Annotated in this window: 71 protein-coding genes and 1 tRNA gene (2 of these 72 running past the window's edge); 31 read left to right on the forward strand and 41 right to left on the reverse strand. The window is 58.7% G+C overall.

Annotation, left to right across the window (positions count from 1 at the left end; translation table 11 throughout):
* The 3 genes in view from acsF to hemA are tightly spaced (at most 22 nt apart) and all read left to right on the forward strand, a layout consistent with a single transcriptional unit that may run on beyond the window.
* Nucleotides 1-639, forward strand: the 3' portion of a protein-coding gene (acsF, locus tag ACGHU1_RS08715) for a magnesium-protoporphyrin IX monomethyl ester (oxidative) cyclase (protein WP_390585843.1). The gene continues 423 nt to the left of window position 1, outside the view; 639 of the gene's 1,062 nt are visible here — the last part of the coding sequence; the start codon falls outside the window, past its left edge; the stop codon is at nt 637-639.
* 17 nt (nt 640-656) lie between these two features.
* Nucleotides 657-1,451 (forward strand): putative photosynthetic complex assembly protein PuhE, encoded by a 795-nt coding sequence (gene puhE / locus ACGHU1_RS08720; RefSeq protein WP_390585845.1) that lies wholly within the window; start codon nt 657-659, stop codon nt 1,449-1,451.
* 22 nt (nt 1,452-1,473) lie between these two features.
* The gene (gene hemA / locus ACGHU1_RS08725; protein ID WP_390585847.1) at nt 1,474-2,694 is read left to right on the forward strand and encodes a 5-aminolevulinate synthase; all 1,221 of its coding nucleotides are present in this window, start codon (nt 1,474-1,476) and stop codon (nt 2,692-2,694) included.
* A gap of 125 nt (nt 2,695-2,819) precedes the next feature.
* Here hemA and ACGHU1_RS08730 read toward each other — a convergent pair whose 3' ends face one another.
* Entirely contained in the window at nt 2,820-3,413 is a 594-nt protein-coding gene (locus ACGHU1_RS08730; RefSeq protein WP_390585850.1) for a pseudoazurin, read from the reverse strand.
* A 284-nt stretch (nt 3,414-3,697) separates the two neighbouring features.
* Between ACGHU1_RS08730 and ACGHU1_RS08735 the strand changes: the two genes are divergently transcribed.
* Nucleotides 3,698-4,492 carry a DUF1499 domain-containing protein gene (locus ACGHU1_RS08735; protein WP_390585852.1) on the forward strand — a complete coding sequence of 265 codons (795 nt, stop codon included), beginning with the start codon at nt 3,698-3,700 and terminating at the stop codon, nt 4,490-4,492.
* Between the two features lie 18 nt (nt 4,493-4,510).
* On the opposite strand, the gene ACGHU1_RS08740 is transcribed toward ACGHU1_RS08735, so the two are convergent.
* The 4 genes from ACGHU1_RS08740 to ACGHU1_RS08755 form a co-directional block, all read right to left on the reverse strand.
* Entirely contained in the window at nt 4,511-5,119 is a 609-nt protein-coding gene (locus ACGHU1_RS08740; protein WP_390585853.1) for a CDP-alcohol phosphatidyltransferase family protein, read from the reverse strand.
* A 13-nt stretch (nt 5,120-5,132) separates the two neighbouring features.
* On the reverse strand, nt 5,133-6,422 hold the full coding sequence (locus ACGHU1_RS08745; RefSeq protein WP_390586143.1) for a NupC/NupG family nucleoside CNT transporter: 1,290 nt from the start codon (nt 6,420-6,422) through the stop codon (nt 5,133-5,135).
* Nucleotides 6,423-6,525: 103 nt separating this feature from the next.
* Nucleotides 6,526-8,664 carry an FAD-dependent oxidoreductase gene (locus tag ACGHU1_RS08750; protein WP_390585855.1) on the reverse strand — a complete coding sequence of 713 codons (2,139 nt, stop codon included), beginning with the start codon at nt 8,662-8,664 and terminating at the stop codon, nt 6,526-6,528.
* 43 nt (nt 8,665-8,707) lie between these two features.
* Complete coding sequence (locus tag ACGHU1_RS08755) at nt 8,708-9,898, reverse strand: FAD-dependent oxidoreductase (protein ID WP_390585857.1); 1,191 nt, start codon at nt 9,896-9,898, stop codon at nt 8,708-8,710.
* Nucleotides 9,899-10,123: 225 nt separating this feature from the next.
* Between ACGHU1_RS08755 and ACGHU1_RS08760 the strand changes: the two genes are divergently transcribed.
* From ACGHU1_RS08760 to ACGHU1_RS08770, 3 genes are read left to right on the forward strand one after another with little or no spacing between them, the layout of a single operon-like run.
* Nucleotides 10,124-11,914, forward strand: a complete 1,791-nt coding sequence (locus ACGHU1_RS08760) for an ABC transporter transmembrane domain-containing protein (protein ID WP_390585859.1) — start codon at nt 10,124-10,126, stop codon at nt 11,912-11,914.
* Complete coding sequence (locus ACGHU1_RS08765; RefSeq protein WP_390585861.1) at nt 11,911-12,957, forward strand: efflux RND transporter periplasmic adaptor subunit; 1,047 nt, start codon at nt 11,911-11,913, stop codon at nt 12,955-12,957. Before ACGHU1_RS08760 ends, ACGHU1_RS08765 begins: the two co-directional genes overlap by 4 nt.
* An 8-nt stretch (nt 12,958-12,965) precedes the next feature.
* Complete coding sequence (locus ACGHU1_RS08770; protein WP_390585863.1) at nt 12,966-14,426, forward strand: TolC family protein; 1,461 nt, start codon at nt 12,966-12,968, stop codon at nt 14,424-14,426.
* An 8-nt stretch (nt 14,427-14,434) separates the two neighbouring features.
* On the opposite strand, the gene ACGHU1_RS08775 is transcribed toward ACGHU1_RS08770, so the two are convergent.
* The 3 genes from ACGHU1_RS08775 to ACGHU1_RS08785 form a co-directional block, all read right to left on the reverse strand.
* Nucleotides 14,435-14,956 carry a hypothetical protein gene (locus tag ACGHU1_RS08775; RefSeq protein ID WP_390585864.1) on the reverse strand — a complete coding sequence of 174 codons (522 nt, stop codon included), beginning with the start codon at nt 14,954-14,956 and terminating at the stop codon, nt 14,435-14,437.
* Between the two features lie 90 nt (nt 14,957-15,046).
* On the reverse strand, nt 15,047-17,086 hold the full coding sequence (locus tag ACGHU1_RS08780; RefSeq protein ID WP_390585867.1) for a sensor histidine kinase: 2,040 nt from the start codon (nt 17,084-17,086) through the stop codon (nt 15,047-15,049).
* A 37-nt stretch (nt 17,087-17,123) separates the two neighbouring features.
* Entirely contained in the window at nt 17,124-17,759 is a 636-nt protein-coding gene (locus tag ACGHU1_RS08785; protein ID WP_390585870.1) for a response regulator, read from the reverse strand.
* 181 nt (nt 17,760-17,940) lie between these two features.
* On the opposite strand from ACGHU1_RS08785, the gene ACGHU1_RS08790 reads away from it, so the two are divergent.
* Entirely contained in the window at nt 17,941-18,759 is an 819-nt protein-coding gene (locus ACGHU1_RS08790) for a hypothetical protein (protein WP_390585873.1), read from the forward strand.
* Here ACGHU1_RS08790 and ACGHU1_RS08795 read toward each other — a convergent pair.
* From ACGHU1_RS08795 to ACGHU1_RS08815, 5 genes are read right to left on the reverse strand one after another with little or no spacing between them, the layout of a single operon-like run.
* Nucleotides 18,756-19,346, reverse strand: a complete 591-nt coding sequence (locus tag ACGHU1_RS08795; RefSeq protein WP_390585876.1) for an NTP transferase domain-containing protein — start codon at nt 19,344-19,346, stop codon at nt 18,756-18,758. The genes ACGHU1_RS08790 and ACGHU1_RS08795 overlap by 4 nt on opposite strands.
* Nucleotides 19,339-20,283, reverse strand: coding sequence for an XdhC family protein (locus tag ACGHU1_RS08800; RefSeq protein WP_390585879.1), 945 nt, complete (start codon nt 20,281-20,283; stop codon nt 19,339-19,341). Before ACGHU1_RS08800 ends, ACGHU1_RS08795 begins: the two co-directional genes overlap by 8 nt.
* Before the next feature lie 18 nt (nt 20,284-20,301).
* Nucleotides 20,302-20,781: a c-type cytochrome gene (locus ACGHU1_RS08805; RefSeq protein ID WP_390585881.1), complete on the reverse strand. Its 480-nt coding sequence runs from the start codon at nt 20,779-20,781 to the stop codon at nt 20,302-20,304.
* Nucleotides 20,778-23,027, reverse strand: coding sequence for a molybdopterin cofactor-binding domain-containing protein (locus ACGHU1_RS08810; protein ID WP_390585884.1), 2,250 nt, complete (start codon nt 23,025-23,027; stop codon nt 20,778-20,780). Before ACGHU1_RS08810 ends, ACGHU1_RS08805 begins: the two co-directional genes overlap by 4 nt.
* A gap of 3 nt (nt 23,028-23,030) precedes the next feature.
* Complete coding sequence (locus tag ACGHU1_RS08815; RefSeq protein WP_390585885.1) at nt 23,031-23,522, reverse strand: (2Fe-2S)-binding protein; 492 nt, start codon at nt 23,520-23,522, stop codon at nt 23,031-23,033.
* 127 nt (nt 23,523-23,649) lie between these two features.
* Here ACGHU1_RS08815 and ACGHU1_RS08820 point away from each other — a divergent pair, with 127 nt between their 5' ends.
* Nucleotides 23,650-23,988 carry a tRNA-binding protein gene (locus ACGHU1_RS08820; RefSeq protein ID WP_390586146.1) on the forward strand — a complete coding sequence of 113 codons (339 nt, stop codon included), beginning with the start codon at nt 23,650-23,652 and terminating at the stop codon, nt 23,986-23,988.
* Between the two features lie 2 nt (nt 23,989-23,990).
* Here ACGHU1_RS08820 and ACGHU1_RS08825 read toward each other — a convergent pair whose 3' ends face one another.
* From ACGHU1_RS08825 to ACGHU1_RS08835, 3 genes are all read right to left on the reverse strand, one after another.
* Nucleotides 23,991-25,955: a tetratricopeptide repeat-containing sulfotransferase family protein gene (locus tag ACGHU1_RS08825; RefSeq protein WP_390585888.1), complete on the reverse strand. Its 1,965-nt coding sequence runs from the start codon at nt 25,953-25,955 to the stop codon at nt 23,991-23,993.
* 81 nt (nt 25,956-26,036) lie between these two features.
* Entirely contained in the window at nt 26,037-28,685 is a 2,649-nt protein-coding gene (locus ACGHU1_RS08830; RefSeq protein ID WP_390585890.1) for a TonB-dependent receptor, read from the reverse strand.
* Between the two features lie 351 nt (nt 28,686-29,036).
* Nucleotides 29,037-30,767 (reverse strand): BCCT family transporter, encoded by a 1,731-nt coding sequence (locus ACGHU1_RS08835; RefSeq protein ID WP_390585891.1) that lies wholly within the window; start codon nt 30,765-30,767, stop codon nt 29,037-29,039.
* Between the two features lie 232 nt (nt 30,768-30,999).
* Between ACGHU1_RS08835 and gdhA the strand changes: the two genes are divergently transcribed.
* The gene (gdhA, locus tag ACGHU1_RS08840) at nt 31,000-32,355 is read left to right on the forward strand and encodes an NADP-specific glutamate dehydrogenase (RefSeq protein WP_390585893.1); all 1,356 of its coding nucleotides are present in this window, start codon (nt 31,000-31,002) and stop codon (nt 32,353-32,355) included.
* Between the two features lie 78 nt (nt 32,356-32,433).
* On the forward strand, nt 32,434-32,886 hold the full coding sequence (locus ACGHU1_RS08845) for a lasso peptide biosynthesis B2 protein (RefSeq protein WP_390585895.1): 453 nt from the start codon (nt 32,434-32,436) through the stop codon (nt 32,884-32,886).
* On the opposite strand, the gene ACGHU1_RS08850 is transcribed toward ACGHU1_RS08845, so the two are convergent.
* A complete protein-coding gene (locus tag ACGHU1_RS08850; protein ID WP_390585898.1) occupies nt 32,872-34,083 on the reverse strand; it encodes an Nramp family divalent metal transporter in 1,212 nt (403 codons plus the stop codon). The genes ACGHU1_RS08845 and ACGHU1_RS08850 overlap by 15 nt on opposite strands.
* Nucleotides 34,080-37,736 (reverse strand): hydantoinase B/oxoprolinase family protein, encoded by a 3,657-nt coding sequence (locus ACGHU1_RS08855; RefSeq protein WP_390585900.1) that lies wholly within the window; start codon nt 37,734-37,736, stop codon nt 34,080-34,082. The genes ACGHU1_RS08850 and ACGHU1_RS08855 overlap by 4 nt, the downstream gene beginning before the upstream one ends.
* Nucleotides 37,737-37,933: 197 nt before the next feature.
* On the opposite strand from ACGHU1_RS08855, the gene ACGHU1_RS08860 reads away from it, so the two are divergent.
* The 5 genes from ACGHU1_RS08860 (at nt 37,934) to ACGHU1_RS08880 (ending at nt 45,935) form a co-directional block, all read left to right on the forward strand.
* Entirely contained in the window at nt 37,934-38,815 is an 882-nt protein-coding gene (locus tag ACGHU1_RS08860; protein WP_390585903.1) for a DUF1295 domain-containing protein, read from the forward strand.
* A 180-nt stretch (nt 38,816-38,995) separates the two neighbouring features.
* Nucleotides 38,996-40,657, forward strand: coding sequence for an alkaline phosphatase D family protein (locus ACGHU1_RS08865; RefSeq protein ID WP_390585906.1), 1,662 nt, complete (start codon nt 38,996-38,998; stop codon nt 40,655-40,657).
* Between the two features lie 123 nt (nt 40,658-40,780).
* The gene (locus tag ACGHU1_RS08870) at nt 40,781-43,591 is read left to right on the forward strand and encodes a TonB-dependent receptor (RefSeq protein ID WP_390585907.1); all 2,811 of its coding nucleotides are present in this window, start codon (nt 40,781-40,783) and stop codon (nt 43,589-43,591) included.
* Nucleotides 43,592-43,593: 2 nt separating this feature from the next.
* Nucleotides 43,594-44,625: a phytase gene (locus ACGHU1_RS08875; protein ID WP_390585911.1), complete on the forward strand. Its 1,032-nt coding sequence runs from the start codon at nt 43,594-43,596 to the stop codon at nt 44,623-44,625.
* Nucleotides 44,622-45,935: an alkaline phosphatase PhoX gene (locus tag ACGHU1_RS08880; RefSeq protein WP_390585913.1), complete on the forward strand. Its 1,314-nt coding sequence runs from the start codon at nt 44,622-44,624 to the stop codon at nt 45,933-45,935. The genes ACGHU1_RS08875 and ACGHU1_RS08880 overlap by 4 nt, the downstream gene beginning before the upstream one ends.
* Before the next feature lie 100 nt (nt 45,936-46,035).
* Here the strand turns inward: ACGHU1_RS08880 and ACGHU1_RS08885 are convergent, their stop codons facing one another.
* Nucleotides 46,036-48,393: a TonB-dependent receptor gene (locus tag ACGHU1_RS08885; RefSeq protein WP_390585915.1), complete on the reverse strand. Its 2,358-nt coding sequence runs from the start codon at nt 48,391-48,393 to the stop codon at nt 46,036-46,038.
* A gap of 163 nt (nt 48,394-48,556) precedes the next feature.
* Nucleotides 48,557-50,509 carry a hypothetical protein gene (locus ACGHU1_RS08890; protein WP_390585916.1) on the reverse strand — a complete coding sequence of 651 codons (1,953 nt, stop codon included), beginning with the start codon at nt 50,507-50,509 and terminating at the stop codon, nt 48,557-48,559.
* A 176-nt stretch (nt 50,510-50,685) separates the two neighbouring features.
* Between ACGHU1_RS08890 and ACGHU1_RS08895 the strand changes: the two genes are divergently transcribed.
* Nucleotides 50,686-52,938, forward strand: a complete 2,253-nt coding sequence (locus tag ACGHU1_RS08895; RefSeq protein WP_390585918.1) for a trypsin-like serine protease — start codon at nt 50,686-50,688, stop codon at nt 52,936-52,938.
* A 51-nt stretch (nt 52,939-52,989) separates the two neighbouring features.
* Here ACGHU1_RS08895 and ACGHU1_RS08900 read toward each other — a convergent pair whose 3' ends face one another.
* The 6 genes from ACGHU1_RS08900 to ACGHU1_RS08925 all read right to left on the reverse strand — a co-directional run bounded on the left by ACGHU1_RS08900 (nt 52,990) and on the right by ACGHU1_RS08925 (nt 66,221).
* Entirely contained in the window at nt 52,990-53,247 is a 258-nt protein-coding gene (locus ACGHU1_RS08900) for a hypothetical protein (protein ID WP_390585920.1), read from the reverse strand.
* Between the two features lie 42 nt (nt 53,248-53,289).
* Entirely contained in the window at nt 53,290-55,215 is a 1,926-nt protein-coding gene (locus ACGHU1_RS08905) for a TIR domain-containing protein (protein WP_390585923.1), read from the reverse strand.
* Between the two features lie 145 nt (nt 55,216-55,360).
* Nucleotides 55,361-61,135 (reverse strand): beta strand repeat-containing protein, encoded by a 5,775-nt coding sequence (locus ACGHU1_RS08910; RefSeq protein ID WP_390585925.1) that lies wholly within the window; start codon nt 61,133-61,135, stop codon nt 55,361-55,363.
* 148 nt (nt 61,136-61,283) lie between these two features.
* Nucleotides 61,284-62,381: a TIGR03032 family protein gene (locus ACGHU1_RS08915; protein ID WP_390585928.1), complete on the reverse strand. Its 1,098-nt coding sequence runs from the start codon at nt 62,379-62,381 to the stop codon at nt 61,284-61,286.
* A 349-nt stretch (nt 62,382-62,730) separates the two neighbouring features.
* Nucleotides 62,731-63,945: a diguanylate cyclase gene (locus ACGHU1_RS08920; RefSeq protein ID WP_390585930.1), complete on the reverse strand. Its 1,215-nt coding sequence runs from the start codon at nt 63,943-63,945 to the stop codon at nt 62,731-62,733.
* Between the two features lie 152 nt (nt 63,946-64,097).
* Nucleotides 64,098-66,221 carry a GMC family oxidoreductase gene (locus ACGHU1_RS08925; protein ID WP_390585932.1) on the reverse strand — a complete coding sequence of 708 codons (2,124 nt, stop codon included), beginning with the start codon at nt 66,219-66,221 and terminating at the stop codon, nt 64,098-64,100.
* 367 nt (nt 66,222-66,588) lie between these two features.
* On the opposite strand from ACGHU1_RS08925, the gene ACGHU1_RS08930 reads away from it, so the two are divergent.
* From ACGHU1_RS08930 to ACGHU1_RS08950, 5 genes are all read left to right on the forward strand, one after another.
* On the forward strand, nt 66,589-67,152 hold the full coding sequence (locus tag ACGHU1_RS08930) for a J domain-containing protein (RefSeq protein ID WP_390585934.1): 564 nt from the start codon (nt 66,589-66,591) through the stop codon (nt 67,150-67,152).
* Between the two features lie 532 nt (nt 67,153-67,684).
* Nucleotides 67,685-69,583, forward strand: a complete 1,899-nt coding sequence (locus ACGHU1_RS08935) for a pilus assembly protein TadG-related protein (RefSeq protein WP_390585937.1) — start codon at nt 67,685-67,687, stop codon at nt 69,581-69,583.
* Nucleotides 69,580-70,188 (forward strand): TadE/TadG family type IV pilus assembly protein, encoded by a 609-nt coding sequence (locus tag ACGHU1_RS08940; RefSeq protein WP_390585939.1) that lies wholly within the window; start codon nt 69,580-69,582, stop codon nt 70,186-70,188. Before ACGHU1_RS08935 ends, ACGHU1_RS08940 begins: the two co-directional genes overlap by 4 nt.
* Nucleotides 70,185-70,874 carry a TadE/TadG family type IV pilus assembly protein gene (locus tag ACGHU1_RS08945; protein ID WP_390585941.1) on the forward strand — a complete coding sequence of 230 codons (690 nt, stop codon included), beginning with the start codon at nt 70,185-70,187 and terminating at the stop codon, nt 70,872-70,874. The genes ACGHU1_RS08940 and ACGHU1_RS08945 overlap by 4 nt, the downstream gene beginning before the upstream one ends.
* 42 nt (nt 70,875-70,916) lie before the next feature.
* The gene (locus ACGHU1_RS08950) at nt 70,917-71,312 is read left to right on the forward strand and encodes a hypothetical protein (RefSeq protein WP_390585942.1); all 396 of its coding nucleotides are present in this window, start codon (nt 70,917-70,919) and stop codon (nt 71,310-71,312) included.
* 495 nt (nt 71,313-71,807) lie between these two features.
* Here ACGHU1_RS08950 and ACGHU1_RS08955 read toward each other — a convergent pair whose 3' ends face one another.
* The 5 genes from ACGHU1_RS08955 to ACGHU1_RS08975 all read right to left on the reverse strand — a co-directional run bounded on the left by ACGHU1_RS08955 (nt 71,808) and on the right by ACGHU1_RS08975 (nt 82,549).
* Nucleotides 71,808-73,232, reverse strand: a complete 1,425-nt coding sequence (locus ACGHU1_RS08955; protein ID WP_390585945.1) for an efflux transporter outer membrane subunit — start codon at nt 73,230-73,232, stop codon at nt 71,808-71,810.
* The gene (locus ACGHU1_RS08960) at nt 73,229-76,348 is read right to left on the reverse strand and encodes an efflux RND transporter permease subunit (protein ID WP_390585946.1); all 3,120 of its coding nucleotides are present in this window, start codon (nt 76,346-76,348) and stop codon (nt 73,229-73,231) included. Before ACGHU1_RS08960 ends, ACGHU1_RS08955 begins: the two co-directional genes overlap by 4 nt.
* A gap of 21 nt (nt 76,349-76,369) precedes the next feature.
* Nucleotides 76,370-77,455 (reverse strand): efflux RND transporter periplasmic adaptor subunit, encoded by a 1,086-nt coding sequence (locus ACGHU1_RS08965; protein WP_390585949.1) that lies wholly within the window; start codon nt 77,453-77,455, stop codon nt 76,370-76,372.
* A 1,242-nt stretch (nt 77,456-78,697) separates the two neighbouring features.
* A complete protein-coding gene (locus ACGHU1_RS08970; RefSeq protein ID WP_390585951.1) occupies nt 78,698-80,746 on the reverse strand; it encodes a serine hydrolase in 2,049 nt (682 codons plus the stop codon).
* Nucleotides 80,747-80,830: 84 nt separating this feature from the next.
* Complete coding sequence (locus ACGHU1_RS08975) at nt 80,831-82,549, reverse strand: S41 family peptidase (protein ID WP_390585953.1); 1,719 nt, start codon at nt 82,547-82,549, stop codon at nt 80,831-80,833.
* Nucleotides 82,550-83,539: 990 nt separating this feature from the next.
* On the opposite strand from ACGHU1_RS08975, the gene ACGHU1_RS08980 reads away from it, so the two are divergent.
* Entirely contained in the window at nt 83,540-83,899 is a 360-nt protein-coding gene (locus ACGHU1_RS08980) for a DUF3768 domain-containing protein (RefSeq protein WP_390585955.1), read from the forward strand.
* A gap of 486 nt (nt 83,900-84,385) precedes the next feature.
* Here ACGHU1_RS08980 and ACGHU1_RS08985 read toward each other — a convergent pair whose 3' ends face one another.
* Nucleotides 84,386-97,261 (reverse strand): hypothetical protein, encoded by a 12,876-nt coding sequence (locus tag ACGHU1_RS08985; protein ID WP_390585957.1) that lies wholly within the window; start codon nt 97,259-97,261, stop codon nt 84,386-84,388.
* Between the two features lie 204 nt (nt 97,262-97,465).
* Here ACGHU1_RS08985 and ACGHU1_RS08990 point away from each other — a divergent pair, with 204 nt between their 5' ends.
* Nucleotides 97,466-99,043 (forward strand): winged helix-turn-helix domain-containing tetratricopeptide repeat protein, encoded by a 1,578-nt coding sequence (locus ACGHU1_RS08990; protein ID WP_390585959.1) that lies wholly within the window; start codon nt 97,466-97,468, stop codon nt 99,041-99,043.
* 386 nt (nt 99,044-99,429) lie between these two features.
* On the opposite strand, the gene ACGHU1_RS08995 is transcribed toward ACGHU1_RS08990, so the two are convergent.
* The 5 genes from ACGHU1_RS08995 to ACGHU1_RS09015 form a co-directional block, all read right to left on the reverse strand.
* The gene (locus ACGHU1_RS08995; protein ID WP_390585961.1) at nt 99,430-100,431 is read right to left on the reverse strand and encodes an ATP-binding cassette domain-containing protein; all 1,002 of its coding nucleotides are present in this window, start codon (nt 100,429-100,431) and stop codon (nt 99,430-99,432) included.
* Nucleotides 100,432-100,581: 150 nt separating this feature from the next.
* A complete protein-coding gene (locus tag ACGHU1_RS09000) occupies nt 100,582-101,544 on the reverse strand; it encodes an HlyD family secretion protein (protein ID WP_390585963.1) in 963 nt (320 codons plus the stop codon).
* Between the two features lie 185 nt (nt 101,545-101,729).
* Nucleotides 101,730-103,322 (reverse strand): hypothetical protein, encoded by a 1,593-nt coding sequence (locus ACGHU1_RS09005; protein WP_390585965.1) that lies wholly within the window; start codon nt 103,320-103,322, stop codon nt 101,730-101,732.
* A 418-nt stretch (nt 103,323-103,740) separates the two neighbouring features.
* Entirely contained in the window at nt 103,741-104,925 is a 1,185-nt protein-coding gene (locus tag ACGHU1_RS09010) for a tyrosine-type recombinase/integrase (protein ID WP_390585968.1), read from the reverse strand.
* A 179-nt stretch (nt 104,926-105,104) separates the two neighbouring features.
* Nucleotides 105,105-105,194: transfer RNA gene (locus tag ACGHU1_RS09015), tRNA-Ser, on the reverse strand.
* Between the two features lie 146 nt (nt 105,195-105,340).
* Between ACGHU1_RS09015 and ACGHU1_RS09020 the strand changes: the two genes are divergently transcribed.
* The 3 genes from ACGHU1_RS09020 to ACGHU1_RS09030 all read left to right on the forward strand — a co-directional run bounded on the left by ACGHU1_RS09020 (nt 105,341) and on the right by ACGHU1_RS09030 (nt 107,331).
* Nucleotides 105,341-106,444, forward strand: a complete 1,104-nt coding sequence (locus ACGHU1_RS09020) for a peptidylprolyl isomerase (RefSeq protein ID WP_390585970.1) — start codon at nt 105,341-105,343, stop codon at nt 106,442-106,444.
* Complete coding sequence (locus tag ACGHU1_RS09025; protein WP_390585973.1) at nt 106,437-106,751, forward strand: DUF1905 domain-containing protein; 315 nt, start codon at nt 106,437-106,439, stop codon at nt 106,749-106,751. Before ACGHU1_RS09020 ends, ACGHU1_RS09025 begins: the two co-directional genes overlap by 8 nt.
* Nucleotides 106,752-106,815: 64 nt before the next feature.
* Nucleotides 106,816-107,331, forward strand: coding sequence for a CBS domain-containing protein (locus ACGHU1_RS09030; RefSeq protein ID WP_390585976.1), 516 nt, complete (start codon nt 106,816-106,818; stop codon nt 107,329-107,331).
* Here the strand turns inward: ACGHU1_RS09030 and ACGHU1_RS09035 are convergent.
* On the reverse strand, nt 107,328-107,702 hold the full coding sequence (locus ACGHU1_RS09035) for a VOC family protein (protein ID WP_390585978.1): 375 nt from the start codon (nt 107,700-107,702) through the stop codon (nt 107,328-107,330). The genes ACGHU1_RS09030 and ACGHU1_RS09035 overlap by 4 nt on opposite strands.
* On the reverse strand, nt 107,702-109,792 hold the full coding sequence (locus ACGHU1_RS09040; protein ID WP_390585980.1) for a RelA/SpoT family protein: 2,091 nt from the start codon (nt 109,790-109,792) through the stop codon (nt 107,702-107,704). The genes ACGHU1_RS09035 and ACGHU1_RS09040 overlap by 1 nt, the downstream gene beginning before the upstream one ends.
* 139 nt (nt 109,793-109,931) lie before the next feature.
* Between ACGHU1_RS09040 and ACGHU1_RS09045 the strand changes: the two genes are divergently transcribed.
* Entirely contained in the window at nt 109,932-110,831 is a 900-nt protein-coding gene (locus ACGHU1_RS09045) for a family 16 glycosylhydrolase (RefSeq protein ID WP_390585981.1), read from the forward strand.
* Here ACGHU1_RS09045 and hemF read toward each other — a convergent pair whose 3' ends face one another.
* Nucleotides 110,832-111,689: an oxygen-dependent coproporphyrinogen oxidase gene (gene hemF, locus ACGHU1_RS09050; protein WP_390585984.1), complete on the reverse strand. Its 858-nt coding sequence runs from the start codon at nt 111,687-111,689 to the stop codon at nt 110,832-110,834.
* A 155-nt stretch (nt 111,690-111,844) separates the two neighbouring features.
* Between hemF and pdeM the strand changes: the two genes are divergently transcribed.
* Nucleotides 111,845-112,552, forward strand: coding sequence for a ligase-associated DNA damage response endonuclease PdeM (gene pdeM / locus ACGHU1_RS09055; protein WP_390586149.1), 708 nt, complete (start codon nt 111,845-111,847; stop codon nt 112,550-112,552).
* On the opposite strand, the gene ACGHU1_RS09060 is transcribed toward pdeM, so the two are convergent.
* Nucleotides 112,549-113,421 carry a hypothetical protein gene (locus tag ACGHU1_RS09060; RefSeq protein ID WP_390585987.1) on the reverse strand — a complete coding sequence of 291 codons (873 nt, stop codon included), beginning with the start codon at nt 113,419-113,421 and terminating at the stop codon, nt 112,549-112,551. The two genes, pdeM and ACGHU1_RS09060, sit on opposite strands and share 4 nt — an antisense overlap.
* Nucleotides 113,422-113,661: 240 nt before the next feature.
* On the opposite strand from ACGHU1_RS09060, the gene infC reads away from it, so the two are divergent.
* Entirely contained in the window at nt 113,662-114,180 is a 519-nt protein-coding gene (gene infC, locus ACGHU1_RS09065) for a translation initiation factor IF-3 (protein ID WP_390585989.1), read from the forward strand.
* A gap of 378 nt (nt 114,181-114,558) precedes the next feature.
* A protein-coding gene (locus ACGHU1_RS09070) for a DUF547 domain-containing protein (RefSeq protein WP_390585991.1) crosses the window boundary here: on the forward strand, nt 114,559-115,343 show its 5' portion. It continues 364 nt past the right edge of the window; 785 of the gene's 1,149 nt are visible here — the first part of the coding sequence; its start codon is at nt 114,559-114,561; its stop codon lies beyond the right edge, outside the window.

A 115,343-nucleotide genomic window follows, 5' to 3' on the forward strand; every position in this document is an offset into this window, starting at 1 on the left:
GTTGATCTGGGCTTTTTGACCAAGACGAAAAAATACACGTATTTCAAACCGAAATTCATCTGGTATGCGGTCTATCTGTCGGAAAAGATCGGCTATGCGCGGTATATCACGATCTACCGGCACCTGGCCGCCAACCCGCAGCACAAATTCCACCCGATTTTCGACTGGTTCGAAGAATGGTGCAATGACGAGTTTCGCCACGGCGAAGCGTTCGCGATGCTGATGCATGCCGATCCCAAGCTGCTGAAAGGCTATAACAAGCTGTGGATCCGGTTCTTCCTGCTTTCGGTCTATGCCACGATGTATGTGCGCGACCATGCGCGGCCCGTCTTTCACAAGGCGTTGGGCGTCGATCCGACCGACTATGATTACGAAGTGTTCCGGGTCTGCAACCAGATCAGCCGGCAAGTTTTCCCCGTCGAACTGGATATCGACAACCCGGCCTTCCGCGCGAACATGGAAGCGCTGCGTCAGGCGGCCCTGCGGATCGAAGCGGGCAAGGAACAGGGCGGCATCGGCGGCATGGCCAAACGCGTCAGCGGGATGGCCGGTGCAGGCTGGAACTTTGCCAAAATGTATTTCCAGCGGACCAAGCCAAACACGCTTCCGCAATCCATCCGGCTTCAGCCCGCGTGGTAAGCTGGAGCGGTCATGTTGTGCCGTTCATCGTGACGGTCGCGATCTGGTTTGTCGCCACCGGGCTGATTGCCTGGGCCGACAACCGTGAACGCGCGACCTTCACGCGCAGCCTGATGATTGGCGGCGCTTGCGGAATTGCGGGCCTTGTGACGATCCTGATCGCGTCGCAATCAGCATCACTGTGGGCGGTTTACCTCGCATTTGTCGGCGCGTTGATGGTTTGGGGCTGGCATGAAATCGGCTTCCTCACAGGGGCCGCTGCTGGACCGCGCCGTATTCCTGCAGATGCGGAACTGCGCGGCGCACGGCGGTTTGCACAGGCAAGCGCGACGGTAATCCATCACGAGGTTGCGCTGGCGCTGACGGCGCTGCTGCTGATTTCGCTGTCTTGGAATGCGCCCAACCAGATCGGCGCGACCGTATTCGTGCTGCTCTTCGCGCTCAGGCTGACGGCCAAAATCAACATGTTTATCGGCGTGCCCAATTCGACAGCGGAAATGCTGCCGCTGCATCTCGATTACCTGAAGACATATTTCGGGCGGAACCGGATGACGGCGCTGCTCGCCATCTCGATCGCGGCCATCACCGCGGTTGCCGCCTGGTTCGGGTCGCTGGCGCTTGCCGCCCCGGTGGGCAGCGCGGAAATGGTCGGGGCGAGCCTGCTTACAACCTTGTGCCTGCTCGGGGCGCTTGAACACGTATTCCTCGCCCTGCCGTTTCGCGACGGCATGTTGTGGGGCTGGGCCCTTCCGGGCCGGACACCGCCGGTGCGAGGGGGCACGGGCGGATCGAAGACTGACTGGAAGACATAATATGCAAACAGAGGGAAAACCGATGGATTACGAATCCTATTTCGCAAGCGAGCTGGACGGCGTGCGCGAAGAAGGGCGTTACCGCGTCTTTACCGACATCAAACGGCACCGCGGCAAATTTCCGCACGCGACCCGTTTCGTGGATGAGGAAACGCAGGCGGTCACCGTCTGGTGTTCAAACGATTACCTCGGCATGGGCCAGCACCCTACGGTGATTTCGGCGATGCACGACTGCCTTGATGAATGCGGCGCCGGTGCAGGCGGCACGCGCAACATTTCGGGCACGAACCACTATCACGTACTGCTGGAAAAAGAGCTTGCTGACCTTCACGGAAAGGAAAGCGCGCTGCTGTTTACCAGCGGATACGTATCGAACTGGGCGGGTCTGGGAACGCTCGCATCCAAGATCCCGGGATGCGTAGTGTTCTCAGACGCGCTCAACCATGCCTCCATGATTGAGGGGATACGGCACAGCCGCGCCCCTTACAAAATCTGGAAGCACAATGATCCGGAAGACCTCGACCGGATGTTGTCCGAATTCGGACCCGACGTGCCAAAACTCGTCGCTTTTGAAAGCGTGTATTCGATGGACGGGGATGTCGCACCCATCGCGGAGATCCTCGACGTGTGCGAGAAACACGGCGCGATGAGTTATATCGATGAGGTTCACGCGGTTGGCCTGTATGGACCGCGCGGCGGCGGCATTGCCGAACGCGAAGGCCTCATGGACCGGATCACGGTGATCGAGGGGACGCTGGGCAAGGCGTTCGGTGTGATGGGCGGCTATATCGCGGCCAGCAGCAACCTCGTCGATTTTGTCCGCAGCTTTGCCAGCGGGTTTATCTTCTCCACCGCGCTTCCGCCCGCTGTGGCGGCCGGTGCAGCCGCCAGCATCCGCCATCTGAAAAACAGCGATGAAGAGCGCGAGGCACAGCGCGACCGGGTCAAACAGGTGCGTCGCAAGCTCGACATGATGGGCATCCCGCACCTCGACAACCCAAGCCACATCATCCCGGTGATGGTCGGCGATGCGAAGAAGTGCAAAATGATCAGCGACTGGCTGATGGATAATCACGGCATCTATGTGCAGCCGATCAACTATCCGACTGTGCCTGTGGGAACAGAGCGGCTGCGCCTGACGCCTTCACCCGTGCACAGCGACGGCGATATCGACGCGCTGATCAATGCGCTCAGTGAAATCTGGTCGCAGTGTGAACTCGCCCGAATGGCGACCGCCGCTTAATCCGGCGCGTCGATCCCGGTCTCTGCAAGGATACCGGCTGACATCATCGGGTATGCATAAGAAAAGGGCGGCGTGGGAAACCACACCGCCCTTTCTGTTGGCGTTAGCCGAAATCGCGAAGGCGATTACCCGCCGAGCATGCCGCCGGTTTCAGCTTCGTCAAAGATTTCAGTGAACTCACGACCAGCGAGGCCTGGATGGCTCACAGCCTTCGCAGCTTCGAGATTTTCGGTCACGCCATCCCCTTCAACGATGATCATGCCAACCATGCCGGCTGCGTAGTGCGGAACGCACTGGTAACCGTAGATGCCCGGCTTTGGCAGGACGTAGGACACTTCCTGATTGATCTCACCCTGCCAGCCACGTGTGCCTTCGGGGATCATGCCGTCGATCGACGAGGACTGGTGGGTCGGGTCGGTCGGGATGAAACGAACCGTATCGCCAACCTGCGCCGTGATAAGGCGCGGTTTGAAGACCTGCAGACCGCTCGAATCGTCGGGATCGCGGGTGTACATGTTAATGTCGATCACGGTGCCGTTCGCTTCGACTTCGGGATCGGCAGGTGCAGCCGCTTCGGCAGGAGCCGCAGCTTCTTCAGCTGGTGCTGCTGCAGTGGTTTCTTCTGCCGGAGCCGTTTCACCATCGGTGCGGCCGCCGCATGCAGAAAGTGCCAGAAGGCTTGTCAGCGCAACGGCGCTCATCAGGGTAGTACGCTTCATTTGTGTATTCCTTTAAATAACCGGATGAGCGCGAATAATGCGCGCTCGATAACGAATAATGCGCGCTCGATAACGAATAATGCGGTGTTGAAAGCGTCGGAGCGGCACGGATCCCCCCGCCCTGTCCGTGTTTTCCGCATACCTGTAATGCTTGAAAGTCGATCGGTTTCCCAGAAAAAATTTCGTCGCCCGGTATACCCGCATCTGTTCACCTTAGCACAGGGCCGGTTTGCCGCGTACACAGCCGGCATTGCCAATGCGAAGAACACCGCTAAACAGGCGTCATGAAAAAATTCTCGCTAAATAAGCTCGTCGTCGCGCTCATCATTTTCCTGCCGATTTATTTCGCAGTTGCTGCGCTGGGCACGAAATTCGGACTTTGGGGCTGGCAGTTCAGTCTGGGCACACTGATCGTCAGCGGCGGCCCGATCCTGCTCGGTCTGACCGCGCTGGTCGCGGTCATCGCACTAATCGCTGCGTTGCTGCGCAAGCCGCGCAAAGGCTGGATCGTTCCGGTTGCCGGTATCGTGATCCCGCTGGCTGCGTTTGCGATGCTTGCGACGACCGGAACCACCGCAGAGGCCAATCCGATCCACGACATTTCAACCGACACGTCGAACCCGCCGCAATTCTCGGCCGAGACCATGCAGGCGCGAGAGCAAGCGGGTGCGAATGCGCTGAATGATTATCAGACCCCCCTGGGCGAGACAGAGATGTATTCAGGCGCCGCGCCAGAACTTGCAATCAAATCGCACGCGCAAATCATCAACGAAACCTATGCGGACCTCGCTCCGCTTCCGCTGGGCGGCGCAAGCCAGGCGGACGCTCTGGCCGCAGTGGCCGCCGCGATGGCCAATATGGGGTTTGACGATATTCGCACCGATGCACAGGCTGGCCGGGTCGAAGGCGTGGCAGAAACGTTCTGGTTCGGTTTCAAGGATGACGTCGTTGCCCGCGTGGGCGAAAACGAGATCGATTTCCGGTCCGTCAGCCGCGTCGGACAAAGCGATCTCGGCGCGAATGCCGACCGGATTGCGGAACTGCGGGATGCTGTATCGGGCCAGATCGGGCAGCGTTGAATCTCTAAGCGCGGAGCGTCAGCTCTGCTTGAACTGGATTGCCGCAAGCGCGCTACGCTGGAACACGGTGACAACGCATAGCGCCGCATAGCCATAAGCCAGAACTGCGAACCATGCGGGAAACACGCACATTGCCGCAAACACGGCGATGGTTTCCGCCCCTTCGGCAAGGCCGGTGGAATAAAAAAAGCTCTTTTTCCCATGTGCGTCTGTCGCCTCTCCGCGCTCTGCGGCGATGACGGCATAGGCAAGGAAGCTCACGCCAGTCAGGACAAAACTGGCCACCAGCACCAAAGCGGGCAGCGTGTTCTCAGGCGAGAGGATACCGAAACCGAGCGGGATGGATACGTAGAACGCGAAATCGGCAACGATGTCGAAATATCCGCCAAGATCGGTCTTTCCCGCGATCCGTGCGACCGCGCCGTCCAGCCCGTCAAACAGCCGGTTTGCGGCGATCAGCGCCAGGCCCGGCCCGATATGGCCAAACGCGATGCTGGCTGCTCCGCCAAGTCCCAGCACCAGCCCGGCGAGGGTCAGCATATTGGCGCTGATCCCCGCCGCGTGCAGTCCGCGCGCCGCCGCGTTCAGGGGCGGATCAATCAGGGGCCGCAGCTTTGCATCAAACATCGCCCCTGCCCCCTCAGCTTCCGAAGGTGACGAGGCCGATCCACGCCCCCGTCATGGCGGTTGCGATGTTGCCCGCAATCCAGCTTTTCATGCCAAGTCCGGCAGCCTCGGCCCGCCTTTCGGGGCATAGCGTCCCGATGGTCGAAACCAGCAAGCCGACGCTGGCGAGGTTCGCAACGCCGCACAAAGCATAGGTGACGATCAGCAGGCTGCGCGGCCCAAATGTGTCAGCAGGCAGCGCCGCCAGCTCAAGATAGGCGACATATTCATTGAGCACCGCCTTTGTGCCCATCAGCCCGCCCGCGGCCTGCGCCTCGGCCCATGGAACGCCGATTGACCACATGAGCGGGGCAAAAAGCCAGCCGAACACGCGTTTCAGCGTGAGCGGCTCATCACCCACCAGCGGCAGCAGGGCAAGCACCTGATCGGTCAGCGAAACCAGCGCGAACACGACCATAATGATCGCGATAACCGCCAGAAACAGCTGCATCCCGTCCATCGTGCCCTTTACGATGGCGTCGATGCTGCTTTCGTATTTGAGATCCGCTTGATCTTCTGCGTCTGCGTCTGCGGCGCCGGTTTCGGTCGCGACATCATCCTTTGTCCCCGGCACCATCATCTTCGCGATGAGCAGTGCTGCGGGCAGCGAGATGAGCGAGGCAGAGATCATATGGCCGACCGCATCATCGACCGTTTGCCGCAAAGTAGTGGCATAGAGGATCAGGATCGCGCCGCTGATGGTCGACATGGCGAGCACCATGATCTGGAACAGCTCTGCGCGGCTGACCTTGGCAAAATAGGCTCTCACCACAAGCGGGCTTTCCACTACGCCAAGGAACATGTTCGCTCCGCCCGACAGGCCGACAACGCCGCTGACGCCCAGCGATTTGCGAAGCAGGAAAGACAACCCGTTTACGAGCCATCGCAGCACGCCCCAATGCCACAGCAACGCGGCAAGCGCGCTGAACACGATCACCAGCGGCAGGATCTGGAACGCGATGACAAGCGGCGGCTGCGCGCCCTCTTTCAGCTCAAACGGAAGTTCCGCTCCGCCCAGATAGCCGAACATGTAAGATGACCCAACCAATGTGGCGCGCTCGATCGCGGCGACTGCTTCATTAGCAAGAGTGACGGTGTCCCAGATGAACGGCACGCGCACGATCAGCAGCGCGAGTACGCCCTGCAGCGCAAGCGCGCCTGCGATCCAGCCCCAGCCAGGCCGCATCGCACGATTTTCGCTCAGGCCCCAGACAATCAGCAGCATCGCAGCAATACCAAGAATGCCGCGAAACTGATCGAACATTTCCAAAATTCAATCCCCGAACCATTGCGGCCAATTGCCACCCTGCCAGCCTTTGCCGAAAAGCGCGCTCAACGCCAGAGTTTCGCCAAGCGCAGAGTATTCATCACCCCCGGCGCCAGTCGTGATATTTCTCCACCCAACCCAGCAATGCTTCGGGCTTGTTGGCGCGCTTCCAGTCGCCAGCGGCGTATTTGTTCGCCTCAGCCATGGTCGGATAGGTGTGGATCGTGCCGAGAATTTTGTTCAGCCCCAGCTTGTGCTTCATCGCCAGCACGTATTCCGCCAGCAATTCGCCCGCATGGCTGCCGACAATCGTCACGCCCAAAATCGTGTCCTTGCCCGGAGGCGTCAGCACTTTTACAAATCCCTTGGTCTCGCTTTCGGCGATGGCGCGGTCCAGATCATCGAGGCCGTAAACAGTGACCTCGTAATCGACGCCCTGCTCTTTCGCCTCGGTTTCGTTAAGGCCAACGCGGGCAAATTCGGGGTCGAGGAATGTGACCGCCGGGATGACACGGTAATCGGCCTTGAACTTTCTGAGCTGGCCGAACAGCGCGTTGACGCTGGCATACCACGCCTGATGGCTGGCGACATGGGTGAACTGATACGGGCCGGCAACATCTCCAGCGGCAAAGATGTTGGGGAATTTCGTGGCGAGAAATTCGTCCGTCACCACAGTCCTGTCCGTATCGACACCAATGCTTTCTAGCCCGAAGCCGGTGAGCTGCGCCTTGCGTCCGACCGCCACGATCAGCGCGTCGAACGGGATTTCAACTGTGCCGCCATCATGTTTTGCGACCAGTGTAGTCCCGTCCACTTTAACCGCTTCGTGGTCTGTCAGCACGGTCACGCCTGCTTCTTCGAGAACCGTCTTGGCCAGCGCGCTCACCTCTTCATCTTCGCGGCCAAGCACACGGCTCGACATTTCGACCTGCGTGACATTCGATCCGAGACGGGCCATCGCCTGCGCGATTTCGCTTCCGATAGGGCCGCCGCCGAGGATCGCGACGCGCGCCGGTGCCTTGTCCATCGCAGCAAAGGCATCCCACATCGTATCGCTGGTCAAATAACCGCTCCCCTCCAGCCCATCGATCGGCGGAACGAAAGGTTTTGCGCCGCTTGCGATGACGATGCTGCGGGTTGTCAGGCGCTGTGTTTCGCCGTCATTGCGGGCGATCTCCACTGTCCACGGATCGATGACAGTCGCGTATCCCTTGACCACATCGACGCCCAGGCCTTCGTATCGTTCAACGCTGTCATGCGGTTCAATCTGTTTGATGACATCCATGATGCGGGCGATGGTCTTGGCAAATGGGACGTCAGGCTCGGTTGGCGTAATGCCGTAACGGTCGGCGTGGCGCATCGTGGCTGCGACCTTGGCGCTTTTGATCAAAGCCTTTGACGGGACACAGCCTGTGTTGAGACAATCCCCGCCCATCTCGTTCGCCTCGACCAGCGTAACCTTCGCTTTGACCGTCGCGGCGATATAGGCGGAGACAAGCCCGGCGGAACCGGCACCGATTACCACCAGATTGCGGTCGAAACTCTTTGGCTTGGTAAAACCTTTATAGACCTTGCGCCGTTTGATGATGCCTACGATCCCTTTGGCGATCCACGGCACGATGCCGAGCAGGACGAACGATCCGATCACCGCAGGCGAGAGCAGCCCCGATGCGCTTTCAATCTGGGCAAGCTGGGTGCCTGCATTGACGTAAGCGACCGTGCCCAGCAGCATTCCGATCTGGCTAACCCAGATGAAAGTCAGCGTCTTGATCCGGGTAAGTCCCATGACAAGGTTGACGACGAAAAACGGGATCAGCGGGATCATGCGGATCGTGAAGAGGTAAAATGCCCCGTCGCGTTCCAGCCCGTTATTGATCGTTTTCAGCCGCTCACCAAACCGGTCCTCGATACTGTCGCGCAGGACATAACGGGAAGAGAGAAACGCCAGCGTCGCCCCGATGGTCGATGCGAACGACACCAGCACCGTACCGACAACCAGTCCGAAAAGCGCCCCTGCCGCAAGCGTGAGCAGACCGGCTCCGGGAATGGAGGCCGCCGTCGCCGTGACATAGATCAGGAAAAACCCCGCGAGGACCAGCACCGGGTTCTCGTCATAGATCGATCCCGCCCAGTCAGCTGCGCCTTTTATCCCGTCAACCGTCAGGAACCTGCCAAGGTCGAAGATAAAATAGGCTGCCAGCAATGCTGCGAGCGCCGCGATGATGATTAGTTTCTTCATAGAATGCCCTTTGGACCCCTGTTCGCATCAAGGCGAGCAATCGTTACATGTTTTTGGCAAGGTCAGCGTATTTGCTGATCCAGCGCGCATCGATCCAGTGTTTGATCTTTGCGATCAGACGGCTTTCGGCTGCGAAAGGGCCGTAACTGGCAATCGCGGATCCGTCGCCGGTGGACATGAGGTAGAGGTTCCGCCCGCGCGGCAGGTATCGCCGCCGCGGTGCTCGCCCGCCCGCTGCAGCGCGCAGATTGTCTGCGAGGATTGGTCCTGCATACACCGCATGGACGCCCGAATGCGGAATGTCGGCATCTGTGCGCATCGCAACGTCTCCGACTGCAAAAATGTTCGGATGCGAATGCGATTGCTGGTGCTCGTCCACAAGAATGAAGCCCTCTTTGTCGCAGGCAAGGCCGCTATTCGCAGGCCAGTCAGGGGCCGTGCTGCCGATGGCCGCAACGATAAGATCGGGCGTTTCCAGCCGATCCTCTCCGGCATAAAGCACGCCGTCATCAAACCGCGCATCGGCGGCGAGCACCTCAATGCCTTGCCATTTAAGCGCCTGCTCCACCTTTTTGCGGACGGCAGATGAGAATGACGGGGTAACACCGCCCTTGCCCGCTATCAAAGTGACGTTCGGCGGGCCGCTTCCTTCGCGCGCGGCGCCCCGGTTGCGCATGGCAAAAGCAAGCTCCACGCCGCCTGCTCCGCCGCCGATGACCGCTATTTCAGGCGATCCTTCCAGCACGGCCAGGCGGGTCTCCAATTTGTCCACGAATGCATCGATAGGGCGAATGTCGATCAGCCGGTCATCTGCGTCCAACACGCGGTGAGCCTGTCCCACGCCCCCAGTGTCGATAGAGGCGATCTCGAACGAAACCGATCCCCCGCCCGCCAGCAGGGCGCACCGTGCCGCCAGATCGATCCCGGAGCAGCGATCCAGCACCAGATCCGTGCCCGCCCGACGTGCCAGCGCCGCCACGTCGACCAGTCCTGTGTCGCGATCATACTGGCCGCTGATCCAGCCCGGCACCATGCCGGAATACCTCAGATGACGGGAGGGCGTCACAAGCGTGGTTCGCTCAGCTGGAAGGCCGTTTTCGATCCAGTCAGCCAGCACCGCCACATGCGCATGGCCGCCGCCGATCAGCAGGACGTTTGCTGGCCTTTCATTCGCACTTGCATGTTCAATCCCGTGTTCGGTCATGCGTTTCCCCGCAGCGAGCGGTGTATCCAAGGGCAATAGCGCCCCGGTCCGCGCCTGATACGCGCCTGTGTCATCCGCCCGTCGGCGGTGCAAGCAGGCATTGAGCGTGCGCTTTATGCAATTAGGGAACCTGCGCAGGCGAAAAACGTTTATTGTGCGCTGCGGGACGTGTAGGCTTGCGGCTCCGCTGGAAGGGATCCCGGCGCGATCGCACAGGCACTTTGTTTTTTGCGCTGATTGGACGGGAACCTGGTAATGCCCTCGGCATCCGAAAACGCTTCCTATGGAACTCGATTGTCACTGGCGAAGTTTTTCCGCCGGTTTTTCGAGATTCTCAAACCCGAAGCCAGCTTTTACTGGCTTGCGCTGATCTATGGCGTCGGGATCAGCCTGCTTTCGCTTGCCACACCTATTTCGGTGCAGATGCTGATCAATACGGTCGCCAACACCGCGCTCGCTGCGCCGCTGGTGGTCCTTTCGCTTTCGCTGTTCGGGCTGCTTGTCCTGTTTGGCCTGCTCAATGCCCTGCGCATTCACCTGATGGAGCTGTTTGCGCGGCGGTTTTACGCCCGGCTGGTGGCGGAAATTTCGCTTATCTCGGTCTACGCGCAAAACCCCTTTTTCGAAGACAGCCGCAGGCAGGCGCTGTTCAACCGGTATTTCGACGTGATCGTCGTGCAAAAGGCATTGCCGGTCCTGTTTATCGGCGGGTTCACCGTGGTGCTGCAGGTGGCTGTCGGGTTTGTCCTGGTGTCGCTCTACCACCCGCTTTTCATGGTTTTCACCCTCGTCATGAGCGCGATTATCTGGGTGATCTGGCTGGTATGGGGATCGCGCGCTGTGCGCACCGGGATCGACCTGTCGCACGCAAAGCATGAAACCGCCGCATGGCTGGAAGCGATTGGATCATCCAACGGCTTTTTCAAATCACAGCGCCGTGTCGATTACGCGCTTGAGCGCACCAATCACTACACCCACGATTATATCGAGAGCCGCAAACGCCATTTCCGCCAGCATTTTGCCCAGACGCTCGCATTCCTGCTGCTCTATGCGGCAGCCAGTGCGGTCCTGCTGGGCCTAGGGGGTTGGCTTGTCATTCAGGGCGAATTGACGCTGGGCCAGTTGGTGGCCGCCGAACTTGTGCTATCGGTCGCGTTTTTCGGCGTGGCGCAGCTGGGCATGTATCTCACCTATTTTTACGAGCTGTGCGCCGCGATTGACGAGCTCTCGCTGTTCTACGATGTCGAGCAGGAGGAGCATTCCGGCGATAGCGCGGTCAGCGGCGAAGACCATACGATCGTATTCAGGAACGTGCGCGGTAAAGCGCGAAATGAACTGGCGGAATTCAACCTCGCGATCCCCAGCGGCGCAATCGTGATGGCCGCCGCCAGCCAGCCGGGCGTGCAGCGCCTCTTCACGAATTTGCTCAAGAAACACCAATTACCCGACGGCGGGTTTGTGACGATGGGCGATGTCGACCTGCGCCAGATCGAGGCATACAGCCTGCGCAAGGACGTGCATGTCCTCAACCGCCCCAGCTTTGTGGGCATGACAATCCGCGATTACCTTGCCCTGTCCTGCCCCGAATCCGCGCCGCAGCGCATGGTCGCCGCGCTAGACACCGCTGGCCTGACCGACACAGTGGCCATGCTGGATGAAGGTCTCGATACGCAAATTGCATCGACCGGCTGGCCGCTTTCCTCGGTCGAGCTGCAACAGCTGAAATTGGCGAATGCGCTGCTCGAACGTCCCCGCGTTCTGGTGCTCAGCCAGCTTTTCGATCTTGTTGCGGAAGAACACATCGCCGCCGCTATCAAGGAATTGCGCGAACAGGCATATTCGACCGTCATCTGCTTCACGAACCGCCGGAGCGATCTGGGCTTCGACAAATTCCTGTATCTCGAAGCGGGCAAGCAGAAATTTTTTGACAGCGTTGAGGATTTTCAAGCTTCTATCGGCGGCAAACCGCACACCGGACCGCATCATGCGCGCGCACTCGAAGACGTGGCGACCGGCACCGCTTTGGGCAAGAAAGCAGGCGCATGAGCATCTTTACCCCCACCGCAAAAGACCTTGTGCCGTTCACCGCGCTAAAAGCGATCTCGACCCCGCGCATCATGCGCACAGTGGTTGTGATCGTATTGAGCGGCATTCTGGCGCTGATCGCGTTCCTTTTGTTCGTGCCGTGGGTGCAGACAACCGGCGGTCAGGGCGTTGTCACCACGCTCAACCCCGATGAACGCCAGCAAAATATCAATGCGGCTGTGTCGGGGCGGATAGAAGAATGGTTCGTGCGCGATGGCAGCGCCGTTTTGAAAGGCGATCCGATTGCCCGCATCGCTGACATCGACCCGCAGCTGGTCCAGCGATTGCAGGCAGAGCGGCAGCAGGTGCTCATCCAGCTTCAGGCGGTGCAAAACGCACTGGCAACAGCGCAAATCGACCAGCGCCGGATGCAGGAATTGTTCGAAGCCGGCCTTTCCGCGCGGCGCGATTACGAACAGGCGCAAATCCGCGTGCAGGAAATGCGCGGGCGCGTGGCAGAGGCGCAGGCTAATCTGACCCGCGCCGACACGGCGCTTTCGCGGCAGTCCGAACAGTTGATTGTCGCCCCGCGCGATGGTTTCATCCAGTCGGTCAATGCCGGCGACGCCGCGACCTTGGTCAGCGCCGGCGACGTGCTGGCTTCGTTTGTTCCTGAAACTTCGGAGCGCGTGATCGAGATCTTCGTCGATGGGCGTGATGTAGGCCTGATCCAGCAGGGCGAGGAGGCGCGCATCCAGTTCGAAGGGTGGCCCGCCGTGCAATTCAGCGGCTGGCCCTCCGTCGCAATCGGGACATTCGAAGGGGTGGTGACATCCGTGGACCAGTCAGCACAGGCTGACGGGCGTTTCCGTGTGCTGATCGCCGAAGACCCCAATGCCGAATTTGCATGGCCGGAAGAACGTTATGCCCGGTATGGCGCGGCCGTTCGGGCGTGGGTTCTGCTTGAAACGGTGCCGGTCGGATATGAGATCTGGCGTCAGCTCAACAATTTCCCGCCTGAACTGCCTGCGGCAGCCAATACCGCGCAGGGGCAGGCCACCTGATCATGCGCATGGCTGCGTCTTCTGGACTGGCAGCGGCGCTGTGTGCGATCGCCGCGTCAGTATCAGCGCAAACCGTCGCGCCGCTTGACGATCCACTGGAACAGGCGATCACGAGCGGGCCGTTATTGCCCGAAGAGGTGCTGCGCAGTTCGGCGCTTACGTTCCCGAGTATTCTCGAAAGTTTCGAACGCGAAGCCGCCGCACGCAGCGATCAGCTTGCGGCAGATGGTGCATTCGATCTGATGCTGAAAGCCGAAGCGTATGACCGCGTGACCGGCACATTTTCAGGCGGGTATGCAGAAGCGGGCGCGTATCAGCCGCTCCGGCCGATGGGCGCGGAGATTTACGGCACATACCGCGTGTCCGATGGCCGTTTCCCGATTTACGAAAACATTTACAACACCAATGAATTCGGCGAATTCAAAGTCGGCGCGCTGTTTTCACTGCTGCGTGACCGCCGCATCGACAGCCGCCGTTTTGCAATCGAGGACACCCGAATTGCAGCCGACCAAGCGCGGCTCGACGTGTTGCTGGTGCAGCTGAATGTCCAGAACGAGGCGCTCAAATCGTATTGGCGATGGGTCGCGGCGGGCAATGAAATCCGCGTGTACGAAGAGCTGCTGGAGATTGCGCAGGCGCGCACCATCGGCCTGTCGCGCCAGGTCCGCGCCGGGGCGACACCGCGCATCGCTCTGACAGAGAACGAGCAGAACGTTATCCGGCGCAAAACGCTGCTCGCGCAGGCGCAGCGTAATTTCGCGACCGCTGCCAACAGCCTCTCGTATTATTTGCGCGGGGCCGATGGCCGCCTGATCGCGCCGACACGCGAAATGCTGCCGCCGATCGGCACGCTGGCCGCACTGCCCGATATGCAAAGCCTGCTGGCGCTGGGCCGCAGCGAAGTGCTCGCCAACCGGCCCGAACTCCAGACCTTTCGGCTGGAGATTGAGCGCGCGGCAAACAAGGTCGAACTGCGCCGCAACGATCTGCAACCGCAGCTTGATTTCAATGTCGAGCTGTCGCGCGATTTTGGACCGATTGGCGATGGCGGCCCGACTTTCGATTCCACTGACGCAGTGGTCGGTGTGCAGCTAACCGTGCCCTTGCAGCGGCGCGAGGCACGCGGGCGATTACAGCGGGCCGAGGCGGAGCTGCGCGAAAAAGAGCTTAAAGAACGACGGATTGCCGACCAGATCGAAGTGGAGCTCGACAACATCCTGACCAATCTGAACGCGGCATTGGAATTGGCGGTGTTGGCGGATCAGGAAGTTGAGCAGGCCAGCGCAATGGTCGCCGCAGAGCGTAAACGGTTTGACCTGGGCGCGGGCGATTTCTTCCTCGTGAACCTGCGCGAAGAAAGCGCCGCAGACGCGCAAATCCGCGCGATCCGGGCTGGCCTCACCGGGCGGCTGGCCGCCGCAAGCTATTCCGCTGCAACGATGGATCTGGACGAGCTGGGGCTGGAATAACCGCTCCGTCAGTCAGGCAGCAGACTGCGTTGCAATTGCATCAGTGAAAGCGGATCGTTCGCGGTGGCCAGCGCCTCCCCCTCCCCGTCGGTTCCCCAGTAATGGATTAGCGAATGGCTGGGCTCAGCCTCGAAATCCTGCGCATCAAATGTCTCGGTCAATCTGTGCTTGGCATATTTATCGCGCCATTTGAGCGTGAGCTGGGTGAAGCGATAGCGGGTGTAACGGCTGAATTCGATTACTCCGTCGCAATCGTTGGCGGCGCATTCGGTGCGCAAATTCCCTCCCTCGCCTGACAAGATTACGGCAACAGGGGCAGCCTCATCGCTTGCCGAGGCACCTTCGCACACCGCGATCGCATAACCGAATTCATCTTCGGTCGATGTTGCGTGAAAGATTTGCCGTTCGCCCGCCGCGCACAATAGCACATTGGTCAGCTGATCGGATCGGGCTGCGCTTTCAGGCGCGGCGAAAGCTGTTGCAGCGGACATGAAGACCGCGCCGGCGGCAATGGTTTGTAACAGCATCATCGGAAAACCCCTTGGTTTCTATGATGATGGTTTAACCGCTATTCAAATGCCCACGCGATGGGGGCAATCCCCCATTCAGCCTAGGCGGTTTCAGCCGCCCGCAGGCACGCCGAGCACGAACAGCGTGCCTTCCCCCGGCGCAGACCGGATTTCCAGCGAGTGTCCCAGCCGCGCGGCAAATTGGCGGACCAGCGCCAGGCCCAAACCGTGCCCATCGCTGTCCGCTCCTTTGACATGCGGTTTCGCAAATTCAGCGACCTCCGCCTCGCTCATCCCGATGCCGTTATCGCTGATGCGAATCTCGGTTTGCTCGCCAGCCTGCGCCGCTTCCAATGTGATTTCGCCTGCGCCTGCGTGTTTCAGAGCGTTGGACACCAAATTGCTGACAGCGCGCATCAAGTCGACCGGATCGGTGTGGACGGACAGATCGGTAGGCTTGCTAATCAGCTGCGTTCCTGCGCTTTCCGCCTCGCTGCGAAACATTGCGGAACAATTTTCCAGCGCGACCGAAAGCGGGAATGTTTCTGCCCCCTCATCCGGTGCAATTCCGGCCAGTGCAGTATCATCCTCCGGCACTTCGAGCAGGCCTGTTTCGGTGATCGCTTCAAGGTAATCGAGCGCACTTTCCAGCTTTCCTGCCGCCTCTCCATCGCGCGCAGCGACACGTTCGACATTTTGCCGCAGGGCAATCATCGGTTGCTGCAAATCGTGCGATGCCGATTGCAACCGGCCGCGCATCGCCTCGGCGGAACGCCGCGCTGCATCATAGCGCGATCGGCTATCCTGAAGCGCATAGGCCAGCTCCAGCTTTTCGCGCGTTGCCGCCACTTCCAGCGCGAGCGACCGGTTAAGCGCGCGCTGCATCGCGAGCATCCGCACAACGATCGCGATAAAGAACGCAAAGCTTTCAAACAGCAGCGCCGCGTGGAAGTAATCTAGCGCGATTGTCAGGGGAAGCTGTCCCGGCATCAGCAGCATCGCAGCCATCACCGCAACCGTCAGCGCAATGACGGCGGAGCCTGCCAGAAACGGGATCGCGCCCAGCACCCTGGCCCGCAAAGCGATAACAGCGATGGCGAGATAAGTCAGCGAAACGGCGGGCACTGCGGCGAAAATCGCGCGCTGGACCGGGGCGAATTGCCAGCCGGTTGCTCCGATGACGATCATCACAGCAAGCCCCGCCTGCATCCACCGCACAAACCCTGCCATGGTCGGCGCGGTCTTGCGCAGATCGGCAAACACAAACGCAAACTGCAGCAGGGCGAGCATGATGGCCGGTATCAGGATGATCGTAATCGGCTCATGCGCCCACATCGCCTCTGTCAGGATGAAACGATGCAGATACCCTTCGATATTCGCGACGAGCACTGCGCCCAGCCCCGCATATCCGGCAAAGCCCAGCGCCAATGGCCATCCGGCCAGGCGGCCCATGAACAGCGCCGCGATCACTAGCGCCAGAATTGCGCCATTGATCGTCCAGTTGAACCGCGCTTCTTGCATGTGCGCGGTTCGCATCCGTTCCTGCGTGGCGAAAGTCACCGGCATCCAGCTGCCGGTGGATGAACGCACGCCAATCAGTATCTCCGCAGTCTCGCCCGCCTCCATGAACAGCGGCGCGACCAGATACTGGCTCTGAACAGGACGTGCGGAAAACGGTGTGGTTTTGTCTATGTACAGCAACGTCTGGCTGACACTGCCGCGATCGAGCTTTGCCACCAACAATTCATCGGCAAAAGGGCGCTGGATATCCAGCAACCAATCCCCCGCCCGATCAGACGGGTTGCGAACCTGCATGATCAGCCAGATGGGCACATCCTTCTCACCGAAATCGAGCCAAGGGGTAGTGACCGGCTGGAAATCCGCCCGCTGGCGCAGGACAGCAGCCGGGTCCAGATTGTCGCTGTCGCCTATCAGGTAACGCATCCGGTCAAACGGCTGGACGTGAGAGTTTCCTTGGGGAAGATCGACCGTTTTCAGCGCCGCCAGCCCATCACCCTGCGCAGTGACCGCCGGAGCAGCAATCACGCCTATAGCGGCTGCGATAACCAGCATCAGCAAGGTCAGTCTGGCCGCGAGAGATGGGGAAGCTGTCATGGTTACTGGATAGATCGCCAATAGGGCAGGCGACATGGGGGCAATCCCCCATTCACTGCCGCAGCATTTGCAGTCACAGCTGGGAATGCTCGTCCAGCATCCCTTCGCGAAGGGCGTGGACCAGTAAGCCGGAGACCGAATTGACCTGCAATTTTGCCATCAGGCTGGCGCGGTGTTTCTCCACGGTTTTGGGACTGATGGAGAGCGCATCGCCAATGGCGACATTCTGATGGCCAGCCGCAATCAGGGAGAGCACTTCGTGCTCCCGTGCGGTCAGCTCTTCACGCTCCGGCTCGGCTGCCAGTTTGTCCGCGACTTCCTGTGATACGAACTGTCCCCCGGCAAGGATCTGGATAAATCCCTGCTTCATCTCCGATGGCTCTGCGCTTTTCAGGAACAGGCCATCGACTCCGGCTGACAGCCAATCGGCCAGCATTCCCACTGATGTAAAGCCGGTGACGACCGCGACCCGCGTATCCGGTGACCAGCGACGGGCCTCGCCATAGACCTGTATTCCGCGCGCCAGAGGCATCGCAGCATCCAGCAGCAGCAGATCGGGCCGGTGCTGTTTGACCAGCGCAATTGTCTCCAGACCGTTCTGCGCCTCTGCGACCAGATCGACTGTGCCAATGTCGGCAAGGATGGTCGCAAGCGATTGACGCACAATCGCGTGATCATCTGCAATGATTGCCGTGTGGTTTTCCGTCACGAGACTGCCCCCAAAATCTGCGCCCGCGCCCAGTGCATAACACTGGATGACAAAATTCCAAATTCGCGCCCGTTTCCCGGCGTGAATACAGGATGGGGAATTGGCCCTATTTGTCCCGGCGAAGCGCTGAGCCAGAATTGCGGGCACAATCTGCACTCACGCAACTTGCTAGGAAAATCGCATGAAACCCGCCTTTACCGCTATCGCAGCAGCATCTCTGGCCCTGATCGGACAGGCACAGGCAGCCCATGCCCGCGTCGCCTATATCTGCCCCCAGCTTGCCGGATCAGAGCTGCAAGTGACCGTGAAAAGCGGCTGTATCAGCACCTCTTCCACCCTCGCAAAAAACGATCTCGCGCTCGACGTGGATCAGAACAATGCTGTAATTCGTGTGTCAGGCGACCTTAAATTCGAAAGCAGATCGCTTATCGGGACAGCCGATTGCATGGGCGCGCGCAACGAAACCCTATCCGCTGCAGGCATGGAGGCGCGCCGATACAGCGTCATGTTTAACGGTGTGATGCTGGGTATCGCCGATTTCCTTGACGATAGCGCGAATGCCGTCTGCCTGAACGCAGGCGGTCAAAGAACTGCAGAACAGGACGGCCAGCTGTCCCTGTCCCGCTTTTCCGACTGGGATGATGATCCGGTCGCGGGCTGGCAAAACTGGCGCGATAGCAGCGTGATCGATGTGCTTGGCCCGATTCTGGCCGGGTATCCAGAAGGGCTGGAGGGTCAACCGACCGCGGAAATCGTTATCAAGAAACAGCGGTGGATGCGCCGGGTCATGCAGAAAGAGGGAATCAATTGGCGCGACCCGTTTATCGGTGTTTCAATAACGCAGCACGGTTACCTCGACGATGCGGTGTCAGGCGGGCGGTATTTCGCCGCACTGCGTCAAGAAGACAACGGCGAGTGGAAACTGGCGCATTTCTGGAAACAGAACATGTGCGCTCGCGGGCCGAATGCGGGCCAGTGGACAGCGGACCTTTGCCCCTAGGATCGTTCGAGGGCGGCAAGTGCCTCCGGAGTGTCGATATCGATGAGCCAATGCGGCGCGCAGTCAAACGCCTCTGCATCCTTAAGGATATCGCGCGCACCGGCATCGCCGCCCAGGCGGGCGAGCGCACGGAAGTGATGCGATCCGAAAACCGCTGGCGGCATGATCGCCCCGGCCCCTCGCGATCCAGCAATGAAATCCGGGCCATGACATTCGGCTTTACCGATGAGCGCGCCGAAATGCTCAGACGGAACCAGCGGCATATCAGCCAGTGCGATCAACAGCGCATCGGCGCCCGCTTCCATTGCCAGGCGCGCCGCCATCGCAGCCGAAGTGCCCATCCCCTCCTCCGCTGCACCATTGCATTGCGGCTGGAAACCGGCCTCTTGCCATGCGGCATCGCATGGGTGCGCGAGACGCGATGTGATCACCCATGAGGCGTAAAAACGGTGCGCACCCATCGCCTGCGCAGCGTGTATCCCCAGCATTTTGCCTCTGAAATCCGCCGCCAATTTGTCCTCGGCACCAAACCGGCGAGAAGCTCCTGCAGCGAGCAAGGCTGCGGCCAGACGCTTTTGCTCAGGCAATCCCCGCTCCGAAATCGGCATCCTGATAGGTGCGGATCACCTCGGCAAGCGTCGATAGCGCGAGCGTCTGCGGATCGCGTGATGAGTGAAAAATGCCAATCGGTGCGCGGATTGTGTTCAAACGGCTGTCCGCAATGCCCTTCGCGCCCAAAGCTGCAATCCGCATCTGGTGCGCTTTTCGCCCGCCCATTGCGCCGAGATAGAAGTGCGGCAGTTCAAGTGCGCGGGTCATCAAATCGATCTCCCAATCGTGGTCATGAAACAGGAAGACGAATGCCGTCCATGCGTCACCCTCTAACGCCTCCACCTGTGTGACCTTTGACAGCGGAGTAACAGGGCGGCCCTTGCGTTCCAGCGCCGCCGCAATCCGGTCGTCAGGAGTGAAGACCTGCACTGCGCACCCCATCGCCTGCGCCATATCGTGCAGCGCCTCTACCCCTGCGCCGTGTCCCACAATCGCAAGCCGGGGTTCCGGCCAGTATCCAAATGTCGCAGTGCCAGCCTCTGTATCGAAAACGGGGCGGTGCCATTGAGCAATGTGCTGCGCACCGGCATCGCTCAACGCGACACTGAAAGGCGCGCGGCTGTTTATCGAAGCGAGGCATTGTGTGGCGAGACTATCATCCCAGAGCGGCTGGAAATGCAGGTCCAGCCCGCCGCCGCACGGCAATTTAATATCAAGATAGCGTGATCCAGCACCAAACCGGACGATGCGCGATCCTGCTGCATCCAGCGCGTCCAAAGCCTCTGCGATCACGGCATTTTCGATACATCCGCCCGACAGCGATCCGGCATAACTCCCGTCCTGTGCAACCGCCATGACACTGCCGGGATTGCGCATCGACGACCCCTCTACCGCGCACACCGTGACCAGCACCGCAGCTTCGCCAGCGGCAGTGTGCCGGTGCAGAAATTCAAAGACGTCGCGGAAATGCACCGGGAAAGGCGACTCTACCTATTGGCCGAGGCTGGCGAGATAGGCGATGATCGCCGCCCGCCGGTCAGCATCAGCCACCGCACCGGCCGCCATGCTCGTGCCGGGAACAGCAGCGGATGGATCGGTCAGAAACCGGTCAAGCTGCGCTGCATCCCATGTGATGCCCGACGCGGTGAGAGCATCGGAATAGGCAAAATCGTCAAGCGCTCCGGCTTCCCGGCCAACGACGCTGTGCAGGTTCGGTCCGGCGGCAGATGGCTGACCCGGCTCCGCTACGTGGCAGGAACTGCACAGCGAAAACGCAGCCTCGCCCGCAGCGACAAGGTCGGCCGCGCCGCCGCCTGTCACCGCCGCAGCAATGGGCTGACCCGGTTCTCGCACAACGATCTGTTCAATCACCGGCAGTTCTTCCGGTTCTTCTCCGCACGCGGCCAAGGCAGGCGCGGCTGACAGCGCGATTGCAGCAGCAATGCGGTTTCTTGTCTGCGCGCTCATCATGCGAATTGTTTTGCGATAGGCAATTCGCGCAGCCGCTGGCCCGTGGCGGCGAACACCGCATTAGTCAGCGCGGGCGCAGCCGGAGGCAGACCTGGCTCCCCGGCACCGCCCACTGGCACATCGCCCGAATTGATGATGGCAACCGTGATAGCGGGTGTCTCATCCATCCGAAGCATCTTGTAATCGTGAAAATTGCTTTGCTTGACCGCGCCGCCCGCAATGTCGATTTCGCCATACATCGCAGCGGTCAGGCCGAACACGATGCCGCCCTCGATCTGGTTGCGGAACCCGTCGGGGTTCATCACGTAGCCGGCATCGCATACAGCCCAGCAATTGAGCATTTTCGGCTTACCGCCGGTCATGTCGACTTCGATCACCTCGGCGGCGATTGTGCCGAAGCTTTCGACAATGGCCACTCCCTTACCCGTGCCATCCTTGCGCGGAGCATACCAATCGCTGATCTCGGCGGCTTTGCGCAGGACAGCGGCATGGCGCGGCGATGATCCGAGCATGGCCAGCCGGTAATCGAGCGGGTCTGCGCCCGCTGCATGGGCAGCCTCGTCGATGAAGCTCTCAACGAACCAGCCCTGCTGCGAATGATCGACCGATCGCCACGCAGCGAATGGCAGATGAAGTCCGCTTTCAGCAACGCGAACCGACGTATTTGCGATGTCGTACATTGCAGGCACACACGCCTCTGCCGGATCATGGCGCTGGGTGAAGATGCTGGAATAAGCGACCAACTGGCCATCTGCATCCAAGCCGCCTTTATGACGACTGATATCAGCGGGGCGATACACACCTTTTTGCGTATCTTCCTCGCGGCTCCAGATCATTTTCACCGGATATCCGGTTGCCTTGGCAATACGCACCGCCATGGTAACGTATTCGCTGGAAAGACGCCGTCCGAATGCACCGCCCAGATAAGGATGATGAACGGTGATGTCGTCCTTTGAAAAACCAATCGCCTTCTCAATCGCGGACCGCGCCATCAGCGGCACCTGCGTGCTTGTCCACACATCGCATTTGCCGTCTTTGACAAAGGCGGTGCAATTTACCGGCTCCATCGGCGCATGGGCGAGATAGGGCACCTTGTATTCCGCCTCGATCACGTTTGCAGCGCCTGCCAGAGCGGCGGCAGCATCGCCTTTCGCCGCTGCCTCGGTGCCGCCTTCCTCGCCCGCCTCGTCCAGCGCGGCGGCGAAAGCTGCAAATTGATCGTCAGTCGTTAAAATCGCGCTTTCAGGTTGTGTCCACTCGATTTTGATACGGCCAAGCGCCTGCTGCGCCTGCCAGTAACTGTCAGCCACGACAGACACGAAATCGCCCATGTTCAGGATCTGGAGCACACCGCCCATGTCTTTCGCGCGCGAAGCGTCCATGCTTGCAACCGTGGTGCCCGACACCGGCGGACGGACCACCGCCGCATAGCTCAGATCAAGCCCCTCTGGCGCGGCATCGATGCCAAATTCCGCCGTGCCGTCGATTTTGGCAGGGATATCGGTGCGCGCCTTGCTTTTGCCCATCAGGCGGTATTCGGATGCGTTTTTCAGCTGCGGAGAATGGTCCATCGGCTGCTCTGCCGCAGCACTCGCAAATTCCGAATACGGCGCAGATTTGCCGGAGGCTTCGTGAAACAGCGTGCTATCGCGGGTTGTGATCTCGTCGGCGGAGACATCCCAAGCCTCTGCCGCTGCGCTTTTCAGCATTTTGCGCGCTGCGGCCCCTGCGATACGCATCTGGTATTGCCCGGTGGAGCGGATGGAGGATGACCCGCCTGTGATCATCGCATCGGCCAACCTGCCGATCTGCGTAAACAGCCCGTCCAGCGTCGGTTCAATCCATGATGCCGCGTTGAGCGTGAACGGCGCCACGAACATGCGGGCCGTGTCGCTCATGATATAAGTGCCATCGGCGGGTGCCTGCATCACGCGGACATTATCCCAGGCCGCATCCAGTTCATCCGCAAGCATCTGGGCGAGCACGGAATGTGCGCCCTGCCCCATCTCGCAGTGGGGAACGATGGCGGTTACGATATTATCCGCATCAATCTTCACCCAGGAATTTACCAGCTGCTCGCCCGCGCCCGATGCGACTTTGGGGCCGAGCGCGCCGACCGGATTTCCGGGGCGCACACCGATCCCGATCAGCAGGCCGCCGCCGGCCAGCACCCCTGCGCCGATAAATCCGCGGCGGCTCCATTTGGCGAGTTTGCCGCGTTCTTTTTTGGGAGAGAGATCGTTCATGGATCAGGCCTCCTCGCCAAGGCGCTGTTCACGCGGTTGTTCCAGCCCGGCGGCGACCTTAATCGCCTGACGGATGCGGGTGTAAGTCCCGCAGCGGCAGATATTGCCCGACATTGCCGCGTCGATATCCGCATCGGTGGGGCTGGGATTGTCACGCAGCAAAGCGGTCGCCGCCATGATCTGGCCCGATTGGCAGTACCCACATTGCGGAACCTGTTCGCTGATCCAGGCCTGCTGCACTTTGGTAAGTTCGCCTTCGGGTCCGGCGATCCCCTCTATGGTGGTGACCTCGCGCCCCTCGGCCTGCGCAACGGGAGTTGAGCAGCTGCGCACGGGTTCACCATCGAGGTGCACCGTGCATGCCCCGCATTGCGCGATCCCGCAGCCGAATTTCGTGCCGTTCAGGCCCAGCTTTTCGCGAACCACCCAAAGGATCGGCATCGCTGGATCGGCATCGACCGAGATCGGCTGCCCGTTGAGAGTGAAACTGGTCATCGTGCCTTACTCCGCGCTCGGTTGTCCTTTGCAATCTATCGCAGCTTACGCCCCATGGAAAGAGCGCGCTGGCAACATGACAAAGCTACGGCTGGCGCTAGCATTTGGCTGCCACTATCAACATGTGATGGAACAAACGACCTTCGACACATTCATGGCGCTGGATATCCGCGCAGGCACAGTGATTTCGGCGGAACCTTTCCCAGAGGCACGAAAGCCGGCGATCAAGCTGGTGGTTGATTTTGGCGAGGCGATCGGTACGCGCAAAAGCTCCGCCCAGATTACCGAACATTACACGCCCGAAAGCCTGATCGGGCGTAAGGTGATGGCCGTCGTCAATTTCCCGCCGCGCCAGATCGGGCCGTTCATGTCGGAGGTGCTGGTGCTGGGATTTCCAGACGCGAACGGTGCCATCCTTCTCGCTGCACCTGACGTCGATGTCCCTGACGGATCACGATTGGCGTAGTCTCAACAGGCGAGATCGCCGAGCGCGTCTTTCAGCGGATCGAGCCATGGCTCAAACGGTCTCCACGCGCCCTGCCCCTTGCGATTGATCGGCTCCCGAACCTGTTCACTGGAGGCGGTGCGCACCGCGCGTTCGGTCTTGTGAAACGCCAGGCACGCTTCCTCGAATGGCAGGCCCAGGTAATCGAGCATCCTGCGCGTCTGCCCCTCCAGATCGTCCAGCACGTCCTCATGCTGAACGCGCAAAACCTTGCCCGGTAATACGCGGTCCCAGTGCTCCATGAGCGACACGTAATCGGCGTAATACCGGCCCACTTCGTGCAAACCGTAAGTGAACTCCTGCCCTTCGGCGAACAACTGCTTGAAGCCTGAAAAACAGCAATCCATCGGCGCCCGGCGCGCATCGATAATCTTGGCATTGGGCAGGATCAGGTGGATGAGGCCGATATGCCGGAAATTGTTCGGCATCTTGTCGATAAAGAACGGTGCATCCTGCCGGTGGATGCGGGTGTTCTCGATGAAATCCGCCCCGAATTTCTGCAGTTGATCCGCGCTCAGATCATGCAGGACTTGCGGGTAGAGCGATTGCCCTGCTTTGCGCCCCCGCAGCCGGTGGGCGAGCGCGAGAATGTTCGGCAGTTCCAATGTGCCGTCGATCTGTGAATGGCTCGCTAATATCTGTTCAAGCAGGGTCGAACCGGCGCGCGGCAGGCCAAGGATGAAAATCGGATCAGGCGCACCGTGACCCTTGCCCGCCTGTTTCTCGAAAAGGTCGGGCGTGCAAAACTCCTCCTGCCGTGCCAACTCTTCGCGCATCGTCTCCGCGCTGTACCGGGTCTGCGCGCGTTTTAGCCGGTTGCCCCCTTCATAATTCGCAAAGCTCGCCGCGTAATCGCCGCGATCTTCCAGCGCCTTGCCCAGCGCAAAGGCGATGTGCACGCGGTCCATGAAGGCAAGATCAGCGCGGTCTGCCTGCGCCTGCATCGCGGCGACCTCGCTATCGCCGAAACGGTATGTCTTGAGGTTTGCCAGCGCATACCACGCATCGCCGTGATCCGGCTTTGCCGCGATCGCCTGACGGTAACTGGCAATCGCATCCTGCTGCGCACCTGTCGTTTTCAGCGCGTGCCCTCTGCTAGTAAGGTTCGCCGGGTCATTCGGGAGTTTAGCAAGCACCGCATCGAACAGTTCCAGCCCGCGATCATAATCGCCGGTCTGCATGCTTTCGATGGCGAGCCGCGACTGGAATAGCGCGTTGTCAGGATCGCGCGCGTACAGCTGCTCCGCCTCTTCGCGGGCCTTGGCAAAATCCTGCCGCCGCCTCAGCGCGTCGATATAGTCCAGCCGCAATTGCAGATCGTCCGGTGCAAAGGACACCGCGCTTTCGAGCAGAAATTCAGCATCGTCCAGAATGCCAAGCTCAATGCCGATCTTTGCAAGGAGCCGCATTCCTTCGACGCTGCGCGGGTTTTGGCGCAGAAAATGCCGGCAGATCTCCTCTGCGCGGATCAGGCGCCCCTCTGCGAGGTGGTTGGTGACGGCCAAAAGCTCGCGCGGAAGCTGGGACAGCCGCAGCTGCTGCGCCGACGCGGCCTGCGCCTCCGCCGCCCTGCCTGCTGCGCCAAGCAGGCGCGCCTGTTCACGAAAACTCGCCTCGAGCGCGGGGTTGAAACGGGTTGCGCGCAGGAAGGCCGATAGTGCAGCCTGATCATCGTCCTGCGCCAGTGCAAGATGCCCCTCCTCCTGCCAGGCGCGCCCGTATTCCGGCATCGCCGCGTGCAGTCGGGCGAGATACCCCTTCGCCGCCTCAAAATCCTTGAGATACCGGGCCGCGACCGCTGCCAGATACAGCGCCTCGCCATCGCCCTCATCCTGCTCAAGAAGGGCGCGCGCAGCCGACAAGCCTGCATCGAACTGGCCCGCCTGCATATGCTGCTGCGCTGTCTTCAATTGTTCTTCGCGGGTCATTGGCTAGCTCTTATCAAAGAAAAAGCGGGAGCGAACAATCGATGTTCGCCCCCGCCAATTTCATTCGCATCTGCGCTTGGATCAGTAGTTGAAACCGACCCGCATGCCCACGGTCAGCGGACGGTTCGTGACGATGCGCGCAACGTCATTGCCGAAATTGCCCGAAACCTGAGCGCGTTCATCGGTCAGGTTCTCACCGAAGACTTCGAATTTCCACTGGTCTTTCTTGATACCAGCGCGAAGGTCGAACAGCGTGTAGCTGTCGAGCTCGATCTTGTTGATCTCGATGATGTCGGTGAATTTCTTCGCCGAATACGATGCCGATGGCTGGATATAGGCTTCGGTTGTGTCCGAAAGATCCCACTCGTACCGAACGCGCAGATTGCCCTGGAAGCCCGGCGCATAGGCCAGCTCTTCGCCGACGATCACATCATCCGTCGGCGTCAGCACTTCGGTGATTTCCGTATCGAGAACCGAGAATGCACCCGAAACCGTCAGACCTGGCAGCGAATACGGAGCAAAGGTGAAATCGGCTTCGATGCCGTAGATTTCAGCGTTCGCCGCATTGTCCGAGAAGAACAGGTTGGTGATCGACGGATCGAAAATCGTCGTCTGCAAGTTCGAAATGTCGACGTAGAATGCCGATCCGTTGATGCGCAGCTGACCTTCGGCAAGCTCGGTTTTCCAACCCAGCTCATAGTTCTTCACTTCATCCGTTTCGAGCTCGAATGGAACGGTGAACCCGCCAGCACCCTGAACGCCGCCCGGACGGTTCAGCAGACCGGGACGGAAACCTTCCGAATAGGTCGCATAGAACAGCAGGTCTTCGGTCGGGGTCAGCGTGACTGTCCCCTTGAAGATCGTGCCACTGGTCGAGGCGGTGTCGGGGGCGCGAACGGCGTTGAACACCTGCTGCGCCTGCGCTTCGCTCAATCCGGCGTTCTGGATGTCCTCCAGGCTGTCGCCAAGATCGAATGTCTGACGCAGCGCTGCGCTGCACGATCCGATGAAGGTGAATTCACCATCGCCGTTGTAAAGATCACTGATATCGGTGCCGAATGCGTTCTGATCGGTTCCGCCCGAGTTACAGAACGAACCATTGGCGCTGCCTTCGAGATCGACTTCGATATCGTAATAGCGCGCGCCAAGGGTCACGGTCAGCAGGTCTGGAACAACGTCAAAGCTGGCTTCACCAAAGAAACCGAACTGTTCGTCCGTGCGCTGGACATCGTTGCGGAAGATCGTTTCTGCCGGGAACGGGCCGGGATCACTGATGAAACCGGTCGTCTGCGGGAAGTTCGGGGCGAATTCACCAAACGGTTGCGCGATGACGTTGCCCGGATAGGCGAAGTCGACACGCTCTTCGAGAGTGAGATCGGAGTAAAAGCCGCCGCCTTGGAACCGGACACGCCAGTCATCAGGCGTCGCGAACCGCAGTTCCTGCGTGAACACGGTCGTGTTGCTGACCGAGTTCACGTAAAGGTTTGGAGCCTGACAGGTGCCGCTTGGATCGGCGGAACCAGGGTAGGTTACCGATCCATCGCAGATGTAATACGGCAGATACTGACCGACAAACAGGTAATCGGTGTAATCCGAACGCTGCGTACTTTCGCGGTCGGTATACGCGCCGGTGTAAACGACATCCAGCATCGCGAGGCGGCCTTCGACCGTCCAGCTGGTGTTGGAGAAGTTGTCTTCGAGACGGTCTTCTTCGAAACGTTCAATTTCCAGATCGTCCAGACCGTTCAGCTCCGGATCGGCGAAGAATACGCCGTCGGATTCGAGGCTCTGGCGCTGGTGCGCAACCGTGACGGTCCAGTCAGGGGCAACTTCCCACAGACCGGTTACGCGGAAACCGGCATATTGCGTGTCGTTGAAATTGTCCTGTGCAATACCGGCGTTGTCAGCCTCAAGAAAGGTAACGTCGCTGAGATCGGCACCGGCCTGAAAGCCGCCGCGATTGGCATTGACCGGCAGACCGTTCGAACGGACTGTGCCAGCGGGGCGGAAACGGCCGCTTTCCGAAAGGTCGCGTGTGCCAGCCACATTGTCGATGTAGCCGCCCTGATCGTCGAGATATACGACGCCGCGCAGCGCGATGGTGTCGCTCACAGGGACGTTCAGCATCGCTTCGCCCTGATAGCTGGATTCGCCGCCTTTGGTGAACGAGACACCGCCCGAGAATGCGGCGTCAAAGCCGTTCAGGCTGGGCTTGTTGGTGATCAGGCGAACCACGCCTGCCTGCGAACTGGCGCCGAACAGCGTGCCCTGCGGACCGGAAAGAACCTCGATCCGCTCAAGGTCGGCTGCATACACGTCAAGGTTACGGCCCGGCTGCGCGAGCGGCTGGTCGTTGAGATACAGCGCCACGTTCGGGGCAAGCCCGGCAACACCTGCAACCGTTATGTTCGGCGTGGTCGATGCAAGACCGCGAATGTAAATCGTGCTCTGGCCGGGGCCGTTGCCGCCTGCGGTTACAGTCGGCAGCTGTTCGAGATAATCCTCGAACGTGTCGATGTTGAGTTCATCGAGCTGTTCTGCGCCAATGGCTGCAACCGAAACCGGCACATCCTGAAGATCTTCGCTACGCTTTTGCGCGGTGACGACGATGGTTTTGATACCGCCGCGCTGTTCCGCATCGGTTTCGGTCGCCGCGTCCTGCGCCATCGCAGGCGAAGCGAGCGCAATTGCGAGCGCGCCTACAGACGCGCCGCCAACAAATTTCGACATTAAAAAGCCCCTTTGAGCAATCAATCGGGTCGCGATGCGGAAATGCATCGGCGTTACCCAAGAATTAGACGCAGAAAGCCATGCAGTGCGTCCGGTTCGCGCTCCGATAACAAGGCTCTGTGTGAGTGGCCACAGTGACACCTTAGGATTAGGCGAACTAGGTCACAGATGTTGTAAAATAACAACAGAGAAATATAGATCAAGTATTTTCAAATATTAAAACAGATATATTTATAAAACCAGATTTTTGCTTCAACTCTATCGTTAAACGATCGACCACTCTCAAATTTTACTATTTATAGCTTCGGCCAATAGTAAAAATTACTTGCAGAGCGGCTAGTATCGCCCAAGTTAAAGCGGCTTTGCTGCCGTCCCGTCCCATTCCTCGCAGCCGATAGCCGTCGTCGGAACGCCGTGGTGCTTCCTGACCAGATCATAAATCACAGCCTTGATAATCGAGATGCACATCGCAACCACGACGAAGGAAAACGGCAAAGCGCCAATGATCATTGTCACGCTAATCGCGTCGATGCCGCCCAGGATAAGCATTGATCCGACCACGAATGACAGCGCCATGCCCCAGAACACGATGTGATACCGGCGTCCGCCCTCATCTTCTCCGGCACCGTTGATCGTGTTGACGATCAGAATGGCGCTGTCGACCGATGTGATGAGGTAGGTCATCAGCAAGAGCACGACGAAGCCCGAAACGACAGCGGCGACCCCCGGCTGGAGCAAGACGGCGAGCGTCGCGTAAAGCTGATCGGAAATACCAGCCGACAGGATCGACCCCTCTGCCGCTCCGCTTAGCTCAAGGTCGATGGCCGTGCCGCCAGCCAGCACCATCCACAAAAAGCACATAAGCGATGGCACCAGAGCAACGCCGATCATGTATTCGCGGATGGTCCTTCCGCGGGAAATCCGGGCGGTGAACATGCCGACGAATGGCGCAAACGCGATCCACCAAGCCCAGTAGAACACCGACCAGTCAAGCTGCCATTGCACCAAGATATTGCCGGCATCGCTGCCATCGCTGGTGAACAAGGTCAGCGAATGCTCAGGCAGAGTTACAATGTAATCCCAGATGCCGAACCCGAGCAATTGCAGAGCGTACAGCCCTGATCCGGCGAAAGCGAAAATGCTCAGCAGTGCGAGCGATAGCGCCATGTTAATGTTGGAGAGCCATTTGATCCCGCGGCCCACACCGGAAAGCGCGCTGATCGTCGATGCCCCGACAAGGATCAGCAGCGCCGTCACAATTGCGGCAGGGGACGCGGTCATGCCGCCGTCTTCGGTCGCGGTCAAAAGCCATTCGCCCAGTCCGATCCGGTAAAGCCCGGTCACAAATTGCTGCACGCCCAGCCCCATCGTCACCGCAACGCCAAGGATCGTGGCGACCACTGCAACAACATCAACCACATGGCCAGCAGGCCCGGACATCGCTTTACCGAATAGCGGGGCGAGGCTGGACCGGATCGTTAGCGGCAGCCCGCGCCTGTGCGACACATATCCGATCGCCAACCCGACCAGCGCATAGGTGCACCACGCGCCAAAGCCCCAGTGCAGAAATGTCCATGCATAGGCCGGCCTTACCGCCTCAACCGAAGCGGATTCGACCGTGCCGCGGATAATATCAGGATTGCTGACGAAGTGCGCCAGCGGCTCCCCCGTGGAATAGGTCAGCATTCCGATCCCGATCCCGGCACCGAACAGCATCGATATCCATGAGAAGCGCGAGAATTCCGGCTCTTCCCCCGGAGGACCGATCCGAAGCGATCCCGATTGCGGGATGATCGCAAGCAGAAAGCACACCACGATCAGCGCCGCGACCAGATACACGTACCAGCCGCTAAAATTCGATATGATCGACGAATTCGCCAGCTCCAGTGTGTTGCTAGCTCTTACCGGGAAGAAAATGGCCCACATGATGATGAGCGCAACGATGATCTTTCCTGGGATCGAGACCTCGCGGCTAAACCCGTCGTAAAACCCCTTGTCATGGGTATCGATCGGCAAATCCACCATTGGCGGTTCGATCGGAAGGTCGCTCGATTGTGAAGGCTCAGCGGTATCGCTGCTCATGAAATTTAGTCTCAGTCTGCTGGCCGTCAGGCCATGGGTATGTTTAGTCTCAGTCTGCTGGCCGTCAGGCCATGGGTATGTGGCGCCAAGCTCACCCGATCAAAATGGGTGAGCCAGTGCAGCCGTCACTGGTAGGGGAAGGAGTATCTCTAAGCCTCCCCGGAGTTTTTGCAAGCTGGTGCCCGGTTCACGTCGGCGCGGAACCGGCACAGCGCCCGCGCTTTGTTAGGTCATGCCCTCTTCCCAACATTCAAATTTCACCGAGTTCATGGAAGGCGTAGAGAAACGCAATCCGGGACAGACCGAATTTATTCAGGCCGTCCGCGAGGTGTCGCAGGACATCTTCGATTATATCGAGGACAAGCCTGAATATCACGAAGCGCAGATCATGCGCCGCATCGCAGAGCCTGACCGGGTCGTTTCGTTCCGGGTCTGCTGGGAGGATGACGATCACAACATCCGTGTCGAACGCGGTTGGCGGGTGCAGAACAACAACGCCATTGGCCCCTACAAGGGCGGCATCCGCTTTCATTCCAGCGTCACTGAAAGCGTTCTCAAATTTCTGGCGTTTGAACAGACGTTCAAAAATTCGCTGACCGGCCTCCCCCTTGGCGGCGGCAAAGGCGGATCAAACTTCAACCCGCGCGGCAAAAGCGACAGCGAAATCATGCGGTTCTGCCAAAGCTTCATGACAGAACTCTACCGGCATATCGGCCCCGACATCGATGTTCCTGCGGGCGATATCGGTGTGGGCGGACGCGAGATCGGTTACATGTTCGGCCAATACAAACGCATAACCGGACGCTGGGAAGGTGTGCTGACCGGAAAGGCGGTCGAATATGGCGGATCGGAGATGCGGCCCGAGGCCACCGGGTACGGCGCCATCTATTTCCTGCGCTGTATGCTGGCCCATCAGGACAATGATATCGAGGGAAAGACAGCCGTTATTTCCGGCGCGGGCAATGTGGCAACCCACGCGGCCGAAATGATGACGCAGCTTGGCGGGAAGGTGCTGACGCTGTCCGATTCCGACGGGTTCGTCCATGATCCCGATGGCATCGATCAGGAAAAAATCGACTGGGTGAAACGCCTGAAGAATGAACGGGGTGGACGCATCAGCGAATATGCGGATGAATTTTCAAACGCGACATTCCACGAAGGCGAACGCCCTTGGAATGTCGAATGTGATGTAGCCCTGCCATGCGCAACCGAGAATGAGCTGAACGAAGACGAAGCGAAAGCATTGGTAGACAATGGCTGTATCGCAGTGGTCGAAGGCGCGAACATGCCCACCACGCTGGACGGCATCAAAGTCTTTAAAGATGCCGACATCCTTTACGCTCCGGGAAAGGCCGCCAATGCGGGCGGTGTTGCGGTTTCGGGTCTGGAGATGAGCCAGAATGCCGAACGGATCAGCTGGAACAAGGAAAAGCTTGGCGATATGCTCACCGAACTAATGCAGGATATCCACTCCAAATGCGCTGAACACGGCGATGTCGGCGATGGGAAGGTCGATTACGTGAAGGGCGCGAATATCGCCGGGTTCAAGAAAGTGGCCGACGCGATGCTCGCTTTCGGAGTGGTCTGACCTGACGGCCGGGCACTGGCCCCTTTTCCATTTCGGGCAATCGCGGCTAAGGCGCGGCATCAGCGGATGTTTGCGACGATGAGCCTGACACGATCTTTGAAGAAAACCGTACTCAAGGCCGAGATTGTTCTCGGCCTGGCGAGTGCGCGCATGCTCATTGCGCTTGTGCCTTTTCGCTGGTGGAAACACCGCATCGGCGTGATAGGCAGCGATGCCGAATTGCCTGCCGAGCGTCTGACGCCGATGCAGCGCAAACAGGCAGGCGATATCGGCCGCATCATCAAACGCATTGCCAGACAGCAAAAGTTTCAGGCTGTGTGCTTTCCCCAGGCGATAACGGGCCGCTGGGTGCTTGGGCGGCGGGGTATCCCGTCGCAAATCGTGATCGGCACGCGGCCGGACAAGGACAGCGGCGGCATTGCCATGCACGCATGGCTGGAAGTCGGCGACCTGATCGTGACCGGGCAGGACGAATATGCCGAGTACCAGGCGTTCAAACGCCGCAGCCCGGCAGTCTCAAAAGGCCGCTAGGATTATCGAACGCGCACCCAGGCCGGTCGCGATCAGAACCACGCCAAACCCGAATATATTGGCAATCGCCCCATTCGCATGACGACCCAGCACGCTTTTCCGATTGACCACGTAAAGCAGAAATGCGGCGATTACGGGCAGCAGCAAGCCATTGGCAAATTGGGCCGTGACGATGATTTCGATTGGCCGAATGCCGGTGAGCGAAAGGCCCGCGCCGATGACAATCACGCTTAGGCAAATCATCCGAAACGCCAGCGAGGACTGACCGCCCTTCACCTGCAAAATCTCGGTCATGGCATATCCGGTTGCGAGCGGCGCGGTGATCGCGCTGGTCAGACCGGCGGCGAACAGGCCGGCACCCAGCATGTATTTTGAATATGGCCCGAATAAAGGCTCAAACTGGCGGGCAAGATCGGCTGCGCTTTCAGCAGAGATGCCAGCTGCAAAAAGGCTGGCTGCGGCGGTCGATACGATCAGGATCGCGATCATGCCTCCGATGCCGATGGCCACCGCCGTATCGGTGCGCACAGCCCCCAGATCTTCCGGCCCCGACCATTTGTTTCGCACGGCGGTCGAGTGCAAAAACAGATTGTACGGCACCACAGTTGTTCCGATCAGGGCAATCACCGTGAGCAGCGCGCCATCGGGGATCGAAGGGGCAAACATACCGGTCAGCATCGCGCCGGGATCGGGGCGGACGATGATGAAAGTCGCGATGAAGGACGCCGCCATCGTGATCACAAGCATCAGCAGCACCCGCTCTACCAGCCGGTACGAACCGCCTAGCAGCAGCGCCGCTGCCAGACCTGCGATGATCACCACGCTGCCGGAAAACACTGCGTCACTCTCGCCAGCAATGGCCGCGATACCCAGCGCCGCACCAGACAGATTGCCCGCTTCATAGGCCGCATTGCCGAGATAAAGCGCAACACCGACAAGCACGATCAGTGGCCATTTCCAGACCGTTTGATCAAGCAGTTCGGCCAGTGTTTCGCCCAGCCCCCTTTGCGTGACCACCCCCAGCCGCGCGGCCATTTCCTGCAACACTATCGTCGCCAGCGTCGCAAATACGAGCGCCCACAGCAGCGCGTAGCCGAAATTTACTCCGGCCAGTGTGCAGGCCGTGACCGTGCCCGGCCCGATGAATGCGGCGGTGACGAGCGCGCCGGGGCCGATATTGCGCAGCCGTTTCATCATGCTGGCCGGTCCTTTGTCTGCTTGCGTTTCGAAACCGGGCCAAAGCCCCCTCCGGTTGGCGACTGGATGATGATGCTGTCACCGCTTTGCACACTTGCCTCTGCGCATCCGCCGATATCTTCGCATGACCCATCGCGGCGTTCGATCAGGTTGCGGCCCAGCCTGCCTGCCTCCCCGCCCGCCGTGCCAGCCGGGGCGACGCGCCGGTGATCAGACAGGATGGAGCAGTGCATTTCCTCAAGAAACCGGATGCGCCGCGTGATGCCGTCACCCGCATTCCATTGCCCCTTCCCGCCCGAACCGCGATCAATGCAAAACTGGTCGAGCATGACGGGGTAGCGTTGCTCGAGAATTTCAGGGTCCGTCATGCGCGTATTGGTCATGTGGGTGTGCACCGCCGCCGCCCCGTCAAAACCCGGCCCGGCAGGCGCGCCCGAACATATCGTTTCGTAATATTGGTAGCGATCATTGCCGAATGTCAGGTTGTTCATGGTGCCCTGGCTCGACCCCAGACGGCCAAGCGCGGCGAACAGTGCGTCGGTAATGGCCTGACTGGTTTCGACATTACCCGCTACCACCGCAGCAGGAAAACGCGGGTTCAGCATCGATCCTTCAGGCGCAATGATCGTCAGCGGCTTCATGCAGCCCGCGTTTAACGGGATATCGTCCGCCACCAGGCACCGGATCACGTAAAGCACCGCAGCCTTTACCACGGCGAAAGGCGCATTGAATGCGCTGTCCTGCTGGGCGCTGGTTCCGGTGAAATCGATCACAGCCGTGCCGCAATTCCGGTCGACATTGATGACAACAGCAATCGTTGCTGCGCTGTCGAGCGTGAGTGTGCTGTTACCATCCTTAAGGTGCGTCAGAACACGTTTCACGCAGGTTTCTGCGTTGTCCTGGATGTGCTGCATATAGGCATGGACGACATCAAGGCCGTACATTTCGGTCAGCTTGCGCAGTTCCGCCGCTCCGGCGGCGTTCGCTGCGACCTGCGCCATCAGGTCTGCAACGTTCTGATTGATATTGCGCACCGGATAGGGGCCGGATGACAGCGCCGCTTCGATCCGATCCGACATGAATTTACCGCGTTCAACCAGTTTCAAATTGTCGAGCAGCACGCCCTCTTCGTGGATGTTGCGGCCACGCGGGGACATTGATCCGGGAGCGATCCCGCCGACATCTTCATGATGCGCACGGCTTGCGACATAAAACAGGACCGCATCTCCCGCCTCGTCGAAAACCGGCGTCACGACGGTAATGTCGGGCAAATGCGATCCGCCATTATGAGGGTTGTTCTGGACGAAGGCATCGCCGGGATTAATGCTTTGCCCGCTTTCGATGATGGTGCGCACGCTCGCATCCATCGACCCCAGATGCACCGGCACATGCGGCGCATTGGCCACAAGGTTGCCCGTCGGATCAAAGATCGCGCATGAAAAATCGAGCCGCTCCTTCACATTAACCGATTGCGAGGTCTTGCGCAGGACAATGCCCATTTGCTGCGCGATCGACATGTAGAGGTTGTTGAAAATCTCCAGCATGACAGGATCGGCGCTCGTCACCGCGCGATCGGCCTGCTGCGCCCGCCCGGTAGTGACCAGCACGAGGTTACCCGCCGCGTCGATCCGGCCGCTCCAGCCGGGTTCGATCACAATCGTCCCGGTCGGCTCGGTAATGATTGCTGGCCCTGCAATAACCGCCCCCTTTGCCAAGTTCCCAAAGTCGAAGACGGGGGCGTCGTGCCAACAGCCCTTCGAATAAAAACGGGTTTGCTTAAACGGCTCGCCATTGCCGCCTTTCCTGCCCGGATCAGGTGCGCCGACATGCTGCGAACCGCCGATCCGGCATTCCGAGATCAGGGTATCAAGCAGCACCGCTTTTTCGCGGGCGGTAAAGCCGTATTGCCTCTGATGCGCGATCTCAAAATCGGCGCGCATCTGCCGAGATGACGACAATGGCACGGTAATCGCAGTATCCGTACCCCGATAGCGGACCAAGGCGCTGGACTGTATCTGCGCGCCTTCAATGTCGAACCCCTGCCTGTCCAGTTCGTCGGCTGCGTCGCGGCCAAGACGCGCTGCGGTCTCTTCGATCATCGCATCGCCGCCTGCATCCAGATCAAGATCAACGACCTCTTGCCGCTCTGCTGAGGTGGAGGCGAGGCCCATGCCGTAAGCCGATAGCACGCCGGAAAACGGATGCAGCAGGATAGTCGAAATGCCCAGCCGCTCTGCAACCAGACAGGCGTGCTGCCCGCCCGCCCCGCCAAAACAGTTGAGCGCATATTGCTGCACGTCATACCCCCGCGCGACGGAGATTTTCTTGATCGCCTGCGCCATGTTCTCGACCGCGATATCAAGGAAACCCTCGGCCACCTGCTCGGCGCTTCGGCCCCCGCCAACCTCATCGGCGATAGCGACAAAGCCCTGATAAGATGCCGCGCGGTCAAGCATCTGGTCCTGACCGGGCCCGAAAATTTGCGGGAAATCTTCAGGATCAAGCTTGCCAAGACAGACGTTGATATCGGTCACGCTTAACGGCCCGCCGCGCCGGTAACAGGCGGGGCCGGGGTTTGCGCCTGCCGATTGCGGACCGACACGGAACCGTCCGTCCTCGAACCGCAGCACCGATCCGCCGCCAGCTGCAACGGTGTGGATATGCAGCATCGGCACCCGCATCCGCACACCGGCGACTTCGGTTTCGTAAACCTTCTCGAACTCGCCTGCATAGTGCGAAACATCTGTCGAGGTGCCGCCCATGTCGAAACCAATGACCTTGTCGAAACCGGCCTGCCGCGCGGTCTCCACACACCCGACAATACCCCCTGCCGGGCCAGATAGGATCGCGTCGCGGCCCCTGAAATTCTGCGCACCGGTCAATCCGCCTGATGACTGCATGAAAAGCAGCTTTCCCGGCTCGCATTCTTCACCGAACGCGGCGGTAAACTGATTGACATAGCGGTGGAGGATCGGGGTGAGATACGCATCGACCACCGTGGTTTCCGCGCGGCTGACGATCTTGGGCAGCGGGCTGACCTCATGGCTGGCGGACACCTGAGTGAAGCCGATATCGCGGGCAATCTGCGCAACCTGCCGCTCATGCTCTGTGTATTTGTAAGCGTGCATGAGGGCGATCGCGATGCTGCGAAATCCCGCGCCGAATGTAGTCTGTAGCGCGGCCTTGGTCGCGGCGATATCAAGCGGCTGCTCAACCTGCCCGTCCGCCCGAATGCGCTCCGCAATCTCAATCACGTCACCATAAAGCAGCGATGGTTTGCGGATATTGAGCGCAAAGGTATCGGGCCGCGCCTGATAGCCGATTTCGATCACATCACGGTGCCCGCGCGTCACCGCAAACAAAGTGCGTTCACCCTCACGTTCCAGCAAGGCATTGGTGGCGACAGTGGTGCCCATCTTGATCGCCTGGATATCGCCCGGCGGTATCGGCTCAGCCGGATCAAGGCCCAGAAAAATGCGAATGCCGTGCAGCGCCGCATCGTCATAGCTGTCCGGGTTTTCCGACAGGTATTTGGCTGTTTTCAGCTCACCAGCCGGTGTCCGCGCAACAATGTCGGTGAACGTGCCGCCTCTGTCGATCCAGAATTCCCAGCCTGACAAATCTCGCCCGTTCCTGTTTGTTGCAAACGCCACCTTAATCCGCTTTCGCGCGCTTCACACAAAGGTCGGATGGGGTACGGATTGTCAATCATTTGCGTCCCTTGCAATGAAGGGGATGCGCTGTGCAAAACCGGGTTCGCGCATTAAGCCAAACTGCGTTATCAACCCGCGGCGCTTTGAAAAGAACCAGCGCCAACGAAGTTCTACGGATCGCGTTCAGGGGTATAAGAATGACGTTTCGGCACGCGCCGCGCAGTTTGCTGATCGTGGCAATCGCTTCGGCAATCGGATTGGGATTTGCCTATCTGGCTGGCGCCAACAGCGTCGGGATCGGCGGCTTCTCAGCGGTCTTTGTCTGCGCGCTGGCCGCATTCGCAGTGAATTGGATTGCATTCATCCCGGCGGCTATCACTCAAAGCGATCGGTATTACGATACGATGGGTGCCGTCACCTATCTGACAGTAATCGCTGCAGCTTGCTACGCCGCATGGCCGCTTGACCTCAGGGGCGCAGTGGTTGCGGTGATGGTCGCGATCTGGACAATCCGGCTTGGCACATTCCTGTTTCGCCGCATCCATTCTGCTGGCGGGACGGATCAGCGGTTTGAAAAGATAAAGATCAATCCACCGCGGTTTTTGGTCGCGTGGACCTTGCAGGCCATCTGGGTGATCTTCACCGCGTCGGCGGCCCTGATCGTGATCACCAGCGAACAGACGGCAGACATTGGCGTGTTCTTCTGGGTAGGCAGCGCAATCTGGGCCATCGGGTTTGCGTTCGAAGTGATCGCAGACAATCAAAAACGCATTTTCAAGGCCGATCCGGCGAACAAAGGCAAATTCATCAGGTCGGGCCTGTGGGCATGGTCGCAGCACCCCAATTACTTTGGCGAGATTACGCTGTGGACCGGTATCCTTGTAATCGCGCTGCCGGTTCTTGCCGGATGGTCATATCTCGCAATTATCTCCCCGCTGTTCGTGACGCTGCTGCTGACGAAAGTTAGCGGGATCAACTTGCTAGATTGCATTGCGAAAGAGCGGTGGGGTGATGATCCTGAATACAAGAATTATACGCGAAAAACGCCCGTGCTGTTTCCGAGGCCGCCTGCACGATGACCTTTGCCATTTCAGACCGGAAAAGATGGCAAAGCCGTCAAAATTTCATCTGTCCGTAATGAAATGGCCGCTGTCCTGTCATCGGCACCAGATATCCAAACGACACGAATGTAATGCTGCAATTAAATCGGGCGCCGCAATTTGGGCCTGACCGCGCGGCGTTATTGCAAAGGAATAGCCATGCACCTTAATCGCCGCACCGCCCTTACTCTGCTTGGATCGGGCACGGCCCTGAATGTGCCAGCGGTCGCGCTGGGGCAAAGCAAAACGCCGGGCCAAGTGACCTTCGCTCATGGTATCGCAAGCGGCGATCCGGCTGCCGATGGCGCGATCATCTGGACGCGCGTCACTGTGGAGGATGGCTTTACCGGCGATGTCGAGCTGAAATGGCACGTCGCCCCCTATCCCGGGACGGAGGCGGTTTCGTCCGGCTCAGTCATGGCGCGCGCCTCTGCCGATCACACCGCGAAAGTCGATGTTGGCGGGCTGGAAGCTGGCGGAGAATATCATTACTGGTTCGAGGGGCCGGGCGGCGCCCGCACAGAGCTGGGTCGGTTTCGCACGCTGCCCACCGGCAAGACCGATGATGCCGTGTTAGCTGTCGCTTCGTGCCAGCTGTACCCCGGCGGATTCTATAATGCCTTTGCCGACATGGCGAAGCTGGAGCGGCTGGATGCGGTCATTCATCTTGGCGATTACATTTATGAGTACGGCGATACCGGCTATGGCACCGATATCGGCCGCCAGATCGGGCGTCTGCCTGTCCCAACGCACGAAATTGTCTCACTGGCAGATTACCGCCAACGCCACGCTCAGGTAAAAGCGGATCCGCATATGCAAGCCGCCCATGCCCGCGCGCCTTTTATCTGCGTATGGGACGATCACGAGACGACGAACAATTCATGGATAGGCGGGGCACAAAACCACCAGAACGATACAGAGGGCGACTGGTCGGCACGCAAAGCCGTCGCCATGCAGGCCTATTTTGAATGGATGCCGATCCGCGATCCCGATCCCCTGCGGGCCCACGAAGCGATTTTTCGGAGCTTCGAATTTGGTGATCTAGCGACCCTTGCGATGGTCGAAACGCGGCTGTTGGCGCGCGATCAGGAAGTGCTCCCCCGCAGTGACCTGACACCTGAAGCATCCAGCGCCGCCGTGCTTGCCGAACGCGACCAGCCGCATCGCGAATTGCTGGGCCGCGAACAGAGTGACTGGCTTGAGGCTGTAATGTCAGCCTCGGTCGCAGCGGGAAAGCCGTGGCAGCTGCTGGGCAACCAGGTGATCATGGCGAAGGTGCCCGGCCCCGATCTTGAGGCGATACTGGGCGCAGACGCCTTTGCCGCGATGCGCGCCGCCATGCCGGAGCTGTATCGTAACCGGCTTGATGAGGCATTGGTGCGGTACCGTGCCGGCGTCCCATTCAGCCTCGATTCTTGGGATGGCTATCCCCATGCGCGGGAGCGTTTGTACAGTCTTTTTGCGCGCGCAGGATCACGCCCAATTGTTCTGTCGGGCGACAGCCACGCAGCGTGGAGCAACAATCTTCATGATGATGGCGGCAGGCTCGCGGCGGTTGAGGCCGGGTGCACCGCGATCAGCAGCCCGTCATTTGGCTCAATCATGCCGGGTATCGGAGTCATGCTTCAAAAAACCGCAGACGAAGTCGCCTTCTGCGATCAGGATAGCAAAGGATATTCGATCGTCACCCTCACCCCCGGCGAAGCGCGCGTCGACCACGTAACCGTTTCGACAGTGGTGTCCGATCAATTCGACCGCGGCGTCAGCGGAAGTTTTGCTGTGTCTGCCGGATTTGATGGCGGACCCTGGCGCAGCGCCTGAAGCGCTGGATGCTACAAAACCGTAACGTAATTCGGATAATTGACGCGTGACATTCTTTGAACTGAAGCGAAACTGACAAGCTCCGGCCCTATCGCACCTTCCGTGTTCAGGAGGGAACGAGCAATGAATTTCAAGACGATTATGTTTTCCGGCGCGGCAGCGGCTGCGCTGATGACCCCCGCCGCCGTATGGGCCGGCGACATCCGCGGCACCGTTACGGACGCAGACGATACAATTGCGGTGCGCGCAGCGGAAGTCGAGATCATCGAGCTGGACCGCACGGTCACCACCCAGCGCGACGGCAGTTTCTTTTTCAGCGATGTGCCTGCCGGAACATACACCGTCGAAGTGCGATATATCGGCGCGCAGCCTCAGACCCAGACTGTCACCGTGACTGAAACCGGCGCTGCGACTGTAACTTTCGCCTTGATGCGGGAGGGCAGCGGCAACATTCTGGTCATTGGCCAGATCGCGAACCAGGCCTCATCACTGTCCAGAAAGCGCGCCAATGACGGGATCAGCGACGTTCTGACCCGCGATGCCATCGGGCAGTTTCCCGATCAGAACGTGGCAGAATCGCTCCGCCGCCTGCCCGGCATCAACGTGCTCAATGACCAAGGCGAAGGCCGCTTTGTTTCGGTGCGCGGGCTTGATCCCACGCTGAATGCAACCTCCGTCAACGGAGTGCGACTGCCTTCCCCGGAAAGCGATATCCGCGCCGTTGCTCTCGATGTGATCTCTTCGGATATTATCGAATCCATCGAAGTCAAAAAATCTCTTACGCCCGACATGGATGCCGACACCATCGGCGCCTCGATCGAGATTGAAACGACGAGCGCGTTCGACCGGCGCACCGACCTGTTCGTCGTTTCGGCAGGCGGCAGTTACAACGATCTTTCCGAACAACTGACCCCCGATCTCAGCGCCGATTTCGCCGCGCGCCTGACAGAGAATTTCGGCATTTCAGGCGGCGTTTCCTATTACAAGCGCGAGTTTGAAACCGACAATGTCGAGGCAGATGATTGGCAGGATGATGGCCTGCTCTACCCCGAAGAAGTCCAGTACCGCGATTATGATGTCGAGCGTGAACGGATCAGCGCGACGCTTGGCCTCGATTTTCGTGCGGGCGACAGCACCGAACTGTATGTCAAAGGCATCTGGAGCCAGTTTGACGATCAGGAATTCCGCCGCCGCCTTACCTTCGATCTGGGCGATGCGGGCGTCAGCGGCACCTCGCTTTCGCCGGTTTACAACGACGATGAAGCGATCACGATTGAACGCGATGTAAAAGACCGTTTTGAACGTCAGCGCATCCGTTCGATTGTATTTGGCGGAGAAAGTGACTGGGGCGATTGGTTCGCGGATTATTCCGCCAGCTACGCCAAATCGACAGAGTTCGAAAACGGCAGCGTCGACCCGACAGTTTTCGAGCGCGAATTTGAAGCCGAGGGGCTGGAAATCGGTTTTGATTATTCCAACCCGCGCATCCCTGCATATTCGGTTCTGTCCGACCCGACCGGCGATTTCTTCAATGCATCCGCGTATGAGTTGAACGATATCGAGCTGACCGCGCTATCCGATAGCGAGGACGAGGAATATACAGGCCAGTTCGACATTGGCCGCCGTTTCGTAAGCGACGCGGGGACTTTCACCGTGCAGGCCGGCTTCAAAGGGCGCTGGCGCGAAAAGAGCTTTAACGGTGAGATCCAGTTCTATGAGAATGACGACCTGCTTTTGTCAGACGTTCTTGGAACCGGCCCAACCTATCGGATCGCTGATCTCAACCCCCTGCCCGGCCTGACCGAGGCGAGCGAGTTCTTCGGCGCGAATTTTGGCGATTTCGAACTGCAGGAGCTGGACAGTCAGTTCGATTCCACGGTCGAGGATTTCGTGGTCGAGGAAGACATCCTCGCAGGATATCTGCTGGGCCGGTGGGAGACGAGCGACCTTACCGTCATTGCCGGCGTACGTTACGAGGACACGTCCAACACACTGTCGGGCAACGACGTTCTACTGGTCGAAGAAGACGGCGTGCTGCCCGGCGGCGCGATTGCGGCGGAAGACACGATCTTGGTCTCTCCGACCACCATCGACCGCGATTATGACCACTGGCTGCCCAGCTTCAACGTCCGGTTCGAAGCGCAAGACAATTTGATCCTGCGCCTGGCCGGATATCGCAGCATCGTGCGCCCCGGCCCGTTCCAGCAGGCCCCGCGCATCACCATTGAAGAGGCTGACGATGGCGAGCGCGAAGGCACCTTCGGCAACCCCGCTCTGCTTCCGACCGAGGCATGGAACCTCGACGCGGCAGCCGAATATTACATGAGCAATAACGGCGCGATCTTCGCATCGGTGTTCTACAAAAGCATTGAGGATTTTATCGTCGAGCAGAATTTCGATAATGGCGGCACCTTTAGCGGCGTGAGTTATGACGAAGCGACCATTTTCGCCAATGGCGATGAAGGCGAGATTTTCGGCGTGGAACTCGGTTTCTCGCAGGCTTTCGTGGGCGCGCTCGACGGATTTGTTTTTCAGGCGAACTACACTTTCACCGATGCCAGCGGAACAATCACAACCGTCGAAAGTGACGGGCCGCGTGACATCGACTTGCCCGCCACGTCAAAACACACCGGCAACATCTCGGTCGGATATGACAAGGGGCCGTTCGATATCCGCCTGTCGGGCACATATCGCGATGGCTATCTGGACGAACTTTCGGACGAGGCCGATCTGGACCGGTATGTCGACGATCACTTCCAGCTGGACCTCAGCGCGAAATTCCGCGCGACCGACAACCTTCAGCTGTATTACGAGTGGGTCAACATCAACGATGCGGATTACTTCGCATTCAACCGTTTGGGCGGCGGAGAGAACCTGCTGCAATACGAAGAATACAGCTGGACGATGAAGTTTGGCGCACGGTACACTTTCTGATCATGCGCGAATTTCATCTCTTTGCTCTCGTGTGTCTTGGGATCGCCGCCGGCTGCGCTAGTGTGCAGATAACAGGCGATCCCGCAGTCACTGTCGCCGCATCCGGCCAGACCGATCCGGTCGGGACAGCCAACGAAGACGCAGCCGACGATGCGGCGATCTGGCGCAATTCCGTCCAGCCCGGTGCCAGCCTGATTGTCGCGACGGACAAGAAGGCGGGGCTGTATGTCTACGGCCTCGACGGGAAGGTTCGCAGCTTTCTGGCGGGCGGACTGCTCAACAATGTCGACCTGATCGAGCTTTCAGACGGGACGGTTCTGGTCGGTGCCAGCGACCGGGGCGATCCGGCCAAGGCCAAGATCCTGCTCGCCTCGCTCGACACGGTCAGCGGCACCCTCACCGAATTGACGCGCGTCGATGCAGGGCCGGGCGAAGCGTATGGCTTTTGCATCGCAGAGCAGGCGGACGATAGCTCCGTCACTGTATTCAGCCCGATCAAGGATGGCCGCATCGCGCTCAACACGCTGCGCAGCGGCAATGACGGCTGGACGAGCGAAACGCGCACCTTTGCGCAGGTGCCAAGCCAGCCGGAAGGTTGCGTCTACGACCCGCGCACGGGGCAGCTCTATGTCGGGGAGGAAACCGCCGGTATCTGGCAATTCGACACGGAAACGGGCGCTGGCGAAATTGTCGCGATGATCGACAACGGGATGCTCGTTGCGGACGTGGAAGGTCTGGCGCTGGCTCCGGTTGGGACGGACGGCGGGTATCTGGTCGCATCCAGTCAGGGTGACAATGCATACGGTGTCTACCGCCTGCCGGACATGTTGCCGGTCGGGCGATTTCGCATCGGTGGCTCTGCAATCGGATCGACCGAGGAAACCGACGGGATCGCGCTTTCGCTAGGCGGGTTCGGTGCGGATTATCCGGCCGGCCTATTTGTTGCGCAAGACGGCGACAATCGGCCCGATGCACAGAATTTCAAACTGGTTTCGTGGCAGTCGATTTTAACAGCATTGGAAGCCGCCGAATGATCCCGGCAGACCGCCGCCAGTTTCTGGCTGCCACAGGCAGCGCATTCGCCGCGCTGCTCGCCAGCGGATGCACTCGCATAATCGCCAATCCGACCGGATCACTTACCGCCAGCCCATACGGCCCGCTGCAAACGGACCCAGCCGGATTGCTCGATCTGCCAGGCGGGTTTTCCTACCGCGTCCTATCCCGGTTGGGCGACGCCATGAACGATGGGGGCCGCGTTCCCGACAGGGCCGACGGCATGGGCTGTTTCGATCTGGGCAACGGCGAAATCGCGCTGGTGCGCAATCACGAGCTTCGTGCCAGCCATGATGCTGGCGGCGACTTGCCCCGCGGCTTCGATACGTCAGAGGATGGCGCAATTCTGCCAGGCGGGACGACGACAATCGTGCTGAACGCCGCAACCCTGGAGGTGCGCCGCGAATTTCGCTCGCTCGCAGGGATGATCCGCAATTGCGCGGGCGGGACGACGCCGTGGGGCAGTTGGCTCACCTGCGAAGAGGACGTGACCCGCGCAGGCGACGGCGTGAGGCGCGATCACGGCTGGGTTTTCGAAGTTCCCGCCAATGCCAGCGGCCTCATCGATCCCGCCCCGATCAAGCCGATGGGCCGTTTCAATCACGAGGCGGCCTGCGTCGATCCGGTCAGCGGCATCGTCTATTTGACCGAAGACCGCGAGGACAGTCTGCTCTACCGCTATGTGCCGGTCAGCCCAAGCAATCTGGCGGCTGGGGGGCGCTTGCAGGCGCTGGCGGCGAACCGGCTTTCGGACAGCCGCAATTGGCGCGGGGATCAGATACGGCCCGGCGGCGGAACAGAAGCGCGCTGGATCGATCTCGACAACGTCGAAAGCCCGGCCGATGATTTGCGGCTACGAGGAGCAGCACGGGGCGGCACGCTGTTTGCCCGCGGCGAAGGCATCCACATGGGCGACGGCGAGCTTTATTTCTGCTGCACATCCGGCGGTGCGGCGCGGTTGGGACAGATATTTCGCCTGACGCTCCCACAAAGCGGACCGGAAAGGCTCGAGCTTTTCTTCGAAAGCAACGACGCGTCGCAGTTCCACTACGGCGACAATCTCACCGTTTCGCCGAACGGGCACCTTATCGTGTGCGAGGACCAGAGCGGCGATGTCGCGACCAACCACTTGCGCGGCATCACACCAGCCGGGGAAGCCTATCCGCTGGGCTGGTTGCGGCAGGAAACCGAGCTTGCCGGCGCGTGCTGGTCGCCCGATGGGGGGGTCCTGTTCGTGAACGCCTACAGCCCCACAGCAACTCTGGCTATCAGTGGTCCCTGGGTCGCATAATCGCGCATCGCGCATAAAGACCTGATCCCGCATCCCGCATAAAGAAATGCCGCCGAAGCAGTCAGCTCCGGCGGCATAGGTGTGATCCAATTTTACGTTATCAGTCGCCGAAGCGCGCGGTGATTTGAACGCCGTAAAACTGCGGTTCCGCCGGGATGAAGGTCGGTATTCCGAACGCCCCACCGGTATTGCCTGCATCCAGCAAATACTCCTCGTCAAAGGCATTGCGGATGAAGCCCGCGATCTCATACCGTTCATCGGCAAAACTGATACCGGCGCGGGCATTCACCAATGTCACCGGACCTTGCGAGATCAGGTCGCTGTTTGGCACTTCGAAGAAAATACGACTGCGATGCGTTACGCTGGGTGTCGCGAAAAACCACACTCCGTCCGAAATCGGCGCGTCGATGGTGAACCCGCCAGCCGCCTGCCATTCAGGCTGAAGGCGGAAACGCGCGCCGGAAAATTCAGGAGCGAACGCATTGTCCTCATCAATTCCACCGTCGATATACCCGACATTGCCAAACACCTGTAGCCAGTCCGCCACATCGAGAACGATCTCCGCTTCGACACCGAGATTGCTGGCCGAGCCTGCGCTTTCGGTCCGCGTGGAACCGGTTGGATTGCCCGCATCGTCCAGTTCCTGAACTGTGACCTGAAACCCGTCATAGACCTGGTAATACACTCCAAGCGAGCCTGAGACCGGACCGCTGGCGAGTTTGATGCCGCCCTCGTAATTCCACACTGTCTCTGCCGGGACGACATCGAGATCGGAAACTACGTTGCCCACATCATCCAGACCGGCGCTCAATTGCACCACCGGCGAACGCCGCCCTTTTGAAACGGTGGCGAACACGTTCACATCGTCACTGATCCGGTAGAGCGCGTTGAAACGCGGAAGCACCGCCTGGAAATTGTCATCGGCGGTGAACGTCTGCCCGTTGGTGTCGATCTGACCTGGAATGAGCGGCGCACCGCTTAGCGCGCCATTCGGAATGTCTGCAAAAAAACCTGATTGCCGGTATTCATCGATCAGCCGCACGCCAACAGTAAGCTCGAGCGCATCGCTCGCCAGCCATGTCACATCGCCAAACACCGAATACGCTTCGTTCCGTCCCTGATTTTCAAACACCGAGGCGTAAAGGATCGAGGTCGCCGCGCCGCCGGTCGCAAGCCCGGTGACTACGCTTGCCGGGACACTACCGTCGGCTGCAACACAAGGGATGCCCGGTATCAGCGCAGCGCCGAACAGGGTCGTGAGGCACTGCAGATAGGTGCCTTCCTCTGTTGCGAAAGGGACGTTTTGCAGCCCTTCTTCGATGAACATGTTCCAGCCCATGCTGGCGCGCAGGTTTGCGCCGTTGTAGCTGAAGCGCCCTTCGTGACTGACCTGCCAGCCGGTGGCGATTTCGGTGAATTCGAGGAAGGGTGCGGCGGTGCCATCGGCATCGAACACTTCGGCGCTGTCAAACTCGCGGTATCCATTCACCGTTGTGAAGGTCCAGTCGTCTGAGAACTGGTATTCTGCGGTGAGATTGACGTCATAGACCTCGCGGTTGAGGCCCAGTTGGTCATCACCCAAGGCGTCCGCGCCTTCGGGAAATCCGCCCAGATTGGCGGGCTGGAACGCATTCTCCGCGCCGCCCGGCGCACCGGTGAAGGCAGGGAACGTGCCCGAGACAAACGGTGTCCCGCCGTTGCGCTGCTGATCGTAGGTTCCGATCAAATCGACTGTGACGTCAGGCGTCGGCGTGTATCGAAGCGAGGCGCGCACACCGACTTGGTCCTGCGCGTAAAGCTCCTCTTCCTGATTGGCGTTGAGGTTTTCGACATAGCCATCGCGCGTGCGCCATTCGAATGCGACCCGCGCGGCAAGCACGTCCGAGCCTGCATTGACATATCCGCCCAGCAGCGTCTGGTCGAAATTGCCATAACCGCCGGTCACTTCTGCGGAGAAACCTTCGCGCGGGCGTGCGGATACCAGGCTGATTGCGCCGACTGCAGATGCAGTGCCAAACAGTGTAGCCTGCGGCCCCTTGATAACCTCGACCCGCTCAAGGTCGTAGATCGCCTGATACGACCCGCGCGAACGCGAGATATCGACCCCGTTGTAATACAGCGTGACACGCGGCCCTTGCTGTGATGATCCGCTGTCCGAGGTGACGCCGCGGATCACGATGCCGGGGTTGTTGGCGCTCTGCTCCTGAATGTTCAGGCCGGGAATGTAGTTCGACAACTCGTCGAGATCGGACACGCCCAAATCCTTGATCCGCTCACCCGTCACCGCAGAGATCGTGATCGGCACGTCCTGTGCCCGCTGTTCGATTTTTTGCGCGGTGACGATGATTGTGTTGCGTGGATCCGCATCGTCTTGGGCCGCCTCATCCTGAGCCAGCAAGGGGGCTGGAATGACGGCAACAGTGGTAAGGAGTGCGCTTTTGAAAACAGTAAGTCTCATGGTGTGCCCCGAAAGGTTGGAGAGGAGAGAGCTTCCCTCTAGGGCGAGACTGTGACTCAGCGGCTTCGGCGGTGTTGCAATTCAAAGAATGATCGACGGGATTTGTAACGCAGCCTTCGCATCTCGCGGCGCGCATGGGCCGTTCGCGCCCGCTCCCGAAAATTCAGGCAGGCAGTGCCAGATGTTTTGAACCAAACACCGATTGCCACATCTCAATCTCGCCGATGACAATTTCGTCCACTTTGCGCACGGCTTCGCTGGCAGCCTGGTAAGACAGCATGTCGGGATCACCGGTCAAAAGGAGTTCGATCCGCTTTTCTATCCCGGCAAGCCGCGCGGCGGTGACGGATGAAATTGCGGAGAAGCGTTCGAAGTCCCCGAAATACCTGATCCCTGCAAGGTTCGCACCGAGCGTCGGGAAAGCAACGCCCAGAAACGTGAAAATTTTAGCCAAGGCAAACGGCAATCCATCAGGCACGATACCAAACATCTCACCCGCTTCGAGCAGGAGGTAAATCGATACAGAGACGACCGCAGCGAGAAAACAGGCTTCTGCCGATTTGTCGAGCCGGTGATGAGCACGCTCCAGCTGCCGTGCCTTTGCTTCATGATAGCGCCGCTGGTTTTGGACATGGCGAAGGACCACGTCTTTCAGGATCGTTCTGAGATAGGTCTGGCTCATCGCGCTGGTCGGCAAACCGATGTCGCGCAGAACGTCTCTGGAAAACCGCTCTGGCCATTCGTGCGTGTCGCCTTTGGGCCAGCGCCCGACCGGCCTCGCAATGCCCATCAGCACCAGCGCGGGGGCAAATCGCAGATATTCCGCGACCCGCCGCGTTTCAAACCACCGTTTGTGCCAAGCAAGTTTCAGGCCAGCAAACGTCATCGCCAGAATGCCAAGCAGCAAGATCAGCTCGACCGATGCGAAAATCCATTTGTGCGCCGCAAGGCCAAGCGGGAGGTAAGCGATGCCCGCGATGATCGCCAAGGCGGAGAGCACGAAGTTCACCGACATGCTGCTGCGATAGGCATCGGAAAGACGGCTTGAGACGCCATCTGCCCAAGCGAAAACCGGCAGCAATTCCTCCCGCAATTTCCCGTTCAGACGGTCCCCGGGATTGAGCGTTTTTTCAGCCGTCAAAAGCAGTCCGGCGCCGCTTCCCGCACCGATTTTCTCCGGCTGTTCATACTGCGCCTGAAGCGTGCCAGAACGCGCCGTCCTGCCGCCGAACAGAAATTCGATCTTGCGGTAGATGCCAAAGCCGAACCCGCTTGTCGCGCGCCATTTTTCCCGCTCGATGCATTTGATCTGGTCATCAATCGGAGCAAGTGCGCCGGTGATTAAACTCCGCAGCAAGGCGTTGCTTGCCTCCCTGCCCTCAGATGCAGCGCGGTGTCCCAGCTCCTCCGGCAAAGTGAGGATTGACCAATCATCTGGCGCAGCCGGGTCGATGACCAACACCGGCGTTCCCGAATTCAGCGCAGCCAGGATCGTGTGGCCTGTTCCCCCTTTAAGCTGCGTGGTCCGGCCATCCCAGACAGCAATCATAAGGTCCGATCGTTCGATCATGACCCGGCCTGCAAGCGCGACATTTTCAGACCGCAGCAGGTCAAGCCGCCGCAACTGGTCGTGGTCGGCCTCTCCGGTTAGCGAGGCTGCATAAAGCGACGCGACCGGTTCATCGCGGTCGGCAATCTCAAAAACATGCGCTGCCTGCTCAAGACTGGCAATCGCATCAACGCGCAGCCTTAAATCCGCGTCATTTGGCGCTTCCCCATTCAGGATTTTATTAAGGTCCGATGCGTCTGCAACCTCGGCATTCAGCGCGCTGTTCAACCGTGAACCAAACGGGAGCGGCGCTATCAGGCTCCATCCGCGTTCATTTGCCAACCAGGCTGCAACCTGGTCCACTCCGCCCGCCAGCAGGCTGTGCAAACGTATCTCGGATAATCCTGCGCCCGCCTCTGCACGGATGGCGCCAATGGTATCGAAGAGCGCGGCCAGCGCCGCCTCGACGCCGCTTTTTCCGCGCGCATAGGCTTCATTGTTGCCGCGATGCCCGGTGATGCCGATCGCGAGATGCGGCTTCCATTTGACGAAGGACGTTGTGCCCATATGCGCTTTGTCTTTCGCCCCCGTGGCCCAGCGCACCCTTCACATCCGGTGCGCGGATACCCTTAATCATGCAGCACACATGCGCACAAGGGACACGTCGCTCTTACTGCGGCGCGCTTGACAGGGCGGCTCGCGGTGATGCAGCCTCACACTGGGTCGATTTGGGGGAATGGCGCATGAGTATTCTTCGAGCCGCGACACGCATTTTTTGCGGGCTAGGCCTGCTGGTCGCTCCACTGGCTGCGGCGGCGCAGCCTGCCGATGACGAGGCCCGCGATTACCGCACATACCGGACCACCGGCACAGAAAAAGCGCCTACCAACAAATCGGCAGAGCAAGAGGCGCGCGAAGAAGCCGCATGGCACTCCAACACATTGCTTTGCGAACGCGGCAACCTCGCTGCCTGTTACAAAACCGCCCGCGCGTACGAACTGGGCGAAGGCACAGCGCAAAGCCGCCCGATTGCCGCAATCCTGTATACCGAGGGATGCGCCCAAGACTACGCCGAAAGCTGCCGGCGGCTGGGCGGGCTGGCCGATGTCGAGGTCGATGACGCGGGCAAGGAAGAAGCGGCAGAGCTTTTTTCCAAGGCCTGCTCGCTGGGGTCGCTGCGCGCATGCACCTCCTACGCTTATGCGCTTTCAAGCGGGCGCGGGATGGAGCGCGATGAGGCCAGCGCCGCCGCGCTCCTGCGCGAAACCTGCTCTGCAGGAGAGGTCGAAGCGTGCCGGATGCAGGCTGCCGAATTGCTCAAGCCTGAGCGTGGTTTCTATGACCATAGCGAGGGCATATCGCTGCTGAATTTCGGCTGCGACAACGGCTATCCTGCCGCCTGTTCCGATCTTTTGAGACTGAAATTTGATCCGGCTGTCTATTCTGTCTTGAGACCGCGGATCGAAACATTGTCGCTCGCCTGCGCGGCGCAATCGGGCCTCGACTGTCTGACACTCGCCGACCATGCATTTGTTGGAAATGAAATGCCAATGGACCGCGATTATGCGTACCGGATGTATGAGCTGTCCTGCGCGCTGCTCGAACAAAATTGCTTCAAATCCGAAGCCATGCTGGCCGAGCCTGAACTGCTGCAGAAATGCCATGACGGCGATGAGGTTGCATGCGGTGATCTGGGCGAGATTTATATGCGGCAGGACCTGATCCTCCAGAACCAAGAGAAAGGCCGCGCCTACCTTTCGCAAGCATGCGACGCAGCGCAGGGAAAGGCGTGCTACCTTCTTGCACAGGCCATGATCGACGAGACATACACGCCAAGCGCTGATAGCGGGCCAGACGCTTTCCAATACCTCGATCTCAGCTGCAATTTGGGTCACTTTCCCGCCTGCAACAGGCTCGCGCGGGAGCTCGATTACGGGTACCGTATTGCTCAGGATAAAGTTGCTGCCGCCGCTCTTTACGAAGCAACCTGCGACCAAGGTGATGCCTACGCATGTGATGAACTTCAAAAGCGTTTCTGGAGCGATCCGGCGGCTCCGCTAGCCTTGGCAGGCGCGAATTACATCCCCCCTATCGGCGAAGACGACACCGGCGGGCTGTTGGCGCTTTTACCAGAAGAAGAGCGCAAACAATGGACCGGCAATTGCACCGCAACATCTGTCAGCTTTCGCGGTAAAGTTTATTCAGACCGGATATGCCCGCCAACAGGATATGTCCTCGGAGGCTATTCGCTAAGACCGGGTCAGGCACCCTGGCAGGCGCTGTTGTGGCGGCCCGGCAATCTTTCAGGCCAAAACCTGTCCAGCGCGCAGCGCGTGCTTTGCGGAGGATCGGTTATCAAGGCTGGCTGGATTTTAACCGCGGCCCATTGCCTCACCGATCAGGGATCGTCCGTGATGGGCGCAGGCCACCGCATCCGTTTGGGCGTCCACAATCCGCGCGCGAATGAAGGGGTCAGCTTCCCTATCGAGGCGATCTTTCCCCACCCCAGCTATACCCGCTCCGATTTCGCCTATGACATCGCGCTCGTGAAATATGATGCTGCTGCCGGAGATCAGGGCGAAGCGGTCAATTCAATCTCGCGGATCGATTATGACAAAGCGCCCGTGAACAGCCGCTCAATTGAGGAGGGCGCAACCGTATACACCTATGGCTGGGGCTGGACGGAGGCGGCAAACAGTACCTCCACGACCGAACTGCGCGGCGCCGCATTGAAACTTGCCAGCATTGAGGAATGCACGGCGATCACCGGTTACCGCTTCGCCGCCCTATGCGCTCAGGGTGACGATGGGGAGCAGGCGTGCAGCGGTGACAGCGGAGGCCCGCTGATCACGTATAACGATGATGACAGAGTGCCCCGCGTCATCGGGATTGTCAGCGCGGGCCGCAAATGCGGGACTGTAGGCGAGAAAAGCCGTTACACCCGCGTTGGTACGGTGCGCAGCTGGATTGCACGGACAATGGCCGCCAACCCATAATAGCAGGCTGGCCCGACCGCGCGCGATCAGGCCAGCACTGCAAACAATCGGTTATTCGGCTTCGATTTCGCTTTCGGGCGAATTCGGTCCGATTGGATTGCCGTTATCAGCATCGGGCACATTGGGTCCAATTGGATTGCCAGTGCCTTCCAGCGGGTCGTCCTCATCCGTTCCGACAATCTCGTCTGGTTCGTCTGTCATGGGATCTTCGGTCGCAGGTTCTTCCGCTGCCGGTTCTTCAGCAGGAGTGCACGCGGCGAGCGTCAAAACGGCGCTAGCGGCGAACAGTGCGGTAATGGTTTTCTTCATGGAATTTCCCCCATCGGTGATTGCATGACCCACAACGGGCTATCACGATGAAAGCTGCAAAAGCAAACGATCAAATTCCGGCTCTGCGCGGAGCGGGTTGAGCAGCGGGTCGTTCGGCGCGAGCAGGACGCCGGGGTCCGGCTTTTCAAATGCCCTCGTCAGCAGTTTCAGCGCCTCGTCCGTATTGCCCCATTGCGCCTGTATCTGCACCTGCTGGTAGAGAACCGCATCGCCGAATTCGGCAAGCAACTGGTCAAAGATTTCCTGCGCGCGCCCCGTGTCGCCAAGTTTGAACAGGGTGATTGCAAGACCGGTCTGGGAAAAGCTTGGGATGGTCTCTTTTTCAAAGGCTTCCCTCGCCCCTTCGATATCGCCCAGCATGAATTTCGCGTTGGCAATGGCGTAATACGCGCTGGCCAGATCCGGGTTCAATTCCAGCGCGCGGTCCATGTATTCGATTGTCGCTGCATAATCGCCTGATAGCAGCGCGACGTACGATGCGCCCCTGAATGCACGCGCGTTTAGCGGATCAAGCTCCAGCACCCGCTTGATCATCTGCATCGCAAGGGCTGTCTGATCGCCATAGGCATAGAACATCGCAACCGATCGCTGCGTATCGGCGTCGCCGGGTGCGATCTCCTCCGCACGCTTGTAATACGGATATGCAGCAGCCGGATCGAGCTTGCCATTGTTGTAAGCAAAGCCGAGCGCCAGATGACCGCTGGCCAGTTCCGGTTCCAGTTCGATGGATTTTTGCGCCGAAGCGATGGACTGATCGAACAGCTCGTTCACTTCATCGGCGTCGCCTGTAGCATTCGCGATCGAGGCGAGCATGGTGGAGCGCAGTGAGTGCGCGGCCGCGTAACCCGGATCGAGTTCGATGGCGGTGTCGAAATGTGCAAGCGCGGCGCGGTCACTATCCACCCCGGCCGAAAGATTTCGCAGCGCGATGCCGCGCAGATACGCCTCGTATGCCAGCACATTTTCCGTGCCGCCTATGACCTGCGAGTCGCCAACCGCCTCGACCAGTTCGAATGCGACCGTTTCCGCGATTTCGGACTGCAGGGCGAGGACATCGGCAAATTCGCGGTCATATTTGGAGCTCCAGATCACCAGCCCATCGCCGACCCGGACCAGCTCTGTCACGATGCGCACGACATCATCCACCAGCTGGACGCTGCCGCGCAGGATGTTGCGCACGCCGAGCGCGCGTCCGATTTCAAAATCGTCCTCATCTTCCAACGCCAGAGAGGAAGTGGGGGCTGACACGCGCAATTTCGGGTTCCGCGCAAGCACCTGGCGAAGCTCGCTCGACAATCCGTCTGAAAACCACGACTGCGCCGCGTCAGCAGACAGGTTGACGAAGCGCAGGACCGCCATCGAATTCGTCTCTTGTGCAGGAGCGGAAAATAGCCCCATCTGCCACGCGCCGAGCGCGGCCGCACCGCCCGCAAGGCCCAGTCCGCCAATCGCCAAAGCGCGCCGGGAAATCCCCGCGCCGGCTGTTGGCGGTGACGGGGTTGTCGATGGCTTGGCCGAGGCTTCGCCCCCTGTCTGACGCTGGACAGCGGCGATGATGCTTTGCGCTTCGTCCGCCTGCGGATCGCCGTCCCACGCACTGATATCGATCAGCTGGATCTGCCGAAACCCAAGCGGCGCCATCGAACCGTCTAGCGATAGCGGGACAAGACAGCCGCGCTCTCTCCCGCTTTGCGCTTCGTCGCGGACCCAGTTCGATCCAACCGACCGCTCCGACCATAGGACGACAACACACTCCGCCCCTTCAAGGGCGGCTTCGGTAGTGGACAGATAGGTAACGCCGCCTTCCAGCAGGCCATCCCACCAGACCTCTATTCCGGCTTGTTCCAGTAGAGAAATGATGCGCCGGGCGTGGTCGATATCCGCCCGTGTATAGCTAAGGAAGATTTTGGGGCGCCGGGGGCCCTCTACATCCTTCGCATCGGTCATAATCTCAGGTCCACCCCCAAATCACATAAGGCCACGCTAATCCTTCACGGGTGCGCTGACCAGTGCCTGTGTAAAGGGCACGCAGACCCGGTGCGGCACCGCGCTGCGCGAATGCCGCGGCCCGGGCCGCATTTGCGTCACGCTATCAGAAGCGGAAGCGCAGGTTTACGCTCGCACCGAACCCGTCGACATCGTCGCCGGTGATGACGTGACCTAGGAAAGAGGCGCTGACCGCATCGGTTTCATCACCGATTGTCACCCCTGCATCCAGCTCCACATAGTCATCGAAATCGCCGTTATTGAAATCGAAGCTGCGGGTTCCGCTGATGAAGCTGACGCCGTCTTCCCCTTCGAATTCATGGACATAGCGCGCACCCAGATGGATTGTGCCGGAGCGCGATCCCATGTCGAAGCCCGTGCCGACCCGCGCGCCGACCTTGCCCAGAGCGGATTCGCCCTCATCAAAGACAAAGTCACCTTGCGGTGCGCTAAAATCGCTTACGTCGGAAGATACATATGACAGCGAGGCATTCGGTTCGAGAAACAGACCATCGCGCGCGCCAATCAGAACGCCAATTTCGGCGCGCCCGCCGATTGTCGAACCGTCGATTTCGGTCGCGATCTGGCCCGACGGGCTCAACAAATCGCCGCTTACATCGTCATATTTGACAAGAGCGTTGGCATAGAAAGCCCCTGCATCAATCGCGAAATACGCACCGATGTTCACGACCTCGTAATCGATCCGGTCGCTGGTGCCGCTGAAGTTTTGCTGGCTGGTCATGAAACCGCCGGTCAGACCATATCGGAAAACATCGTTGCCGAAATCGATACCCGCCTGAAAACCGAAGGCGTCCTGGCTGTAATCCACGGCGAAGTCGCTGGACACGAAGTTGACAACGGTTGTGACCGCGCGGTCGCGGTCCATCGTGCTGCCGAACCCGGTGAACCACGCCTCTGTCCGCTGATCGCCCCCGCCGCCGATCGAGCCATCCTGCTCACGGCTGCCGGTGCGGCGCGTTTCCATGTAATCGGACCAGCCATCAGCCGATGGGCTCCACAAATTGCGGATACCTTCGGGGATATTGCTGATCTGGAATACCGCCTGCGATGGCGCGGTTGTCAGCAAATAATCGTTGTTCGCCGCATCAAATACGAGATCGAAGAGCAGCAGGCCGATTGCCTGTTGTCCGCCGTCAAGCGAGAAAGCACCGTCAATGCTGCCGCTGCCCGCATCGACGATCAAGATGTCATCGATCAGCCTGTTTACCGAGGTGCCAAGCGGGTTGAAGCCAAGGATGGTGGAGCCCGATGCGGCACCTGCGATGACGAGCGTATCTGCGGTCGAGGTTTCGAGCGACACGTCAAGCAGCAGAGCGGAATCGCCGGTCCCTGTGAAATCGCCGCCAATGGTGAGATTGTTGCCAACTGCTCCATCGGCCAGATTGATCGTCCCGGCGTTCGCAAAGCTTTCCAAGCCGAGAAGCGAGACCGGCCCAAGAGAGCTGACAGTCAGCACAGAATTGTTGGTCAGAATATCCGAGCCAAGACCGAAAACGCTGTCCCCTTCGACCAGGAATGCGGCGTTATTCGTAAACTCGTCGTCACCTTCGCTGAGGGAGACGAACCCTGCCATTTCGCCGTTGTTGGTAATGCTGACACCGCTGCCTGCTGCGCGGATCAGCTCACCCGTTACAGACGTGATAGTGCCGTTATTTTCAATCGTGCTGGATACAGTCCCGTCATTGTCAATCAGGATGCCAACCGTCTGACCGGAAACAACACCAGAATTGATAATAGAGAGGCCACTCGCGTCAAACCCGTTCGTAACCGAGATGCCCGCACCAGACTGACCGGTCACATCGCCAGCAGTGATGGTCGTGCTGCCAGTTCCGGTATTCTCTGCGACAATGCCGCCCGCGCTGCCTGAAATGGCGCCCGCTGCCGTGTCTATAGACAGATCAGTGCCCGCATTCGTCGCGACAACAGCGTCGCCATCTGCTGCCGTAACATCGGCGGTTATGATCGACGTCGATCCTGTGCCGAGATTTTGCGACACAATTGCGTTGTCCGAACTTTCAATAGCGCCAGCACTTGTGTCGATCGTGATCGAGTCACCAGATGCGCTGTTCGTCACCATGATTGCATCGCCATCCACACCCGTAACATCGGCGGTGGTTACGGTGACAGAACCGCTGCCAAAGCTGCTTGCCAAAATCCCGTAAGTGTTGCCCGAGACGCTGCCGGCTGCGGTATCAATGTCGATATCTGTGCCGGATGGTGCATAGCTACTGCCAAGCAGCGCGAGGATGCCACCGTAATCGGTTCCGGTAACGTCTGCGGAGACAATCATCAGTCCGCCAGAACCGTAATTGCGCACGTCCAGACCGATATCCGCACCGGTCACCGCACCGCCGCTGGTATCAACCGATACATCTGTCCCGGCAGAATTGCCCACGGCGAACAGTGCCGTGTTGCCTTCCCCCGTCACATCGCCTGTGGTGACAGAGAGGGCTCCGGTTCCGTAATTGAACGTGCGCAAACCATATGCGCTGCCCGCGAGCGATCCGGCAGTGCTGTCGATGATCAGGTCAGTGCCATTATTGAAGGCTGTAAGCGCGCTCGAACTTGTCCCGGTCACATTGGCAACCGTGATATCCAGCGCGCCGCTGCCGGCATTGGTGGCATAGATACCGCCGGTGCCAGAAACGGACCCGGAAGCGCTATCGATGGTCAGATCAGTGCCGTAAAGATTGAACGCGGAAATTCCGCTGGCACCGCTGCTCGACACGTTGCCTGCATCGATTGCAAGAGTGCCAGTGCCGTAATTGGTCGCCTGAATGGCAACGCCGCTGCTCGTGACCGAGCCATCAGAGGAATCAATAGCGAGGTCGGTGCCGTAATTGACCGCGACGATACCGCCATCGTCCGCACTATCGACATCGCTGGTCGTAATCGTCAACGCGCCCGTTCCGTCGTTCTGCGCGAGGATGCCAAGACCGTTGCTCGTAACGCTGCCGGCAGAGCTGTTGATCGTAAGATCAGTGCCATCCGCAAGGGCGGATATCGCGGCGCTTGTCCCGGTGCTTTCAACATCTGCGGTCGTGATCGACGCAGAACCCGCGCCGTAATGGCTCACCGCGACGGCACTGTTGCTCGCGATCAGCGATCCTGCGCTCGTATCGATGGAAAGGTTTGCAGAGGCTGTATCTGTTAACGCGTATACGGCATTGGAGGTGTTGCTGGTCACATCGCCGGTAACGATCACCAAGTCCCCCGTGCCCGACTGCAGGGCAGCAATGCCTTCATCTTCGCTGACGATTGCACCTGCTGCCGTGTCGATTGACAGATCGGCGCCGGAATTCGACGCATAGACGCCCGCGCCAGTGGTTGCGAAGATATCCGCTGAAACAACGGTCATATTTCCGCTGCCTGTGTGGGTTGCCAAAATGCCGGTTTGTGCGGCAGTGATGACGCCTGCGGATGTGTCGATCAGCTGATCGGTTCCGGATGACGCGACCTCAACTGCAGCTGTGCCGGTCAAACTGGTGACATCACCGGTAAGGACTGTGGTCGATCCGCTGCCTGCGTTCAATGCGAGCACACCCGAGGTTTCGGCAATCACTGCGCCGTCTGTCGTATCGACAGATATGTCAGTTCCTGCGGCGGAATTGTTGGCAAAGACGCCGGCCGCGCTGGTCGAACCGACATCACCAGAAACAACTGTTATGCTGCCTGTGCCGGAATTGTTGGCCGCAATGCCCGTGTCGACGCTCGTCACGGTTCCAGCAGAGGTATCGACAACCACGTCTGTTCCCGCATTCAGCACCAGAATGCCGAAGCTGGAACCCGCCGTTACATCAGCTGTCGTTATGGACAAAATGCCTGTTCCGTCATTCTGTGCATAGATGCCCGCGGTCGAACCTGTGACCGTACCCGCATCGGTAACGATGGTCAGGTCCGATCCGGTCGCCGCGTTCAACGCCCGAATTGCACGCCCCGCGCTGGCCGATGTGTCGGCAGCAGTGATTGCAAGCGAACCGGTGCCATTGTTGCTTGCATCGATGCCATAGAAACGGCCCTGGACCGTGCCTGCGCTGCTATCGATTGAAATGCCGGATCCACTGCTTGTCGCGGAAATGCCGTCGCCATTGGTGCCGGTTATATCAGCGGTAACGATCGAGAGCAGGCCGGAGCCTGAATTCCGGGCATCGATGCCGTCATTCGCGCCTGTGACCGTGCCGCTGCTGGTGATTGAAAGGCTACTGGCGGCAGCGGAATTGACCGCATAAATGCCATCCGCAGTGTTCCCGCTGACCGCGCCGGTGGTCGTAATCGCCATGGCCCCGGTGCCATCACTGCGAACATTGATACCAAACCGCTCGCCGCTGCTGTCCACCGCTGTGACCGAAAGGTCGGTAGAACCGGTGTAATTGCGCGCGACAATACCGTCAGATCCGGCCCCCGTCGCTGCGCCGGTTGAAGTTATGCTAAGCGCGCCGCTGCCTCTGTTGCGGGCATTGATACCAACCCTGCCACCGTAGCTGTCAGCCGCCGTGATCGTGAGGTTTGCAGACCCTGCCGCATTGTATGCAAAAATGCCGTCATCGTCGTTGCCGTTTGCCGTGCCGCTCGATGTGATCGTCAGCGATCCAGAGCCGAATTGCAGTGCGCGGATGCCGGACTCGTCACCGGAATTGTTGTTTGCCGTTACCGTCAGATCGGTGCCGTAATTGCGAACATAGGTGCCGTTGGCAGCGGCGCCGCTCACGTCGCCGGTCGATGTTACGGTAAGCGTTCCGGTCCCGAAATTGATGGCATTGATGCCGCCACGTCCGCCATTGGCATTCACCGCGTCAATTGACAGATCCGTCCCGTTAAAATTGCGGGCAAATATCGCGTCGTCCGAACCGGCGGTGACAGTCCCGCTGGACGAAATACTGAGCGAACCTGCGCCATAATCACGTGCGTTGATACCGTTACGGCCGCCCGACACATCGGCGACATCGATATCGGTGCCGCCGTCGCCATAATTGGTTATCGTAATACCGTCATTGGACCTGCCGTTGATCGCGCCGCTCGCTGTCACCTGAAGCGAGCCGCTGCCGTAATTGCGGGCGTTGATGCCGTTGCGGTCGCCTGACGTGCTGGCCGTATCTATGACGAGGTTGGTTCCGAAATTGCGGGCTACGATGCCGTCATTGCCCACCCCGTTTACAGCGCCAGTCGCCGTAATGCTAAGCGCGCCGGTGCCGTAATTGCGCCCCTGAATACCGTTCGTACCGCCGCTGACATCTGTGGCAGTGATCGATAAGGACGTGCCGCCATAATTCCGCGCAAGAAGGCCGTTTGAATTGAGGCCGGTGATCGGACCTGCGGTGTCGATGACCACAGTGCCGCCGCCGCTGATCACGCGCAAGCCGTTATCAAACCCTAGCAGAGTGCTGGTGCCACTGATCTGGCTGACCGTGATATCGGTCCCCGTGACGGACATCGCATCGCCCGCGCCCGCTGACGTGTCGACTTCAAACCCGTCTTCAATGTCGACAGTGCCGTTCACGTTTTGAGTGACGGTTGCTGCAGCGCCGTTGTCCTCGCATACGAATTCGCCCGGCGGTCCTTCGACGCAATCATCCTGCGCGGCGGCGGGAGCAGTCCCCAACAGGATAGCTGCGGGCGCAGCACCAACCATCAGCGCCTGCCGGGCAAGTGCGCCGGTCGAAAGGGCCGCCCAGATTGAAGGCTGGGTGATTTCGGCGAATTCGCCAAGCTGCGGGGAATAGCTACCGGTTTGACCTTTAAGCTTGGTCACGCGCCCGCCGCGAAGCATAGCCATGACGCTCCAGCGAAAATCATTCTTCGCGAGACCTTCATCACTCTTCGCGGCAACGAAATTCTTTTGAGCGCCCGAATTGCCAATCACTTGCATTCCCCTGTTTCCCCACTTTGAGTGGGTTTCTTCTAATCATTATTTCGATGCAGCCCCGGATTGTGCAATCGGATTTCAGCTAACAGTGCACGTTTGAAGCAGAAATTGGCAAACAGGTCGCTGGCAAAAAAGTGGTATTACCCTATTTGCTATCGAATGTGATCAGCGTGGCAGCGTCGGCGGAATTGGGTGAAACAGTCATCGGGCATGAAAACCCGTCAACCAGCTCGACATCATAGAGCTCGCCGATATCGCCATCGATGCGGAACCAGTCGACGCAGGTGCCGGTGGCCAGATCGATGACCTGCACGCCGCACCACGGTTCGCTGTCCGCATCTTTCAATCTGCTATCGAGAGCGAGCCCTTCGAACCGTTTGTAGCGCGGGCGCGAAAGGCCAACGAACGCGTAATTTCCGCGAAAACTCAGGCCGCGAAGAAAACCGGGGCAAAAGGCGACAGGTTTAAACACACCTTTGCCGTCCACGGCATTTTCCATGTCGACATAGCCAAGATCGCCCGTCCCCGCATTTAGGACCCATAGTTTGCCGTCATGCCAGCGGGGCGAATGCGGCATGGAAAGACCATCGCAAATGATCGCCCCGCTTTCGACGTCGATCACGACACCGCCATCTGCGCGCCGGTCGCGCCAGCCATCGATCGTGTTCGATTTCGAAACCGCGGTTACAAAGGCAGCCTTCCCGCCGCGCATCGCCAATCCATTGAGATGGCAGCGATCCTCATCAACCAATTCGGTGATGAAAGACGGCCTCCAGATTTCTTCAAAGGAATGACGCGGCGAAACTGTCGCCAGGCAGTTGAAGCGGGTGTTGACGAATACGATCCTGCCGTCTGTCTCGACACCGATATCGTGCGCGTCGAGATGCCCCGTAACGTGCTGTGTGCGCGGCATGAAGCACGCATCGTAGACCTGGTTGATGCGCTGGTCTGCGTTCAGCACATTTTCAAACCGGATGATCTGAGCTTCGGAAGACAGGACCAGTTTGCCCGAACCATCAGCGGTTAGCCCCATCGGTTTCGGCATGCTGGACTGGTGCAATTGCGCACCGCCCTGCTGTCCGTTTCCGAGCATGTAGAGAAAGCCGGACTGATACGATGTAAAGGCGAGCGATGTGTTCAGACTGGAAAGCCGCGCCAGTAGGCCGCCCGATAATGAATACTCAACCTTCAGCTGCGTCGCACCAGCCTGACTGGCCGCTACCGATTGACCGCTACCCGACATTTCATTTGCCCCCAAACCGGGCAAGAATCGCCCAATCGGGTATTACCGTAGCCCAGTAAGCTCCGGCGTAAACAGCACAAAATGAATATTCGGCTGCGGCAGGATCACTGCGATCAAGGTTGCTGGAGGCGCACCACGCACTCGTTTCCTAGAACGTGGCCCCGACGCCGATGCACACGCATCGGCCCACCGGGTTCACCGCGTAGGCGCGTACTGCTTCGGGCACGGGCATCCTCATTCGCGGCGGGGTATCAGCGACCGGTTGAGCGACGATCCGTGTGGCTGTGACAGATGCGAAAAAGCAGGCTTCGGCTGATGAGGTGCAGATTTTTGGGCAAGCGGCGATCATTCAATCGGCGGCGGCGCGTTTTAAATCCTGGATCATCGGAACTGGTAGAGGCCGGGGCTGCCCATCGCTTGGGGCTTCGGCATTTTCGACACGGTTGCGGCCACGCGCCTTTGCCCGGTAAAGCGCCTCGTCAGCGCGTGCAAAGAGCTGTTCGTAGCTTTCCCCTTCGCGCGCTTCGGCCACCCCGAAACTGGCGGTTAGGCGAATGTCGTTACTGAGGCTGGAATGTTCGAGCCGTGCAAACGCCTTACGGACGCGCTCACTTAGCTGCGTCGCCGGTTCGTCTTCGCAGTCCCACACCGCAATGCAGAATTCCTCGCCGCCGATGCGGCCCGCCACATCATAGCGGCGCACCCGTTTGCGAATTAGCTCACCAAGGCCCGAAATGACCTGATCGCCCGACTGGTGTCCCCAGATATCGTTCACCTGTTTAAAGTGGTCGATATCCACCACCACCAGGCTAAGCGGGCGGCCCTCTGTCTGCGCGCGTGAAAGCAGCTCACGCATTGAGCGTTCGAACGATCCGCGATTGTGAAGGCCCGTGACTGCATCACGTTCGCTCTTCTGCCGCAACGCAGTGGTCCATTCAATAATTGTCGCGCCGATAAGCACCATTGCGCTGGCAACCGACTTAACGCCGAGAACGAGGCCGATGAGCGAATAGTAGACGGAATCGCGGTAAGCAGCGGCGAGAATTTCCTTCTCGAACATCAGGGTAAGATTAGGCCGGATCAGAAAATCCATCGCCTGCACCGCCACGACCACGATGATTGCGACATCGATCACCTCGCGCCGCCGCGAGGCAAGCAGGGTGCTGAACCCCATCGCGCACATGACACCGTAACCCGTGTTGACGATTATCAACCTGGGGCCGACGTCCTGCGTCAGCGACACCGCGATTGCCAGCACCGCCGCGCTGATCGCGTAAACGCCGATCAGGCTTCCCAGGTGGACACGCTGCCCAGCCCGCTCGCACAGCGAAACAAGGTAAACGATCATGCCGAGACTGTAGAAAGCCTGCGTTGTGTGGAAGAGGTAAAACGCGTCCGCTGGCAGGAAATGCGTGGCGAGAAATCCCGCTGCAAACAGAGCATATCCAATCGCAAAGCCGAGCACGTGACGCTGCATGCGCCCCGCCCACCAGAACACCGCAAAGGTCACCGCAAACAGCAGCGCCATCAATGGTGTCAGCAGTCCAAGGATTTGTGTTTGCATTTAACCGCCATGCTCCAATCCAAACCGGATATGCGCATAAGGTTAAAGCCGCCTTTAGGAATTACACTTTGCCTGAAAAGAATTCTGAAATTGCTTGCGTATTTCCGATGCCGACAATCGCGTCAGATAAAATTCAGCAGCTTTCAGGTTAATCAATCGGCGAAGGTCGAATGTGCGAGCGCCATTGTGAACATCTGCGCGTTGATGCGGATCGATGACGGGAAAACGCTGGCATCGGCAACATAAAGGTTTTTGTGGCCGTGCACGCGCAAATCGCTGCCGACGACCGAATTGCCGGGCCATGAGCCCATGATATTGCCGCCTTGCGGATGCGAAGTGCTGACAATGAAATCGCTCGATTTTTGCAGGTGCTCCTCGACAATTGCGGCCACATCGTCGCCGCGTTGTAACGTGACGGATTTGGCCGAGGGAAGATACACCTCCTGCGCGCCTCCCGCGAAATGCATCTTGATCGTATCAACGATGTATCCGCGCAGTTTCTTGCGATAGCTGGACTTAAGCTTGATGCGGAAATCGCCCCCGTCCACCTCGCCCATATCGCTTACCGGCATGAGGATGCCGAGGCACACCAGGTTGGAATAGGACTGCATCCGGCGGACATATTCATCGAACCATGCACCCATTGACGCCGAAAAGGTGGCGGGCGGATGGAACCAGCTTTCGATCAGATGACTGCCGCGGTCGACATATGCCCCCATCTGGACGCCGTCCCAGCTGTTCATCGCGTGCGGCATCTTGGCAATGACAGGGCAGGCGAGATTGCACGCGATTTTCTCGCCCACATTGGCGATTTCGAGCCGCTCCAGCAGATGCGATGATGCCGCCGTGCCCGCAGCGATGATCGTCCCCTTCTTCGGGCGGATCCTGTGATGCTCGCCGTTCTGGATGACCTGAACCGATTTCACCGGCTTGTCGCGCAGATGCACGCCGATATTGATCCTGTGCGCGGACGTGTTCGCCGCGATCAAGGCGCCGTCCCTTTCAGCGTCTTTCAGCAGGGTTTCGACGACCGAGTTCTTGCGGTCATAGGGGCAGCCTGAATTGCAATAACCACAGCCCCAGCATTCACGGCCCTCCGCCTTTAGTCCGTAATTCTTTTCAAACAGGCCAAAGGGCGCCTGCCGGTCGCCGGGTTTCGCATTCCCGCTGTCAAGAAAGACATCCCACGCGGTTTTGAGATATTCGCCGTTCGGTCCCGCCTGCTCCGGCGTGATTGCCGCGATTTGCAAGCGATCCCACAGAAAATCGAATGAGCGGGTGAGCTTGGCCCGGTCGATCCGAACGCCGTATTTGTCCCACCAATGGGCGATAACGTCCTGAGCGCCGGGATGGACAGCCGCGCTATCCGGGCGAAAGCAGATGCCGTTATTCACCAGCGATGACCCGCCAACGCATTCGGCCTGCATAATGGCAATTTCAAAGTTGCTCGAAGCCATCAGGCCGCCGCCATTGTACAGCTCGGCATATTGTCTCGCATCGTCATGGCGAAGTTCACTGGTCGGCCAATAATCGCCTTTCTCGATGACGATGACGCGCTCACCCTTGGCCGAAAGAGCGGCAGCGGCGGCCGCGCCCCCTGCCCCGGACCCGATGATCAACCAGTCGCATGGCTCATCACCCGTCAAAATGACCGGCGACAGGTCTTTCTTGTCTGAAAATCCGGGAAAGCCGGGGCGGCTTGGTGCAGGGATAAATCCGATAGAGCCCCAGCTTGAGGGCAATTGGTAGTAGGCCGAATAAAACACTGACCGCAGGCGCCCGAGCGTGCGGACAATGCCGAATTTCGAATTGATGATCCGTCCCTCGATCCGTTCTTGCCGCTGCTTGATCGTGCGATCCGGGAAGCTCCTGCCAAGGATGATTTCCATCGCGGCGAGGCCCAGCTTGACCTCGCTGCGAGTAGAGCGGGGCAGCATTTCGATCCAGCGCATGGCGGAATCGAGCACTTCTGCGGCGCTGCAACCCGGCGGCTGTCCGTTGAACAACGCCTCGATGAATGCCAGCTCAAACGAAATCTGTCGGTCGATAATCTTGCGGATGGCCGCGTCATCCACAAGGATGGTATCCGCCGCGCTGCGATCAATCGGCTCATCAACGCGCGTCACCGCGCCTGTATCCGAGATCACATATTCAAGCGTTTCTCCGCTGAACCCCTTCCCCGCCCGGACGACCGGGTGGCCATCCGGCGTATGCCCCAATGGTTTAATGTTAGAGGGGCTTTGCGCGGCAATCGTCGAGAAGGAAACAGCAGGCACCGAACTCTCCCAATTCCAAGTTTGACTGCTGTGCATTCTGCCTTATCTGCAAATATCTGCAACCGGGCCGCGTTAACCGCTTTCCGGCGGCGCCGGACCAGCGGACACTCGCTACCACCTGAAAGCAGAATTAGATTTATCTGACGTGGTAAGACGCAACGGCTAGCGTGGTTAGGACCCATTTGCGGGCTCCAATGCTTTGTTTCGATATGCCGCCAGAACGCAAAGTATAACTGCAGCGACACTTCGCCATAAACCGGGGCTTGGCCCCAACGATTTCGCGTTCAAATCATCGAGAGTAAATCAGCCCTAGCAACCCGCAAGACCACAGCCTATCAATGACAATATGAAAGACGAACGAGGTTTCATGGATTATTACGCCGTCCTTCAGGTCCAACCTGACTGTGACGAGCGAGTTCTGGAAATGGCATTTCACCATTTCGCCAAAATGTATCATCCAGATAATCCAAAGACATCAGACGAAGAGCGATTTCACGCAACTGTGGAAGCCTATAATATACTAAAGGACCCTAAAGAGCGTGAGATCTATGACTCCGTTCACGCAGGCCAATTTTCCGTAAGACAAGCCAATTCCACCAGTTCAACCCAAGCTAGTATCGGCGAAGATACAACTCTTAAGGATGCAGAGGTTCGCAATAGCTTGCTGCTTGAGCTTTATAAGCGACGCCGGGAATTTCCGACTGATGCTGGCATCACTGGCTGGCTTTTGCAGGAAACTCTAGCGCTGACAGAAGAAGCGTTTGAATTTCACATGTGGTACTTGAAATCGAAAGACTGTGTGGAAATCGACGATCAGGGAAAGCTGGCCATCACTGTGTGTGGAGTGGACCAAGTAGTTTCCCAAAGCCGGATGAAAAAGGCCGAAAAACTTCTTATCTCAGACACCAATTCGCCGTCATCTGAGGCTTAATTAGCGCGCTGCCCCCGGAAAAAACACGTGCCAAATCCAGCCGCGAATTCACTTGCGGGGCAGTGACCACTCACATATCCATGGAATACCCCGCAGCGTCGATCGTGGCGGTTTGTCACCGGGCCGGAATTTTGCGGCCAATCAAGCGTCTATCCAACGCCATGATGACACCAACAGCGGATCGGGAAATTGTCCGCTTGGTATTAGCATTTGCTGGACCACAGCACGTATCTGCAAATCACAGCCAATAATAGAAAAAGGCCATAAGCAGGCTCCGAAGAATGTTCAACAGCATTCTAAGACGCTCAAATGCCGTGCGAAATCACAGCATCCGCCTGGCAAAAAAACCGAACCTGTTCTCCTGCACTACGAATAAATTTACCAAATCTTAATAATATCTTTCAACCTCACTTAAAAATTTAATGTGCACATTTATAGCGGTAGGTTCAGGTGGATAATACGCAACCGACCCTATGGTTCTAAACTTAATCTTTAGGACTGTGTCTTATCAGCTGTGTGAGGAAGAAGCGTCGTGCCAAACAAGAAAAATGCTCCATTTCTGTTGCGCCTACGAGACAGCACCTCTGGTAACGTGCTTGCGTTGTCGGCTGCTGCGGTCATCCCGTTGATCGGGATCATCGGCGGCGGTCTTGATACCAGTCGCACATATCTTGCGAAGTCGCGCCTCCAGCAGGCATGCGATTCTGCTACCCTTGCTGCTCGAAAGCAGCTCGCAGGGAACACGGTGTCAGGCGGCACAATCCCGTCCGAAATCGAAGACGTGGCCGACGCCTTCTTCAACAACAACTTCCGAAGCGGGATGTACGGCTCCGAAAACGAAACTTTCGTTTTGACGGCCGATGGCGAAACCAAGATGAATGGTGCTGCCAGCGTGGAAGTGCCCACCACCCTTATGGCGGTATTCGGCTACGATAAAATCGATGTCGATGTCACGTGTAGCGCTGAACTGAATCTGCCCAATATCGATGTGGTGCTGGTTCTGGATATGTCCGGATCGATGGCAGGCCAGCGGGTCGCCGATCTGAAAGACGCGGTTTACGACTTCTATGACGAAGTGATGGCGGTCAAACCTGCTGACGCACGCATTCGTATCGGTGTTGTTCCTTACAATAGCGGCGTAAATGTTGGTTCTATGCTTCTTGCCGAAAACCCGGATTTTCTGGCCGATAGCTTCACGTACCAGTCGCGCGAGGCCTTCTTTGAACTAGTCAGCAATAATGATGGCATCGAGGAAGGCGACCGTCTTGATGAAACCCGGTCAACGGAATTGTTGCCGCGCAACCCCGTACAGTTAGGCAGTAGTAATTCCGCACAATACCACTGGAACAAAAATAACAAAAAGAAACGGCAGGAATGCCGTGATTATGCGGGGACCTATCAGGCTGACGGATACACTTGGGAAATTTCCAATCCGAAATGGCTACCTAACTACTGGACTCACTGGCCGAATAACCAGAAAGCCGCCTGCCGCGCTGATGTCACCAAATATCGTGAAGCGACTCAGGATGATGAGCAGGAAGAAACGTTCACCGAAGTGTTCGACTATTATGTCTACAAAGACATGATCTTTGACACGTCCAGCTTCAAGATGGGCAACACGGTGACGACGCCAACCGGAACTAGGGGCGCAGATGTGTTGAGTTCCTGGAATGGTTGCATCGAGGAGCGGCAGACGGTCGCTACCACGACTTTCGCGCCGATCCCTGATGACGCGTATGACCTGGATATTGACCTGGTCCCAACCGCTGGTAACCCGGCAACGCAATGGAAGCCAATGTGGCCTCAGATTACATATGATCGCGGCGGACCGGATCACTGGACCACGGAGACCAACAGGTCGACCCGCGGCTATTATTGTCCAAATTCAGCCATGCGGCTCACCGAATTCCCGCTGGAAGGTGGGTCGCGCAACGGGGCATTCGAAACTTACATCAACAACCTGACGCCGAGTGGCTGGACGATGCACGATATCGGCATGATCTGGGCTGGTCGCATGATTTCACCCGATGGAATCTTCGCAAGCGACAATCGAGATGCGCCGAACGGTGACCCGATCGCACGTCACATCATCTTCATGACCGATGGTGAAATGCGCGCAAGCCCGACGGTCACAACTGCATACGGAAATTACGACATGGATGGCCGTGCTGCTGGTTTTGCCATGGATGGCACCTGGGCGGAAGCTGACTTGTCCATAATCCACAACGCGCGGCTCGATGCGATCTGCTCGCGGATCAAAAACAAGAACATAACAGTTTGGTCCGTTTCTTTTGAACTGGCACTCAATGACCACACAAGAGGTTGCTCGAGCGGCACCGGACGTGCTTTTGAAGCCGACAATGCGGAAGAGCTTTCAAACTCGTTCAAGACAATCGCTGGCTCCATTGCAGAACTGAGACTGGTTGAATGATGAAAAAGGCGACATCACCATTCGGTAAACTAGCCCGTAAGGAAGATGGTGTAACCATTGTGGAGTTCGCATTGGTTGCACCCGTTCTCCTGCTTATGCTGGTCGGCTTGCTGGATTTTGGCTTGCAAATGTATGCTCGCGCTATCGTCGATGGCGCAATGCAAGACGCCGGACGAGACTCGTCGCTTGAACCAGGTGGGCCGACTGCCGCCCAGATGGATGCCCAAGTCACAGCTCGCATCAACGATCTGTTGCCATCTGCCAATGTCACCTTCACCCGCCGAAACTACGAGGATTACGGCGACGTCGGCGCGGCGGAGGAATTCACGGATTCCAATGGCGACGGTATCTGCAACGATAATGAACCGTTCGAAGATATGAACGGCAACGGAATATGGGACGGCGATCAGGGCCGTGATGGCCGCGGCGGTGCTAGCGATGCGGTGGTATACGAATCTCAAACATCATACGGCCGCCTGTTTCCAATCGACGCATTCATAAATGTCTCTCCCAATGTGGTGATCGAATCCACCACGATTCTCCGCAACCAGCCGTATTCCGACCAGGGTGAACGCATCGCAGAAGCAGGGTCTTGTGACGTATGATTAAAGCAGCACGGAAATTGATCGGCTGGCGCACCGCGCACAGGCTGAAACGTGACGAGAACGCCGTCGCGATGGTGGAATTCGCGTTTGCGGCGCCCTTGCTTGGGTTCATGGGCTTGGTGGGGCTGGAGCTGGCATACACGGCCAATATGCATATGCGCGTCAGCCAGTTGACAATGCAGATCGCTGATAACGCATCGCGTATGGGCGATAACGAGGTACTCACTGCCAAGCGTGTCCGTGAAGGCGACATTTACGACCTGCTGGTAGGCGCTGAGATCCAGGCGGGTGGCCTTGATCTGTTTGAAAATGGCCGGGTCATCATCAGCAGCCTTGAGCAAAACGAAGATGGCGGCCAGTGGATCCATTGGCAGCGCTGCATGGGGAAGAAGAACTTCGCGTCGGCTTATGGCCCGGCGGGAACGGGTGAAACAGGCGACTCCTTCCCAGGCATGGGCATGACGGGTGAAAAACTTATGGCGCCTCCTGACGGGGCGGTCATGTATGTTGAGGTCTCGCTCGACTACGAATCGCTGACCAAGACCCAGATCGTTGAAGACTATGTCTTGCCGCTGGTTATCAGCAGCGAAGCGGCATTTACTGTACGCAGTTCGCGTGATCTGACCGGTGTATTCGAGCAGGACGGCATCGACGCGGCGACCTGCGACAAATTTGAGGCGTTGTGAGCCATGAACAAAAATATAGCGATGACGATGTTGGGGTTTGTAGTGCTGCTGGTCGCAGTTATCGGCCAGGAGGGCGGTCCGCTTTCAAAAATGTCCAACGCAGCAGATGCAGAAGAACCGGGCTTTGTTGCCAAGAACGACGCAGATTCTGATGGTGAGCGCGTGGATTCAGACCGCAATGACACTTCAACAGAGCTCGCAGAGGGCTGGGCGGATGAACCCATCGATCCCATGAAGGACATCCCCGATTTCGATAAGCCTGCAACATTTGCCGAGGCGAAGATCCAGGAATACGGTTCGAGTTCACCGGCATCCACGATTGCAAAGTCGAGAAAGACAGTCGCCACGCGAGCGCAGCGGACTCGTTCGGCAAACTATGACAGAAGCCTTGTGCCAGACGGTTATGTCGACTTGAATTTCAATCCTCAGCTTCACTGAAGCCGAAACGTCGATCGGAAAAGGTGTTGTCTGACTAATCACAACTCGTCTTTGACTGGCGCAGTCAGAGCTCTTGCCCGGCCGAATAGATGCCCTGTTACGCCGAAGAACAGGGAAGCCTCATTTCTGCGTGGCTAACCCTCAGTAATGACGCGCTTTTATCGGTAGTAATTCAGTCAAATCGGGCCAGATCAACCTGTTCTGCGCTCGAAACGAAGAATTTTGCCTGTTTTCTCCTATTAAACAGTCAAACTTACCGATTGCAATTGGCGCAGAGACTGGCCGCGCAAATCTCCCCTGATATCCGCAGAGACTGCGCTTCAAGACGGGGATAGATACGGATTGGCCTGCTCAAGCCCGCACACACCGCAGCTTTACCCGGGAGCCCTGTAAACAGAGATTGGTGCTGAGGGTGGGTGGAGGTGGAGTCAGTCGCATGGCAACCAGTCTTCGAATGGTCGTCTGCTTTGCGCCCCAACTTCGGTCATTGGGGTGTTATTGAATCGACACCGGAAGCAGACCATCTGCACTCCACGATCCGCCGAGTGCAAGGTTGAGCCCGACCCATTGGTCGATCCGCTGGCGGCGCACGCTCACCAGGTTGCGTTCCGCCTGGAAAAGGCGCTGCTGAAAATTGAGCACATCGATCAGGTCGATCTCGCCTTCGCGGTACTGCAACTGGGCAAGCTGGTAGGCTGTCCCCGCATCGTCGGCAGCGGCCGCGAGGATCTGTTCGCGTTCCTCCAGCACGGTGACGGCGTCGAGATTGTCCTCGACCTCGCGCAGGGCGGCAAGAGCGGTCGAGGCATATAGCGCGATCGCCGCGCGGCGGTTGGCATCAGCTTCGTCCTCGCGTGCGCCGCGCAGGCCGCCATCGAACACCGGCTGTAGGACATCGCCGATGATCGACCAGATAATGTTATCGGTATCGAGCAGGTCGCCGAGATCGGTGGAGGCGACGCCTCCGACAGCGGTTAGCACAAGTTGCGGCAGTTGTGCGGCCCGCGCCTGATCGAGATTGGCAAACGCTGCGGCAACCCTGCGCTCGGCCGCAATCACGTCTGGACGCCGTTCGAGCAGTTGGGCGGGCAGCCCCGCGGGCGGCGCGGGCGGCGCTTCGGGAAGGCTCCGGCCGACGGTCACGAGATTGGCCGGATAACGCCCGACCAGCACCTCGAGCGCGCGGCGGGCGTTGCGCGCCGCGATCTGCGTCTGGGCGAGGCTGTCCAGCGCGGATTGATAATCCGCCCCCGTCGTCGCGGTGTTCTGGCGCGAGGCAAAGCCTTCGCGGTATCGCACCCGCACGATCCGGTCGATTTCAGCGAGGGCTTCGACCGTGCGCTGTGCCACACTGACCTGTTCAGCGGCCTCGATACTGACAAAATAGGCTGCAGCGACCCCGGCGGCGAGCGAATATTGCGCAAACCGCAAATCCGCCTCGACCGCCTGCGCGCTGGCATAGGCGGCGTTGCGGCCCGCGCGCACCCGGCCCCAAAGGTCAACCTCCCACTGTGCCTGCCCCGCAACGGTGTAGAACGCCTGATTGAGCGCGAACGGATTGGGCGATTCGGTCCGGTCGACGTTCACATTGGCGTTGATCTGCGGGAACAGCGCCGCACGCGCTTGCCGCACCAGCGCGCGCGAGGCGTCGAGATTTGCGGCGGCGGCGCGGATATCGGGGTTGTTGGCCTGCGCCTCGAGCACAAGTTCAATCAGCACCGGATCGCCGACCGCCTCGATCCAGCCGATCCGCACCTCCCCCGGCACCGTGCCCTCGACCACCCATTGCGGCGGCAAGGCGGGCAGGCTCTGCGCGGTGGCGGCGGCGATTTCTTCGGGAGTGCTGAGGCTGGCGCAGCCCGCCAATGCGAGCGCGAGCGCCGCCGGGGCTGTGCCAACCAGAAGCCTGCGCGCGATCATGCCACCGCCTCCCCGCCGGTTTTCCTGGTGCCGGATTTGTCCGCGCGCTCGTCGCTCGAAATGCCGAACACGGCGGCATAGACCACCGGCACCACCAGCAGCGTCAGCGCGGTCGCGAAGGTCAGGCCGAACACCAGCACCACCGCCATCGACTTGAAAAAGGCATCGGTGAACAGCGGCAGCACGCCAAGCACCGTTGTGCCTGACCCCAACAGGACCGGGCGCACACGGCTGGCGGCGCTATCGAGCAGCGCGTCCATGCGCGGCTTGCCATCGCCGATTTCAAGATCGATCTGGTCCACCAGCACGATCGCGTTCTTGATCAGCAGCCCGGCCAGAGACAGCACGCCGAGGATCGCCATGAATTCGAACGGCACGCCCATCACGATCAGACCGAACACAACGCCCACCAGCGCGAGAGGCACCACCGACCAGATCACCAGCGGCTGGCGCACCGCGTTGAACAGGAAGATCGTCACCAGCACCATCGCGCCAAATCCAAGCGGGATCGTGCTGGCGAGATTTTCGTTGGCCTCTGCCGAATTGCCCGATTCCCCATCCCACTCAAGCGAGTAGCCCGGCGGCAGCGCAATGTCCTCGACCAGCGGCTGGACCCGCGCCTGCAAATTGCCGGCCAGTTCGCCGGGTGCAGGATCGGCCTGCGCCTTGATCGACCAGACATTGTCGGTGCGCCGCAGGCGACTGTCGCGGAAGATCGTTTGGATGCCGTCGGTGACCTGTTCGACCGGAACCGCTGCGCCGGTCGGACCGAGCACCTGGATCAGCGGCAGACCCTCGACGCTCTCGCGCTCATCCGCAGGCGCGCGCGACATGATCGGGATCAGATCGTCATTCTCGCGATAGACGCCGACCTGCTGGCCCGAGTAATTGCGCGCCAGCGCCGCGCCCAGATCGGACCGGCTGATGCCCGCGCGCCGCCCTTTGACCTCGGAATAGACCGGTTCGATCGCGGGCACGCGCTGGCGCCAATTGTCCTTGATCGCGATTGCCTTGCCGTCTGCGTGATAAATCTCCTGCGCCTGCCGGGCAAGGTCGCGCAGCACTTCGGGATCGGGCCCGCTGAAGGTCGCCTCGATCTTCGAACCGCCGCCCGGCCCGAGGATAAACCGCCAGACCTTGCCTTGCGCCTGCGTGAAATTGGCATCGATATATTGCTGCACCTGCGGCACCAGCGTATCGAGCCGGTTGTAATCATCGAGCTTCACTAACAATTGCCCATAGGCTGCGTTGGTGCTCTCGAACTGATAGACCAGCATGTAGCGCAAGGTGCCCCGGCCCACGAGCGTGTGGACGTGTTCCACCCCTTCGAGCGTGTTGATATATTCGCTCAGCTTGCGCATGTCGGCATCGGTCTGGTCGATGTCGGTGCCTTCGGGCAGCCAGTAATCGACCACCAGTTGTGGCGTCGTCGAGGCGGGGAAGAAACCAGGCGTGACATAACCAAAACCGAACACCGAGGCGACGAACAGCCCCACTGCCGCCGCGATGGTGGTCACCCGGCGAGCGATCAGCACTTCGATGATATCCTTGAAGCGTTGCATCAGGCCGTCGGTCTTATCCTGCGGAGCCTCTTCAGCGGCCACGCCCCCTTCAGCCTCGGGCGCCTGCGCCGCCTCTTTGAACAGCAGCGAACACAAGAACGGCGTGATCGTAATTGCGAAGACCCAGCTGTAAAGCAGCGAGATCAGGATCACCCAAAACAGGTCTCCGGTAAACTCGGCGGTGTCGCCGGGCGCAAGGCCGATGGGCGCGAAAGCGAGGATGCCGACCAGTGTCCCGCCCAGCAGCGGCCAGATCGAGCGTTTGACGATCGTGCTAGATATCTCGATGATCTTCTGACCGCGCTGCACCCCGGTCAGCACGCCATCGACAACCACGATCGCATTGTCGACCAACATCCCCAGCGCGATTATCAACGCGCCCAGCGAGATGCGGTGCATCGGGATATCGCTCATATACATCGTGCCCAGCGTTGCCGCGATGGTCAGCAGCAGCCCGATCCCGATCACGAGCCCCGAGCGCAGCCCCATGAACACCACCAGCGCACCGATCACGATCACCAACGCCAGGAACACGTTGACCACGAAATCGGTCACCGATCTGTCGACCACCTTGCCCTGGTTGTAGAATTCATGGATCTCAATTCCGGCCGGGCGCTGGCCTTCGACCTCGGCAAGGCGCTGCGAAAGCCGTTCGGCCACCGCGACGACATTGCTGCCCGAAACCGCCGCCACGCCCATGATCAGGCCCGGCTCGCCATCCCAATAGGCGAGGAAGTCGGGCGGATCACGCAGGCCACGGGTGACTGTGGCGATATCGCTCAACTGCACCACGCTGCCATTGCTGGATGCAACCAGCAGGTTGGAGATCGCCGCAACCGAATCGATATCGCCGCTCGGCGTGATGATAAGGCGCTTTCCATCGACCTCGACCGTGCCGCCGGGCACGACGGTGTTCTGGGTCGAAAGTTGCTGGAAGATCGCGTTGACCGTGGCGCCCAGCGCGGCGGCGTTCTGGCGCGAGATCTCGACATAAATGACCTCCTGGCGTTCGGCCGCGATGTTAATCTTGCCAACACCGTCGACCGCCAGCAGATCCTGCCGCAGCGCCTTGGCATAGGTGCGCAGTTCGGGCATCGAATAGCCCTCGCCGGTGAGCACGTAATAGAGCCCGAAAACATCGCCGAATTCGTCGAACACCATGCTCGGGCCAGCGCCAGGCGGCAGGTCGCCGGCGGCATCGCGGACCTTATTGCGCAGCTTGTTCCAGATGTTCTGAAGCGCGCCCTTGTCGGGGCTGGCCGAAAACTTGATATCGACCGAAAGCTCCGAAAAGCCCGCCGAGGAAACCGAGCGCACTTCGTCGACCTCGGCCATGTCCTGAAGCGCTTCTTCGAGCGGGGCCGAAACCTCGCGCGCGACCTGTTCGGGTGAGCCGCCGGGATATTGCGTGAAGATCTGCGCGGTGCGGATCGTGAATTCGGGATCCTCGAAGCGCGGCATGTTCTGATAGGCGGTCCACCCCGCCAGCAGCGAGAGCGCGATCACGATCCACATGATCAACCGGTTGCGAATGCTGAAGGCTGCGATATCCATATCTGCAACGCCGCCCCGCGGCTATTCGCCCCAGGGGCGAACCGTGTCGCCCTCGCGGAAGTAGTTGCCGCCGGCGGCCACGATGGTCTCGCCAGCCTTCAGCCCCGTGATCGCGCGCAAGGTTTCTCCTACGCCGTCCTCGATCGTGATCTCGCGCCGTTCAAGTACCTTGTCCAGCCCCTTGGCCACCCACACAAAGCGCTTGCCGCCCTCTGACATGATCGCCGCCAGCGGCACTTCGACACCATTGGGCCCCTCGCTTTCCTCAATCGGTTCGCCCTCGTAGAACAGGGTCGCTGTCATCCCGGTGAGCACCAGCAATTCGGAAGGCGGGGTAAAGCTGAAATGCGCCTCGAAGGTCTGGGTGGAGCTGTCCGCCTGCCCGCGCGCCTCACGGAAAACCGCCGGGAACTGGCGACCGGGGGCCGCATCCAGCTCGACGAAGATATTGAAAAAGCGCCGCTGGTTGGAAACCAGCACGAAACTGGCGGGCACATTGACCACCGCCTCGACCGCGCGGCTTTGCAGGACCAGCACCGGCTGCTGCGGACCGACATTCTGGAACTGCTCAACATAAGTCACCCCGACCCCGCCGCTGAACGGTGCCCGCAGAACGGTATCGGAAAGGTTTTTCTGCGCAGTGTCGAGTGCCGCCTTGGCTACCTGGCGCTGGGCCAGGCGGCTTTCCACCACGCTTTTGGAGATCGCGTCCTGTTCGATCAGGCGCTGCGCGCGTTCATATTCGCTGTTGGCATTGAGGTATTGCGCCTCGGCCTGGCTGACGGCTGCGCGGTAGCTCGTCGGCTCGATCCGCGCAATCACATCGCCGCGGCTGAACCGTGCACCGTCGATCGCGTTCCACTCGATGATCTGCCCGCCGACCTGAAATGCCAGATCGGTGGTACGGACCGAGCGGACGACCGCCGGAAAACTGCCCGAAGTCTGCGAATTGGCGGATTGGACGGTCACCAGCTTGGCCGGGCGCGGCGGTGTGTCCACCGCATCCACCTTGGTCGATCCGCAGGCGGCGAGGACAAGCAGCGCACCCGCGAGTGCCAGGAGAGCAACATGCTGCCGCCAAGATTCCCGAACGAAGATAGACGCCAAAGTGAATCTCCAAACGCATCGACCAAATTGCGGCTGCACGGCAAAAAAATTCAGGGCCTATAGATAAGTAGTGCTCAATATGGAGGGTGAACTGGCCAACTTCGATCTGATTGATAGTTCGCCAGGTCATGGCGAAAAAATGAATTTCCCGAAAGCTCGCTGCGCAAGCGCAGAGACAAATACTGCTTTTGTATTGCCTGCTCCCAAGGGTGGCCACACTCTGAGGACGGCAGGCCTACCCGGGTATCCAGTATACTTAGCCGTTATTGGCGCGCAACCCCTCGTTTCCTGCGTCACAACTTCCAGACTGACCGCGTCCAAGTATCGCAAAAGGCCGACATTTTTCGCCGCGGGTCCGGATCCAGCGCCAGTCTCCGGTTGAATTCCTTGCTGATTCCGGGAGGCCCGCGGAAGCCCGTCCATCCTCCCCGGCCCCGGAAAACTACCATCGGGGATCGATTCGTCCAGCACGGCCCGGAGGGTGGGCAAGGGAGTGGGCAAGGCGCCCTGCCTGGGCGTCATCGTGAAGTGCCCGGTGATGCTTCTGAAGGTCAAGGCGACAGGGCCGCGTGACACGCCCTTCTTGGGCGTGGTCGTCAGTCCCGCATAAGTTGTCAGCACCTTGATGCTCGGGGCAGGCGACATCCACGCCAAGCGCTAGCGCAACCCGTCGCGGAATTGCTCTGCGTCGACCTTTTACAATCGGTAGACCTGCCACGAATCTTACTTCTGTCCGGCGCTGAGATCATCCCAGATCGATCGCCTTCCCACCGAGCTGGTCGCGGAGGAGCTGGTCGCCGCGACGACAGCGGAACGCGCGGGTCGTCTGAGCCGGCGGCGTTTCCTGCAGGGATTCTGACCGATCCGAACGATGACCTCAATCCCGACACTTCAATCTTGGTTCGAGACGAGCAAGACCGTGCAAGTTGATCGCTGCCTGCCCCTAGAGGACTAAACACGAATAGCACTAATCGCTTCTAAATCGGACAGTCCGGTTTCAGCCGCCGGTAATCCATGAGCAGACTGTCGCCTCACGGCCCAATTGCCGAACGTCCGCTTGGAAACTGAATTCTTTGAAAGCTACCGTGTGGCGACATTCGGCAGACTAGTCCCGTCCGTTCGAACCCTGCCTGCGCCCCCGAAGCGAATGAAACATCATGACGGTCGCGGTTTGCGCGTAAGAGCGGCATCCAAAAGGAAATTGCATCGAGTTCAGCTAGCGTGACTAGCCCAAATCAGTCTCTATTCGATCCTGTCGAACCTTACACCCTGCGTCCTAACGCTGTTCACGCTGAAACCGGTGGCACGTCCCGTTGAGTCGCGATCAAAAGCAACCCCCCAAACAGGGCTTCTAAAATCGCCAAGGAAGCGACCGTCCGCACTGGGGCGAAGCTTAATCGGCTCCTTTCGCCCGGGTATAATCGCCAAGACGACGCCATCTTCCTCGCCAACAGTAAAAAGAGAATCCAACTCTTCGCTGTAATACCGCCCTACATAATCTTGCGGGTTCAGGGGTTCTGGTTCGCTTGTAATGCGATAAAACGGCTGCGGGCCCATGCGCGGCGCGCTGATAGACTGCGCCTTACCACCTTTCACCTGACTGAAAGTGATCTCAAGACCCCCTCGCGTCCGGAAGCTGTCGTCTGCGACAGGAGTAATTTTCCAAGGCTTAGTCTCACTGGTCATGAGTATTTGGTAACCCTCATCGTCGCGAGTGACCGTCATCATGTATCCGAGGAAGCCTTCCTGCTCGTAACGCCCCTCAAACATGTCGAAACGCGCCGCGTCGAAGGTATCAGGGTTGTACGGCGTCTCCTCGGTCTCCTCGGTCTTCTCCTCTACGCTGTCGCTGAGCGTTTCAGGTTTCAACTGATCTCCGAAGAACATTTCCGTCGTCGTGTCGGTGATATTGATCGGATCGATAGTGCCCGCATTGGCCAGCACCACCACCCCTGCTCCTAAGGTCGGATAGAACACAACGTCCGACCGATAGCCAGCAACCGAACCGCTATGTTCGAACCGGTCCAGACCTTTAAATGTCTCGACATACAAACCGAGCCCGTAATCGGTGGTCTCTCCATCATTCAGACGGGCGACTTTTGTCATCTGGTCGATGACGTTTCGGCCACCCACTTTCGCAGTGCGATAGTTGTCCAGCCAGAGCGCAAGATCACCGACAGTCGTGTATCCCAACCCCGAACCGTAGAGCGTATCGGCCAGAACCTCTTCCTGCCACACGCCGTTTTCCGACTCATAGGAACTCGCGCGATTTGGGATAACCTCCCGAAAGTTGTCGATGACCACAGTGTTTGTCATGCCCAAGGGCAGGAGAATGTTCTCCTCCACCCATTGCCGGAAAGATTGATCGGTTACGCGGGAAACGACTTCGGCGGCCAAATCGTAGTTTCCGTTGCTGTATTCGAATTTCGAGCCGGGCTCGAAACTCAGAGCTTTCTGCCTCAAGAGGAGGTCGCGCACGGTTTTGAACCGCATCGGATCCCCGCGCTGGCGTCCGGCCAGACCTGCCAGTCCAAACGTATCTCGGATACCGCTTGTGTGCGATAGCATTTGACGCAGTGTCACCGCTTGCCCGACGTCGAGCTCCGGCAGGTAAAGCCTCACGTCGTCATCTAGGGATAGTTTTCCCTGATCGGCCAGCATGACGACCGCCATCGCGGTGAACTGCTTGCCGACAGATGCCATGTTGAAGCGCGTATCGGTCGAAATCGGTATACCGTGTTCGAGGTTCGCTGTGCCGTAGCCTTTGGCGTGAACAACCTGACCATCGCGGACGACAGCCACGGCGAGGCCCGGGGAGCCTGTGCCATAGTCTGCAAGTGCCTGATCGAGCTGACCTGCAGGTGTCGCCGCTGTAGGCTCGGAACGCACAAGCCGCATGACGTAGTCGCCCGTCTCATTGCCGTAAGGGCGAACCGTTAGCGTGTGCTCGCCGGCAGACGTCGCTGTGAACCGATACGTCTCCGGTCCGCGAGCAGGACGGTCAAAAGTCTGAATCTTCTCCCCATCGGGCCCTGTGAGCGTGATGCTGACATCAACCGTGATCTGATCCGCAGCACCGAGGACGAAGTCGCCTGGGTCCAGATCGAGCGTATAGGTGTCAGCTGCACCTTTTTCGAGATTGCCCTCTATCGGTGCGCCAACAGCCAGCGCCGATTGGGCGTATAGAGGGGCCGCCAGCGTTAGACTGGCAAGGGATGTCGCGAGACCGAGGCCCATTACCAGCGAACGAGCACGCTTCGCTTGGTTCTTCTTAAAGCCTTTGCATTTCATGCTACGCGCCTTTGTTGTTTTCTTCAGTAGAGATGGGCCGAGAACTTCACTTTGAGGCCACTTGTAAAGAGCGGCCAGTCAAAGTCAGTTCAATTCTGAAAAATATCGGATAGCGGCTTCGAGGGCCGGATCGCGTCGCTCAATGAAGGCCTTCACAGTCAGCGGCGCTAAAGTATCAGGCTGCACCCCATCACCCACAAAGTCTGATCCATCTGGATAGGTATCGCGTTTTGTCGTGATGCGGGCTGTGCCGCCCCCGGGTAAATAGAATCCTAGGGGTTGCCCTGTGCTGCCGCCGCTGGCCTGTCCGATAATGGGTCCGCGATCCATGACATCAAAGGCCACCAGGAAATCCTCCGCGGCCGAGAAAGTACTCGTCCCGGATAGGACCGCAACAGGTCCGGCGTAATACTGATCGGGATCAGGAGCCCTCGTATTCCCCGTGGATTCGAAGCTGTCAGTTTGATAGCCCCATGCACGAAAGGCGGGGCGATAGTTCATCGTTCTCCATGAGCTGACCGCAAAGGCCTCTTGGGTAAGTCTGGAAAGGACATCATAGCCATAATTGCTGCTGCCGCCGCCATTCTTGCGCACGTCGAAAATAATGCCATCGGCCTTAGAAATCTCTTCAAAATTATTGGCAAAGCCTTGCGAGGCTTCTGAACTACCGAAAGAGTTGAGTTCCACATAGGCAATATTCCCCGGCAGCATTTTCCATCGAAAATTCGGCGGCTGTTCTTCTCTGCCTTTGGTCAATGCCGTCCATGTATCCCAGTCAGGTCGACGGGATTGAACGATGACGATATCGTCTGACTGCTTCTTGATGGTGAGTTCGAGTGGACCTTCTGGCCCCTTTAATAAGCGCCATGAATAGACCACGCTATCAATGTAGGCTTTATTCGAACCGCTGACGTAAGGGCGGTGCTGCGTATCGGCAAACTCTTGGATGGGCTGTCCGTCTACAGCTATGATTTCATCGCCGCGAATGACGCCTGCGGCTTCGAGTTCCTCGCCTGCGACGTAGTCCAGGATAAGTCGCTCTTCGATCCATTGGTAGTTGAAGGCTGGGACATTGGAACGTCCGTCGTTGAACTCTGAGACATTCGGGAAATAGACATTCGCATGACCATCTTCGAGCTTCGCGACGAACGCTTGGAGTAACCGATAATACTCATAAGTGTTTTCGCTGGCCATGACGCGCGGGATCATGGCGCGATATTCGGCGTCCCAATCAAGCTCGGGAACGAGATCAAAGTTCGCGAAATTGTATTTGGCCTCCGACCAGAGAAGAGACAGGCCCGCCAGCTTATCCTCAACGGGCAAGTTCTCTTCATACGCAGGCCGAACAGAAACCGTGCCCCAACGTCTGTCTTCGCTCGCGCTCGCCTCTGCAACGGTCTCTTCGATAGCAACCCAGCGAGACGTATTCCTCAGACTATCAAGGTCCGTATCCTGTTTCAGCGAATAGGTATCGATGAAGCCAAGCGCGACCGCCAGTTCTAACAAGTCCAGGGCTTTATCGCTCTGCCCTCCTGCAAGCGCATAAGCGCAAGCGGCGTTATAGGCGGCTGAGCGGCGCGTCCATTTCGGGGCATCTTCCCGGTTCGCCATTTCCTCGTACAGGGCCCCGGCCTCAGCATATGCCCCCGATTTGTATCGCGCATCCGCCTGACTTTCGATGGCAACAATAGAGAGTTCGGGCTCTTGTTCTCTGGCGGCTAACTCTTTGGAAGCGATTGCCGAAAGACATAACGCGAGGCTGACTACAAAAGTTGAAGCAAATTTCGGAGCCTTGAATGCCATAAATTCCCCCTCTTCTTATTACTGGCACAGGTCAAAGGCCGAACCCAGACAGAAATTTACAATTGACCAAGCGAAATTTGCATTTGCTCTGGGGCATTGCCAGAGAGTCTTTGTGAGCGTTTCTCGCGATCCAGCAGGGAACGGATCGCCCAAGTCTGCTTCTGATTGAATGGCCGCTTGGGTCCGATTTTAGCGGCAAAGTTCCAGGGCAATCGGTTCTGAGGTGGGGGGTCGAATTGTGAATAAATCATTGTCATTTTCCTCAGCCGGAATGGCCTCGGGAAAGGGCCGCTCTTGAGACCTAAAAATCGGATCGCTATCGCTGGGATTGGGGCGCTTTTCAGATATTCACCCTCTTACTGTCCAGCAGTTGGGCCAATCCACTTTTTGAGGCGTGCGGGTGCAGTTCCGAACCTCACGTTGCTCATCCTCGGTGAGCTGGCGATTTCCTAGCCTCGCGAGCGCAGCTTGAACTACCCATGGATTGATTTCCCATCGAACCCTCTGTTCATCCATCGGGTATTTCTTGATGGCCATGCCGAGCCTTCGAAGCACGCACTCAATCTGCATCGGAACCAGCACGATGCCATGGATCGGCCCAATCACGGTTTATCACCTAGCTAAAAATTTGGGCGCTGACGTGGCCAAGCCTGATGTGCACCTCGAAAGGCTGGCTAGAGGCGATAAAACCACCTCACAGACCCTTTGTCGCAGGCTTTCACGTTGGACTGGCTACCGCGTCGCTACAATCGATACAGTGCTTTGGCGCGCATGTGCGAACGGTTTCCTGCATTCCCCAACCTATGAACGGCATGGGTGGGTAGCGGCTTTCCGCTTGAGAAAATAACTGATTTTCAGGTGTATCTGCGGGAAAATGACCGCAAAACTCACCTGAACCCTGGTTCAGCACCACTTAGGTGCCTGACAATTGCAGACATCAAACCCTGCATCTTCCGTAAAATCACCAAACAAAGAGAAAGGAATTTGACCATGGCGTCAGAACCAATGAAGACGTGCGTCCACACCCCGCGTGCAGAAGCCATTGCGCAGCTTAACGACAATCTACGCAAAACCGGCTCTGGAGGGGCTATAACCGTCACCAGAGGCGTCAGACTGCTACCAAGCTTCTGCCCAATGGCGTTAATGCGAGCGCTTGGCGCATATAACGACTTCGATGAGCACAATGACCCGCATGGAGAGCGCGATTTTGGCGATCTGAACCTGTTTGACGAAGATCTGCTTTGGAAGATCGATTATTACGACAAAACGCTCACTTACGGCTCAGATGATCCCGCCGACCCCGCCAAGACGCAGCGCGTTCTGACCGTGATGCTGGCCGGTGAGTATTAGAAGTCGGCCAAGCTCAAAAGCGCTGAAGGATCGATTTTGAGTGCTTTGGCAACTCTGTGAAGATTAAGCAGCGTAACATTGCGCTCAGCCTCCACTTCACCAGTGAACATGCCAGTGTGACTGCTCAGCTTGTACGCGGGGAACCCTTCCTAGCCCGCTGTGAAACACTGACCGAGATACTTGGTGCGCCGCAGCTCGAAGATTGCGTGCCGTTGTAAGACGGTAGCTGCCCTTGGTGAGCGCTCAAACCTAACCAAGGGCAGCTGCTTGACGATCTACGCTAAAAGCCGACTAACCGCTTACGACCCAATTCCAGACATAAAGGCCAGCGTCCGCTTTGCGCTCCATCCAAGACATAGCCATCCAACTTCTTAGTGCCCAATAGCAGACATTCTCCTTGGCCATTCCGGTTGCGCAATTGCAAACAATAGAATCCGCGCTTGAGGATGTGTGGGCCAACCCCTAGCTCGCATTGACGCTATCCTCCTAGAACCGGAACGAAGCGCCGATGCGGATCTCGTCGAATTGCGCATGACCGCCAATGCTGCTGTCCCATCCCGCTTGGAGCGCGATGTTGTTGAATTCCAGCGAGAGACCTGCGCCCACTTCCGCGCGCAGCTGGTCGGTGAATCGTAGCTGCGTAAAGTCCACAATGTCAGGCACATCGGTAAAGCGAAGCAAGGCTGATTGATTGTCGGTGCTGTCGAATGTCATCCGTGTGAACAAGTGCGAACGGAGTGTCGCCTTTCCGCCGAGCGAGATCGAGGAGCCAACTTTGGCCCCCGCTGCTGCACGCAAGAATGAAGAGCCCGCGTCAGTCTGCGCCAATCGCAAGCCGCTATCACCGTTTTCAGCGCTGTAACTGCCATTGATCGAGACGTATGAGAGCTGAAATGATGGCCGAAGGAAAACCTCGCCATCCTCGATCAGAGTGCTGACGCGACCGCCGAACTCGATCAAGCTGAGGTCCTGATTCCCCGTCGCCGAGCTAATTGAACCAGGATAGGCAATGATCCGCGAGAGATCATTGCTCGCTTCACCGTATATCGCAAAAATTTGCGTTTCCAACTCTCCAATTCGCGCTCCGATATGCCCACCGACGAACGTGCGTTCGCCGCTGCTAGCCGCGGATTGCGCAGCCAAGTCGGTCCAATCGCGTGCAGCGGAGAAGCCAAACGTCCAACCACCACCGATGCCAAGCTCGAACCCGCCGGCAATGCGCTCGCTGCGAGCGTCAGCGCGCAGGTTTTGCGTCGTCGCAGCAAGTTTAGTGTCGCGATCGCTATAGACGCCCCAAGCGCATCCGTTGCTGGATGCAATGTTGGAAACTTGGACGCAATCAAACATCGAACGTGAGAACTGCTCACCGGCCGAGGTCATATCCGCGACATTGTCAGCGTAGACGGTTCCGCTGATGGTGTCGTAGGTCGCGGCAATCTGAGCGATTTCAGGAACAAACAGCAGAGCCACGGCCAAGTCTTGCACCGAATTGTTGCTGCCGGCGTTCACAGCACGGTTGAGATATTCGCCGAAGCTGGTCTGATTGATGTTGAGGCCTCCATTCAGCCCGGTAAAGTCAATTGTATGATCCAGCGTCATCTGCGTTGGCGTGAAGTTCAATCCAAACCGCGCAACGGCACTCGGCTCGAAACCACGCAGTGTCACCCCATTGTCACTCAAGCCTCCTGCCGCGTCGATCAATACGGACGAGAATGAGCCGGTCCTCAGCTCACTAACGTTGTTTAGCTGAAGAATCACCTCACCTGACAAATCCGCGTTTCCGCTGATCATCAGGCTATCGGTCTGCTGTCCGGACTGAGAGAAGTCCAAGTCACTAAGAAAAATGCCCGCGCCGCCTTGCACCAACGAACCTGTGAGCGTGACATCGCGCCTATCGTTGGCCTCGCCGAATGCGAGCATTCCAAGATTGTTCAGGATACCGGCTTCGCCCAGATCAATGAAGTCGTATGCTACCAGCATGCCATCTGACAAGTTATTGTAAATGTTGACTTCGGTGCTGTGTGACGAGGCGCCCGTACGCAATTCAGCAGCCCTGCGAAGTGATGATGTTTGGGCCGTATCACCCCCAAAGAGATCAATATTGCCGAACACCATCGACTGGCTGTTGATCGTGTCATTGCCAGCAGTTGCTTCGATCGCGAGGCCGCTTTCAGATGCAACGCTTCCGAACAGCGTCAGGAGGTTGTTCTCGCCACCTTCGACCATGATGCCTTTACCGAACACCGAACCGCCGCGGATATCTCCATCAAGCGTCGCGATAATATCGTCTTGCCCGTCGGTGCCCTGGCTCTGGAACAGAGCCGCGATGCCGTTGATATCGGTCGCGACAAGGTCACCAGTGTGTAACCAGCTGACCTTACCAGCTTCGCCTTTGAGACCGAGCGAACCAGCGGTGCCAAGAATGCCCTGACCATTCCAGAGGCCCCCGCCGCCGCCGACAGATTGCGCAAAGATTGCAACGGCACCGACACCGGACACATGGATGTTGCCTGTCGATGTAACGGTGACATCGCCGCCATCGCCGCCCTGGGCGCCAATTGGCAGAGGAATGGCTGGGGTGGAAAAGTCGCCTACGCCGAAGGACAGATCGCCAGCATAGCCGCCACCGCCGCCGACCGATTGCGCAAAAATGCCAATCGCTCCGAAGCCCTCTGTGACAATGTCACCGGTGTGGATCACGGTAACATCGCCGCCGTGTCCACCGCGACCGCCCGACATCGGAATGGCGATCTCTGACGGTGTGAGCGAACCGGCGCCGCCCATGCCGCCGCCGCCGCCCACCGACTGGGCAAAGATGCCGAAGGCCAGCGTGCCTTTGGTGAAGATCGAGCCATTGTTGGTGATAGTGACATTGCCGCCGTCGCCAGCTGCACCGCCTTCACCGGCGAGGGACACAGACTGGATCTGATAGGGCGCTCCAACCGTCGCCAACTGGCCTGCTACCGATGGTAGGGAATTGCCAGCTGCAAGCCCGGCCGCGATCTGTTCTCGCGTCCCACCACTGCCAAGCGCTGGCAGCTGCGAAGACTCGATCCCTACCGAACCGCCAATACCGCCACCGCCGCCAACAGACTGCGCGTAGATGCCTGTTGCCAATTTGCCTTCGGTGGCGATCTGGCCATTGTTGACAATGTCGATGTCACCACCGTCACCCGCAGCGCCGCCTTGGCCGCCGACATTCAGGGCCCCGCCGCCTGCATTACCGCCGACGCCGCCGCCGCCGCCCACCGACTGGACAAGCATGCCCATCGAGCCGTCACCGGTCGTCCAGATATTGCCATCGTTTACAGCGCTGATCGCGCCGCCATTGCCAGAGGAACCGCCTTGGCCTCCAATGCCCACCGACATATTTGGCCCAGCCGGTGGCTCTTGCGCTGCCTGGGCGAAATCTCCAGGCAAAGTGACCAGGCCACCCGCAGATTCAATGATTTCCTCATCATCGGGATCGGTTTCTTCCGGCCCGCCGGTCGCGCCGCCGGTGCCACCACCGCCGCCGATCGATTGCAGGAATACGCCGTGACTGACGAAGCCTTCCGTCACGATTGTGCCAGCGTTGTTGAAAGTGATCGCGCCGCCATCGCCGGATGAGCCGCCTGTGCCAGCCCAGCCGCCGCCGATAGATACATCGGCATCACCGCCTTCGCCGCCAGTGCCCCCGCCGCCGCCAACGCTTTGCGCGAACACGCCGTACGAGAGATCGCCGCGAGCGACGAGCAGACCAGTGTTGGACACCAGCAGATCACCACCTGATCCGCTGGCTGCGCCGCCGCCACCGACGCCAACAGAGAACTCACGCGCCGCGCCTTTGTTGCTGGCATCGAGCAGGTCGAGCGTATCATCAACCGGGCCAGACACGGCGCCGCCATTGCCGCCACCGCCGCCGATGGACTGGGCAAAAACGGCATGGCTGCCGCTACCGAGTGTTTCGATGGTGCCGGAGTTGGTGACCGTAACCGTGTTGCCATCGCCCGCTGCGCCGCCTTCTCCGCCGATAGCAACCGAGATGGCCGTGTTCTTCTTCTCGAGACGCTTTTCTTGCTTCTTGGTGACCTTGCGATTGTAGACCGTCGCAAGACCGCTGGCGTCGCCGCCATTGCCGCCGCCGCCGCCGATCGACTGTGCAAGAATGCCGAAGGAGCTATCAGCCAATGTGAGCAATATCGCGCTGTTTGAGACAGTGACAGCACCTGCATCGCCAGCTGTTCCACCCTTGCCACCTATCGCGACAGCCATTTGCTTTGTCTTGTTGTTCGCTCCGCCAGCGCCGCCGGTGATAGCAAGGGAAGCCGCAACGGATTGAGCGAGACCAGCCTGCCCGCCGCCGCCGCCAATGGACTGCGCGAAAATGGCATTCGCTTGCAGGCCGCGGGTGACGATATCGCCCCGGTTGGTGACTGTGACAGCGCCGCCATCAAGCCCAATTCCCCCGTCTGCGCCAAGCGCGACAGAGATATTGGTCGCATTGTTGCCGGTCGACAGTGAGCCATTGGGAATGCCGCCTTCGACATAACCGTTGAACAGCTCAAAATCGACACCGGTTGCTCCGCCTGAACCGCCGCCGCCGCCAATGCTTTCGGCAAAGATGCCATGGCTCAATTCGCCGAGAGTATCGATGGTACCTTCGTTCAAAACGGTGACTGTGCCGCCAATGTTGCCGTCGCCTCCAGCTCCGCCAAGCTCCATGGTCAGATTGGTGGTCGTACCGGTTGCGTTCGGTTTGGTGACGGACATGGCCAGCGCGCCGACCGAGCCACCGGCTCCGCCGCCGCCGCCAATCGACTGGGCCAAAATACCAACCGCATTGTTGCCTTGAGTGACGATGCTGCCCCGCGAAGCAATGTCGATTGCGCCACCAACATTACCCATACCGCCTACGCCGCCAAAACTCAGTGCGAGGTTGGTCGCAGTGCTATCGGAGATTGATCCGGCGAAGGCCATTCCACCTGCGCCGCCGCTGCCACCGATAGATTGCACCAACATGCCATTCGAACCTTCGCCCATGGTGAAAATTTGCGCGAGGCTATCAATAGAGACATCAGCGCCAATTCCACCGATGCCAGCACCTCCGCCCAAGGCCATCGAGATGTTGATCGGTTTCTTGTTGGAGCCAGGCGTTGCGGCGCTGTTGAATGCGAGTGCGCCAGCCATGCCCCCGTCGCCGCCACCGCCGCCAATCGACTGAGCAAGGATGCCGTAAGAGTTCTCGCCTTCAGTGCTGATCAGGCCGCTGACATTGACGGTCACGTTATCGGCATCGCCAGCCGCTCCGCCTTGACCACCTAGCGCAAAGGCAATCGAGGTCGCACCGGTTGAGCGAGAAAGATCGGCAGAGATAGACGCTCCGCCCGACCCACCGCCGCCGCCAATCGATTGCGCTGTGATAGCGTGGGCAAACTCGCCTTGGGTTTGAGCAGCAACCAGACTGGTCACGCTCACGCTGCTGGCATCGCCGCCAACGCCGCCGCTGCCGCCGATTGAAAGTGACGCCGTCTTGCTTGCTCCTGACGTACCCGCACCCAGCTCCAATCCGCCAACGATAGAAGCGGAGAAGCCGCCACTACCGCCGCCGCCACCGATGGATTGTGCCAGAATTGCGCCAGAGCGCGCTCCGGTCGACGCAACCCCTTCCTCAACCCTGACGGTGACAGAGCCAGCATCACCGCCGCCGCCTCCTGCACCGCCTAGGCCAAGGGCTGCACCGGTGAGCGGCGCGTTAACAGCCGCTTGCCCAGCGATTGCGAAGCCACCATTACCGCCGCCGCCGCCGATGGACTGCGCGACGATGGCATAGCTGTCTTCGCCATTGGTCAGAACTGTATTGAGGCTGGTTAGATCAACGCGTGCCGCGTTGCCTGCGACGCCGCCGGTGCCGCCAATCGCGACCGAAGCTGCGTATCCCTTGCCACTACCGCCGAGTCCAATATCGAGGCCCGCCGCGACTGAGCCACCACCGTTGCCGCCACCGCCGCCGATTGATTGCGCGACAAGCGCAGCGGCGCGGTCTCCCTGCGTCCAGACTTGCCCGCCACTGGTGAGCGACACTGCGCTTGCATCACCGCCAGCGCCGCCACCGCCACCGATTGAGACGTTGGCGCTCTTGAGGTTTTGCCCTGCGTTGACGGTTCCCGCGAGCGAGAACCCGCCATTGCCGCCGCCGCCGCCGATGGATTGAGCGAGGATGCCTGTCGCATCCAAGCCCTCTGTCGTAACGTCGCCGGTCACATCGATTGTCACGGCGCTTGCATTGCCGCCTGCCCCGGCAAACCCACCGACTGATACCGCAGCGCCGGTTGCTTCTGAACTACTCGAGGCTGCCGCCGCTATGGCCGATGACCAACCGCCGTTGCCGCCACCGCCACCGATGGATTGCGCAACAATGCCCCGGGCGCGATCTCCCAAGGTCGAAATGTTCGCATTCCCGATAATCGTGACTTCGCGTCCATTGGAGGCTGTTCCGCCGCCTCCGCCAATAGCCACGCCTGCCGCACGGCCAGCGCCACCGGTCGTGAAGGCAGCCGCGCCCGTGAGCGCAAAGCCGCCATTGCCGCCGCCGCCGCCGATCGACTGTGCCAATATTCCATCGGAGTCGTCACCTTGTGTGGTGACCGAACCGTCCGCCGAAACGGTGACGATATTGCCTTCTCCGCCGCCTGCGCCTGTCCCGCCGATCCCGACCGAGGCGAGCATCGCGGTGTCTTGCGCCAATCCGCCCGCGAGCGCCGCGCTAAACCCACCATTGCCGCCGCCGCCGCCAATGGACTGCGCGACGATACCGCGGCTGCGTTCCTTGACTGAGACAATGTTACCGGAATGGATAACCGAAACCTCGCCAGCCGAACCGCCGAAGTCTCCAGAGCCGCCGATGCCAACAGACGCAGCCAGCGATGACATGCCAATGCCCAAACCCATAGAGAAGACAGAGCCGCCCGAACCGCCGCCACCGCCAATCGACTGAGCCAGAAGGACATCGGAATCCACTCCAAGCGTGGTCAAATTGCCGCTGCTATTAATCGCGACATTTCGGCTCGAACCGCCACCGGCTCCCGAACCGCCAATGCCGACCCCAACGCTCAATACTTTGCCGGTCGCTGCGGCTGCTGCAAGCGTGCCAGAGAAGCCTCCGTTGCCCCCGCCTCCGCCGAGCGATTGAGCGAGCACCGCGTGTGAGCGATTGCCTGCGATAATCATGTCACCGACGTTGCTGACCGTCACATTGCGCGCGCTGGCTGCTGTGCCGCCGGAACCGCCAATCGCAACGCCTACGGACGCTGCATTTTGTCCTGAGAAACTGATCGAGCCTGCAAGGCTAAACCCGCCGGCGCCGCCGCTGCCCCCGATGGATTGCGCGTGAACGCCGCTGCTGTCGTCTCCGGCGAGTTGTGTGAAGCCCTCGCGGCGCACGGAGACATCGCCAGCCAGACCGCCGCCGCCGCCGCTATTGCCAATCGCAACACCGATGGCTGCGCTGTTCTGGCCTCCGATTGAAAGCGCGCCCGAAACAGCAAAGCCGCCTGTGCCGCCGCTGCCACCGATGGATTGAGCAATCACACCATGGCTGCGTTGGCCTTGCGTGATTGTCTGACCGATGCTCGCGACGGAGACATCGCCAGCTCTTGCCCCAGCACCGCCTATTCCGCCGACCGTAATTGCGCCAGAAACCTGTGTTTGCCCGGCCGCGCCGATGGCAACGCCAACACTACCACCGCCGGTTCCGCCGTCACCGCCGACCGATTGGGCAACGATACCGTAAGAATCGTGTCCTAAGGTTGCGATATCGCCAGTCTGCGTGACCGCGACGCCGCTCGAGCGACCGCCATCACCGCCTGCTCCACCAATTGACACAGCAATGCTGGCTGCATTTGAAGTCGCAGTATTAACCGCAACCCCCACGCTGGTGCCTCCAGAGCCACCGCTACCGCCAATGGACTGGGCGACGATGCCGCTGGAACGGTCGCCTGTGGTGATGATCCCGCCGAGGTTTGCGATATCCACCACAGCAACATTGGGATTGACGATGTTTCCACGGGGATCGCTGACATCACGGAAGTCGAACACCGCAGATGTCCCGCCCAAGCCGCCGGCGCCGCCGATGGTTACGCTCGCTGCTGCGGCATTCTGGCCAGCGGTCAACGCTCCGGCGACTGAGAAGCCACCTGCGCCGCCGTTGCCGCCAATGGATTGGCCAACAATGCCACCTGCATCGGCCCCAATCGTCAGGATGTCGCCGACGTGATCAATATCAACCAAAGTTGCAGTGCCGCCAGCACCGCCAGATCCACCGATACTAACCGCGGCGCCCGCTCCAACGGTACCGCCAGCGCCAGCACCCGCAGCGAAAGAGAAACCGCCAGCGCCGCCATTTCCGCCAATCGACTGCGCCAGGATGCCGGTTGATCCCGCGCCTTCAGTAGCGATGTCTCCAATAGCGCTGATCCGCGCAATGCCGCTATCCGCACCATTGCCGCCTGCACCGCCAAGAGTAACCGCTGCACCAACGCCTGCCTTGCCGCCAATGCCAACGCTTGCACCAAGCGCGAAGCCGCCCGCGCCGCCGCCTCCGCCGATGGACTGAGCCAAGAGACCTTGGGCATAGGCACCCAACGTCATGACATTGCCGGTGCTTGCAATCGTGACATCTTTGGAGATGCCTCCATCCCCGCCGATGCCGCCAATTCCTACGCTGACGCCCACGCCAGCCACGCCGCCGCCCGCGATCGCAAAAGCTCCAGACCACCCGCCGACGCCGCCATCGCCGCCAATCGATTGCGCAGCCACGCCGCGCGCACGGTCACCGCCGGTCTGGATGTCACCTTCGCTGGTTATTGTGACAGTGTCCGCTTCGCCGCCCAAACCCCCGGTGCCAGCCACCGAAACCGATGCTGCGATGCCGCCGGTTGCGCCAATGCCTCCTGCACCCGTGAGGGCAAAGCCACCAGCTCCTCCGCTGCCGCCGATCGATTGCGCGAGGATGCCGTTGGAGTCGGTGCCGGTGGTCAGCAAGCTTCCGATGTTGTCGACGTTGACGGCAGCGGATGTGCCTCCATCGCCGCCAGAACCGCCAATGCCGACTGAAACGCCGCCAGCCGCTTTGCCGCCAGCCAAGGACATAGCAACGCTAAAACCGCCCGCACCGCCGCTTCCACCGATGGATTGCGCCAGGATTGCATGACTGCGCGCGCCTGCAGTCTGAACGCCGTCGCGCGCAAAGACAGAGGCCGCACCAGAAGTGCCGCCCGCGCCGCCATTACCGCCGAGCGATACGTTCACCGCTGCCGCGCCAACGCCCACCGCTGCTCCAAGCGAGATAGAATTGCCGCCTGCACCGCCGCTGCCACCGATCGATTGCGCACCAATGCCGATAGCGTCCGCGCCCAGCGTGCTCACCGCGCCAATCTGCTGAGCTACGGCAATGGCAGAATCTCCGCCTGAGCCGCCCGCACCGCCTAGCGTAACGCCCAACCCGACACCGGCGGCCCCGGCACCAATCGATAGCGAGCCGGAGAAGCCACCAGCCCCACCGCTGCCGCCAATCGATTGCGCAAGCACGCCAGACGAACGATCACCTACTGTTGTCACGAGGCCTGTGTGGATGATTTCGGCATTGCCCGAAACCGCGCCAGCCCCACCATCTGCACCAATGGCCACAGCCGGAGCGATTCCTGCACCAGACCCGCCAGCCAGAGACCCGGCGAAAGAGAAGCCGCCTGCGCCGCCCGCACCGCCAATCGATTGGGCAAGAATGCCTGCCGCGTCATCGCCGCCGGTAAGAATTTCGCCGTCGGATTCGACTCTGGCGCTCTGGGCTGTGCCACCATCTGCGCCTGCTCCGCCAAGTGCGACTGTGGCAGCAACGCCTGCTCCTTGAAGGCCGACACCGACGCCAACCGCCACACTAGAGCCGCCTGCACCGCCGCTGCCGCCGATGGATTGCGCAAGGATACCTTTGCTGCGGTCACCGCTCGTCGAGATGAAACCTTCGTGATCGACCAGTACCCGGCCACCAGTGCCCCCGCTGCCGCCGATACCGCCAAGCGCCACATTGACGCTCACGCCTGCTCCGGCAGATCCTGCTGCTCCGATAGAGACGGCTGTTCCGCCGATCCCCCCGCCGCCGGCGATAGATTGCGCCGCTATACCGCTGCTGTCGTGGCCAGCAGTGCGAATGTCGCCGGTTTGAATCGTGGTTACGTTGCCGCCGCGTCCACCTGCTCCGCCTGTGCCGCCAAGGTTCACCCCAGCAGACACAGATGCGCCGCCAGACAATGTCGCAGTCACCGATGTGGAGGAGCCACCATTGCCGCCGCCTCCGCCTATCGACTGCGCTACGATCGCGCCTGAGCGGTCGCCGACGGTCTGGAGCCTTGAATTGCTGTTTACAAAGACCGCGCCGCCTTTGCCGCCTTGGGCAGCATCGCCGCCAATGCCGACGCCAACGCCTGCACTACCTCCAGCGCCTGCGCTACCGGTCAGGGTGAGTGTAGAACCGCCATTACCGCCGCCACCACCGATGGATTGCGCGAGCAGCGCTGCCGAGTCATTGCCGGCCGTAAAAAGCTGCCCACTACCACCGACATTGCTTTCAACGGCGACGTTGCCTGCGTCACCTCCACCGGCGCCGCTGCCTCCGATATTGACCGTCGCAGCAACCGCTCCGCCACCCGCAAGGGCCAGGCTAAGGCCGCCGGAAAAGCCGCCGTTTCCGCCGCCACCGCCAATTGACTGCGCAGCGATGGCCGCTGATCGATTTCCCAGGGCTGCGGCATCACCTGCATAGCGAACGGTAACCGCTCCTGAGTTGCCGCCAACTGCGCCATCGCCGCCAATCGCTACGTTCGCGGACACGGCGCCAGCACCCGCGAGCGACGCGTTCAAGCCAAGTGAGACACCGCCATTGCCACCGCCGCCGCCGATGGATTGCGCCAAGAGCGCTGCGGAATCCTCACCGAACGTGACGAGTTCGAGCCCACCGCGCGCATCGACGGTCACAGCGTTTCCGACACCGCCGCTGCCTCCTGAACCGCCGATTCCGACATTGACTGAACCGGCTGCAAGCGTGCTGCCTGCGAGAGCTGCAGTCACGCTCATACCGCCATTACCGCCACCGCCGCCGATAGACTGCGCCGTTACAGCATTGGAACGATCGCCCTGTGTACGGATCAGGCCGCTAAGTGTCGAATTTACGACGCCGCCATCACCGCCGTTGCCTCCACTGCCACCAATTGCGACTGCTACCGCCGGGCCGGGTGCTGCCGATGCAACTGCTGCTATGGCAACTGAAGCGCCGCCGTTGCCGCCTCCGCCACCAACAGATTGTGCAACGAGCCCGCGTGAATCATTACCCTCTGTCCGGATCGTCAGTCCGCTGCCATTGGCAGTCACAACGCCGCCCGCACCACCATTTCCTCCAGAACCACCCAGAGCGACAGATATCCCGGCAAGTGCGCTGACTGATGTGGAGACCGCTAAACCGCCATTGCCACCGCCGCCGCCAACCGCCTGGACCACCAGACCATCCGATGCCGTGCCGGTTGTTTGGATGAGGCCGTTGTAGACTGCAGATGCCTCACCAGCATTGCCGCCATTTCCCCCGGCTCCGCCAATGTTTACGTTAAGACTCCCGCCTGTGCTAATCGAGCCGCCGCCATTGCCGCCGCCGCCGCCGATGCTTTGCACAACGACGCCTGCAGCGGAGTTTCCGCGAGTGTTCACGACAGCAGTCCCGTCCAGCGCGCCAATTGCAGCTCTTGCAGAACTGCCGCCCGAACTGCCTCGCCCGCCAATCGCGATGTTGCCGACAGAGGTACCGCCCGCACCGCCGCCGCCGCCGATGGATTGCGCTAGGATGCCGATTGAACGGTCACCGCTTGTGTCGACCGTTCCATTGTGAACAACATTCACAGTGCCGCCATTGCCCGCTGCACCACCGTTGCCACCAATCGCCACGGCGCCAGCGGTCACACCGGCGGCGCCACCACCGCCACCGATTGATTGCGCCAGTATGCCGCGACTATCATTACCACGGGTGATGATCGAACCGCTTTGCCCAACGGTCACAGTCACAGCGCGCGCGGCACCTGCCGTGCCGCCGCTGCCGCCGATGGCTACGATGCCGGCGCTGGAACCACCTACTCCGCCGCCGCCGCCAATTGACTGCGCGATAACGCCATCGGAGGTCCCACCCCGTGTTTCAACAGCGCCATTTACGTTGACTTCAATCTCACCGCCCGTGTTGCCTTTGCCAGCATTGCCACCAACGCCAACTAGGCCCCAACCGCCTGCCGATGCGCCACCGCCGCCGCCGATCGATTGTGCAACCACACCTTGCGAGAAATAGCCGTTGGTGAAGATTGAACTTCCAGGCTCAAGCGTAACGGTAACTTTGCCAGAAGTACCTCCGGAATCGCCAGCACCACCGCGACCGTAAAACAGGCCTGCGCCACCGGAACCTCCTCCGCTGCTCCCGCCGATGCTCTGCGCAACCAGACCGCTGCTGAAATTGGGAATAGTTGTGATCGAACCAAAGTGGCGAACCGTTACGTTTTTGCCATCGCCTCCACGGCTTCCAGCGCCACCTGTACCGTCTATGATGCCAGAGGCAGTTCCGCCGTCGCCGCCAGTTCCGCCGATCGATTGGACCAATACGCCTGGAGCAATCACGGGAAATGCAGCTGGACGAATCAGAACTTCGCTAAAGATATTCAGGGAGACATTATTGCCAAACCCGCCTTTGCCACCGGCTCCTCCCTTGATGTTGGCCACACCCAGAATGCCATCACCCCCATCACCGCCGTTTCCACCGCGGGAAATCACGTAAATGCCCGTCAATGGGCTGGTAAGGTTAGGAAGATTGAGAATGCGCGGGATCGGCGAGGCAACCAGAGCTGGAATGTTGCCGGGGGTATACAAGTCTGTACCGCACGCTTCGTAGGCAATAACATTGCCATTGCCACCATTGCCGCCACGACCCGCCGTTCCTGCAATCGCGATATCTTGCCCATCACCGCCATTGCCACCGATTGAACGGACAATCGTGGGTTGCGTCGGACCACCGTTGTAGAAATGCGTCCCGCTGGCATTGACGCCCCCGGCGGTGCTTCCGAATTCCCCGTTGAGCGTCGTGGGCCGGTCTTTGCCGTCGTCGCCATTGCCACCTTGTGAATTGATAACGATGTTGCTGGTGTCAGGGTTCACCGTTATGGCTGGCAAGCTACAGCCTTGCGCCAAGGCAGGTTGCGCAGTCACCATGGCCCCCAGCGCAACACCCCCTAGAAGCACACGCCTGTTGAATGCAGTGCCGACGGCATTGGTGTTGGAGCTCTTCTCGGACTTTGGCTTGCCCACAATCGATTCCCCTGACTCGGTTTTCCCCTAGTGAGTTTCACAGGTGGTTAGGGTGCGGCGCAAGCTTGCCCTCAAAAAAACCCGTTTTTAGGTTTTGTTCGAAAAAAGCAGGTCTGTGTATCGTAAAAGCCGACGAGATGTTTGATTTTCGATGAGTTTGAGGGCAACGAATTGACATGCGCAACAAGGGGAGGTCGCGCTTAGGTGATTTACCGTTTTGGCGCTTTTACATTCGATAGCGACAAGTACGAACTGGTCGATGCTGCGGGCGAGGTCATACACCTTCAGCCACGCACAAAAGAGCTGCTCCACCTGTTCCTTGAGACGGGCACTGAGCGCTTGCTTAGCAAGACAAGAATCGCCGAGACCTTGTGGGATGGTCGCGGTCTGTCGAACGCCGCGCTACTGAGCCAGATCAAATCGTTGCGCAGGGCGCTGGACGATACGGGAAGGCCGCGCACGGTGATTGAAACCGTGCACGCCAAAGGATGGCGGCTTGTGCCAGAAATTGTCAGTTCGATGCGTCTACCTGCTGCCCCTGTACAACAGACTGACTCTAGCGAACGGCCCGGCGGACCGGAGAAGATCGGCGAGCGCCCAAGCATCGCAGTTCTGCCATTCACTCATCAACTGCTGCCGCGCTCACCGTATTCGGGCATGGCCGTGGCGCTACCCGATGATATTATAACTGCATTATCACGGTTGCATTTGCTCAGCGTGATTGCTCGCGGGACAAGCTTTCAATTCGGGGGAAGCTCAATTGCGCCATCAGCGCTGCGTGAGTTGTTGGGGGTCGACTACGTTCTCAGCGGTGTGATTGATGTTGCGGGTGAACATCTCATTCTGTCCGTCGAGCTCGCCGATGCCCACAATGACAGGATCGTTTGGGCGGAGAGGTTTGAGGTCGCCCCTGATGCTGTCCATGAAATTCGCAGTCATATCACAGGGCGCGTCGTGCATGAGATTGAGCGTCAGGTTCCGCGCAATGAAGCAGAACGCCTGCGATTATCAGCACCGCATGATTTGACAGCCTGGCAGGCGTTTCATCTTGGCAGTTCGTTGCTCTATCGCCGCGGGATAGCCAATATCGAGCGGGCACAGGGCTTATTCCAGAGAGCTGTGGCAATCGATCCAGATTTTGCACGTGCCCACGCAGGCTTGTCGCACACCTATTGGTGGTTGTTGCTGCAACGCACGTTGCACGATCCCGGCGACGCGCCACTTCTGATGAGACGCTCGGCCGAGGCCGCAATCGATGCTGACCCAGACGACCCAGCAGCCAATCTGGCGATGGGAAAGGCGCTGTCCCTTGGTCCGCAACGTGAGCAATCACCAGAATGGCTTGAACGTTCGATTGAATTGTCGCCCAGCTATGCGATGGGGCATACTCAATTGGCCGCCTTCCATGCTTTTGCAGGGCCATATGAGGACGCGATGGAGCACGGTGCATCTGCGCTATCGCTCAGTCCCCGCGACCCGATGCGCTATTCCACCTATGCAGCCCAAGCGATCGCTCAATTCAACCTGGGAGACATTCAAGCAGCAGCGCATTGGGGACGAATGGCCCAGAGCGTGCCGCATGAAGATCTGATGATCATGGTAACAGCTCTTTGCGCCATCTTCGTTTCGGGAGAGAAGGAAGAGGCCGCCGAAATTGCTGACCACATTCGCAATGTGTTCCCCAAGGTCACTATCGCCGGAATTGAACGCGCTAACCCATACATGGGCGAACGCGTCCGTCCCGTTGTCCAAGCAATTCTTTCTGCAAACGGCTTCAGTTGACTGAAACTAGTCTTTCAACCGCTAGATTCGTTGCTGCAAGATCAAATGCAAATCCCTGTTTAACCCCCTCAGGTCGAATCCCGATTGTCTGGAAATGCGTATAGGCAAATTGGAAGCCGACAGTCTGCCGCCGGCCCAATTTCGGACGTCCGACTTTGGCGCATCGTTCCTGAAAGTGAACTCAACTTGCTTAAGCCTGGCATGTCTTAATTTGGAAGTGTGAGCGGTCCTTACCAATTGTACGTGCTGGATCTTAGAGCGATTTCCGATCCGATTGCATCGGATCACCCGCTCCAGGTTACTGATTTACCACGTTTTCCGACTCGCCGGGCGATTCCACCCGGCTCGAAAGCGCTCTAATGCGAGCGCTATTTTTATAGCTCTTTTTACGAGCTATGCAGTATACCTCCGTTCATCATCAATATTCGCTCAGACGCTTCAATAGTTTCCTTGCGGTGTGCGATGATGATGCGGGTAATGCCCATGGCCGATATGGCATCATTGACCGCTCGCTCATGGTCAGTGTCGAGATGCGCTGTGCCTTCGTCCATTACGAGGATTTTGGGCTGCCGATAGAGCGCACGAGCAAGCAGGACGCGCTGTTTTTGTCCGCCCGAAAGTGTTGATCCCATGTCACCGACAAGGGTTTCGTATTGCATCGGCATTTGCGCGATATCATTGTCTATCGATGCCGCTGTCGCCGCTCCGACAACCCGCTCCATATCCACACTTTCATCAAACAACGCGATGTTATCGGCAAGTGTTCCTGCGAACAGGCTATCCTCTTGCAGCACGGCTGCAATCTGGCTGTGGAAGCTCTTATAGCCGAACCTGTGTAGAGAGAGGCCATCGACCAAAACCTCACCGCTTTCAGGCTCAATGAGGCCAAGGAACAGCTTGACAAGTGTAGACTTGCCGCCGCCAGATGGCCCTGTGATAGCCACGAACTCGCCTTGCTCTACAGTCAGGTTCACCCCTTCGAGCACAAGCGGGTCGCTTGGTGCATAGCGATAGAAGACATCGCGCAGCTCGATACGGCCTTTTAGCGCGGTCTCGCAGTCGAGGCTTTCGCCAAAGCTTCTATCCTCATCGGACATTGCAATATCGGACAGGCGCTCGAGGTGCAGGCCAAGCATTTTGAACGCAATGGCATTATCGATGAGCGCCGCCGCTTTGCCGATGAACTGGCCTTTATCCGCCAGCCCAATAATCGAGCGCAGCGGCGCACCGCGCAGCGAAGGAGCAAATCGGCGGCGCAGTGTTCCAAGGTCAATATTGAGGCCGTGGTAGTTCGCGACCATTGCCAAAGAAGCGAGACCGCATTCCGCAATCTCGGTCTGGCGCACCAATCGCACCCGCGAGCGGGTGAAAAACCCTAAGTCTAACATGTTATCTCCCTATCGCCGTCTTACGGCATAGAGAGGCTCGAACAGCCATTGAAGCAGCGATTGCTTCTCGGTCACAATACGCGCTGAGAGGGTCATTCCTGAAATGAGAGGTTCGCTGCGACCGAATGCGGTGACAGCCGACGCGTCGAGCTACACGCGGACAGGATAGACCGCCACAACTGTGCCGCTTGCATCTTGCTGGCTCAATGCGCTTTCGGCAACGGTCAGCACCTCGCCTTTGACTGTTCCGAATCGCTGATAGGGAAAGGCATCAATCGCAAGACTCACTTCTTGCCCCGCTTCCACGAACCCGACGGCAGAGCTGAGAACGGCCAGTTCGGCTTGAAGTTCTGACCCTGCGGGGACAATAGTCATTAGCGGAGATTGCGGATTGGCAGGTTGTCCTACGCGTGAGGTGAGGGCTGTTACCGTGCCTGCGACAGGTGCGCGGATAGCATAGGAGCGAGAGCCTGCTGTGCTGGCGGCTTGTTGCCCCACCTGCGCACGGGAAGCTGCAAGGTTTGCGCCTGTAGCGCGGGCTTGTGCAGCTATCTCAACCGAGGAGCGTTCGGTTTCTGCAAGAGCAGAGCGTTTGGCTGATAGGCTCTGATTAAGCTGCGAAAGCCCTTGCTGACGGGCGAGCAGGGTTTCTTCGCGTATCTGCAAATCACGCTGACTGATAAAGCCGCGTTCGGCCACTTCGAGCGCACGATCGAGGTCGGCTTGTGCCGTCTCGATGAGGTTTTGCTGGATACTGATTTGCGACTGGATTTGACCAATCTCCGAGCGCAAACCTGCTTGCTGTGCCGCGAGCTGGCTTTGCTGTGCCAAAGCCGCTGCATTGGCCGCATCCATTTGTGAGGCGAGGCTTGCATCCTGACGGGCTATAGCCTGTTCGATTTGCTCTGCCGAGGAAAGGTCTTGGCCGCTGTCTTCCTCGGTGCGGATTTGCGCCAGAAGGTCGCCCGCCTCGACGCGCTGTCCTTCCATTACGGCGAGCTCGGTTACCGTACCTGTGCGGGTTGGGAGAATGCTGGAGATGCCCTTGTCGGGCGCCACTGTGCCGAGGGCGGTCTCAACGCGAGAATAGCTGGCCAAGGAAAGAAAAGCCATTGCGGCCACCAAACTAGACAGCAGGAGATAGCCAATGGCTTGCCATGAAATTGGCACTGCCATGAAAACATCGCCATCTAAACTGCCTGTCGAGTGTTCTATTGCCTCGGTTCGGAACATAAACTCCTTTCCACTTCACCAGTCTCCAAAATCGTCACGCGAACTTGATTGCTTCTGCACATGGCTCAATGATTGTCGCCCGCGAGAAAGGAAGCAAACCCAATCGTGCAGCTTTCAATCGCTGCATCTGAGCTATCATAGAGAAATTGCATCACCGGTTTTGACGATAAGGATTTCGGATAGAATGACAGAGCACTCTCTGCGCCTGAAACTGTGACCCGAAAGGTCGCCAAGCTATTCATGTCGTCAACATCTCCACCAATTCGCTCTATTATGGTCATGCCGTCGCGGACACCCGCTCTGTAAGCGCGCGATAGCACGTTTACATTTTTGACTTGGTAAGTGCCGTCTGGATGCACATCGAAATCGAAACCAAGCTCGTAGCTGTACATCTGAAGCACTGCCGGCTTAATGCAAAGATCGGAATAGTTAAGAGAAAGCGGGACATCGCCAATTTCTGCCAATGTTATTGGCGAAATCCCTCCCATGCGCAGCTTATCTTGAAGCTGATCGAAAGCGTCCAACTCTTGATGTCTGGAGCCTGATGGCAAATGGACGAGGCTCTTCAGCGTGCGGAACAAACTATCTGAGCCGTGAAACCTCAAATTCAAGTCCGTCACGAACGCATGGAGTAGGCCCATGCCATACGGATCATCAAGCAACCTTGAATCGCTAAACTCTTTAGCGACAAAGGCCGCGTTTATCGCCCCCAAAAATTCGGGAAGGGTTTCCCTACCCATTTCTAGGTTAAATTTGTGGGCAAGGTATTCTGTATAGCCTTCGGTGAACACATACCTTTCGGAATAATCAGAACCAAGCTTAACTCCCCCCATTCTGAGTGGTAACCATTCGTGGATTATTTCGTGTGTGATTTCGTGATTCCAGAGCTCAGGGTCTAGAGCACTCGTGTGAAAGGCAACGCCATTTGGCAGCGCTGTGCCCTGAAAAAACGGTCCCCAGTCGTCTTCTTTCGTAGGGACTAGCGCAACGAATAGTTGAGAGGGTCGATGTTCATCGAATTTTCCAAGAATGAATTCGTACCGCTCACGTAAATCAATAATAAACGCTTCGTTGGCTTCGCCTTGGACATAACTGAAAGTAATATCGACACCGCGCACGTTGTAAGTGACAACTTGTACTTTCGGACCAAAAAAAAAGAATGTATCTTTTAAATCATTACCATCGAAAAACGCATGGCCTAGCCTATTGTTCGAACTTCCAAAGTTTGTCGCAATTTGCGATCCATCAGAGATCACTGAAAGTCGGTAACTCGCATCCTTCTTCGAGATAATCGGTAAGATAGAATTTCCAAAAAGGAACGACCAACCATCCCCTGCCATCGGGCGCGAAATGAGCGTACCACCTTTCGAATCCTGAAAGCCGATGCGTGCAGCGTAAGTGAGAGTTTCAGCGCCTTCGAGACAAGACTGATATCGGATTGGTATGAGGCTATCAGCCAATCTGGCATCGCCTGCCCAGCTGGAAGGCAGCTTTATCGAACGCCCGCTCAGATCATCACACTTCCCATCAAGGGTAACCGTAACCTCAGGAGTTGTTGACCCTGAATAAAGAGCGGCCAACTCGATTCGGTTTGGCTCGTTCGCTGATGCGTGACCAGTGAGAAAGAGACCCACTGCTATCGCAAACAGCTTCGTCATGATGGCACCTCTAAAGTTTCGAGATAATCCCACAGCCCATTCGTAAACTGCTAGAAGCGATCCAAGCCTGTCGTGATTAAACAGATAGACAGAACACGTGTCGAATCGTTGATGACATACTTGGTAAAGTCGGCCTGGTTCGCGAAAGAGTTTGTGATCGACGGAAAGCGTTGTCGAGGGCAAAGGCGGGCCATTCCCGAGCCATTTCATTCACAATTCTTGGTTTGGTTAGACCAATGGAGGCCCGACGATTTTAGCCTGCGGATGGGCCTTTCATTGAGCTTGGAAGGATACAAAACACCCGTCCCGGAGTGACCATTTAAACTTTTGGGAAGTGGCGCATAAAGTGCTCTGGCGTACCACTAGGAACACTAGAATGCTCAAACTCGACTGGGAAAGCTTACAACACAGCATTGCGTCACTTTCCAACCCTTTTTGCCAATAAAAAAGCGGCCCACACCTCCATCAATTCACGCCGTTTTTCTAATGCGCGCGCACGACGATATGCCTGCTCAGCCTTTGACCCAATTGAATGGGCGAGTGCCATTTCAATTGTTTCTCGCTCAAAGTCGGTTTTCTCGCCGGCCCAGTCCCGGAATGTCGAACGAAACCCATGCACGGTGATCTCGTCGTACTGCATTCGTTTTAACAGCTGCGCCATCGCCATGTTGGACATCTTTCCGCCATCACGACCGCGAAAAACATGCCCCTCCTTGGGCCCAGCCTTCCGATGCTTCTTGAGTAACTTCATCGCCGCCTCGCTCAAGGGGACTTGGTGTTCTTCTCGTGCCTTCATTCTACTTGCTGGAATGGTCCATACCGCCGCCCTAGGGGAGAATTCGTCCCATTGAGCGCCAATCACTTCACTCGTTCGACTCGAAGTCATGATTAGCAACTCTAGTGCAATCGCCGCATCACCCGTCATTGAGCGAAGTTTGGAGATAAAGTTGGGAATCTTGCTGTAAGGAAGCGCAGGATGATGTTTGATTGCCCCTCTGGGATGTCTAGGTAGCAGCAACTCCAAGTGACCCTTGAAACGAGCAGGGTTCTCACCAGTCGGAAAACCACTGACCTGGGCTGCATCCAAGATGCGCTCGATCCGCCCCCGTACTCGCTTTGCTGTCTCTGTCTTCGTACTCCAAATGGGCTTCAGCACATCAACCATGTGCTTTGTAGCCACCTCATTGATCGGTAGATCAAGGATGGGCGCGCCATATGTTTCTATCGTACTATGCCATTGCTTAGCGTGCTTGGCGTTGCTCAGGCCCTTTGCAATATCTTCGATAAACTCGTCTGCAAATACTCCGAAAGTCGGAACAGTTGTGGGTGATAGTTTGTTCTGCTGACGAAGCCCTACAGGTGTTTGTCCGTCGACAATCGCCTGCCTGAACTGATCCGCACGTTCGCGTGCTTTCGCAAGCGAAACGTCTAACGCCGAGCCGAGCCCCCATTCTCGCCTTTTTCCACCTACGTTCGAGACGAAAACCCATGATCTAGTCCCAGTTGATCTTATGCGCAGGTACAGCCCTCCGCCGTCCGAGTGCATTCCCGGATTGGTCAGGGCTGTCACATGACGAATATTGAGTTTGTGCCTGGTACGCATGGTGCCGTTTTAAATAGCGAGTATCAGTGCATCAAGTCATAATATTCGTCATAATACTGAACCCGAACCAAGACGAACTGACGCGATCAACTGCGAACGCAAATTAGCACTTTTCACACGTAATAACAGTGGTATGGCACATCAAGCAAGTTGGTGACGGTTCGTCGATGTTCGGGAAATGGCGGAGACGGTGGGATTCGAACCCACGAAAGAGTTGCCCCTTTACACACTTTCCAGGCGTGCGCCTTCGACCACTCGGCCACGTCTCCGCATTCTTGTCGCGCTACCGCTTCGCTATTTGAGCGCGTTGGTTTTGCTCTGCATATGCCCATTGATGGGCAGTGCTACTTACAAGAAGCGCGCGTCTAGCTTTCCTGCCATTGCAGCGCAAGCCGCTTGATGGCACCAAGTCCAAATGAGAAAAACATGTCTGGCCGCCGCCGCATTCACCTTGCCCTTTGCCGCATTGGCGCAGGATGAGCCCACGCGCTCAAACAGCGAAGCGGTAGCGCAGACCGAAACGCCTGCACCCTCGCCCAATGCCATCGTGGACGCCGCGCCCGAGACCGAGTGGGTTCAGATCGCCGCAGAAGACCTGCTGGTGATGACGCTCGCGCCGGATGCCGAGGGCAATGCGCGTGAGGTGGTTCTGCAACTAATGCCCGCGCCGTTTTCGCAAGGTTGGGTGGAGAACATCCGCACCCTCGCCCGCGCCAAGTGGTATGACGGGATCAGCGTCAACCGGGTGCAGGACAATTACGTCGTCCAGTGGGGCGACCCGGGATACGATAATCCGGAAAGCGGCGATGTGGAGCAGAAGGCTTTGCCGGATGGGCTGAAGGTGATGCAGGATGCAGACTATACCGTCGAAGCAACCGAGAAGATGCTAGATGAGCATTTGTCGGTTCTTTCTAATGAAATGGCGAATGCGTCTCGCGAATTGGCCACAATCATCAAGGAAATGGAGACAATCGCAATTGGCGAAACGGTTGGTAATGGCACTGTCACCTCCGACTGGCGATACTCTGATCCCTACGCCTTGTCAGTCGGGCATAGCGACGGATGGGCTTATGCCACAGATGTCGATACTTTCTGGCCAGTCCACTGTTACGGCATGGTCGGCGTTGGCCGGAATTACTCACCTGACACCGGGTCTGGCGCAGAGCTCTACACCGTCATCGGCCACGCGCCGCGCCACTTGGACCGCAATATTGCGCTGGTCGGCCGCATCATCAGCGGGATGGAGCACCTGTCTTCCCTACCTCGTGGATCGGGCGAATTGGGCTTCTACACCGAGGAAGAGGCTGACAAGCGCACGCCGATCGTGTCGGTGCGCGTCGCCAGTGACTTGCCGGACACCGCGCGTCCAGCATTCGAATACCTCTCCACCGAAAGCCAGACGTTCGCCGCCTATGCCGCTGCCCGCGCCAATCGCCGCGATCCGTTCTTCATCGAACCTGCTGGCGGCGCGGACATTTGCAACATCCCTGTTCCGGTGCGCCCGGCCGCCAGTGAGTGAAAGCCTTTCCGCCGCCCTGCCCCTGACCCGCTGGCAGGGTGATCGCGGCATATACCATCTCGTGACGTTTACCGGAGCCGAGGCCGAAGTCATTGCCATGCATGCCCGCCTTCACCGGCTGGAATTCGGCAAACAGCGCGGCTTCGGCTCGGTCAAAATCGTGGCCCGCATTGGCGAGACGGAATGGAAAAGCTCGGTGTTTCCGCAGGCAAAACAATCCGAATGGGTGCTGCTGATCAGCAAGAAAGTGATGCAGCTGGAACAGCTATCGTGCGGCGATACCGTTCCCGTCACTCTGACATTCTAGGAACAAGCACGCCGGCGCTCGCATTGGTCATGTATTCAACCATCAAACGACGGGACTGCGCCTCATGAGAATTGCCGATCGTAAAGAGTTTGCCACCAAAGCTCCGCCGCTAACCTGCGGGCCGGACACAACCGTTTTCGACGCTGTCACACAAATGGCTGAAAAGAACTTTGGATCGATCTTCATCACCGACGAAGATGACCGGGTCCTTGGAGTGATGACGGAACGGGACATCTTTCGCCGCGTGATTGGCGAAAACCGCGATCCGAAAACAACGCGGGTCAGCGAAGTGATGACCACAGAGGTTCGCATGGCGAACAAGGATGACCAGGTTCTCGAATGGCTGCAGGTCATGTCGAACGAACGGTTCCGCCGTCTGCCCGTTGTCGATGAAGAAAAGCGGCTTGTGACGGTCATGTCGCAGGGCGATTTCGTAAGCTATACGTGGCCGCAATTGCTGGGTCAGGTCGGGCAAATGGCACAAGCGACCTTCGCACCGGCGTTCAATGTGATCGCAATCGTCGGCGGTATCGCGGTCTACACTCTCGTTTTAATACTGCTGTTGCTTTACGCGCGCTAAGACTCGGACGATTCTTCCTGCTGCATCAGCTCGATCCGGTTGCCAAACGGATCGGCAGTAAAAAACCGCGTGTATCCATCGACAGGCTTATCATCACGGGTTTCATAACCCGCCGCCTCTAAGCGCGTTCGCAGGGTTGCAAGGTCAGCGACCAGAAACGCGGGATGCGCTTTGCTGGCAGGTTTGAAATGCGGGTCTACGCCGACATGCAAATGCGCCGCACCACCTTTCAGCCATAAACCACTGGGTGACAGGTTCGATGGTTTTGGCACTTCGATCATACCAAGCAGATCGCAGAAAAAAGTCCGCATCGCGTCCTCGCCGCCTGCGGGAATGGCGAGCTGCACATGGTCGATACCGATTACCGTCATCAAAGCCGCTCGGCCTGAGCCACCGCGTCGCTGGCTCGAAGGGCGCTCAAAATCCTGGCGAGGTGCGACAAGTCCTGAACCTGAGCCTCGATCTCGTAAGTGACGAACGGATCGTCGAATTCCGATTGGGAAAGGCTGGTCACGTTGGTTTTGTTCTGCGCAAACACCCCGGCCATTTCGGCGAGCGTCCCGGGGCGGTCGTAAATTGTCACTGACAGCCTACCCACCGCGCCGTGCGAGCGTTTGCCCCATGACAGGTCGAGCCAGTCGGTATCGACCCCGTTGATCAGTTCAAGACAGTCGATGGTGTGGACCAGCACGGTTTCGCCTTTGCGCCGAAGCCCCACGATCCGGTCACCCGGCACGGGATGGCAGCACTGCGCCAGCTCAAATCCGACGCCAGGGGTCAGCCCCTTGATCGAGATTGCGCGGTCGCGCGCGGGCCACTGCGCGTCCTCGTCCATATCGGCGGTGCATCCGGGGACCAGCGCCTCCATCACCTCGCGGTCAGACAGCTTGGCCGAACCGATGGCGTGCATCAGGTCTTCCGCCCCGTCTAGGCCCAGCCGATCAATCGCGCCGCGAATGGCCTTTTTACCAATGCGGGCGGGCACTTGCGTGGCAATTTCATCAAACAGTTTGGACCCGATTTGCGCAACCTCCGCGCGCTCTTTCAGGCGGACAGCGCGGCGAATGGCAGCGCGCGCCTTGCCCGTGACGACAAAGCCGAGCCACGAAAGCTGCGGTTCGGGCGCTGCGCCCTTGATGATCTCAACTACGTCGCCATTGTTCAGCGGAGTTCGCAGCGGCATGTGCCGTCCGTTTATCTTTGCTCCGACCGTGGACAGACCCAGATCGGTGTGCACGGCAAAGGCGAAATCGACCGAAGTCGAACCCTTTGGCAGCTGGAACAGCGCGCCCTTTGGCGTGAAAGCGAATATGCGGTCCTGATAGATCGCCAGCCGCGTGTGCTCGAGCAATTCCTCGGCATCGTGGCTGGCATCCACGATCTCAATCAGGTCGCGTAGCCATCCGACCTGGCCATCCGCCTCGTCATGCTGTTTATACGCCCAGTGCGCTGCCAACCCGAATTCGTTGCGCTGGTGCATTTCGCGGGTGCGAATTTGCACCTCCACCCGCATCGAATTTTCATACATCAGCGACGTATGGAGCGACCGGTAGCCGTTGTTTTTGGGCGTGGAGATGTAATCCTTGAACCGCCCCGGCAGAAACTGCCACGTCGTGTGCAGGATACCCATGGCGGTGTAGCAATCCGCCTCCGTCTCCGTGATCACGCGAAATGCCATGATGTCGGTCACCTGTTCGAAGCTGACATGCCGCTCCGACATTTTCTGCCAGATCGAAAACGGGTGCTTTTCCCTCCCTGACACCTCAACAGTCAGCCCCGCTTCGGCGAGCGCCTGTTTGATTTTCAGTGCAATGGCATCGACCTGCCCGCCATCCTGATTGCGCAGGTGGTCGAGCCGTTTTGTGATCGTGGTGTACGCCTCCGGCTCAAGCTCGCGGAAAGCCAGCGCCTGCATCTCGCGCATATATTCATACATGCCGACCCGCTCTGCCAGCGGCGCGTAGATATCCATCGTCTCGCGCGCGATCCGCTGGCGTTTCTCCGGTTTTTTGATGAAGTGCAGCGTGCGCATATTGTGCAGCCGGTCCGCCAGCTTGACCAGCAGGACGCGAATGTCTTCGGACATTGCGAGCAGGAATTTGCGCAGGTTTTCGGCCGCACGCTCGTTCTCCGGCATGGCTTCGATCTTGGACAGCTTCGTTACGCCATCGACCAAGCGTGCCACTTCCGGTCCGAAATTGGCTTCGATATCCTCGATTGTGACCAACGTATCTTCAACCGTGTCGTGCAGCAGCGCGGTGATGATCGTCTGTTCGTCGAGTTGCAGATCCGTCATCAGACCTGCGACCTCTATCGGATGCGAGAAATATGGATCGCCGCTCGCGCGTTTCTGCGCGCCGTGTTTCTGGACGGTATAGACATAGGCGCGGTTCAGCGCCGCTTCGTCAGCGTCGGGGTCGTAGTCTTTGACCTTTTCAACAAGTTCGAACTGGCGCAGCATTGCCGTGAATATGTGCGCGGCGTGTTCCCGGGGCAAGCACAAAGGCGGCTGGCGCATGTCGAACCACAAATTCGTATGCGCTCGCTGGCAATTGTGCGGCTATGTGGTATCTTATGTGAACGTTATCAGGGGGAGCATCATGCGCACCATTCGGACCACAATAATAGCTGTTTCGGCCACCATCATCACCGGGTGCAGCGCATATGCCAATGAACCGCAGACCATCGCTTCCAATCAAACGGAACGGGAGCTGGTCTTCGCCGATGAATTCAACGCTGGCGAACTTGACCGCGATGCCTGGAACGTCGTCGGGATGGATTTCTGGGTCAACAATGAACAGCAGGCCTATCTCGACAGCGCCGAAACCATCCAGTTTGCAGACGGCGTAGAGGGCGCCGATGGCGGCGCGCTGGTGCTGCGGCCCGTATTCAAACCGGGCGTGGACACGTTGGCAGAGCGAGAGGCCGATTTTATCTCAGGCCGCATCAATTCCCGCGACAAGGTCGAGGTGACGCATGGCCGGATCGAGGCGCGCATTAAAATGCCCGATGCCGAAGGCGTGTGGCCCGCATTCTGGATGCTGGGCCGCGACCAATGGCCGGGCACCGGAGAGATCGACATCATGGAATATGTCGGGGAGACCGACTGGACTGGCGTAGCCTTGCACGGCCCCGGATATTCGGGCGAAACGCCCATCGTGAACAAGTTTTTTTTCGATGACGGCACGGACGCGACCGACTGGCATGTCTATGCGGTCGAATGGACCGCCGATGCCGTGCTGTTCGAAGTCGATGGCAGGCTGACCTACCGCGCCACAAAGCCAATGGTCGAAAATTATGGCGACTGGCGGTTCGACAACGACAAATACCTCATCCTGAATTTCGCGCTTGGCGGGGCATACCCGTTCAAGACGAACCGGATTGAACAGCCTTACAGCGGCATGCCGCAAAGTACCGTGGACCAGATCAAGGCTGGCGACGTCGCGATGTATGTTGACTGGGTGCGGGTATACGCACCGCTGGGCGCAGGCGAGAAGTAATCAGCTCCAGGTCGCGCGCGGCGGCAGGCTCATCAGGATCGCATCAATATTGCCGCCTGTCTTCAGGCCAAAAATCGTGCCCCGATCATAGACGAGATTGAACTCGGCATAGCGCCCGCGATATTCGAGCAATTGCGCTTCGTCCTCGTCAGTGAAATCGCTATCCATGCGTTTGCGCACCAGCTTTGGATAGATGTCTAGAAACGCTTTGCCGACATCCTGCGTGTAGGCGAAATTGCGGTCCCATGACGGATCATCGTCGCATTCGAGATGATCGTAGAAAATACCGCCGACGCCGCGGTGCATGTCGCGGTGCGGAAGGTAGAAATATTCATCCGCCCATTTCTTGTACCGTTCGTAATAGGTCGGGTTATGCGCCATGCAGGCCGCACGCATCGCGGCGTGAAATTCCTCGGTATCCTCTTCATACGGGATCGGCGGGTTAAGGTCCGCGCCGCCGCCAAACCAGGCCTTGCCCGTGGTCAGAAACCGGCAATTCATGTGCACCGCCGGCACATGCGGGTTCGCCATGTGCGCGACCAGCGAAATGCCGGTCGCCGTAAATCCGGGATTGTCGGGATCGGCGCCGTTGATGTTGCCAGCGAATTCCTTCGGAAAATTGCCGCGCACGGTCGATACGTTGACGCCGACTTTCTCGAACACCTTGCCCTTCATCAAACCCTGCACACCGCCGCCGGGATCGGAATTGCCCTCTTCCTCGCGGCTCCACGGGGTGTAGGTGAATTCCGCATCACTGCCCGCCTCGCGTTCAATCTCCTCAAACGCTCCGCAAATCTGGTCGCGCAGGCTTTCAAACCATTCTTTTGCGCGCGCGGTGTGCGGATTCCAGTCAGTCATCTCGGTCTTTCCCGTCCCAATTGCCATGCCCGTCATCAAAGCATTGGCCCCTGATGACAGACATCGTGTCCATCAACTTTGACACAAATCAAGTCAACCGCAAGATCGCAAATCTTGCCCTTGCCAAAGCCGCGCCGGCACGCCAATTGTGGTGGATGGTTCCCGTTTCGTTCGCTCCACTCGATTTTGCCGGGGAGGAGCTTGTCCTGATGAAATCCAATGCGCTTTACTGGCCGCGTGAACGTGCGCTGCTGGTTGCAGACCTGCATCTTGAAAAAGGCAGCTGGTTTGCGCGACAGGGCCAGATGCTGCCCCCCTATGACAGCCGCGAAACGCTGGAGCGGATTGCCGACGGGATCAAGGCGACCGGCGCGCGGCGGGTCATCACGCTGGGCGATAATTTCCACGATGATGCGGGCACGCAGCGGCTCGACCATTATGCCGCCGGAATGCTCGAATCGCTTACCCGCGCGCTCGACTGGGTGTGGATTACGGGTAACCACGATGATCAGATGGACCGCGCATTCGGCGCGACACTGGTGGACGAGCTGGAGCTTAACGGCATCATCCTGCGCCACGAGGCAAAGCGGGGAGAAACGCAGGCAGAGCTGTCCGGGCACTACCACCCCAAAATGCGGCTGAAGGTCAGCGGCCGCCATATTGCCCGGCCCTGCGCCGTTGTAAGCCGGACGAAAGATACAGGTGACCGCATGATCGTGCCGGCATTCGGCGCCTATACCGGCGGCATGGATGCAGGATCGCCAGAGATCCTCAGCGCGCTTGGCCCGGCGAATTCCATCGACGCGGTGCTCCCTGCAAAGGGCAAACTGGTGCGCTTCCCGCTTTATCGCGAGACTGCCTAAGTCGCAATCCGTTCGAGGATGCGACCGACGCCCACAACGCCTTTCCTCGTCAATCCAACCATCGTGACCCTGCGGTCAGTCTCCGTCCGACTACGGATAACTAGATCACATTCTTCTAAGCGATCAATGTACCTTAACGCTGTTGTTTCAGGACAGTCCGCAGCGATACATAAGCTCTTCGTGCTGATTTTCGCGCCGCCCGCGAATTGGCAAAATAGTTCCAAGAGCATGTTCCAAGTCGGCTCGCCTAGCATAGCTTCGGGCAAAACCTTTTTCTTCACTCCGTTTTGACATTTAAGCAAAACTGCCTGCTTCGCCAATTCAATTGAGTTACGTTCAATCCGAGCTGCCGCAGATGGCCAATGAAATAAGGATCGCACATTAGCCGGATCCCAGTTCTGGTCCATTGCGTCCGCCAATCGTATCAAAGACGCGCCGAGATCCCGCATTTCGAAAGGCGACCATTCGCTTTCGATTTTTTCAATAATATCTGTCTTGCGCCTCATTCGACCACCAGTATTTTCGGTATCGGATTGCGAGGGCTTTACCATATAGCTTGACGGATCTTCCTTCGCGCGATCATGCGGGAAGAAAAATTCCTCGTTATCGTTCGAAGGCCAGTTTTCTACGAGATGCAGAAATTCATCAATATCACTGTCATTAGCAGCCAGGATGAAACGGCAAGAGACGATAATACTTTCCAGTTCCGAAACACTAACGCCAGTCGAAGCAATTACGCTGTTTTCCGACTTGCCAGATGAGAGAGCTGCGAACAATTCTCGTTCTTTGTCGCTTAGATCGATCTTGTTGTTCGATCCAAAATTTTTAATGACCATAAAATTTACCAGTGCCTGAGCGTTAAACAGCACCGCCCTTCAAAATTTAAGGCCAATCCACTACGTAAAATCAGTTAGTCTTGTTAGTTAATAAAAACTTAAGGGGGGAACCCTTGGTCTCATGGGGCCGAACAAATTGAATTGATGGAAAGGCGGTCCGACATTTAAAGCGCCAGACTCCGCTTTCCCTTTCGAGCGTTTCCCCTTACATAGCGGCCCAGCACCTAAGGCTGTAACAGGAGAACACACATAGCCCGTCCACCTCGGCGTTCGATGGCCCCGCCAACTAAAAGCGGCCCTCGCTACGATCAGTTTATTCAAGTCCCCAAGGTCCGCGTCATTGATGACGAAGGCGAAAATCTTGGGGTGATGTTCACTCGCGAAGCAGTCGAGCAGGCGCAGGAGAAGGGTTTGAACCTTGTCGAAGTGTCGCCCAATGCCGATCCGCCTGTGTGCAAGTTCCTCGATGTGGGCAAGTACCGTTTCGAAGCTCAGAAGAAAGCCAATCTGGCGCGCAAGACACAAAAGACGCAGGACATCAAAGAGGTCAAGATGCGTCCCAACATCGACACGCACGATTACGATGTGAAAATGCGCAATGTGAACAAGTTCATCGACAACGGCGACAAGGTGAAAGTCACCCTGCGTTTCCGTGGCCGTGAAATGGCGCACCAGCATCTCGGCATGGACCTGCTGAAACGGGTGCAGGAAGATGTGGCGGAAACCGCCAAGGTAGAGGCATTCCCGCGTCTTGAAGGGCGCCAGATGCTGATGGTGCTCGCGCCGAAATAATCGCGTTTTCAAGTGACACCGCAAAAGGCGGGCGGCCCATCGGGTTCGCCCGCCTTTTGCTATGATAATCAGCGACACGCGCGCAGAAATGCGGTTCGTCCCTGACCAACGTCGGAGGATTTCGATGAAATACAAACGGCAACCGATTACCTGCAACACACGTATTTGGTTTTAGAGTATAAAATATCGCATCAACCGGGATCGGTTCTCGTATCGGCGGATTGTCGATGAAACCGCTTCCGGTCGACAAAAATACAAGTCTTCGTGACACCCCCTTTGCCCCCGGCACCCCCTCATGGCCGGGGGCAAACCAATCCTCGCCCCAAAGCGCCCCGTCAGAGGGTCTGCGGCCCAACTGATTCAGGAAGGACTGCCCCCATGTCCCGTATCCCAATGTCCCCGTTCAAAGCGCTTACCTTTACCGCGGCGAGTGCATTTGCGCTGCTTTCGGCCCCCGCTTACGCGCAGGATACCGCATCGGTGGACCCGATCACGGCAGCGTTCACTCCCTCAACCGCTCCGAACGATCACCGGATCGATTATTCGATTTGGGACGAGGCGATGAAGAACCTCGTGATCTCCATGGGCCCGTCCTTGCGCCAGACCGCCGGGCGACCTGACCAAAGCTTTGGCTCGCGCCGCCAGTACGGGCATGTTTCGCGCTACCGGCTCGAAGGGTCGCGGATCATGTTCAGTTTCCTCGATGCGGATGTGCGCGCCAGCTTTGGGGAATATCGCCGCGATCTTGAGGCGACCGCTGACAAGGTCGACATTCAGGAGCTTTCGCGCAACGAACAGCTCGCTTACTGGATCAACCTGCACAACGTCGCCATGATCGAAAAGATCGCCGAGGAATGGCCTGTGCGTCAGCCACGCTCGATCGAGGTTGGCGGAGTGCCGCTGGATGATGCGAAATTCATCACGGTTGAGGGGATTTCGCTCAGCCCGCGCGACATTCGTGAAAAGATCGTGTTTGCCAACTGGAACAACCCCAAAGTCATTTATGGCTTCTGGCGCGGCGATATTGGCGGTCCTTCGATCCAGCGCGAAGCGTTCAACGCGGACAATGTCTCCCGCCTGCTCGACCGCGGAGCGCGCGATTTCGTGAACTCGCTGCGCGGCACCCAGAAATCCGGCGATACATTGCAGGTGTCGGAATTGTT

Source organism: Erythrobacter sp. MTPC3 (assembly GCF_042854385.1).
Taxonomy (GTDB): domain Bacteria; phylum Pseudomonadota; class Alphaproteobacteria; order Sphingomonadales; family Sphingomonadaceae; genus Erythrobacter.

What these genes read in the sequence shown, in the direction of transcription:
- hemA (WP_390585847.1), top strand. Translation starts at nt 1,474, where the DNA reads ATGGATTACGAATCCTATTTCGCAAGCGAGCTGGACGGCGTGCGCGAA.
- ACGHU1_RS08730 (WP_390585850.1), bottom strand. Translation starts at nt 3,413, where the DNA reads ATGAAGCGTACTACCCTGATGAGCGCCGTTGCGCTGACAAGCCTTCTG.
- ACGHU1_RS08735 (WP_390585852.1), top strand. Translation starts at nt 3,698, where the DNA reads ATGAAAAAATTCTCGCTAAATAAGCTCGTCGTCGCGCTCATCATTTTC.
- ACGHU1_RS08740 (WP_390585853.1), bottom strand. Translation starts at nt 5,119, where the DNA reads ATGTTTGATGCAAAGCTGCGGCCCCTGATTGATCCGCCCCTGAACGCG.
- ACGHU1_RS08745 (WP_390586143.1), bottom strand. Translation starts at nt 6,422, where the DNA reads ATGTTCGATCAGTTTCGCGGCATTCTTGGTATTGCTGCGATGCTGCTG.
- ACGHU1_RS08750 (WP_390585855.1), bottom strand. Translation starts at nt 8,664, where the DNA reads ATGAAGAAACTAATCATCATCGCGGCGCTCGCAGCATTGCTGGCAGCC.
- ACGHU1_RS08760 (WP_390585859.1), top strand. Translation starts at nt 10,124, where the DNA reads ATGCCCTCGGCATCCGAAAACGCTTCCTATGGAACTCGATTGTCACTG.
- ACGHU1_RS08765 (WP_390585861.1), top strand. Translation starts at nt 11,911, where the DNA reads ATGAGCATCTTTACCCCCACCGCAAAAGACCTTGTGCCGTTCACCGCG.
- ACGHU1_RS08770 (WP_390585863.1), top strand. Translation starts at nt 12,966, where the DNA reads ATGGCTGCGTCTTCTGGACTGGCAGCGGCGCTGTGTGCGATCGCCGCG.
- ACGHU1_RS08775 (WP_390585864.1), bottom strand. Translation starts at nt 14,956, where the DNA reads ATGATGCTGTTACAAACCATTGCCGCCGGCGCGGTCTTCATGTCCGCT.
- ACGHU1_RS08780 (WP_390585867.1), bottom strand. Translation starts at nt 17,086, where the DNA reads ATGTCGCCTGCCCTATTGGCGATCTATCCAGTAACCATGACAGCTTCC.
- ACGHU1_RS08790 (WP_390585873.1), top strand. Translation starts at nt 17,941, where the DNA reads ATGAAACCCGCCTTTACCGCTATCGCAGCAGCATCTCTGGCCCTGATC.
- ACGHU1_RS08805 (WP_390585881.1), bottom strand. Translation starts at nt 20,781, where the DNA reads ATGATGAGCGCGCAGACAAGAAACCGCATTGCTGCTGCAATCGCGCTG.
- ACGHU1_RS08810 (WP_390585884.1), bottom strand. Translation starts at nt 23,027, where the DNA reads ATGAACGATCTCTCTCCCAAAAAAGAACGCGGCAAACTCGCCAAATGG.
- ACGHU1_RS08815 (WP_390585885.1), bottom strand. Translation starts at nt 23,522, where the DNA reads ATGACCAGTTTCACTCTCAACGGGCAGCCGATCTCGGTCGATGCCGAT.
- ACGHU1_RS08820 (WP_390586146.1), top strand. Translation starts at nt 23,650, where the DNA reads ATGGAACAAACGACCTTCGACACATTCATGGCGCTGGATATCCGCGCA.
- ACGHU1_RS08825 (WP_390585888.1), bottom strand. Translation starts at nt 25,955, where the DNA reads ATGACCCGCGAAGAACAATTGAAGACAGCGCAGCAGCATATGCAGGCG.
- ACGHU1_RS08830 (WP_390585890.1), bottom strand. Translation starts at nt 28,685, where the DNA reads ATGTCGAAATTTGTTGGCGGCGCGTCTGTAGGCGCGCTCGCAATTGCG.
- ACGHU1_RS08835 (WP_390585891.1), bottom strand. Translation starts at nt 30,767, where the DNA reads ATGAGCAGCGATACCGCTGAGCCTTCACAATCGAGCGACCTTCCGATC.
- gdhA (WP_390585893.1), top strand. Translation starts at nt 31,000, where the DNA reads ATGCCCTCTTCCCAACATTCAAATTTCACCGAGTTCATGGAAGGCGTA.
- ACGHU1_RS08845 (WP_390585895.1), top strand. Translation starts at nt 32,434, where the DNA reads ATGAGCCTGACACGATCTTTGAAGAAAACCGTACTCAAGGCCGAGATT.
- ACGHU1_RS08850 (WP_390585898.1), bottom strand. Translation starts at nt 34,083, where the DNA reads ATGATGAAACGGCTGCGCAATATCGGCCCCGGCGCGCTCGTCACCGCC.
- ACGHU1_RS08860 (WP_390585903.1), top strand. Translation starts at nt 37,934, where the DNA reads ATGACGTTTCGGCACGCGCCGCGCAGTTTGCTGATCGTGGCAATCGCT.
- ACGHU1_RS08865 (WP_390585906.1), top strand. Translation starts at nt 38,996, where the DNA reads ATGCACCTTAATCGCCGCACCGCCCTTACTCTGCTTGGATCGGGCACG.
- ACGHU1_RS08870 (WP_390585907.1), top strand. Translation starts at nt 40,781, where the DNA reads ATGAATTTCAAGACGATTATGTTTTCCGGCGCGGCAGCGGCTGCGCTG.
- ACGHU1_RS08875 (WP_390585911.1), top strand. Translation starts at nt 43,594, where the DNA reads ATGCGCGAATTTCATCTCTTTGCTCTCGTGTGTCTTGGGATCGCCGCC.
- ACGHU1_RS08880 (WP_390585913.1), top strand. Translation starts at nt 44,622, where the DNA reads ATGATCCCGGCAGACCGCCGCCAGTTTCTGGCTGCCACAGGCAGCGCA.
- ACGHU1_RS08885 (WP_390585915.1), bottom strand. Translation starts at nt 48,393, where the DNA reads ATGAGACTTACTGTTTTCAAAAGCGCACTCCTTACCACTGTTGCCGTC.
- ACGHU1_RS08890 (WP_390585916.1), bottom strand. Translation starts at nt 50,509, where the DNA reads ATGGGCACAACGTCCTTCGTCAAATGGAAGCCGCATCTCGCGATCGGC.
- ACGHU1_RS08895 (WP_390585918.1), top strand. Translation starts at nt 50,686, where the DNA reads ATGAGTATTCTTCGAGCCGCGACACGCATTTTTTGCGGGCTAGGCCTG.
- ACGHU1_RS08900 (WP_390585920.1), bottom strand. Translation starts at nt 53,247, where the DNA reads ATGAAGAAAACCATTACCGCACTGTTCGCCGCTAGCGCCGTTTTGACG.
- ACGHU1_RS08905 (WP_390585923.1), bottom strand. Translation starts at nt 55,215, where the DNA reads ATGACCGATGCGAAGGATGTAGAGGGCCCCCGGCGCCCCAAAATCTTC.
- ACGHU1_RS08915 (WP_390585928.1), bottom strand. Translation starts at nt 62,381, where the DNA reads ATGTCGGGTAGCGGTCAATCGGTAGCGGCCAGTCAGGCTGGTGCGACG.
- ACGHU1_RS08920 (WP_390585930.1), bottom strand. Translation starts at nt 63,945, where the DNA reads ATGCAAACACAAATCCTTGGACTGCTGACACCATTGATGGCGCTGCTG.
- ACGHU1_RS08930 (WP_390585934.1), top strand. Translation starts at nt 66,589, where the DNA reads ATGGATTATTACGCCGTCCTTCAGGTCCAACCTGACTGTGACGAGCGA.
- ACGHU1_RS08940 (WP_390585939.1), top strand. Translation starts at nt 69,580, where the DNA reads ATGATGAAAAAGGCGACATCACCATTCGGTAAACTAGCCCGTAAGGAA.
- ACGHU1_RS08945 (WP_390585941.1), top strand. Translation starts at nt 70,185, where the DNA reads ATGATTAAAGCAGCACGGAAATTGATCGGCTGGCGCACCGCGCACAGG.
- ACGHU1_RS08955 (WP_390585945.1), bottom strand. Translation starts at nt 73,232, where the DNA reads ATGATCGCGCGCAGGCTTCTGGTTGGCACAGCCCCGGCGGCGCTCGCG.
- ACGHU1_RS08960 (WP_390585946.1), bottom strand. Translation starts at nt 76,348, where the DNA reads ATGGATATCGCAGCCTTCAGCATTCGCAACCGGTTGATCATGTGGATC.
- ACGHU1_RS08970 (WP_390585951.1), bottom strand. Translation starts at nt 80,746, where the DNA reads ATGAAATGCAAAGGCTTTAAGAAGAACCAAGCGAAGCGTGCTCGTTCG.
- ACGHU1_RS08975 (WP_390585953.1), bottom strand. Translation starts at nt 82,549, where the DNA reads ATGGCATTCAAGGCTCCGAAATTTGCTTCAACTTTTGTAGTCAGCCTC.
- ACGHU1_RS08980 (WP_390585955.1), top strand. Translation starts at nt 83,540, where the DNA reads ATGGCGTCAGAACCAATGAAGACGTGCGTCCACACCCCGCGTGCAGAA.
- ACGHU1_RS08995 (WP_390585961.1), bottom strand. Translation starts at nt 100,431, where the DNA reads ATGTTAGACTTAGGGTTTTTCACCCGCTCGCGGGTGCGATTGGTGCGC.
- ACGHU1_RS09000 (WP_390585963.1), bottom strand. Translation starts at nt 101,544, where the DNA reads ATGGCTTTTCTTTCCTTGGCCAGCTATTCTCGCGTTGAGACCGCCCTC.
- ACGHU1_RS09005 (WP_390585965.1), bottom strand. Translation starts at nt 103,322, where the DNA reads ATGACGAAGCTGTTTGCGATAGCAGTGGGTCTCTTTCTCACTGGTCAC.
- ACGHU1_RS09010 (WP_390585968.1), bottom strand. Translation starts at nt 104,925, where the DNA reads ATGCGTACCAGGCACAAACTCAATATTCGTCATGTGACAGCCCTGACC.
- ACGHU1_RS09020 (WP_390585970.1), top strand. Translation starts at nt 105,341, where the DNA reads ATGAGAAAAACATGTCTGGCCGCCGCCGCATTCACCTTGCCCTTTGCC.
- ACGHU1_RS09030 (WP_390585976.1), top strand. Translation starts at nt 106,816, where the DNA reads ATGAGAATTGCCGATCGTAAAGAGTTTGCCACCAAAGCTCCGCCGCTA.
- ACGHU1_RS09035 (WP_390585978.1), bottom strand. Translation starts at nt 107,702, where the DNA reads ATGACGGTAATCGGTATCGACCATGTGCAGCTCGCCATTCCCGCAGGC.
- ACGHU1_RS09040 (WP_390585980.1), bottom strand. Translation starts at nt 109,792, where the DNA reads ATGCTGCGCCAGTTCGAACTTGTTGAAAAGGTCAAAGACTACGACCCC.
- ACGHU1_RS09045 (WP_390585981.1), top strand. Translation starts at nt 109,932, where the DNA reads ATGCGCACCATTCGGACCACAATAATAGCTGTTTCGGCCACCATCATC.
- hemF (WP_390585984.1), bottom strand. Translation starts at nt 111,689, where the DNA reads ATGACTGACTGGAATCCGCACACCGCGCGCGCAAAAGAATGGTTTGAA.
- pdeM (WP_390586149.1), top strand. Translation starts at nt 111,845, where the DNA reads ATGGTTCCCGTTTCGTTCGCTCCACTCGATTTTGCCGGGGAGGAGCTT.
- infC (WP_390585989.1), top strand. Translation starts at nt 113,662, where the DNA reads ATGGCCCCGCCAACTAAAAGCGGCCCTCGCTACGATCAGTTTATTCAA.